Genomic DNA, 115,343 nt, shown 5'->3' with positions numbered 1-115,343 from the left:
CGTCCGAGCCTTGCGTCTTCGGATTGGCGCCGGTGCTGATCATGAGCACCCACTTCGTCTCGCCCGTCCCCTCGACCTTCATCGGGAACAAGTCCGGGCATTCCCACACGCCGCCGCGGACGTAAGCTCCATAGCCGAAGTTATCGGTCAGCGTCCAATCGAGCAGGTTCGTCGAGGCGAAGAACCGGATGTGATCGCCGCCCGAGACGACCATAATCCACCGGTTGTTGGCCGCGTCGCGCACGACCTTCGGGTCGCGGAAGTCCCAGCCGCCCGGATCGTCGCCCTGCTTGCCGGGGTTCTCGATCACGATCGGACGCGCCTCGGGATAGACCCACGTCCGGCCCCGGTCGGTGCTATAGGCGATGCCGATCCGCTGGTTGCCGCCCGGCAGATCCGGATTGAAGGAGGTATAATACGCGATGAGTCCTTTGCCGCCCGATGCCGTGAACAACCCCGAAGCATTGTTGTCGTCCGCGATTGCCGAGCCCGACCAAACATGCCCGTGCTCGTTCCACGGCAGCGCGATCGGCAGCCGCTTCCAATGCGCGAGGTCGGTGCTCACCGCATGCGCCCACGTCCCGCCGTCCTGATGGAACAGATGATATTCGCCCTCGTAGTAGACCAGCCCGTTCGGATCGCTGGCCGACCCGCGCGCCGGACTGTAATGATAGGCAGGCCGGTATTTCTCCGTATAGTAGTCGGCCGCCGCCGTGATGTACGTATTCTGAAAATAAGCGGTGCCCGACGCAACCGACAAGCCTGTCCGACCGCTCGCGTAGCTGCCATCGGTCACCGAGATGGCGGCGGTCGCATAACCGTCGACGAACAGTTGAATCCGGCTGCCGACCGCGCTAATCTCCAGATGATGACGCGCTCCCGGCTGCGAAGGATATGCGCGTGCCGATGTCGCGATAACCGCGCCGCTTGCTTTCTTCAATTGAGCGCGGACTTGGCCGTTCTCTCGGCGCAGCGCGACCGCGTAGCCGCTCAATCCCCTCTCGTCGCCGCGGAACCGAAGCGCGGCTTCGCCCGCATCCGAGCCGAACGCAATATCGCCTTCGTACACGAAATCGCCGTCGCTGACGCCGTACATTTGCACCGCTTGCTGCGATGCGGTCCCCGTTCCTTTGGCCCCCCGGAGATCCGGCTGCCACGCGCCGGCCCGGTATGCCGCCGCGCCGAGATTGCCGTTCAAGCCGCTGATGCGCACATTCTGGAATACCGTCGAACCGTCCCAGACGTGCAGACCGAGATAGCCGCCCCGGTATGCCGCGTCCTTCGCGTCGATGATCGGCTTGTAACGATCGCCCCAATACACCTTAAGCGCATCGCCTTCGGCCTTCACTTTCAGATGATAGATCCCTCCGGCAGCCACGCTGACCTGCCGCTCCTCGAACAGCCCTTGGCCGCTCGCGTTCTTCAGCCGGATGAGTCCAGCCTGCGGCACGAGCTGCAGCATATAGGAGGACCAGCCGTTCGCATCGGAGCGGAACACGAGCGTAGCGTCGGCCTTCAGGTCCGTAATCTGAACGTCGGCTTCATAGACGAAGTCGTCCGCACGGGTATCCGATATCGCGAACACGTTTTCCGTCGGATCGGAGGTTAGTACGAGCCCTTGCGACGTATCCTCCAGCTTTCCTTTCCCTTTGTTCGTCCAGCCGGACAAGTCGCTATTCGCTTTGGTTGCGCTTACAAAAATAGACGTATCCTCCTTTGCCGTTGAAGTGGCGGCCGGCTCCGCAGCCGGATTCCCCGCTGCCGACGAAGCCGCCGCGAGCGGAACGGAACCGAGCAGCAGCGCGATCGCCAGCAGCGCGGGCAGTCCTTTGTTCCATGACATCTTTACGCACCCTCTTCTCGATTAAAGTAGTGAACCCGGTGTTGCCATTACGATTGATCATGGCTGAAAATGAGCGCAGCAAAGCACCCCGGCCGCCGCCCGTATCAGGGGGGGGGCCGGGTATTTGCCATGTTGTGACCCGGTAGTAATGATGGCGGAGTACGATATGGAGCGGCGCCGCCCCCTAGCCTACAGCCCCGCGCAGCGCCGCGAGTCCCAGCGCCGCCGCGCCGCACAGCCCGGCTTGCTGGCCGAGCCCCGGCGGCACGATGTAGCCGTCGATATCCTCGACAATCTCGCGGGAGCTCACGTAGCCGTTAAGGTTACGCTTCACCTCGGCGCGAATGAGCGGGAACAGCTGCGCTTGCTGCATGACGCCGCCGCCGAGGATGACCTTCTCCGGCGAATTGAGCAGCACGGCGCCCGCGATCGACTGCCCGAGGTAGAACGCTTCGATCGCCCAGGCCGGATGTTCCGCGGGAAGCCCGTGCCCTTTCGCGCCCCAGCGGGCTTCGATCGCCGGACCTGCCGCCATGCCCTCCAGGCAATCGCCGTGATACGGGCATCGTCCGGCGAAGGCGTCGTCCGGATGCCGACGCGGCAGCGTATGCCCGCCTTCGGGATGGACCAGCCCGTGCACGAGGCGGCCTTCCGCATAGACGCCGATGCCGATGCCCGTGCCGACCGTGTAATACAAGCAGCTGCTTAAGCCGCGGGCCGCGCCCCACGTCGCTTCGCCGAGCGCCGCCGCGTTCACGTCGGTATCCCAGCCCATCGGCACGCCGAACTCGCGCCGCAGCGCGCCGAGCAGATCGACGTTCGACCAGCCCGGCTTCGGCGTCGTGGTGACATAGCCATAGGTCGGGCTCCCCGGCCGAATATCGATCGGCCCGAAGGAGCCGATGCCGATGGCGTCGACGCCCTTCCCCTTGAAATAAGCGATTGCCTGGCCGATCGTCCGCTCGGGTCCTTCCGTCGGGAAGCTGATGCGGTCCTCGATCTCGCCCCGCTCGCTGCCGATGCCGCAGACGAATTTCGTGCCGCCCGCTTCGATTGCGCCAATACGCGTCATGAGTCCGCCGCCTCCTTTCGCGCTCAGACCGAACCGCCGGCCGGCGGCTTCAGCGCATAGACTGCTAAGGAAGCAAACACCAAGCCCTCGTCACCAGTAACCGAGAGGCCGGCGGCATCGGCGTTCGGATAGATCAGATCGGTGAGGATCGCCTGCCCGTCGTTCGCGAACGCTTCGACGGAGGCGCGGTCCACGAGAATCGTCAGATCGTGCGACACCTCGGCCGCGCCGCCGGCTTCCAGCTTCGCCGCATGCCGTCCGCCGAACTGCGCATGGAATTCGTTCAAGCCGGCGTTCGACCGGTCCACGTACGCTTGACTAAGAGAAGCGTCCACGCCGACGATCGTCTCCGCGCCGCCGCCCGCTCTTACCCGGAACGCGAAGGAGGAGCCTGGAGCCGCCTCCGCCCGCAGCTCATAGCTCTCGAGCCGCAGTCCCGCGAGCGCCGCCTGCGCTTCGGCTACCGTCGCATTCTGCAGCGTCACGAGCGGCACGCGAGCGGCCGCTAGCTCGCGAACCGGATGCTGGATCACGGCCGCGCTGCCATCCGAGAGCGTGCGAAGAGTAAGCTCCCTCGCTACCGTCATCGCGCCGCGGAAGCCTTCGGTCGGGGTCAGGTTGGCGTATTTCCAGTTGCTCATCCAGCCGATGAACAGCCGTCTGCCGTCCTCGGCCGGCACGTCGGACCAGCTGACGCCCGCGTAGTTATCCCGGCCGTAATCCAGCCAGCGCACTATCTGCGAATGCGCGTCGGGCACGAACGTCTCGCCGTCGAATTCGCCGGTGAAATACTGCGTGCGCGAGCCCTCCGGATAGTCCGGGCTATCGCCGATGCTCACGAGCATGATCCATTTCGTCTTCGCGGCGTCTCCGTCCACCGGCAGCGGGAACAAATCCGGACATTCCCATACGCCTCCGTGGAAGCCGATCCCATCGCCGAATTCGCTCGCGAACGTCCACGATTTCAGATCCGGCGAATGGTAGAGGCATACCGTTTGGCCGCAGGCGACGATCATGACCCATCGCCCCTGCTCGGCATGCCAGAACACTTTCGGATCGCGGAAGTCGACGAAGGAATCGTGCTTCAGCACCGGATTGCCTGCGTATTTGATCCATGTTCTTCCCGCGTCCTTGCTGTACGCCAAGCTTTGCGTCTGCAGCGGGGACGTCCCTTCCCGCTCCAGATGATGCGTGAAGATGGCCACGAGTCCCGGTTCGCCGCCGAAGAAGCCCGTCGTGTCGTGCCAATCCACCACCGCGCTGCCGGAGAAAATCATCCCCAGCTCATCCGGCGCGAGCGCGATCGGCAGCTCTTCCCAACCGACCAAATCCTTGCTCACCGCGTGACCCCAATGCATCGGTCCCCATTTCATTCCGCTCGGATGATGTTGGTAGAAGAGATGGTACTCCCCATTGAAGAACACCATCCCGTTCGGATCGTTCATCCACTTCTCGCGCGGCGAGAAATGATAGACACCTCTGTAATCATGCTGGATCATCGTAGACATGCATGCTTCTCTCCTTTGCTCTCCTCTATATGCGCCTTCGGCGGCTAGTGCCGCCGGAGGCGTTCTCATCGTCTTTATATCGGCGGCCGTTACTTCTGCGTCGCCCGGTCGTAGCCCGCCTGCTTGATCTCCATCCATTTCGGCAAGCCCAGACGGTCCAGCTCCTTCAAGTAGTCATCCCACTGCTCGTCGATCTTGCCGTTCTGGTACCATTCGGTGCGCATGCGCAGCACGTAGGCGAACAGATCCGTCTCGATCGTCGTCAAGGCGTCCAGCTCGTCGATCGAGTTGAACACGCTCGGCATGACGTTCTCCGCTTTCATGTGCGGCACCATGACTTCTTTGACGATGCGCAGTCGTTCCTTCGCGTCGTCCGGCACGGTCGTGAATTTGCCGTAGTAGCTGTCCAGAATCGCCAGCGGGCCGGCCACGCTCGTCTTCTCCCGCAGTTCGACCGGCGCGGTGCCGTTCAGCGGCAGATGCTTCAGGGAATTGCTTGCTTCGTCGAATTCGAAAATATTTTGCTGCGTCTCGTCGCCGTACGTGCCCCAGTTGTTCTGCACGGATTGGATCGGGTCGTACATTTGATCCATCCACTTAGCCGTCGCCTCCAAATTCCGATTCGTGCTCGTCACGACCGTTCTGCCGCGATGGAAACCGAGCGCGTTCGTCCGGGTGACGTTGATCTCGCCGCTCGGGCCGGCGACCGGAGGCATGACGTCGTAGCTGTCGTTGGCGCCGGTAATATTGCTCTTATCCCAGGAGAAATAAAGGCCGTATTTCTGATCCTTGCCTTTGGCCAAATACGTGCTCCAATCCTGCGTATACGCCTCCACGTCGATGAGTCCTTCTTCATACAGCTCGTGAATGTATTTGACCGCGTTCTTGTAGTCTTCCTCGGCCGGCGTGAAGACGACCTTGCCGTCGTTCGTGACGACCGCGTGATCAGGGTTCTCGCCCAAGCCGAACGACGCGAACAGGAAGACGAGATCCTCGGCGCCCGGCTTGTTGATGAAGGAGAGCGGAATTTCGTCCGCCTGGCCGTTGCCGTTCGGGTCCTGCGTCTTAAAGGCGATCAGCGCCTTCTTCAATTCTCCCGTCGTCTTCGGCATGTCGAGACCGAGCTTCTTCAGCCACTCGACGTTGATCCACGGCACCGCGTCGACCGCCTGGATGCGCTCTTTGCCGCTGCCCAGCTCCTCGATCCAAGGGAAGGCGTAAATATTGCCGTCCGGCGCCGTCATCATCGATTTATATGCGGGCGCTTCTTCCAAGACTTTCTTCAGGTTCGGCATCTGCGTTTCGATTAATTCGTTCAGCGGGATGATCGCGCCGTCCTTGGCCAGCTTCAGCAGCTCGTAATCGCCGTAGCCGGCGTCGAAGATCGCGTCGGGCAGATCGCCGCTCGCCATCGCGAGATTGCGCTTCTCGACGAACACGTCGCGGGTGAAGTTTTTCCAATTGATATGGACGTTCGTCTTCTCTTCCAGCCGTTTGAAAATGAGCTTCTCGTTCGGATCGGCCGGCGCGAGCGCCGAGCTCTGCGTCATGATGTTCAGCGTCGTCTTGCCGCCTTCCGCGTCCTGCTTCGGACTAGCTGCGCCCTCGTTCCCTCCATTGCTGCAAGCGGACAGCAAGAGCGCGGAGACGAGCACGGCGGCGGAGACGGTTTTCAAAGCGGCTTGCGGTTGTCTGGTCTTGTTCATCGATTTGACCTCCCATTTTATCGCTAAGATGAAGCATTTATGTGCAGCCGGTCCTTACTTAAGCGAACCGACCATGACACCTTTCTCGAAATACTTCTGGAAGAACGGGTACATGACGAGCAGCGGCAGGCTGGAGATGACGATCGCCGCGTATTTGATCATTTCGGACAACCGCTTCATCTCCGCCATCGCCAGCTGGTCGCCGATCATGCCGGGATCGACCTGGTTCTGGATGAGGATGGAACGCAGCACGAGCTGCAGCGGATGCAGACTGGCGTTGTCCAGATAGATCATAGCGTCGAAATACGAGTTCCACTGGCCGACGAACGCGTACAGCGCCAGGACGAAAATAATCGGCTTCGACAGCGGCAGCACGATGCTAGCGAACACCTTCCACTCGGAAGCCCCGTCCACGTAAGCCGCTTCTTTCAGCTCGAAGGGCACCCCGCGGAAGAAGGTCCGGGCCAAAATGATATTCCACACGTTCACCGCGCCGGGGATGACGACGGCCCAGATCGTGTCGATCATGTCCAGCTTCTTGACGAGCAGGTAGGTCGGTATGAGGCCCCCGCCGAAGAACAGCGTGATCAGGAAGAGCGTCATGAAAATCTTGCGCCCCTTCAGCCGGTCGTCGGCCATCGCGTAGCCGGCGCACACCGAGAGGAACACGGTCGTCAGCGAGAACAGGACCGAGTAGAGCACGGCATTGCCGAAACCGCGCACCATGGCGGGGTTAGTCACGATTTTCTCGTAGCCGTCCAGCGTCCAATCCGACACCTTGAACGACAGGCCGCGGCTGAGCAGCACCGACGGGTCCATGAACGACGCGACGACGATATAGAGGAGCGGCAGCACGACGATGAGGACGGCGAGCGTCAGCAGAATGCCGTTCAGGATAAGCAGGAAGCGATCCAGTCCGGATGGTTTGACGTACATGGGCGTTTGCTCCTTTCTAATAAAGTCCTTCGCCCTCGTTCAGCTTCTTCACGACGAGATTCACCGTGATAAGCAGCAGGACGTTGATGACGGAATTGAACAGCCCGACGGCCGCGGAATACGAATAATCGCCCGCTTGCAAGCCGATTTTGTACACATAAGTCGGAATGATCTCGGACGTCGGCAAATTCATCGCCGTCTGCATCAGGTAAGCCTTTTCAAAACCGATCGACATAATGCCGCCGGCCGCCAAGATGAAGACGATCGCCATGATCGGCCGTATCGTCGGCAGATCGATATGACGGATGCGCTGCAGCAGGTTCGCCCCGTCGAGGCTAGCCGCGTTGTGCAGCTCCGGATCGACGTTCGCGAGCGCCGCCACGTAGATGATCGAAGCCCACCCGGCCCCGGTCCAGATGTCGGACAGGATGTAGATCCAGCGGAAATATTCGGCCTTCAGCATGAACATGACCGGCTCGCCCGTCGCCCAGGCAATCAGCTGATTGACCGGACCCGTCGGCGAGAGGAAGATGAACAGCATCCCGACGATGACGACGACGGAGATGAAGTTCGGCGCGTACAAGAACAGCTGGACGTTCTTCTTCACCGCCGCCTTGCGCACTTGATTGAGCATGAGCGCCAGCAGGATCGGCACCGGGAAACCGAGCAAGAGGCCGAAGGCGCTCAGTTTCAGCGTGTTAAGCAGAATGAGTTCGAAATTCGGCGAAGACAGGAATTTGTCGAAATGCTTGAAGCCGACCCATTCGCTGCCCATGATGCCCTTGATCGGACTGAAGTCTTTGAACGCGATGACCGCGCCGTACATCGGACCGTATTTGAAGATGAGCGTCAGGATGAGCGCGGGCGCCAGCAGCACGTACAAGACGTAATGCTTCTTCAAATAATCGAGACCGCCCAGCTTGCCGCTCCCTTCCGCCGCCTTCTTCCCTTCTAGCGCTTGAAGTGATTGTTGCATATGTGGTCTGTGTCCCTCCCCAAAAGTTTACATTTGACCATCGTAAGGGCTTTCAAATGTGGTCTTTCATGTTATTCCGTTCCTGATTCACTATCAATTTAGCATCGGATTGTGCATACGTCAATACAATTTGTAAAATTCCCTGCGTTATTTTGACAACCAGATAGTGTCATTTATTAGTTTAATAGTTTTACATTTGCACAATTAACCTTGATGAATCTGTGCATTCCGGACAAAAACCACACATTAAGCCTGCTGCGTGCCTCATTTCAAACTTATGACGCTAGCAAATAGGTGCATATTCCCTCAACTTTGTAAACCGCATTGCCAACTGGGCAAATGGAATTGTGCATATGTAAAAATGACATTGCTATTATTCACAAACTGGTATACATTTGAAGGAGAAATGGGAAAGCGAAAACATGAGGTGAACCGATGGCAAAGGAACGCGTGACGATACAAGACATCGCCGATGCGCTGGGCATCTCCCGCAACACCGCCTCCAAGGCGCTGAACGGGAGCGGCGGCATTCCCGACGAGACGCGCAGCAAAGTCGTCAAGAAAGCGATCGAATTGAAATATAAACAGTTCGCTTATATGGAGAGCGACAGCTTGCTGCCTCGAACGCCGGGCAATATCGCGTTATTAACGGCCAATCTGCCGAACTCGTCCCACTTCGGCACCGCGCTGATCAGCGGGCTGGAGAAGCGGATTAGCGCCGAGGGCTATAATTTGTCCATTCATATTATCCGGGACATCGAGCTTCGCGGCCTGTCCTTGCCGAACAACTTCGACGCCTCGAACGTCGACGGCATCATTTGCATCGAGCTGTTCGACTTGGCTTACAGCCAGGTCATTACGGATCTCGGCATTCCGACGCTGTTCATCGACTGCTCCGCCAACGTCTGCTATCCCGACTTCGAAGCCGACGTGCTGCTGATGGAGAACGAACACAGCACGTACAGCCTCGTGAAGAAGTTGATCGATAGCGGGCACGGCAGCATCGGATTCGTCGGCGATTACAATCATTGCCGCAGCTTCCGCGAACGGTGGGTCGGCTTTAACCGCGCCTTGGCGGATGCCGGCATCGGGTTTAACGCCGGCCAATGCATCACGGGCGAGGACCGGTATTATGGGCAGCCCGGTTGGCTCGACGAGCAGCTTGGCGAGATGGAGCAGCTGCCGTCCGCGTTCGTGTGCGCGAACGATTTTCTCGCCGTCAACCTGATGAAGGCGCTGAAGAACCGCGGCGTGCGCATCCCCGGCGACGTCGCCGTGTGCGGCTTCGACAACAGCCAAGAATCCGATATCGTCGAGCCGCCGCTCACGACCGTCCATATTTACCGCGGCGAGATGGGCGTTAAAGGCGCCGAGATGCTGCTCGCGCGCATCCACGATCCCGAGCAGCCGTACCAGGTGTCGCATATTTACACGAAGCCGGTCATTCGGGCGTCGACGCCGAATATCGGATGATGGGGCAAGGCCTCGCAAAAACTCGCAAAAGACAACAAGAAGACCCTGCCGACAAGTTTGTGAGCAGGGTCTTCCGTGTTTATCGATTGCTGTAAGCAGCTGAGGAGGGATTAGATGAAAGCCGAATGGGAGTGATCTTACGTGATTCTTGAACTGAATAATCGTCAGCTTATGAAGAACAAGTTATAGACTGATCATTAAAATTAGTCAGCGGCGGATCAAGACTGAAAAATTAAGCCGCAGACTGCCGCTGTCGCATTTAACTAACGTCTCTTCTTTAGCTTATTCTTCTCTCGTAAGTATTGAATATTTCTCAGAACCCCCTTACGTTTGAAGGTTTCATTCTAATACGGATCTATATTTCCTTTTTAGAAAGACACGATAAATATACCTGAAGAAGCGTAATGAAATTTGGAATAGAATTGCAAGCGGTGCACCGAAAATATGCAGAAATATGCCGTCACCGAATATAAAATCTTGTATCAACATCGAGAAATCTCTGAATATCAACAGAAGTGTCAAAAAAGTTCCAATCATTGAAATGGTTAGATATAGAATAGTTTCAAGAAGTAGAGCTCTCATTTTAGATTTGATTTTCAGTTTTGACATGATCAGATCAATCGTAATAGCTATAGGAACACCAAAGAACATTACCCCAATAAAAACATAGGGACAGACCATGAAAAAAGTTTGAAAATCAAAGATAACACCATCGTCTCTGGAAATCATAGCAAAAAAAACGGAATAAATAATTACAGTGGTAAAAAAAGAATAGAGAAAAAACAAGGGTCTTATATCCTTTAATCGCTTTTCGACAATGTTCATTTTAATCCCCCTAACCACATCTAATGCCATTTTGCATTGTTATTAACGAAGTTAGCTGGATTATATCTCGATAATCCTAAGGATAATGAGTTCTAACTTTTATAGTACCTCATGTATTCCTCACTATCCTGCCCGATCAACGACGAACGGCGACCGATCAATGGCCGGTCGCCGCATGTCAAGATTGGACTATCGTTCTCCGTAACGATGAGAGGTGGAACTTCATTGGTAGGATTCAATAAAATCGAGATAATCTTGGCAATTATTGAGGGACTTTAAGATCTCATGCGGATCTTCGTTATTCTTATACATGCAACAAAGAATCAGCACCTGATCAATGAAAGCCCAATTATAATTGGGCTTTCATTAAATACCTCGCTGAATTTATTGGTCAAAGTAGCAATTGATCTTGCTTTGTCATTTGCTGAAACGTGACCCAATTGGTTAACAATAAATCGAGCACTCTCCAGGAAAGGTGCAGCAATTACACCTTTGGGGTCAATCGATTTCCAATGACCACTTCTGTCATGAAGTATGTTTTCGTGGTGCAAATCACCGTGAAGGAGCTTTGGAATTCGTCTCTAAGAACTTTTCTGCACGTTCGATGTAGAGGGCCATATTCTTATTTAACGTTCTTCCCTTACGCATGCTATTAAAATCTTTCTCGATCAGTTGGCTATATGTAGGGAATTTATCCACATCGGTTCCTGGAACTACAGACAATTTTAGCATTAGTTTAGCAGCTATAATAATTCGTTCTTCTTCTGATGGAACCGTAGTTAAATCATTTCCCGGTGTAATACGTTCCAAGAGTAATGCACCAAGAGTCTCTTCCATAGCATAACATTGGCAGATAGCCGGCCCACTAAGACGAGATAATGCATTGATCTCGGTAGTAATATCCATGCCGATTTTTAAAACGACATCACCAAAAAAACTACTTGATCCAAACAACACTATGTTTGAGAAATTGTCTAACAACACTAAGTTGCTAAGCCCCCACTTCTCACTACACCTGTCAATAATATCTGGCACACGTACAAGCCAGTCTTCACCAGCTTCACCATATATCTGTATGACATTGCTGTAAAACTCATTTGATATGTTCAAAGCCCTCCCCGCCTTTACAACCTTATTTTGAAGTGTTTTACAACCATTTTTTAACACATTAGGTTGTAGTAGACTGCCCGTTACTTCAATGAACAGCGGCAGCCGCTCTGTGACCGGCTGCCGCTGTGTTCATTAAGTTATAGTTCCTCGCTAGTTGAATCACTGTTTGTTGAAGAAACGGTGATGTCCTCACTTAGACTAAGTTATGTTAATACAAGTATTGATTGGTCATCATTCAATCTTGTGACACCACAATTTTCAAGGGTTTCAAACTCCCTAATTCTTTCTTCAATAGTCCTACCAGATTGATCCTTAAACAAATCTTCTCTATCGTAATGGGAAAAATAAGCTTGTCAGTTATTTCTAATGCAGCAAAATCGGTTAAACTCATTGTGTTCATTTCAGGGGTGAAATGGATTCCCGCCACTTATATATATTATATCTTTCTGAGCAAGCAATTCAGGATTTTCAAACTCAAAATCAATAAAATCAACATCTTGAAATCCCATCATCTTAAAGTCATCTTTAGCTTTTTGCGCGAATCGGTTCTTCTCTTTTTTAGGTGAGGCCGTTGCAATGATACTTGCTTTCAAGTGTCTGACGTCTCCATCCAATAATTCAGAAATGTGCTTTTAATTGACTCAGTATAAAATCCACATGAGGTAAGTAATAATTTAGCCAATTGTAACTCCCCCTCCCGATTGAATCGCTTCGATTCATCTCTTTGCGATACCACATATTGGAACTACCCTGTCCGATAGCTCAACGGCAAAAGGAGCAGCTGCGCGGCGGCAAACTGCTCCTGGATGGCTCTGAACTATCGTTCCTACGATAGCTCAATGACCTAGCGATGATTCAGTGAACCTTACCCATAAGGACAAGTTCTTTGCGGAACTCCTTGCGGGTATGGACAAAGTGCCCCTTTTGCTATCTGTTGTTTTTCACTGTTAGCCCCGTTACTGAGAACCGTACCACCATGACGAAGGTCATGTTTGAGTTCGTGAGAACCGTATCATAAAAATCACTCAAGTCGAGAACTGCCTATTCAGATGGATTGTATAATAAAATTGACTAAATGTATAGTTTTGTATACAATATGTTTAGTATATTTTACCTTATTAGAGGCGGTGCCACAAATACCCAGAATACCCCAATGAATTGCTGGATTCAAAAGCAACCTTCCATTACTGGGGATCCTTGGTTCTTGTATTGACCTTGCTTTCCATCGCAGCACATATCGTGATCAGCATTATTTTCAACTTCGTCTTCCGAATGACGACAGGTGAAAAGGAACCTACATTTGCGGATGAACTGGATATGCGTATTGAATTGTTAGCCTATCGAAATTCATTTGCTATGTTTGTCCTTGGTTTCCTACTTGCTATGGGCTCATTAGTTATAGACCAGCCCTTGAAGGTGATGTTTATCGTCCTAATCGTCTCTGGATTTCTTTCAGACGTAACCGGTTCAATATCGAGACTATATCACTACAGGAGAGGAGTCTAAATGACCCAGCAGCAGCTGGCCGACAAGGCGGGCGTAACCCGACAAACGATCGTTGCTCTTGAAAAAGGAAACTACTCCCCGTCACTGGAGTTGGCTTTTCGCATTGCTCACGCCTTTAACTTGCCGTTGGAAGAGGTATTCTTTTACGGAGCAAACTCAGATTAGGGATGAGGGCAACGGATTTTTCAAATCAAGGAGGGTAAAGGATGAGAGCAATTGTATATGCCAAATACGGATCGCCCGATGTTCTTCATCTGAAGGAGCTAGAGAAACCTACACCTAAGGATAATGAAATACTGGTCAGAATATATGCGACTACGGTAACAGCGGGGGACTGGCGAATGCGAAAGGCCGACCCATTCCTTGCAAGACTGTACAATGGTCTCTTAAGTCCCAAAAAAGTAACGATATTGGGGTTTGAGTTAGCTGGGGAAGTTGAAGCCACAGGCAAAGATGTAACACGATTTAAGATCGGTGATCAAGTATTTGCGTCTTGTGGTTTTGGCTTCGGTGCATATGCCGAGTACAAATGTTTGCCTGAAAATGGACTGGTGGTCATCAAACCGGTCAATGTGAGCTATGAGGAGGCTGCCGCTGTTCCCGTCGGGGGAATAACCGCATTGAACTTTCTAAGGCAGGGGAACATCGCGAGCGGAATGAAGGTCCTTATTTATGGAGCCTCCGGAAGTGTGGGTACTTATGCGGTGCAGCTTGCCAAGTATTACGGGGCGGTTGTAACAGGAGTATGCAGTACTGCCAATCTGGAGATGGTAAGATCTATAGGAGCCGATCGCGTCATAGATTATACGAAACAGGATTTCATGGCGATTGGAGAAAGCTATGATTTAATCTTTGATGCCGTCGGGAAACCGATATCGAAAATCAAACAATCGACATTCAAAAAAGCATTGCGTACGAACGGGAAATATGTGAGTGTGCATATGTCACAAAAGCCTCGCGTTGAAGACCTTATCTTCCTCCAAGAGCTGCTTGAAGCAGGTAAAATTAATCCAGTCATCGATAGACGCTATTCGTTGGAACAAATTCCCGATGCCCATCGTTATGTCGAGCAAAAACATAAGAAGGGGAATGTCGTCGTAACTGTAGGAGAAATTTGCCCACAATAATGGAGATCGAATAATGCCAAACGGTAGCCGAATGATTAATTCCCGGCTACCGTTTGGTCGTGTATAGATCAATATACACCGTCGTTGTAGTAGAAATACGATTGTCCGTTAGTTTAATATCACAGCATCTAAAAGATAAGTTAAAACGAACAGCACTATATTAGGTAACCCAACAAGTAAAAGCGTCTTTGACCACCTAGTACGTTGACTGGCTGTCTCTTCCGTATCAGTGAAATGGTCAACTCTTCTAGTGTCAGGATCTATAAAAGCCCCCATGAACAGGGCAGCAAGAATAATGCAACCCAATCCAACGAGTCCAAATAAGTGTATTAACGAACTCATTAAATCCCCGTTCAAAGCCGCAATTGTAAACACGCAAATAGACAGTAACAATCCTGCACCAACTGCTCTCAATCTGTGGCACCTCCTCGCTTTCCATACAGGTCGATCTAGAGTTACTTTATTTACTCACCACAAAAATCATCACTTTAGGCCTTAGAATAACCTGCCCGTTGAGCGTGTACAGGGTAATAATAAAGAAGCGATGGATCAATTCCATCGCTTCGCTATCGTTCCCAGTTACTGCAATCCATGATGTAGAATTTGATACCTAACGGACTCATTACCAAATGTGAACCACAATAGGAGCAACCAAACTATAACCCCCGCAACTAAGCTAAACCATGCAAAGAATCCATTTTCCTTCTTTATTATAGGGAAAAGCGCTATTAACAAAGCCCCAAATCCAAAGGTGATTACAGCTGATAGCTGCCCTACTAGGGTTTGCAAGATCATCATCAACTCCCTTACGACTCTAACCTAATACTATCATAGCTGCCATTTGTTGTTAAACTAATCTGCCAGGTAGCTTAACGCTTGCGACCAGTCTACGACTTTATTTTCACGGTCTAATCATTTATTTTTCAGTCTAGTCCTTTATTTTCTGCTGACAGCAACATCCAGTCACGCTATAGAAGGAGTTCCCTTTCTCCGCTTATACATCCATAACCCGCAAAGCCCCGTCAACGCGATCGCGAGAATCCCTTCCGGACTCGGCATCGCGACATAGGCGAACTCCTCGTGCACGAGAATAAACTTCTTCAAGATCAACGTATCGATGAACGCATTGCCCATCGCGTGCATGACGACCGCCGGCCAGACGCTTCGGGTCATGAGCAGCAGCTCGCCGTACAGCACGGCCATCGCGATGACGCCGAGCATCATGCGAGGGATGTACGTGAACATGCTCTCCGCGGTATCCACGAAGATGAACAGATACGGAAAATGCCACGCTCCCCATATGACCCCGACGGCGATATGAACGAGAAAGCGGTTATACCCCAGCGAGAACAATCTCGGCGCCAGGTAGCCTCGCCATGCGAATTCTTCGAAAATGTTCTTGATCAAGCTCGGCAATATCGCCATGCCGAATGCCGCCAAATACGAGGACGACGACAAAGACGCATCCGTCCAACCGCTCCCAAGGCCGATGCCGACGATGACCGTGGCCAGCAGCGGGAAGAATAGAATGCTGAACAGGTAGGGAAACCCGTTTCCCTTGATACGGGGCTTGAAACCGAAATCTCTCCAGCCGTCGCCCGCCCAGACACGCAAGACGACCATGCACAACAGCGGGGACACGAGCCAAATCAGCTGCCCCAAGCTTCCGTTCTCGTCCCTTCCGGCCTCCAAATCCACCAGCCGTCCGATCCATCCGCAGCTTAGCGCCACGATCGAGAATATGATCGCGTTGCGCAGCGTCTTGCTCTCCCCTGTCTTCAAGGCTCCAGCTCCTCTTCGATTCGATTGAGGTACTTCCCGTACCACTCCTTCAAGAACGCGTAATACGACGAGCCGAATTCCAGCGTGTCCAGCCGGCTCTTCACCTTCGGATCCTTGCGCAGCGCTTCGTTGTTGCCGAGCAGTTCTTGATTCCGCTGCCGGAACATGTTCAGCATCGCCTCGACCTGCTCGATTTCCCGCAAATACGCTGCCACGAGCTCGCGTTTTCGAGCCCCTTCGACGTAATTGAAGAAGAACATTTTGACCAGCGCGGGGTCTCTCGGTTTCTCGAGCGCGATCGGCTCCCCTGCCCAGCGTAAGAACGCCTGCTCTCCTTCCTCCGTAATCGAGTACGTCATTTTGATCCGTGCCCCCCGTCGCTCCTCCGTCACCCGGACGTGCCCGTGCTGAACGAGCTTCTTGAGCGCCGGTTGGATGCTGCCTTGGCTGGAGTTGTAGAAGAACCCGGTGCTCGATTCCATGCTTTTCTTCAGATCGTAGGAGGACTTATCCCCGTCGAGCAATAAGCCCAGAATGATTTTGTCCTGCAAACCGCATGCCTCCATTTTCATTACATGTCGGATAGATATGTCTAGTAGAACTACTGGTTATCATCAGGATAGCATCTTCGACCGCATCTGTAAACAATTGGATCCGCTTTGTTCCAACATGTGGTATTGTACAATTTAAGGCACGGTCATCGCAGGCCGCGTTCAGAGAAGCGATGCCTCTCTGCCAATTCACCGTACCCGGGAAGGAGTTCAATCCTGATGAATGACAAAACCAATGCCATCATCGAACGTTATCTCGAGGCATACAATGCGTTCGATATGGAAGGGATGGCGCAGCTCTTGCATGAGGACATCGTCTTCCGTAACTTCCATAACGGCGAACAGAACGCGGAGACTCAAGGCGTCCAAGCGTTCCGGGAGTTGGCCGAGAAGTCGGCCGCGTTATTCTCCAGCCGTCGCCAGCAAGCGGTCCACTATCGCGATACCGACGGCAGCATTGAAGTCGAGATCGATTACACGGCCGTATTGGCGGCGGACTTGCCGAACGGAATGAAGGCCGGGGACCAGCTGCGGCTAAAGGGAACATCCGTATTCGACCTACGCGACGGCAAAATCCTTCGGATTGAAGATTATAGTTAGGATACCAACTTGGAACGCGAGGCGAATAAATCCATGATCCGAGTGATTGACAACCTAAAGAAGGTCCCCCTATCTTGGAGGCTCGCATTGGCCGCGAAGCTCGTCTTTGATTTCGCTTTAACCGGCGCTTTTTATATCGAACAATCGATTACGATGTTTTGGAGTCTGGTACTCGTCGTCATTGCCGTCCTTCTGTTCCTGGGCATGAATGTCGTTTATCTCCATCGACACCGCCGCAGACAGTGGCTGCCGCACCTCCTCCTCCTTGATTTCATCGTATCCGCCGCCTGCGGGTATGGCTATATGAGCGGGAATTTCCCGAATCATGTCTTCATCGGCATCACCGCCCTCGCGATTCTCGTGTTCGCCAAGAGCGCGCGAATGCTGGTCATGAGCTGCATCCTGCTGCTAGCCGTCTATCTGGTCACGATGATCGGCATCGACTGGTACGTATTCCGCAAGCTGGATGCCGCCGGATATTTGATCTCTTGTTCGTTTATTTTGTTCGCCGGTATCGCAAGCGCCGTCATTCAACACTATCAACGCGCCCGCGACGAGGCGAATCAGCTGTACGCCCAGCTAATACGATCTCACGAGCAGCTGCGGGAATATGCGCTTCGAACGGAGGAGCTCGCGGCAACCCGGGAGAGAGTGCGCATTGCGCGGGATATCCACGATGCGGTGGGCCATAACTTAACGGCCTTGTTGGTTCAAATGCAGCTGGCCCGCAAGCTGAACGTGTCCGAACCTTTGCGCAGCCGGCACATCTACTTGGAATGCGAACAATTAATCCAATCGTCCCTGCAGGAAGTCCGGCTGTCGGTAAGGGCCATCCGGGACGAACCGGCGGGCGATGCCGATCTGCCCGACAGCCTCCGCAAGCTGTGCGCGGATTTCGCCAAATGGACCGGGGTGCAGACCGAATTCGAGCTCAACGGCGTCCCCGTCGCGCTGCCCCGCAATCTCCAGTTGACGGCCTATCGCATCGCGCAGGAAGCTCTTACGAACGCGCAGAAGCACGGCGGCGCCAAACACGCTCGGGTTTCGCTCTCCTATTCGGCCTCCGATTTTGCGCTGCGCATACGCAATGACGGCGTGGTCCCCGACGAATTGACGCCGGGATTTGGTCTGGTCGGTTTGCAAGAAAGAACGAAGGAGTGGAATGGACAGATGCGGATTCACGCGGATCGGCACGACGGCTTTGCCATCGAAGGCATATTCCCCTATGCCGCGGCGGTGAGGGGGCGTGTCGCGCTTTGAAAGTATTGATCGTGGATGACCAGCGGCTGATGAGAGAAGGATTGGCCGCGCTCATCGGACTGGAACCGGACATGGACGTGGTCGGAACGGCCGTCGACGGAAGAGATGCCTACGCCAAGGCGCTGGAAAGGCGGCCGGACGTGGTGCTCATGGATATTCGGATGCCGGGCATGGACGGTATTGAAGGATCCCGGCTGATCATCAAGCATTTGCCGGATACCAAGATTCTCATTCTGACCACCTTCGACGACGCGGAGCTGATCGTGCGGGTATTGGAGGAAGGGGTACACGGCTACTTGTTGAAGGATATGCCGTCCGAAGCGATCGTCAGCGCGATTCGGACCGTGTATAACGGAGGCACGGTGCTTCAATCCGACATCACGGCCATGCTGCTGCAAGAAGCGAAGAAGATGTCGGAAAGAAGCGCGCCGCCTCATCTCCTCCGCGCAAGCGATTCGGCGGCCATGGAGGCGCTAACCGAACGCGAGAAAGAAATTCTCGCCTTATTAGGTCGGGGCTTGAACAACAAAGAAATCGCAAGCTTGCTCGTCATCACGGAAGGCACCGCGAAAAACCACGTCTCGAACCTGATCGCCAAACTTGGTTTGCGCGACCGGACGCAGGCCGCGCTGTTCGCGGTCCGCGCTCAAGGTTCCTTCCCCTGAGGGCATGACTTTCGGCATAGCGCATGACAATCCTCATGGTTTTGCGATCGGACGTTCGGCGTTTTGCTTCGCGCAAGCATGACTTTTCGCAGCTTTGCCGTTTCCTTTTCTCAGCTAGAATCGAACTAAGGCACAACCAACAAAGGAAACGGGGAGTTGTTCAAATGAAATCGACCAAAATCGCTTACTGGATCATCACGGCATGCACGCTCATCGGATTCGCCCTCAGCGCTTACAACGAGCTCGCGCAGACGCCCAAAACGTTCACGCAAACGACCGAGCTGCTCGGCTATCCGGCCTACTTCCTGACGCTTCTCGGCGTCGCCAAGATCATCGGCATCGGCGTGCTGCTCGTCCCGAAATATTACAGGCTGAAGGAATGGGCCTATGCCGGATTGACGATCGATTGCATCTCCGCCTTCTGGTCGCAGATCGCGGTCGGCAATCCGATGGGCAGCATCCAAGCCGTCGTGGTGCTCTTCTTCGTCCTGCTGTCCTATTACCTGCTGCGGCGAATGGAGCGCGGCGCGGCCCTCAACCGAGGGATCGGACTTGCGGCGTCCCCCGCGGAACAACGCGTCGTCTAAGCAATGGCGCGCGGCCGGCTGGAAATGATTGCGAATGACTTGAAATCGATGGCGGCTGGCACCGAAGATCTGCAATAATATACTATAGCGTCTGTCTTCGCGGATGTAGGATATGAGAAGAACCGAAAGGGGTTATCTCATGGATTCTGCATCTTTTTTCATCTACTGCACGGTCGCGACGTTCACGCCGGGGCCGACCAATATCGTCCTTCTATCTACCGTGCACCATCGCGGAGCGAGAGCGGCCATGCGCTACGCCTACGGGGCCACGGCGGGCTTCGGCGTACTGCTCGGCCTCTCCGCGCTGGTGAATACGATTCTCGCCGCCGTCATTCCGGCCATCCTTATGGGGATGCGGCTCATCGGCAGCGGCTATATGCTCTATCTGGCTTATCGCCTGTATACGATGAATGTCGCCGTTCAAGCCGATGCGCCTCGCAACGCGACATTCGGATCCGGCTTCCTGATGCAGTTTCTGAATCCGAAGGTCGTTCTCTTCGCATTGACGGTCATCCCGACGTTCCTCGCGCCGAACGACGCCGCAACCCCCGCGGTAGCGGCCGGCGTCCTCATGATTACGGGGATCGGATTCGCGGCCTTCGTCGCCTGGGTGCTGTTCGGCGCGATCTTCCGCTCGCTGCTGCAGCAGCATACGAAGCGCGTGAACATCCTGCTTGCCGGCGCTCTCGCCTATGCCGCCATGATGATCTGGACCTAACTTGAAGATAGGAGCGTGCCGCGCCATGAACGCGAACACATTTCAATACCGCAAGTCGGCCGGCGTGACGGCGTTGTCCGCGAGCATGACCGATTTCACGTACAAAAAACACGCGCACCGGGAGTATGCGATCGGCGTTACGCTGCGCGGCATTCAAGCGTACACCTTGGACGGCAGCCGGCAGCTCTCCTACCCGAACGGCGTGATGCTCTTCAATCCGGAGCAGGCGCACGACGGCATGGCGCACGACCGGACGGGCCTCGATTACGTGATGCTCTATATTCAGCCGGAATTGCTGCTGGACGTCATGGAGCGAAAGGAGATCGTCCGCTTCCACGCGCCGATCGTGTACGATACCCGGCTCGAACAAAGCGTGCTGAGTCTCTCCCGCGCCGTCTTGACCGACCAAGACGAGGCGCTGTGCGGCGAACGGCTGGCCTCCCTTGCGGAGCTTCTGATGCCATCGACGCTGTCGACGGACAATAAGAAGGAGCATGGGCTTATTCACAAAGCGAAGGACATGATCCATGCGCATCTCGGACAGGTGCTGAAGCTGGACGAAATCGGCGGCGAGCTGGGACTCTCCAAGTTTCAATTGATCCGTTTGTTCAAAGCCCACGCCGGCATATCGCCTTACCAGTATTTCCTGAATTGCAAAATCGAACGCGCGAAGCAGCTTATCGAACGCAGCCAAGACATCTATTCGGCCGTCGCCGCTTGCGGATTCGTCGATTTGACCCATTTGAACAAACACTTCAAGAGCGTCTATGGCACGACCGCATTTGAATACTTGACGCATTTGAAGTAAAGGGCCGCGCCCTTTCTCCTCCCTCGCCCCTTCCCCCTCCGCCGAGGGGAACCAAAGGGCTTCGCCCTCTGGACTCCCTTTTTCGTGCTGTTACGTTTGTTCGCGGTCGGCGATTGGGCTTGAGCGGGGCACGCTTTTGTCCTTGCGGACAAAGCTCCAAACGAGCGTGGGTTCCCCCTTTCCCCTACGCCGCAATGCTGTCAGGTTAAGAGGGCTCCGCCCTTTGACCCGAGTTTTATTGCTCCCTCCCCCTTCCCCCTCTGCCGAGGGGAACCAATGGCCGCGGCCGTCTTCGATGTGTCCTCTTCATATTATTTCATGGCAAACAGCCGCCGGACGACTCCTGCGGCTGTAGTTGGTTTATAGCTATCCTTGCATGATGAGGGCGGCTACGCGATAACGAACAGCCGTCCGCCGCCGGCGAAACGGGCGAAATCCTCGGCCGACAGCGGTTTCGAGAAGTAGAAGCCTTGTATCCAGTCGCAACCTTGCAGCCGCAAATGGTCGAACTGCTCCTTTGTCTCCACGCCCTCCGCGATCACCTTCAGCTTCATGCTCGCCGCCATCGCCAAGATCGCGTTCACGATGGTGCGCTGCTCGTGATCGTCCGTGAGATCGCGGATGAACTCGCGCGCGATTTTGAGCGAATCGACCTGATACAGCTTCAGCACGCCTAGCGACGAATAGCCGGTGCCGAAATCGTCCATCGACACTTGAAGTCCGCGCTGCTTGAGCGTCTTCAGCTTGCGGATCGCGTCTTCGCCTTCCTGGATGGCCAAGCTCTCGGTAATCTCGAGCACGACGCGGGAGGCGTCGATGCCCGTCTCCTCGATGATCGCGACGAACCGCTCGACGAAATCCGCTTCTTCGATCTGGTGCGGCGAGACGTTCACGGACAGCAGAATATCGCGCATGCCTTGCGCACGCCACTTGACGTATTGCTCGCAAGCGCGCCGGAAAATCCACTCGCCGATCGGAATGATCAGGCCTGTCTCTTCCGCCAGCGGGATGAATTGCGCCGGGGAAACCATCGGCTGTCCGGCCGGCTGCCAGCGCACCAGCACCTCGGCCCCGACGAGCGCCTGCGTCTGCGCGCAAATCTGCGGCTGGTAATGAAGCAGCAGCTCGTTCTTCTCCAACGCTTGGCGGAGCATCTGCTCCATGCGCGTCTTCTTGGCGGTCGCCTCCGCCATCTCCGGCTGATAGAAGCCATACTGGCTTAATCCCCGGCTCTTCGCCTTGATGAGCGCCATGTGCGCGCTGCGCAGCAGCTGGGAGGACGAGCCCCCGTCGTACGGCGCCCGCGCGATTCCGATGCTGGCGGTGATGCGCAGCTCCAGGCTGCCCAGCCGGAACGGCTCCGAGAGTACGCCGATGCACGCTTCGGCGACCGCTTCGATCCCTTCGTTCGAGATCCCGCCGCGGACCAGCACGGAGAATTCGTCCCCGCCTTGTCTGGCGATCAGCAGCGAATCCGTGTCGACCAGGCTTTGCAACCGGGCTGCGGTTGCCCGAATGACATCATCCCCGATATGCAAGCCGTACGTATCGTTCACGTACTTGAACCGATTCAAATCGATGAGCAGAATCGCGAACGGCCGCTCGGCTTCATACCCTTCCGACAGTTTCTTCTCGAAGAAGTTCCGGTTCGGCAGCCGGGACAACGTATCGTAATGCGCCAGGAACTCGGTCTCTGCCAACATGTGTTCCTTCTGCCGGATCAACGCTTCGTTCTCGAGAATGACCATGATCTGACGGATGACGGTCAGCACGGCGATCAACGAACCGACGACGAGCATCTCCTTCATTTCGTGCAGCTGCTCGCGCTTGAACAGAATCACGATGACCAGCGCGAAAATACTGACGTATGGCAGCAGCACGAGCAGCCATTTGTTCGCCGCGATTCCCCCGGGACGCGCCCCCGGCTCGGCCGGCTCCACGGCCGGATCTCCTCTCGCATAGAGCGCCGAGACGCCGATGAACAACAACGCCGCGCTGTACAACGCGTTAACCGGACTGCCGGCCGAGTAGTTCTCTTGGCTGACGATCATGTTCAGGTAATAGCAGTCCGCCGCCCAGAAGCACGCAAGGCCGATGCCGAGCAAGGCGAGCGTGCCGGCGGGGAACCGGATACGCTGCGAATACAGGACGAGCAGCAGGAAACAAATCATGACGAAATCCGCCACCGGATAGAAGGCGCTTACGAAAATGACCGACCACGGCTGGCCGGCCAGCAGCGTCGTGATATGAGGCTCCAGCACATATTCCCACACGATCGTACCGAGCAGGAGGATCATGATGGCGCAGTCGAGCAAAAACCGGGTTCCCTGTGCGTAACTCCATTCTTTGAGCAGCAAATAGCAGAACGCGACGATGTACAATAACCCTTGAATATTCCATAGATAGTCGATCGGGTTCGGGCTGGAAGGAACGCCGCCCGTCAGATGAAAGAGGAGCCTGAGCAGCCATGCCGCGGCATAGATCAACGTTCCGATCCCGAGCAGCCGCCAAAATACCCGGCGATGCAGCGCTCCGGATTGTCCGCCATGCAGCAGCATCAAGCTGGCTACGGCAGGTGCCGCTATATTGATCGCGAAATGCAGCAGCGAGTCTTCCGTCAGCCCATATAACAGGGGCAGCTGAATCAGCATGAAGACGATGCTCGCCGCAAGCCATGCGCGCGGGTTGCGAAATGGGGATGTCAGCATATGAAGTTCCTCCTCTCTTGTTTGCCTGGACTTGTTGTGTTGTGGAAGCTGTCATGTTCTGAGCATTATGTGAGTAGACGAGGTAGTCGTACAAGAGTGGCTTACGCGCGCATGTCGGATTTTGTTAAGCGCTATCATCCACGTTTTTCCTAAACCTTCAAAATTCATGTATCTGGTGTACTCTATTCTACTATGACCAAAGAACCATTAGAAAGACCTATTTTTTGAACTGCGAATGGTAGCTTGGCGAGGGGAGCGTCCACCCTTCGAGTTCTTCCATCGATCTCCATATGCAAGCGAAAAAAGCGCTCGCGGACAGCAAGCCCGCGGCGCCATTTCCAATATTGTGCACGATGCTCGCGTTTTCTAAACGCCGCCCTGTCCGGAGGATCACGATCCGATTCCTCCGGCATCTGCCGCGCGTTATCTTAACTTCTGCAGCTCTTCTTCATATTGACCGAGCAGCTTCTCGAAAGCCGCCGTGCTGGCCGCAAGTCCGCCTTCCCGGTTGCGCGCGAGCCAGAGCCGCTTGAATTCGGCTAGCGTCCGCTGAAGCTGCGCCCGCAGCTGTTCCACCCAAGCGGACTCGGACGCTGCCTCCTCCAGATCCGGGCGAAAAATATACCGATGAAGACCGGCCGCCTGCTCGATCAGGTCGAGCGCGTTGGCCAACTCCGCTCGGAAGAGCTCCGATTCGGCTCCAGGCTCGAAATCCAGACGCGCAAGCTCTTCCCGGCGCTGACGCAGCCACTCCGCCATCTCCGCATACCGCCAGTCTTGGGCGAACGGCGTGCCGCTGCCGCCCAGCACCTTCAGCACCTGGACCATGACCTCGGCATCCCGCTCCAGCTTCTCCCGATCGCTTAATCCTTGCAAGAGCAGATAGGCCGCCAACGTCCGATTGTCCATCGTGCTGCGCTCCAGATGATAATAACGCCCCATCTCCATCAAGAACCGTGCCGCGTCTCCGCCGCGGTCGCGCAGCATGCGCGCGGATACGTGATGCTCGAGCGGTTCCATCCGGTCGAGATTCGCCTCGGTCTGCCAGGCCGCTCCGGCCGCGTACGCAAGAGCGGGGTAGCTGACCGCCGGCGTCTGCCAATGGCCGCCGTCGCCCCAATCGGCGACGATCAGTCCGCTTGCGCCGTGAGTCAACCCGCTGCGCGCCGCATCCGCGATGTTGCCCAGCATATTGTCCGTGCGGCCCGTAATGGACAACCATCCGCTCGTGCCCGGGCAGACGTAGTAGCGGACACCGTGCTCCCGCAGCCTGCGGCAGTGCGGCTCATACGCCACGGGCGCGTCATAGTTCCAGTGCAGCACGGTGACGTCCGGCGGTATCCGCTCCATCAGCTCCGGATGATGCGCCAGCACGTCGCCCCAGATCATCGGCTGCTTGCCGTGGCCGCGCGCGATCTCGAACATCCGCTCCGCGTATTCGAAGTACAGCGCGCCGACGCCTATCTCTTCGGCCCGCGCACGGCTCTCGCCCGTGCCAAGGCCGAACGGCTCATCCATATTCAGATTGACGTAAACGGAGGAGAAGTTCGGCAGCAGCTCGTCGAACAACGCCTTCGCCAGCTCGGCTGACCGCTGGTCTACGGGATTCATCGTCAGCGGCGGCAGCTTGAACGCCAGCGGCTCGGGCGCCGGCATTCCTTCCGGATGTTCCGCGATATCGCGGAACTCCGGCTTCGCCAGCCACGGCCCCATATGCCCGAGACAGTTCTGATTCGGCACGAGATCGATGAACCGCGCGGCCGCGTATGCATCCAGCTCGCGATACTCGGCGGCGGTCATCGGCGTGGCTTCCGGGAATAGATGCGAATGCCGGGCGTAATCGAAGCAGAAGCCTTCCATGTACAGCTGAAGATGGTTGAATTTCAGCTCCGCGAGGCGATCGACGAGCATCCGCAGCGTCTCCATCTTCGGAATTTTGTTGCGTCCAATGTCGAGCATCGCCCCCCGCACGGGGAAATCCGGCTCGTCGTCGATCGCGCAGTGCGCCCATTCCGCGGCGCCGCGCTGGCCTTCGAACAGCTGTCCGGCCGTCAGAAGCGCGTAGTGGAGACCTTGCGCCGTGCGGACGGCGAAGCGCAAGCCGTCCGCGCCCCACGCCAGCCGGTAGCCCTGCGGATGGAGCTCTTCGCGATATTCCACGAGCGCGACGGCGGACGACGGATCGCCCGATTGATCGGCCGATCCGGCGCAAGCCGCCGCCAGAATGGCGGCCAGCCGCTCTTCCGCGCGCGTCTCGGCAGCGAGCCGGGCAGCCGTCTCGCAGGCGGCCCGCAGCTCGAAGCGTTCCGGCCGAGGCGACGTGCCGCCTATAGTCTCGTAGCGGCGCGGCTGCGGGAAGAGGTAATTCGGAGCGGCCGCCGTCATGCCGGCACCTCCCCGTTCAGCTGACGCAGCACCGCCTCGAGCGCGGCTTCGGTGAATTTGCCGCCGCTGAAGGAAAGCAAGCCCCGCAGCGGCATCTGTTCCATGAACGCCCGCAGCATGGCCGAATGCTCGGCGCTCAACTCCTGCGGGAACGGCAGCACCGAGGACAACTGCCGGACGAACGCTTCGCCCGCCGGGCTGCCGCCGATATCCGCCAACGTCGAATTCCGATGGAAGACCATGCGGCGTTCGGTCGTCGATTGCACCGTCACCGTCTCGGACAGAACGATATCCGCCGACGACCGGCCGATCAGCAGCTCGAACTCGCCCGTCTCGACCGTCCATTCGCGCGTCTTCGCGTCGTAATAGGCGAAACCGCGTTTGTCCAGCTCGAACGTCACGACCGCGGATTCGCCAGAAGCCAGCTCGACTTTCTCGAAGCCCTTGAGCTCTTTATCCGGCCGGATGACCGAGCTCGCCTTGTCGCGCACATACAGCTGAACGACCTCTTGGCCCGCGCGCGTTCCGGTATTGGTCACGTTGACGGACACGCGCAGCGATTCCGCGTCGGTCAGCGTCCGCTTATCCACGGTCAGCTCGCTATAGCCGAAGGTCGAGTAACTGAGGCCATAGCCGAACGGGAACAAGGGAGCCAGCTGCTTCTTGTCGTAGTATCGGTACCCGACGAAGATCCCCTCCCGGTATTCGACCCGGTCCCCTTCGCCGGGGAAGAACAGATAGGACGGGTTGTCGGCAAGGCGGACCGGGAACGTCTCGGCGAGCCGCCCGGAAGGATTCGCGTCCCCGAACAGCAGATCCGCGATCGCCCCGCCGAGCGCTTGACCGCCGAGATACGCTTCCAGCACGCCCTTGGCACTGCCCAGCCACGGCATCTCGACCGGCGCGCCGTTGCTCAGCACGACGACGAGGTTCGGCTGCGCCGCCGCGACCGCCTCGATGAGCGCGACTTGGTTCGCCGGCATGCGCAGATGCTTGCGGTCGAATCCTTCGGACTCGTACCGGCTCGGAAGTCCCGCGAACAGAATGGCAACCGAGGCTTCGGAAGCGATCTTGACCGCTTCGGCAGTCAGTACCTCGTCCGGCTCCTCCGCGTCCAGCGCGTACCCTTGCGCGTACCGCACTTCGGCCTGCTCGCCGGCCGACTTCGCCAGCTCCTCGGCGATATCGTCGATCCGGGTCGGCCGGATCTGAGAGCTGCCGCTGCCTTGGTAGCGCGGCGTCTTGGCCATCGCCCCGATAACCGCGATGGCGCCCGCCTTCGCCAGCGGCAGAATGCCGTCCTCGTTCTTTAGCAGCACCATGCTCTCTCGCGCGACTTCCCGGGCAAGCGCATGATGCGCATCCGGATCGAACGTCGTCTCCGGACGCCGGCTGTCGACCGCCCGGAACACGACGGTCAGGATGCGCCGTACCGCCTCGTCCAGCTTCTCCTCCGCAAGCGTCCCGCCGCGCACCGCTTCGATGATTTGGCGCTCGCCTTCGCCGTGGCTGGCCGGCATCTCCAGCTCCAATCCCGCGGCGACGCCTTTCGCCCGTTCATTGACGGCGCCCCAATCGGAGACGACGAACCCTTCGTGACCCCATTCGTCCTTCAAAATGTCCGTCAGCAGCGTTTCGTTCTCCGAGGCGAACGTCCCGTTCACCTTGTTGTACGCGGACATGACGGTCCATGGCTGCCCCTGCTTCACGGCGCCCTCGAAGCTGGCCAGGTAGATTTCGCGCAGCGTCCGCTCGTCGACGATCGAATCCGAAGTCATCCGGCGATGTTCCTGATTGTTGGCGGCGAAATGCTTCAGCGAAGCGCCGACGCCTTGGCTCTGCACGCCGTTGATATGGCTTGCCGCCATCTCGGCGGATAGATACGGATCTTCCGAGAAGTATTCGAAATTGCGCCCGCACAGCGGCGAGCGCTTAATGTTCGCGCCCGGTCCGAGCAGAATGCCGACGTTCTCCGCCTGGCTTTCCCGGCCGAGCGCTTCGCCCATCCGCCGGATGAGCGCGCGGTTCCACGAGCTCGCGACGCCCGCGGCCGACGGGAAGCACGTCGACGGCACGCTGTCGAACAAGCCTAGGTGGTCGGCGGACGCCCGCTGCTTGCGCAGGCCGTGCGGACCGTCGGTCATCATGATCGAAGGAATGCCGAGCCGCTCGATCGCGCGCGTGTTCCACGTATCCGCGCCGGCGCACAGGCTCGCTTTCTCCTCCAGCGTCATCTTCCCGACGAGCGCCTGAATATCTTTATGTTCTGCCATATTTATTCCTCCTATGCTTCATCTTCCGTCAGTTCGAACGCCGCTTCCCGCGTCTGCCGGCTGCTCGGTCCGATCATGGCGCGGAACTCTCCCGCCTCGGCGGCGCAACCGCCCTGGGGCGACCAGAAGGCGAGATCGCCAGCCGTAATAGCGAACTCCACTTCGCGCTTCTCGCCCGGCTCCAACCGAACGCGGGCGAATCCCTTCAATTCTTTGACCGGCCGCACGATGGTACCGTACATGTCCTGAATGTAGAGCTGGACGGTCTCGATGCCCGCGCGCGTACCGGTATTCGCGACTTCTACGCTCACCCGCAGCGTGCCGTTCATCGGCAGCTCGGTACGTTCGAGCTTCAGCTCGCCGTACTCGAACGTCGTATAGCTCAGCCCGTAACCGAACGGGTAGAGCGGCTCGTTCGGACCGTCGAGATATTTGGAAATATATTTGTCGCCCGCGTTCGCCTCCGTCACGGGGCGGCCGGTCCGGTAATGGTTGTAATAGATCGGAATCTGTCCCGCATGCGCCGGGAAGCTCATCGTCAGCCTGCCGGACGGATTGTATTGGCCGCCCAGCACGTCCGCGATGGCATGGCCCGCTTGCGAGCCGAGGAACCACGTCTCGAGGATGGCGTTCATGTGCATGTCGAACCAATCCAGCGTAAGCGGACGGCCGTTCGTCAGCGCGAGCACGACCGGCTTGCCGAGCGCCGTCACCGCCTCGGCGAGCCGCAGCTGCGCGTCCGGCAGCGCGATCGACTGGCGCGACGCCGCTTCGCCGGACATCTCGCTCTCCTCGCCGAGAGCGAGAATGACGACGTCGGCCTGCATAGCCTTCGCGATTGCATCCTCGATGCCGCCTTCGATCGGGTCGCGGACTTCGCAACCTCGGGCATGGAGCAGCTGATCCGGCGCATAGCCCTGAGCCGCCAATCCTTCGTACAACGTGACCGTCTCATGCTGGTAACGCGAGAACTGCCATGGGCCGAGCAGATCTTTGCCGTCCGCGAACGGCCCGATCAAGGCGAGCTTATCCTTACGGTCCCCGCTGAGCGGAAGCGTGCCATCGTTCTTCAACAGCACGATGGACTGCCGGGCGAGCGACCGGCTGGCCTCGAGGTGCGGCTCGCTGAAGTGCAGCTGCTCTTCCAGCTCCGGCCGGATATACCTGTACGGATCGTCCATCAGACCGAGCCGGTACTTAAGCGTCAGAATGCGGCGCACCGCATCGTCGATCTGCGATTCGGACAGCTTGCCTTCCGCGATCAGCTGCGGGATGTGGTCGAACGCGCGCGTCACCATCTCGATGTCCATCGTCGCGTCGACCGCCTTTTTCGCCGCTTCCTTCGCGTCGCGCGCATGGCCATGCTGCACGATTTCGTCAACCGCGCCGTAGTCCGAGATCAAGACGCCGTCGAAGCCGAGCTCCTCGCGCAGAATGCCCTTGAGCAGCGGAACGTTGGCCGCGACCGGCACGCCTTGATAAACGTTGAACGCATTCATCACCGAGGCCGCGCCGGCTTCGATGCCCGCCGCGAACGGCGGCAAATAGACGTTGCGCATGACGGCTTCGGACATGTCGACCGTATTGTAGTCCCGGCCGCCCTCCGCCGCTCCGTACCCGACGAAATGCTTGAGGCAGGCGACCATCGTCCCCGCCTCATGCAGCTCCTCGGGCGTTCGCCCTTGAAAACCTTCCACCTGCGCCTTGGCGATCAGCGAGCCGAGATACGGATCTTCGCCCGCGCCCTCCACGACGCGTCCCCAACGGGGATCGCGGGAAATATCGACCATCGGACCATGATTGTAGACGATGCCGGAGGCGGCCGCTTCCCGAGCGGCGATGGCGCATGCTTCCCGAATCGCGTCCATGTCCCAGCTGCACGACCAGGCGAGCGGCACCGGGAATATCGTCTGCGCGCCGTGAATGATATCGCCGTTGAACAGCAGCGGAATGCCGTGCGGCGACTGCTCCACCGCGATGCGCTGCAGCTCGAAGACGCGGCGAATGTCGAAGGCGCCGAGCACCGAGCCGGCGCGGCCTTCCGCGACGAGCTTCTCCGGCGGATCGGAGTCGACGGCCCCGCCGAACGAGAAGTTCGACGCCATGCATTGGCTCATCTGCCCGATCTTGTCTGCTAAGGTCAACCGGCCGAGTAGCGCTTCCACCGATTCGCGGATATCCGCTTCACCGCGCGGCAATACCGCTTCGTCTGGCTTGCGGTATGACGCGATCTCCTCGGCGAGCGGGGACGCGAGCGACGGACCGGCGCCTCTGGCCCCGCGCAGCTCATGGACGCCGAACAGCGGAATGTCGATCGTGCCTTGGAACGTATCTTCCGAGAAGTCGAGCGCGAGGCGCACCTTCTCGCCCGGACGCCAGCTGGCGCTGCCGGACCCGCGCAGCGTGTCGCCCTCCCGGCGGACGTCGTCGATCCGTATCGGCAGCGGGATCGGCTGCATGGCCAGATCGAGCGCGTAGGCGGATCGTTTGGAAACCTTGATTTGAAGCTTCAGCTTCATGCGTGGCGTTTCGATAAAAGCGTGCCATAGTCCGAGCATAGATAAGTGCCTCCTTCGTGATGACGCAGGCGGGGATGATCGTGAACGATCATCCCTTCACCGCGCCGATGGTCATGCCTTTGACGAAATATTTCTGGAAGAACGGATACACGACGAGCACCGGCAGCACGCCGATGACGGCGATCGCCATGCGGAACGTCTCGCTCGGCAGCTGCGCCAGCGCGCCGCTCGTATTCGAGTTGCTATTGGTCGTTAAATACTGGATATCGTTCATGATGCGGTTCAGCACGTTCTGCAGACTGAACAGATCGGGATTGTGGACGAACACGAGGCCGTTGTTCCAGTCGTTCCAATACGCAAGCCCTTGGAACATGCCCACGGTCGCCATGATCGGCAAGGACAGCGGCAGCACGATCGTCCAGTACGTCCGGTATTCGCCCGCCCCGTCGATGCTCGCCGATTCCAGCACCGCCGCCGGAATCGTCGTCGCGAAGAACGTCCGCATAAGCAGCACGTTGAAGCCGTTCATGAGCAGCCACGGAATGAGCAGCGCGAGCAGCGTGTCCTGAATATCGATCAGCTGCGTGTATACCATGTACGTTGGCACGAGCCCCCCGTTGAATAGCAGCGTGAAGAACACCATGAAGGACAACGTCCCGCCGCCCGGCATATCCCGGCGCGACAACGGGTACGCAAGCAGCGACGTCATAATCAAGCTGGCCGCCGTGCCGACGACCGTTACCAGCACGGTGACGCCGTAGGCGTGGAAGATTTGACCCGACTGCTGCCACAGGTACGTATAAGCGGACAAGCTGAAATCCGACGGGAAGAACGAGTAGCCTTCCGTGACGATCGCCGTCTCGTCGGTGAGCGAGGCCATGATGAGCAGCACGAACGGAAGCGTGCAGGCAAGCGAGAGCAGGATCAGGACGCCGTGCGCCGCCCACTGCCAGATCCGGTTTTCTTGTTCCATAGTGTGATTCCTCCCCGGCGCGCAAGCGTTAGAACAGCGCGTTCTCTTTGTTGATTTTGCGGACGATCAGATTGGAGACGAGCACGAGCGCGAACCCGACGAACGACTGGTAGAAGCCGGCCGCGGACGACATCCCGATATCCCCCAGCTGCAGCAATCCGCGGAATACGTAAGTATCGATGACGTTCGTCGTCTCGAACAAGGCGCCCGAGTTCATCGGCACCTGGTAGAACAGGCCGAAGTCCGAATAGAAAATGCGGCCGATGCCGAGCAGCGCCAGCATGACGATAACCGGCGTGATCATCGGAATCGTGATCCGGCGGATCTGCATCCACTTGGAAGCGCCGTCAAGCCGCGCGGCCTCGTAGTATTCCGGGTCGATCGCGATGATCGCGGCCAGGAAGACGATGCAGGAGTACCCGGCCCCCTTCCACAGATGGACGAGGGTCAGAATGTACGGCCAATACTTCGGCTCGTTGTACCAGTTGATCGGCTCCAGTCCGAACAGCGGCAGCAGCGTCTTGTTCACGAACCCGGTGTCCATGCTCAGCATCGCGTAGACGAGATAGCTGACGAGGATGATCGAGATGAGGAACGGCAGAATGATGACGCTTTGGTACAGACGCGACGCGATCCGGTTCTTGATTTCGTTCAGCAGTATCGCGATGCCCACCGCGATCGCCAATCCCAGCACGATAAAGGCGCCGTTATAAAGGAGCGTATTGCGCGTAATGATGTACGCGTCGTCGGTCTTAAACAAATATTCGAAGTTCTGCAAGCCGACCCAGTCGCTGCCCCAGATCCCCTTGGCGTAGTTGACGTCCTTGAAGGCGATCGCGAGGCCGAAGAGCGGCAGATAGTTGTTGATGACGAGGTAAGCGAGACCCGGCAACATCATGATATAGAGCGGTACGTAACGGCGAAATCGGTTTCGCCTCTTGGTTTGCGTGACGGCGGTCACGGCATTCTCCCCCTTCTGGCTGCTGCTTGCCTCTTCATTCTAAATCCGCGGGCCTCCCCGCTCTACCGCTCAGGCGACCTGTGGCTAGCGGTTTGCCGACCAGGCGACGAAGACGGCTTCGCGCGGATGGACGGAGATTGATTAGGGCGGCAAAAACCCGGCCAAATGGGCTGGCCGGGTGACGAGGTATGTGCAGAAAATCAGTTTCAGTTGTATTTACAGACCTGATGCCAATTGATAAATTTAAACCAATATACAGATGTGTAGCGAAGTAGGGATTTAAAGAGAGTTCGTTCAGAACGGAATGTGGTCTTGGAGAGGAGACGCATCATGCTAAACGCTTATTGGAAATACTTCTTGTACATCCTGAATCACAAATTGAATGTCCTGATCGAATGTTGGAAGGAAGGCCTCTATATTCAGGGGATCATGCACGACTTTTCGAAATTTGCACCCGCCGAATTTTTCCCATATGCTACAAAATTTTATTCCGGAAAACCCTTAACCATAGAAGACGAGCAGCGTTGGAAATACGCCTGGCTGCGGCATCAGCATAAGAATAAGCATCATTGGGAGTACTGGGTCATTAACCCCGAAACAAATGAGGCATTGCCGATGCCAAAGAAATATGTCATTGAAATGGTGTGCGATTGGCGCTCCTTCTCAAGAAAATGGGGACGCAGGGTAAAAACGTCTACGCTAAACCTTACGGATCGCATCGTAGTTCATCCGGATACGAAAAAAGAGCTTGAGCTGCTGACATCTCGTCACCAGTCAAAGGATTGATTACGAATTAAAAAAGGACCCCGAAGGGTCAGGCCATGAGTGCTGATTTGGAGCGGCTATCAATCTACCTCTTCCAGCCTGCGCAAGAAGTCATTCATCGCTTTCTCTTTCGATTCGTCCTGCCACGATTTCAGTATCGCTCCATTCCCGCTGTAATGCCATTCGATCGCTTGCCTTAAATGCGATTGGTAGTCTGGCTTGCCTTCCGCCTCCTGTTTCATAGCCCGCACTAACGCGAGCCAATTGGTCATGGTCTGGCCGAATTCATGCTCTGGGTACCGCGTCGCGAGCTCGATTGCGGACTCAAAGCCATCCGTCAGCAGCAGCTCCGCCGCGAGCAGGTCACCGACGAAGCGGTGGCTGCCGTCTACTTGGACAGAGGCGAGGAGCAGTTCCCGAGCCTCGGCATATTTACCCTGTTCCAGCAAGCCGCCCGCATAAATCGCATCTGCGTAGGAATGATCCTTCTCGGGATTATGCGCTACGTACGAAGCATAATACTTCTCCGCTTCCGCCCAGTCGCGCGCTCCGGCTTCGTATTCGAAGAGACGGAACAAATATTGCCCTGAAGGCACGAGCGCGTACAGCCGCTTCAAATACGGCATCATTGCAGCTTCGTCCGTTGATTGTCTGTCCATGGATGACTTCGCGTCATACACGCGCATGATCATACGAAGGCTATGCGTATCCTCGGCGTTCGCGTCCGCCGCCTTCTTGTAGGCAGTCAAAGCCTCGTCGAATTTGTCCGCCAGCAGCAGACGATCCGCTTCGGTCAGCGGACGACCAGACAGCCGAAAGAAGGGCAGTTCGCCGACGGTATCCGTGTTCAGCCGGTAGCCGTTGCTGCGGGAAATCATCGTCCCGTCCGCGCGGTACGCCTCGACGCTCCAAGAGAACTTGCCCGCCGGATAAGCATACCCCAGGAGCGAGATGGGATCGGGAATCTGCTTGCCTCCCACCGTTCCGTCCACGGATTTGTACTGAATTCCGCCACCGCTCGCTTCCAGCTCCGTTAGCGGCACGTCCGCCTGATGGTCCTTGATGCGGCCGCGAATCAACGTGCCGGATGAGGAGCCGCCGATATGAACATAACCGGACAACTCATAGTAAGCCGCTCCGTCTACCGGCTCCCATTCAAAATGAATCGCGTTGCCCGTAGTTGGCTCATTATTCACCGGCCCGACGATCGTAATCAGCGGTTCAAGGGTCACGGAGCGGCTCAGCGACTCCCCGCTCTTGACTTCGATCCATTCGTTCGCCCTGGTCGGCCAGGCCCATCCGTCAATCTGCTCATAGTCCAACCCGATGAAGAGCTGATAATAACCGGGGATGACATCGGAGAACGCGAAACGCCCCTCGGCATCGGTCAACACCTGGTAGGGTTCTTCCTCTATCACGCTATGAAAGACCGCCGCTTCTTGCCTTAAGTAGACGCCAATCTGTCCCATTGGCTTGCCATCGCTTCGCTTAACCGTGCCCGATACGCTCGATAGCCGCAGCTGACTGCCTTGTTCGTTCCGCATCGATTCCAGCTGATCCGTCAAACCCTGCAGCGATTCCATCTGATGATCGACTTGACTATTTTTGGCGTCGGCCGCGGCTGGATCAAGCTTCTCCAGCTCTCGCTTATAATCCTCTTCATCCGCCTTTACTTTGGCAATCGCCTCCTCGAGGTTGCCTTCCCGGAGCAGCATGGCAGCCTGCAGCGCGGTTACTTGCTGAAGCACCGTATAATCGCGCGTTTTCTCGCTGCTGGACAGGATCTCTTCCAGCATCTCGGAAGCTTCCTCATATCGGTTCATGGACACCAGCTGCTTCGCTTGATCGATCCCGTACCGAACGCTCTCCCAAGGATTTGTCGTCCGTGCCCTGCCGCTCTTAAGTACGCGAAGCGCCAATTCCGGCTGCCCGGTCGAATTATAATACAAGACCAGCTGCTTTACCGCACTGTACAGATCGCCACCCGAAGGGCCGTTCTCCGCATACGATTGAAGATAAGGCAGCTTCTCTTCCCAAGTGAGCCGCGGCTGCTTTCGATCCGCAGAGCCGCCGGATTGCGATGTCCCCGGCCCAATGCGCACATCAAACCCGTGTACAATCGAATCGCTTCCATCCCCCAGGATATAGGTACGGGTCAACTCCCATTGTTCCTGGCCGTCCTTCGCGTTGGCGAACCGGGCAAGCAGCGCTTCCTTCGCCGGAACGCCTCCCCGTTCGATCGTTTGCTTCGCCGCATATCGGTTTAGCGCAGGATCGATGACGGTAAAATAACAGGCAAGCAAGATGACGATGCTCGCCGCGGCAAACACGAGATGTTTGATTTTAACGCGAATCCGCAATCGAAGTCACCGCCCTCTCGTAATCGTCTATCCAATACGTATTTCCCCCAACCTCGATCAGCCGCCGCGTTTCGTGGACGAAGAGCTGCTCCTTGGGCGACTTCTCGCCACGGGTAAGCAGCAAAGCGCAGATAAGCAAGAAACAGACCGCAGCCACGGGAATAAGCGGGATCTCGATCTCTTGATTCCACCATGCGCGAAGCCGCTGTTTCCAGTCCGGCTGCCGAGCAGCTTTCATGAAGACCTTTTCCGCACCGGCAAAATACAGTTCGCCAAGCTCTTCGGTCAGCCGTTCCTTCATTTCCGTTTGCTCGTTCGTCATGGCCGAGCCTCCTGCTCTCGATTCAGTATGTCTTTCAATTGCGCCCGTCCGCGCGCCAATCTCGCCTTGACCGTATTCAGGTTAAGCGCCAGCTGTCCGGAAATCTCGGCAATCGGCATCTCATGATAATAATAAAGCGTGATAACCTCCCGATAGTTGTAAGCCAGTTGATGAATCGCGTGACTGACGCTCCCGCTCTGCCATTGATCAAAGAACATCTCTTCGGGGCCAGGCTCATCGCTCTCGAGGAGAAGACGCTTCTCTCCTAAAGTGGGGAAAATATGCCGCCAACTCCATGTCCGCTGCTGCATGCGGCATCGGTTCACGACGATCCGCACGAGCCACGCGTGAAGCTGATCCGGATGGTTCAGCTGGGCGATTTTGCGAAAGGCTTGCAAGAACGTATCTTGAACCGCTTCTTCCGCGGCTTGCCGGTCCTTCACGAGCAAATAGGCCGTACGCAGCAGGTTGTCTCCATAGCGGTCCATTACATAGCGTAGGGCCGATTCATCTTTCTCGCGTAAACGGGCAACGACTTCCGCGGCTTCCAATAACGTTCTCACCTCTCTCATACTAAAGATGCGTCCTGCATGAAATAGGTTGCACGGTTCAAAATATTTGACTTCAGCGTTCGCCGGGAATGACAATCCGGACAATGCCATCATCGTCAAAAGACCCCGATGACATGGGATCATCGGGGTCTTACTGTTGAATTGCGACGTCCGCTTATTGAAAATCGGGAGCCGACTGAATAAACGCCTCCATGTCGCTCCTGTCGATTGATCCGACCCGGGACGAGGCGACTTCCCCTTTCGCATCCATAATAAACAAAGCCGGAAAGCCGGTCTTGCCCAGCTTCTCGTGAATGCTGCCGTCCTCGTCGAGCAAGACGGGGTACGTGATGCCGTACTTCGTCAAATACGCCGCCAAATCTTCTTCCGTATCCCGATGATAGAGATTAATGCCGATCACATGAACCTGGTCCTTGTACTTCTCCTGCAGCTCGACCAATTTCGGCGCATCCTCGTTGCAATACGGACACCAGGACGTGAACACCTGCAGCACGGTCGGTTTCTCGGCAAAATCAACGGTTCGCGGGAGCTTCGTCGCGAAATCGTTCAACGTCATCGTGGCCGCTCCGGCGGTTGGTTCGTTCTCTTCGCCTGCCAAATTCGCGACCATCACATACACGATGGCCGCGAACGCCACGGTGAAGGCGAGCGCCGTGGTCCATTTCGTCCATTTACGCATGAATCAGCCCTCCGCTCGTAGTTACATCCATCTTTGTAAATTCTAACAAATCCGCCACGAATTTTCACTTCCTAGTTATGTCCGTCCCGAACGTCAATAAGACGCCGGACCACGATTCGGCGCCTTCTCTCGCGGACATGAGAATCCACGCCATGCCCATTGTCATCTCCCGTTGCTCCTGCTAGATCACCGTATAATTCCCTTCGATCTTACGGACCGGAATGAGAACATGCGGCTGATCGGTCGGCGTGAACTGTTTGATTTCGGCCCGATCGGGATCCGGAACCCAGTACATTCGCCCCCACCTGCGAACGATCCAGCCCTCGTATCCGGCGGGGACAACGTCTAACTGATCCACGGGTACATCATCGACGAACGGAAAATAGGCCCCGAACAGATTGCCCCAATATCCGATGACGCGACAAGACGCTTTGATTCGCGCTTTGTGCAGCCGCTCTTCTTTCCACCACGCCAACATGACAACACCTCTGCCCTTGATGGAAGTTTGGCTCTGTCTATTTATTTTACCCGGAAACGTATAATGCGCAATCGAGAAGAAACCTCGCCGCTCGCTATGGGGCATAATGAAGACATGAACGTTAACCAAATGATTCCAAAAGGAGCTGTTTAATTATGTCGATCAAGTTGAACCCGTATTTGAATTTTGATGGCAACACGAAGGAAGCGGTCTATTTCTACGAGAAAGCGCTCGGCGGCAAGGTGATGGGCATCATGCTGTTCAGCGACATGCCGGAAAACCCGGATCATCCGTTGACGGACGACATGAAGGACCGGGTCATGCACGCCCACCTGAAAGTCGGCGACTTCGATCTGATGTTCTCCGATACGTTCCCGGGCATGCCGTTCCAAGCCGGCGGCGACACGGTGCAGATTGCGATTCATCCGGCCGAAGAGGCACAAGCCAGAGCCATCTTCGCCGCGCTGGAAGACGGCGGGCAAGTCGTCATGCCGCTGCAACCGACGGAATGGAGCCCGCTCTATGGCATCGTGAAGGACAAATTCGGCGTGACGTTCCAAGTGAACATGCCGGCCGAAGAGCCTTGTGTAGAGTAGAGAATGAAGATGCAAAGAGCGGCAAACCAAGACTGATCTCCCAGTCCTGGCTTGCCGCTCTTTGCTTTTACATAACCGCCGTTATTTCGCCGACTGCGCCCACTCGTCCAGCTGCTTCTGTTTCTCGGCGATGATCTTGTCGATGCCCGCCGACTTCAGCTTGCCCTGGAATTCCGGCAGGATCTTCTCCGGATCGACGCTGCCCGTCTCGAGCGGCAGCTTGTATTGCTTGATAACGTTCGAGACCGCCGCGAACTCGGTCTTCACCGGCGTCACGTCGAACACGAAGCCCATTGCCTTCGATGGCTTCGCGCCGTCGTTGAACGCCTTCATTTTGGTCCAAATGTCCGGATCGTTGCCTTCCAGCACGTACGACAGGAACTGGTTGCCGAACAAGTAGCCGAGCGGATTCATATAGCCAAGCGTCGCCGGATCGGCGCCGTCCGGGTATTTGATCACGTTGTCTTGACCGGCCACCTTCACGTAGTGCGTCCCCTCGATGCCCCAGTCGAACAGGTTGACGATGTCTTTGTCGGTATACATCAGGTTCAAGAACGCCATCGCCTTCTCATGCTGCTTGGAATTGACCGGAATGCCCCACATGATGCTGGTGACGCTGCTCGTCGTCGCCACCGCCGGCATCGTCTCGACGATCGACAGGTCGATGCCCGTCGATTGCTTCTCCTGCGCGGCGAAGCCGGGTTTCAGCGCGGTGAACGTGCCGAACGCCTTGCCGGACTTCACCAGCTCGAACGTGCTCGTCTTGTTGGTCGCGGCGTCCTTCATCGCCAGGCCGTCCTCGTACCAGCGGCGCGCCCGCGTCAGGAAATCTTTGTATTCCGGCATGTCGTACAGATTAACGATCTGCAGGTTGTTGTCGTAATTCGGGAGCACGCCGACGCCGTCGCCCAGCTTGTCGTAGAACACGTATTCGTCGAAATACGAATGGCCCGCAACCGCCGGCACGAGCGGCGCGAACGTTTTCTCGCCTTCCTTAACCGTGCGAAGCACCTGCTCGAAATCGTCCAGCGTCTTGATCGCGCTTGCGTCGATGCTGTATTTGTCCGTCAAGCTTTTGACCATGGAGAAACCGTAGCTGACGGCCAAATCGCGCACCGTCGGCACGGCGAATGTCTCGCCTTTGATTTTGGTCGCGGTCATGTATTGGTCGCCGATCGCCGTCTTGATGCCTTCGCCATGCTGATCCAGCAGGTCGTTCAGCGGCACGAGTTGTCCCTTCGCGGCCATGTTGCTGTACGCGGCGCCGGAGACGGTGATGAGGTCCATCTCTTCGTTGCTCGTGAACATCAGATTGAGCTGCTGCGCCCACTCGCCGGCGCTGATCGGCTTTAGCTTGACGTGCGTCTGAATCTTCGCCTCGGCGATCTTGTTGATCGCATCCTCGATGAGCTGCATGTCTTTCTGCGCCGCGTTGATCATCGGGTAGGTCACCGTAATATTCGCCAGTTCCTTGCCGCCGCTATTCTGCGCGCCGTTCGCGCTGCCGGTGTTCGCGTTGCCGCCGTTGCCGTTACCATTGCCGTTGCCGTTACCGTTACCGTTGTCGTTGCCGCCGGAGCAGCCCGTCATCGCAATTGCCGTCGCCATCAGCAGCATGGCCGCCGTCTTCATTCTCTTCATCTGGTTGTTCCCCCGCCTTTGCTCGATTCTCGTGAAGCTGTCTTTATTATAGGGGGGCGCGCCCCGGCGGCTCTGCTCGCGTCACGACTTCCTGCTGTCACTTTGACGACTATGTGCCTCCGCCGCCGTCGTGCTGGCGGGACTGCCGGTACTCCATCGGGTTCATACCGGTGTATTTCTTGAACATGCGCGAGAAATGGGAGAAGTTCGCGTAGCCGATCCGGACGGCGACCGCGCTGACCGGCTGATCCGTCGACGCCAGCAGCTCGGCCGCGATCCCCAGCCGCTGCCGGAGCAGATAGTCCGAGATCGACAGCCCGGTCTCCCGCTTGAAGATGCGCGTTAGATAATCCGGATTCAAATACACGTGGCTCGCGATATCCTCCCTGGAGATCTCCCCGGCGAGATGCTGCTGAATATAGGCTTTCGCCCGGGCGACGACGCTCGGCGCGAGCGTCTCCGTATCGGCGTAGTCGAGCGACTTCCCGACGATGTGTCGAATCCAGAGGACCGCATCCTTCGCGGAACGGGACGCGCGGGCGAACAGCTCCGTTGATTCGCGGTCGCTCAGCAGCTGATGCGCCATAATGCCCTTCAAGTGGAGCACGTAATGGACCATCTGCTGAAAATCCTGGATGAACGGGCTAAGCACCTCCTGCGTCAGCTGCCCGGCCTGTACTTGGTTGTCGAGGAATCGCTCCGCCTCCGCGACGACCTTCTCCCTCGCGCCTTCCTTCAGCATGCTGCCCCACGGATGCATATCCGGCAGCGCGCGGGGGGCGGCCGCCTCTTGCAGCTCGCCGAGGCGGAATATGCGGTTATCGTAGGCGACGTTGTCCGCGTCGAGCCGCCGCAGACGTTGATATATGGCCGCCATCTCGTGCCCTCTGACGCGCTCGCCGATATAGCAGGAGATATCGCAATGAAAATACGTCCGGCACGCCTCGATATACGGTTCGCACAGCTGCCGCAGCCGCTCGTCGTCGTACGCCTCCTTCTCGCCGTTCAGCACGACCAGGCTCATGTCGTCCTCAACCGAAATGAGGAAACCCCGCTCCCGCCGCTGCGCCAGCATCTCCTCCGCCGCTTTGCGCAGCGCGTATTCCATCGTCTTTTTGTCCCGAAGCGAGTAGTCCCGGTACCAACGCCGCACGCGCAGCAGAATCGGCAGGAAGACGAGCTGGTCCGAATACGGGATGTTCCGCTCGTCCGCGGCCCGCCGGATCGCCTCCTCCCGCGCCGGAATCGCTTGATGGAGAATATCGAGCCAGAACCGCTCGGTGAGCACGGGCTGATGCTGCACCCAGAACTTCCCGAACTGGCTGAATTCGCTCTGCCGCCGCTCCTGTTCAATCTTCTCCACCGCCTTCGCGACGATCGCGGCCAGCTCTTCGTACGGAATCGGCTTCAGCAGGTAGTCGAGGCTGCCCAGCTGAATCGCCGCCCTGGCATAATGGAACTCGGCATGGCAGGTGAGGAAGATCGTCTCCGTCCGGGGATAATGCTCCCGCACCCACTCGAGCAGCTGCAGTCCCGTTCCCTTCGGCATCTCGATGTCGCACAGCAGAATATCGACCGTCTGCTCGCGAAACATCTCCTTCGCCTGATCGACGCTATGGGCGGTCATGACCCGGCCGATTCCGACGGAAGCCCAGTCGACGCCGGATCGCAGTCCTTCCACGGCGATCGGTTCATCATCTACGATTAACAGCTGCCGCATCGCGGTCTCACTCCTTCGGTTCCATATTCGCGTTCAGCGGAATCGCGATCTCGGTAACGGCCCCGTGCGGATCGTCGTTGTAGCAATCCAGCCATGCTTGATCGCCGTACTGCAGCTTCAGCCTCTCGCGGATATTCCACAGGCCGATGTGCTCGCCGCGCTCGTCCGTCGGCATGCGGCCTTCCCGGATATCGAGCAGCGCGGCATCCGAGAAGCCTTCGCCGTTGTCCCGCACCGTAATGCACGCCATCGGCTCTTCGGCGAGGTCGTCCAGTTCGGCTTCGATCGCGAGCACCGTCGCTTCGCCCGGCCGCACCGCGTATTTGATCGTATTCTCGACGACCGTCTGCAGCATAAGCGGCGGGATGAGCGTCGATTCGAGATAAGGCGGCACTTGAATCTCCACTTGCAGCGCGTCCTCCGTGAAGCGCATCTGCTGAATGCGCAAGTAATGGCGGATGTGGCGCAGCTCGTCGCCGAGCGGGACCAGCGTCCTTCCGCTTTGGAACATATATCGGAAGTAATGCACTAGATTCATCGTCATCTCCTGAATCGCCCCGAACTGTTTCACTTGCGCCAGGTTATATAGGATGTTGAGGGAATTCATGAAGAAATGCGGATTGATTTGCAGCTGCAAATGCTTCAGCTCCGCTCGTTGCTTGCTCAGCTGTTCCTCATACACGTGAATCTTCAGCTCCTCGATTCGCGAGATCATCGTGTTGAATGTCCGGCTGACGAGCGCGAGCTCATCCGGCGCCCGCGGGGACGTTTCCATCCTCAAATTGAAATTGCCTTCCCCGATGAGGCGCATCGCCCCGACCATCCGGCGCATCGGCAGCAGCAGCGCCTGACGAAGGAACAGGAAGCTCAGCGGCAGCATCAGGAAGGCGAGCGCGATGACGATCGCCGACGCCCGCGTTAAATTGGGCAAATTCTCGAGCATGGCGCGCTCCTGGATCGCCGCGACAAGCGAGAAACCGCCGCGGACCGACGCTTCGCCGACGATGAGATAGTCCCGATTGCGGCCGGACAAATAATAATCGCCGAACCCGCGGTTCAAATCCAGACGTTCCTCGGACAAATCCCGCGTGCCGTGCAGCGCTTGCCCTTGCTCGCCCACCAGCAGCACCGCGCCCGTGTCGCCCGTCATCCCTTGAAGCGGCTTTAGCAGCGTATCGGCTTTCACCCAAGCGCCGACGTACAGGTTGTTGTCGCGGATGATGCGGATGAGATACGTTTGACCGCGGATCGTCTGCATTTTCCACTTGGCGTTGCGATACAAAGGCTGCTCCGACAGCTGCCCGATCGTGTCGTTCAGCGCCTCGCGCATGGCGGCGAGGTCGGCATAGGTCATCGCGCCTTTGTACGTATCCACCCCGTCGCCTCGAATCGCGCTGTAGACGTAGAACCCGTCGAGATACGGATAGATGCCCAAATCCGATGCCAGCGTCCGGGATACCGCGCTCTTCGCCAGCATATACGCATCCTCCGATACCGGCTCGCCCATCGTCTGCGCGTTCAGGTCCGTCATCGTAAGGCCCACGAGATACCGCTCGGCCTCGGTCAGTTGCGCATCGGTCTGCTTCATATAGATGGACATGAGATTTTTGTTCGTGGCGGCGACCTGGTTATGGATAACGTTCACGCTGTAACGGTTATTGTAGACGAGCAGCGCGATCAGCGGCAGCGTAATGCCGAATAGACCAAGCACCAGCTTGATCCGGAGCGAGCGCCAGGGCACGGCATGCAAGAAGTTGAACATTGGGCGATCCCCCAATCGAAGAATGAAATCTGGATGAACATGGATAATGACTACAGTATTTCCGTAGATCGCGGCCCGGCAACCGTATTCTCGTCCCGCAAAAGCAAAGTCGTTCGAATCGAACCCGCGAATCTGATCGTTCGATGAGCCGTATCCCTTAAGCTTACCCGACATAACCGAGCGCGGTCTACGCGTCCCCCGACTTCCCGCTTGCACTTTGACGACCAGTTGCGAGGCGCGCGAAGGGAGGAATGCCGCAGTCATGCAGCCGCGACGCGGCGAGCGCGAAAAAGAATCAAACGGCGGAAATCGGCGCGCGGGTTGTCCTTGCGGCAAGTTACGGCAGGCGGAAGTCGGGATTTTGCTAGCAGCAGGTCGGATGGACGGCAGAGGGAGCAGGCGGCGGCGCGTAAAATGGGGGCTATCTTCGCAAGATGAGAGGGGTACGCACGGCATGGCACTTTTACGACGGTTATGGAGAAGTCTCGCGGGGCTGGCGATTCTAGGCTCGCTGGTGATTCGAACGGTGCTGCAGCGGTCCCCGATGCCGCTTGTCCGGTGGCTCCGCAGCCAGCCCGACCCGGGCTGCGCCAAGCATCCGGAGTCGGCCGCGATCCGGAAGCGCGTGGCCGCGCACAAGGATATTCGGTATCCTTCCGCCTACAACTCGAACGAGGTCGACGTTTACTACCCCAAGGATGCGCGGGAGAAGCTGCCGACGATCCTCTGGGTTCATGGGGGCAGCTTCGTCGCCGGCGACAAGTCGGGCACGGCGGATTGGTGCGCCGTCATGGCGGACCGAGGCTATGCGGTCGTCAGCATGAACTACGAGGTGGCGCCCGAAGCCCGCTATCCCGCTCCGCTGCGGCAGATGAGCGAGGTCGCCGCCTATCTGGCGATGCTCGCGGACCGCTTCCCCGCGCTCGATCCGGAACGCCTGATCATCGGCGGCGATTCGGCCGGCGCCCAGATCGTCTCGCAGTTCGTCGCGATCCAGACGAATCCGGAGCTCGCACGCCTCTCGGGTATCAGGCCGACCGTGCCGGAAGGCACGCTGCGCGCCGCGGTGCTGTACTGCGGACCGTATAACGTCGAGCGCCTCGCGGACGGAGCGGGCGGCCTGCGCGGCTGGCTCATGCGGCAGCTCGGCTGGGCGTATCTCGGCGAGCGAAAGTGGAGCAGCAGCGCGATCGCCCGGCAAGCGTCGACCGTGCATCAGGTGTCGGACCGGTTCCCGCCCGTCTTCATCACGGACGGCAACACGGGCTCCTTCGAAGCCCATGGCTTGGAGCTGGCGGAGAAGCTGCGCTCGCTCGGCGTCGCGGTCGATACGCTGTTCTTCGACGCCGCGGCGGGCGCCGTGCCGCACGAGTACCAGTTTCAACTGGATACGCCCGAGGCTCTGCGGTGTTTGGAGCGGACGCTGGATTTCCTGGAGGGGTGCGTGGGGACGAAGCGAGAGGCGGGGTAAAATGAGGTCTCTCCCGAGGTCGGCGGGAGGAGAAGTAGCGGTAGCCTGGATCAAAGGGAAACGCGCCGCGGGGTCTTTAATGCGGCGCGTTTCATTTTTCTAGTCTTTAAAATTGCTCCGGACAAGAGAAAAGAATCGCGGCATGACGTCTGCGATTGTTACGCTCCTCCCTTTTTCAGATATGATTAGATGGTGCTACCAAACGGCGAAAATAACAAGGATACCCTTCCGTTTACTTCATTAAGCTCATATAATTGGTGGTTATTGGGACTTTTTTAAACCCCCATTTTTCGTAGAACATCACTTTATTATCTGCGCAAAATAAATCAACGCGTTCGATACCCTTTATTAATGTACTGTTAACGACCGCTTCGAGAAGCAACCTTCCAAATCCTTCGCCTTGGAATTGTTCCAAAACGATAACGTCATAGATCGTTGCTCGGAAAACATAGTCAGTCACGACTCTCGTAAATCCTATTAGTCGGTCCGATTCAGAATCACATAAACCAAATATATACGAGTTATTAATCATCTCTCGAACTTCATCACTCGTTCTTGTCTTGGTCCATGATCTTTCATTGTATAAGTTCATTAAATCTTGAAAATGCCTTTCAGATAGCTGATTTACAATATAGGTGCGATTCATCAATTCCCTTCCTTTTCTATAACATTAGGGCGAAAAACGTGTCCAATGCCCTTCGGAAACAACTTCGACTGCTCCGTCGATCACTTTGACGGCGGTCTGATCATCAATCGCATACGCCGGCCCCTGCATCCCGGCGGCCCAGCTCACTGCAGAGGCCATTGTGTTATGCGGCAGCATCTCGTGATCCAAATGCGGAAACATTGCAAAATCGACCAGTCCCAGTGCTTCATCGCCACCGTTGGGTGGAGTCCATCCAACGAAGAATTCCCCGATGTTAGGTGCCAGCACCATACTCCCGGCGCTCATTCCCACATAGACTGCCTGCAGCGACGGCAAAAGGTCTGCCAGCCCGGATTGCCGCATCCAGTGGCACAGGTAGAGGGCGTCTCCGCCCGCCACCAGCAGGACGTCCGTCTCCCGGACCAGCGGCACCCAGCGGTCTTCGCCGATGCTTGGCAGCGCCGTGAGCTCCAGCACCCCGACGGACTTCCAGCCCAAGTTGACCATAGGATTCTCTTCTTTCCCGCTGATGAACTCCCAGGCTTTGACGCCGGGACCGACCCAGGGGTGTCCGTACATCGCGGTGGGGATGCACAGGGCGTTGGAGTCGGCGATCGGCTTGCCCAGCATGCTAACCAGCGCGTCGTGTATGCTTTTGTTATTGATGCCTCCGGATGTAAGCAGCAATTTCATAACTTCACTCCGTTTCTTTATATGCGTCTGACGAAACTGACCCGATATTCTCGCTCTTTTCATTACGTCGGCCATTAAACCTATCAAACAGGCTTGCTCGGCTAACGTTCCCAGTTCAATGAACGGTTTAAACGCTAAGGAATGTAATCGCTGTTCCGAAGGTTGCTGGTTCAGACAAAGTTAACTGGAAGATTGGAAATAAAGAACAAAAGCCGTTATTATCCCATCGATTTCGAAATGCTTTAGCCCATTTATTACGAAATACCGAGATTTGTTCTTTGTAATCTTCGGGTGGAACGATTCCTATGAAAAAGTGTATTTTCATCCCCCCCTTTATACTTTTTATATTCATTTCGATCATCAGCTTTCCAGACTATTCCTCGAATATTTTCCAAATCCTGCTTTAGCGTTAAACTCCCTTTAGCTAAATAAAAAGGCGCCCTCGATGAATACGAGAGTGCCTTATTGATCCTAATCCGATTGTTTATTCTGCTCCCTTGCTGCAATCCCGTCCAACCCGGTGAGCATGACGGACAGCGCATAGAGAATCAGCGCGGCCAAATAGCCGCCAATTAACCAAAGGAAGAAGCCTTTATCGATGTAAACATTGCCGTTGCTTTGCTCGAATCCTTGATTGAGCGCCCCGATTATCCCGATGATCAGAATGAGGATGGCATGCCATCGGAGGAAGACGCCGAGCTTGCGATAATGATCGATTGTTGCCACTCCTTTCCCGAAGGCCACTTTAAAGTGCCTTCTTCTCACGTTCAGACGATTGCAGTATCGTGAAGGTAACGGATCCGGACCGAATAATCCTGCCTGAAAGAAGGTCGTTAACGTGAACGAAACGCTGCCAGAACAAACGAAGAAATTCCTCGATCAAATGTCGGGCTTGCCGGCGCTGCACCGGATGACGCCCGACGAAATCCGTAAGGTCATCATCGCGAACGCGATCTCCGAACGCCACGAATTGGCCGACACGCAGGATGCCGAGTTGCAAGGGCCGCACGGCCCGCTAACCGTGCGCATCTACCGCCCGACGAACAAGGAGAAGCTGCCCGTCATCGTGTTCTACCACGGCGGCGGCTTCGTGTTCAACCGAATCGCGGATTACGACCCGATGTGCGGCAAGTTGGCGCACGTCACGGGACATGCGGTCGTGTCCGTCGATTACCGGCTCGCCCCGGAGCACAAGTTCCCGGTGCAGATCGACGAGGCGCTCTATGCCGCGCAGTGGGTATACGAGAACGCCGAAGCGCTCGGCTTCTACGCCGACCGGGTAGCCGTCGCCGGCGAGAGCGTCGGCGGGAATCTCGCCGCGCTCGTGGCGCAGCAGGCGGTCAAGCGCGGCACGCCGCGGATCGCCCGGCAAATTCTGCTCTGCCCGGTGACGGACTGGTCCGGCAGTTACGCATCCAAGACAACTTACGGCGCCGGGTATTTCCTCGAGACCGCGCTGCTCGATTACTGCGCCGGACACTATTTTGGCAGCGATGCCGATCGCGCCAATCCATTGGCATCTCCCCTGCTCGGCGATGTAGACGGCTTGCCTCCCGCCTTGGTCGTCACCGCCGAGCTCGATCCGCTGCGCGACGAAGGCGAGCTATACGCCCGCAAGCTGGCCGAGAGCGGCGTGCGCGTCAGCTGGAAACGGTATCCCGGCATGATCCACTTGTTCTACGCGCTGACGGACGTCTTCGACGACGGACACGACGTCTATGCGTTCATCGCGCGCGAGCTCGGCACGCCGGATTAATCGGGTTCGGCCGCGAGATCCGGCTCGGCGGCGTCCTCGGGTGCCGGCTCGTTGTCGTACGCCCGCCTCGATTGCAGCACCGAGTCGTAATGGGCTTCCGTCCACCGGTGCAGCATTCTCATCGGTTCGATCAACGTCAGTCCCAGCGGCGTCAGCGCGTAATCCACGGTCGGCGGGACGGTCGGATAGACGGTGCGCCGCACCAAGCCGTCCCGCTCCAGCTGACGCAGCGTCTGAGTGAGCATCTTCTTCGTGACGCCTTCGATCTGTTTCCTCAGCTCGCTGTATCGCTTGCTCCCCTTCTCCAGCTCGTAGAAGACGAGGACGGTCCACTTGCTGGAGACGACCTCCAGCGCCCGCCGATAATGACACGGCGACTCCGGCTCGTAACCCGGGTGTAGCTGATCGCTCATCGCACGCAACCTCCGATCATTGTGCATTTGCTTCGGTACCCATTATAATGCGGAATGGGAATGGAATAAACAAAGTGGAACTCAAGTTCCTAACAAGTATATGCTGCGCAAGAGTGATGATCTTTCGATCGCTGTTGTTCACGTATTCCTTTGATTGAATAGTGAGTAGAAGATCGAATCCGTTCACAAAGGCGAGCGCTACCGCTTCTTCAGATTCATCTCTCTTTCTCCGCGCTTTTGTTTTTCTATTCAGTTCAACTTTTAAAGTGGTGAATGCAGACAGAAAGCGGCTTGCCACGGGCAGGCTGCTTCTTCATGTTGAAAGACTCGAGAAAAATATCGCGCTTCGAGGATATTTTCGCCCGCTCGATCGTGTACGTAATGGGGGTGATGGCATGGACGAGCATGCGGCCGGGCGCACGGCGCGCGAATTCGCCGACTTATACGAGCGGCATATCGACCGGGTGTACCGGCTCTGCTTTATTCTGCTGCGCAATAGCGCCGATGCGGACGATGCGGTCCAGTCGGTTTTTCTGAAGCTCTTCAAGCACGGCCAGACGTTCCGGGACCGCGAGCACGAGAAGGCGTGGATGATCGTGACGGCCAAGAACACGTGCAAGGACATACTGAAAAGCTGGTGGCGCTCCCGCAGGGTCGACTTGGACGCGCTGCCCGAGAACACCTATTGGGACCGTCATGACGAGCGGCGGCGGGACGTGCTCGAGCGGTTGCTCCGGCTGCCCGAGAAATATCGGACGGTGCTGTACCTCTATTATGTCGAGGACTACTCCGTAAGAGAGATATCGCGGCTGTTGGATCGCAAAGAGAGCACGCTGCAGACGCAGCTGGCAAAGGGACGCGCGCGGTTGAAAGCGGATTGGGGAGGGAAACAAGGTGAAGGCCAACCAGCTCAAGGAGCAATTGGAATCGCTGAAGCCAAACGAGGCTCATAAGGAACGTTTATTTCGCGGCATCCTGCGCGCATCCGAATCCGACGCCGCAAGGAGAAGGAAGTCGCGTCCCCGGAGACCGCTGCGATCCGCGGTCATGACGGCCGCGGCCATGATCTGCATGATTACGACCACGGCGTACGCGGCAGCCTATATGGGGCTGGATGTCAAATGGTTAAACTTCCTGCGCCCGGCGGACGGCGGGCAAGCTGGATATTTGGAAAACGGCGCCTACGTGGTCAATCAGCAGGCGGCAAACGAGAACGGCACGCTCGACGTGAAGCAAATTATCGGCGACAGTCATTTGATCTATGTGCTGATGGATTTTACCGCGCCGGAGGGGGTAAGGCTAAGCGCCGAGCGGTACCGGTTCGACACGCAGTTGAATTTCGATGCGCCCGGGTCACATGGTGCCGGAATCGGCTACGAGGTATTGGATGACGGCCGCCCGTATGACAATAAAATCAGTCTGGCCCTGAGTTATCAACTCTCGAGGCAAGCACCGATCGGCAGCCCCGTTACCTTGCAAGTTCGCGATTTGGAAGAGGCGGCTGCTCTTCCGGATGAATTCGAGACGATTGCGCCCGGCTTCTGGGAAACCAAATTCATTCTAGATTATAAAAATCTGTCGACCACGCATTCGGTACAACGGAAGGTGAGTCTGTATGGCCACCCGGCGACATTGTCCTCGATATCTATTTCGCCGATTGCCGTAACGTTAAAGGTGGACAGCCCCCAACTCAGACAGATTAATGAGGCCGCGAATCTTAAGCAGAAGGAAACGGCACTAAACCCATACACGGATGAATACCCGATCACCATTCATTACAGGGACGGCACTTCAAAAACAACCTCCGTATGGAAAGGCACGATAGTGGGGGACTTCCTAACCGACACCCTCACGATCATCAAACCGTTCACCCCGATACTGAATGATAAAGAAATCGAGGCGGTTTCGTTCTTCGACGCCTACATTCCGTTGGACTAGAGGAAACGGGAGGATCGCTTTATTTCAAAACGAACCCTCCCTGATCCCGCATGAGCTGCTTCAAGTACGGCGCCATCAGATCGTTCGAGACGGCTAGTGCCTCCTCCCGCGTCGACGCCGGTCCGGCGAACATGAGTCCGTCCTCGCCGTTCCAGCTGCCGCCGGCCGCTTCATCGGCGCCGGCTTCTTTGGTATGCAGCAGCATCGTTAATAATAACAGACTATATTTACGTGTCATGCCCTTCCTCCCTTTATCTGGAGCCCTTACTCTAGTACGAGGAAAAGCTTGTCCTTGTTGCGCTAGCGGGACAAGTGCTTGTTGCCTCTCGCAAAGGTTTATGCAACGCCCGTCAAACCTCTACTCGATCTCACGCACCTGATGCCCGGCCGGCTAACCACACTATACGCAGTCGGCGGGAGACGGCACAATAGACACATTTCAGGGACGCTGACCGAATTCCGAAACCGTTGGCACGCCTGGGTTTGACGGCCGGATCAGGCGGCGAAGTCATGCCAAAAAGAGCCGTCCCCAGCTCGGAACGGCTCTTCATTCATGGTGAAATCGGCTCTTGCGGAAGTACAGGCGCGTCTCAATTACATCGCTTCAATCTCCTGTTTATGCAGCGTCTTCTCGATTTCGCCCAGGTGATGCTCGTACGATTCGATTTTGCGGTCCAGCCGCTCCAGCGTATTCGTCATCTCGCGGACGCGAACGGCGAGCTGCTCGCGCTGCTCCGCCAACAATTCCTTCCTTGCGCTTAGCGACTGATCGCCCTGCTGGAACAGCGCCACGTATTCCGTCAGCGCTTCGATCGACAGTCCCGATTGCCGCATGCATTTGACGAACTCGACCCACCGGAGATTCTCTTCGGTGTATTCCCGGATGCCGCTCTTGTTGCGGTTGACCGGAGGCAGCAGCCCGATCCGTTCATAATAGCGAAGGGTGTCCTGCGGGATGCCGAACTTGGCGCTTACTTCGGCCATTCTCATGCCCTTTCACCTCCCGTGCTTCATGAACCTTATTATAGGGCTATCGGCAACGAATGGCATCCCCCGAACACGCCGGATTAGCGCGACGCCCGCTTCCACGCCACCCTGTATACCGGTTCGGCCGTTATCCGATGGAACTTCGCGACCGCCGCTCCTTCGGGATTCCGCTCCGCTGCCAACCCGGCATCGGGCGAGAACGCGGCCGGACCGTCGCGCAGCGGCGTCGTCTCCAGCACGAGTTCTCCATCCCGCAGCCGGTCGCGGAACCGCGACAGCCCGAGCTCCCACGGCGCCCCGTTATGAAAATGATCGTGGATCAGCTGCCCGCCGGAGAACGCATACCCGACATTGCCTGTATACCCAATATGCAGGATTAGATCGTCTACGCTATCGAGCGCGCCATCCGGCACCTCGACGACGACCTTGTGGTCGTGGATTCGCCTCACGGCAGGCGCGACGTCCTTCGCGGGGAAAGTCGCGGTATACGTCGTGAACCAGCCGCTGCGTTCGGCTGATGCAGCGACGCTCTCCTTCGCCGGGAGCCAACGCGGCTCGTCATTCGGCGCCGGCGCATATTCCCGGAAGGATGCCTCGCCGTCGCAGCCGGCGACGACCAGCTCCAGCCCGCCATCCGCGGACAGCGGAGCCGACGACGAGAATAAGATCCGCCGCTCGCCTCCGTGCTCCGGCTCCCACAGCATCGCCGCTTCGCCCGCTTCCATCGCATAGATGCGGATCTCCGTCCCCTCGGCCCGACGAATGCGGATCATGCCGGGCGAGGAGCTCGGCACCGTGACGCGGTATGCGCCGTCTGCGTCACGCTCGACTTGCCCGTACTCCGCGTTAATTGAAACGACGGATGCGCCGTCCAGCACGAACTCCCCGTCGACCCCCTCCGGCATGAGGAAGAAGTACGTGCGCGCGCCCTCCGATGCCAGCTCGGTCACCGGCTGCGCGGACGCGCTGATTAAGTCCAACCCGTCCAAATCCATATGCAGCGGCACGAAGAACGAGGCGTTCCGGCGAATCGTCCATGCCTGCCCGCGCGGGAAGCGGACCGTCTCCTGATCCAGTTCTACGGCGAAGCGGACATCGGCGTGCTCCGCCATCTCGGCATGATCCTGATAATTGTTCACGAACAAGAAGCCGGACCGTCCGTCCGTGCGGACCGCATAACGCAGCGACTTCGTGTCCTCGGGGCTGAGACGGTCCGCATCTGCCGGCAGCGCGACGGCCATCGGCGCCAGCCGATCTCCGAACCGCCGCAGGAAATAATGGAGCGGCCGCAGCAGATGGTTGGAGGCCCGGATTTGCCCGAATTCCCCGATCGGCGCTTGAAAATCGTACGTGATCCGCGGCGTCGAGCTCTCGTTCAAGTAGCCCGTACGTCCGACCGGATTGGTGCCGCCGTGGAACATGTAATAGCCGATGAAGTTGCAGCCGCTCGCGATTTTGACCAGACTCATCGCGGCGACGCTCTCCGGTTCCACCTGGAATCGGGCCAGGTACCACGTCTGCATGCCGCCGCCCATCTCGCAGCAGGCGAACGGATAGCTCTCCTTCGGATACGGCGGGTCGAAATCGCGCGACATCGCGGCGTTATCGTGATAGCGCGTGAACAAATATTCGCCGGTCGGCTTCTGCTCGCGCTGTCGTGCCGTAATCGTCCACGGCGTATACGCATAGCCGCCGTAGAGCGGAAGCACCTCGTCGACCGGCACCGGCGCGTTACCCCAGCCCGTGATGGAATAGATCGGCGCGACGAGACCCGCTGCCGCGGCCATCTCCTTCAAGCGAAGAATGTGCGCTTCCCCGCCGCTCCCCCCGCTCAAATATTCGTCCCCTTGCTTGGCGGTCAGCTCCCACAAAGCGGCCGACGCATTGAACTCGTTCTCCAGCTGAATGCCGATGACCGGCCCGCCGTCCTTGAACATCAGCCCCGCGGCCTGCCGCCCGATCTCCTCATACAGCCGCTTCACGTAACCAAGATACCCTTCATCGTTGGAGCGGACGTCGAACGAACGGCCGAACAGCCAATCTGGCAGCCCGCCGTTGCGCACCTCGCCATGACAGAAAGGGCCGACCCGCAGAATGACGTATACGCCGTCGCGCCCGCACAGCTCGACGAACGCTCGCAGATTGCGGTCGCCCTCCCATTCGAAGCGGCCTTCTTCCTCCTCGTGATGATTCCAGAAGATGTACGTCGGAATGACGTTGATGCCGGACATCTTCATTTTGCGAATCTCGGTCTCCCATTGTTCGCGCGGATAACGGGAGTAATGGAACTCGCCGCAGATCGCGAAGTAAGGCTCGCCGTTCCTCGTCATGTAATAATTCGTAAAGCCGATCTCGTCCCCTTGCGGATTCGCGCCGCCCAACCGCAGCGTAGACGGATAGATGTCCTTGCGCATGCCTCTTGCTAGAATCGTATGTTCCACCTGCGTACAGCCCCTCCCGCGCATGATCCGGTCCGCGTCTTGAATGGCCGGCCGACTCGTTTTCCATGCTTGTATGCTTCGATTATAGGGGAAGCGCCATGCCGGACCGTAGCAGGAATCCGACGAAAAATCGTACGATCCTCGCAAGTTTGGGAGCGTTTGCAGGTGAAGCCGGATGCCCAGGGATGTCTGGCGCACCCGTGGGAACGGCGAACGTCTAGGGCCGATGTTCCGCTTAAGCGATGGCCCCGATCTCGCCGGCTGCGCCCGGTCTCAGCTCTGACGCCGGTATTCCGCCGGCCCGCAGCCGAACCGCCGACGGAACAAGGCGGCGAAATGGTTGTAGCTCTGGAATCCCACGTCGTACGCCGCTTCGTTCGCGGTCCGGCCCGCCTGCTTCATGAGCAGCGCCGCCTGCTCGAGCCGCATGCCGTTCAGCGTCTCGACGATCGATCTGCCGGTCTCGGCCTTGAACAGATGCGACAGCCGAGACGGCGATAGCCCGACGCGGGCGGCCAGCTCCTCGATCGTCAGCGGCTCCTGCATATGCGCGGACAGCAGGCGGATGACCCGGCTGACCCGCGGGTCCAATCGGTCGGCGAGCTGGCCGGCCATGAGGAGCAGCAGCCCGCTCAGCTGATTGGCGCACAACTCCTCCCAGAACTCGCCGCGCACGCGCGCATCGGACAGCACGGACCGGAACGCCCGCAGCGCGCGCCGCTGCATGGCGCCCTCCGGCAATCGGGCGACCAGCATCTCCGTTTCCGGCAGCAGGCCCGTCTCCGGCACGCCCGGGAAGTGGGCCCACATGAAGTTCCACGTCTGCCCGGCGCTCGTCCCGTATTCATGCGGCACCCCTTTGCGAAGCAGCGCAAGCTCGCCCGCTCCGCACCGCTTCTCGCCCTCCGGCGTCCGGAAATACCCTTCGCCCGCCAGCGTGTAGACGAGCAGCCAATCCGCCCTCCCGGCAGGACGCGCCACCGCGTAAGTCTCCGTCTCGCGAAAATGTCCCGTCACGATGCCGCTGCTTGGTTCGATCGCTTTCATCGCCTGCCCGCTCCTCTTCATTCATCTGTTGTCGCGCTTTTTCCGATTCCACGCTTCAGCCCAACGCTCGTTCATTGTGGAATCATGGCAGAATCGCGTTTATTCCGCTTCGTTCGAATCTGCCTTTACAATACCGATTTCGCATGCCGATGTCTACCGACGCAGCAGAATCCAACCACTAATGTGCATGAATCCGACTTCTGCCTTCGACCCCGCCCCGCTACACTAAAGGTAAGCAAACAAGAGGAGAGATGGACAATGACGCGATCGTTAAAAGTACTGACCGATGAACAGCTGGCGAGCTTCGAGCAGGAAGGCTATCTCATCGTGCGCGGCGTGTGGAACGAGTCGGAAGTGGACGAAATCAAACGGACGTTCGAGACGATCGGCGCCCAGCCCGTGCCGGGCTACTTCGAGCCGGATCTGTCCGGCGCGGCCGACGACCCGCTTAAGCGTTACCCGAGGGTCATGCACCCGCACCGCTTCGACGACGTGAGCAAGAAATACATGCTGCATCCGGGCGTGCTGGCCATCTTGGAGGATCTCTACGGCGAAGAGGCGCTCGCCGCGCAGAGCATGTTCTATTACAAGCCGCCCGGCTCGCGCGGGCAAGCGCTGCACCAGGATAATTTCTATTTGAAAGTGGAACCGGGCAACTGCATCGCGGCTTGGGCGGCGATCGACCGGTGCGACGAGGACAACGGCTGCATGCTGCTCGTCCCGAAGACGAACACGTACGACATCGTTTGCCCGGAAGTATCCGATTCCCGCGAGTCGTTCACGACGCACTACGTGAAGCCGCCGAAGGAAGAGAAGCCGATTCCGGCGGTGATGGAGCCCGGAGATATCCTGTTCTTCAACGGCAATCTCATCCATGGCTCGTACCGGAACCGGACGACCGACCGGTTCCGCCGCGCCTTCATCTCCCACTATGCCAACGTCAGCGCGACGAAAATCTCGCATTGGTACAATCCGCTCTACCGCGCGGACGGCATGGAACTGACGCTCGACACCAATCCGGACGGGGGGCCATGCGGCATTGAGACACCAGCCTATCACTAACGGCGGGGCGCGCCTCGACGTCCACATGTCTTGGTGGGGGATGAATCATCTCCGTCCGGAAGGTCCGGAGCTTACCATGGAAGAGAAATTCAAGATGATCGCGCATGCTGGCTTCGATGGCATCGACGCGTTCGTTCCGAAGCCGGATGAAGCCGCCGCATGGCGCGAATCGCTCGATCGGCATCGGCTGGCGCTTAGCGTGAACGCCTATCCCTCCTCGGCGGACGATCTGCGACGGGAGTTGGAGCTTGCCGCCGGCTTCGGCGGTATCCGCGCGGTGAACGTCCAAGTCATGACGCCGTTCCTGACCGGAGAAGCCGCCATCCGGCTGCTCGAAGACATCGCCGCCCTAGCCGGCGAATACGGACTTTCCGTCAACGTGGAGACGCACCGGGGAACGATCACGCAGGATTTGATCCGAACCGCCGACTACGTGCAGTACATTCCCGAGCTGCGGCTGACCGCGGATTTCTCGCATTACGTACTGGCCGGCGAGATGCCGCGTATTCCGGACGAGGCGGAGAACCTATTCCGACAGCTGCTATCGCGCGCGGATTGCCTGCATGGCCGCGTCTCGAACGGCGAGCAAATTCAGGTCGGCTGCTTCGCCGACGAGGAGCATCCGATGCTCGCCCACTACGGCCGCTGGTGGGAGCTGGCGATGCGCGGCTGGCTGGAGCGATATGCCAATGGAGTCGTGAACGGGGATAGCGACGGCGGGGCTTTATTGTTCATTCCGGAACTCGGACCGCCGCCGTATGCCATCACGACCGAAGTCCCCGGCAGCCGCGGCGTCGAACTCAACGACAGATGGCAGCAATCGCTTGCGCTTGCGGCATATGCGCGTCGGCTGTGGGACGGCGTGCTGCTAAGCGAACATAACGGAGCGGAGAACGAATAGCGAAGCGAAGCAGATCGGTCACCGATCTGCTTTTTTTCGCGGAAGGATGTGCGCGAGGGTTGAACCTGTCCGCGATTTCCGTTATGAAAGAAGGAGATCAATCGCTTGCAGAATAGAAGAGAATGGAGGATGAACATGAAGGTAACGCGAATCGTGGCTAACATTGCGACGCCGGATGTGGCGGCGGCCAAGCGTTTTTATCAGGACGTGCTCGGCCTGGAGCTGCTCATGGACCACGGCTGGATCGGCACGTACGGCTCCGACGAGGCGATGAACGTACAGATCAGCTTCGCGTCGCAGGGCGGGTCGGACACGCCCGTGCCGGATCTATCGATCGAAGTCGACGACGTCGACGAAGCGTTCGAACGAATGCGGAGCGCCGGCTTCCGGATCGAATACGGACCGGCGGACGAGCCCTGGGGCGTGCGGCGATTTTATGTCCGCGACCCGTACGGCAAGCTGGTCAACATTTTGGCTCATGGGCGGTAGCGAGCGGTTTATTAAGATTAGCGGATTACGATTGTGCGCCTAGCGACCGCGGCATATAATGAGCGCAAGGAGCGTGATTTTTTGCCAACGATTCGAAAAGAAATCCTGATCGACGCGTCGATTGAACAAGTGTGGGATGCGGTGAGCGATGTCGGCGCGGTGCACCATCGGCTGGTTCCCGGCTATACCCTGGATACGCAGATGAACGGCGATGAACGGACGCTGATCTTCCCTCAAGGCGGCTTGGCTCGCGAGTTGATCGTGTCCGTTGATGACGCGGAACGACGAATGGCTTACGCGCTCAAGGAAGGACGCATGCCGCTGCTACATCACCACGCTACGTTCCAGGTATTCCCTCATGATTCGAAGGGCAGCAAGTTGGTGTGGATCACCGATTTCCTCCCGGCAGAATTGGCAGCGGAGATTCAGGTACGCGTCGACCGCGGAGCGCAGGTCATGAAAGCGACGATCGAGGCGGAAGCGCGAAAAGGCTAGATCCATTCGGAACGTTGACCCGCATCGGCGGCCGGTCGTCTCGATCGGCTGCCCTTGTTTCGCCTTCTACCCTTCCATCAACGCCTTCAAATAAAACATCAGCCCCGCCCGGTCCACGTTCGAGAACTGCAGCGGATCTTCATCCATCATCCGTCTTACTTGCTCTACCGCCACCCATCGCGGGTTCTTCGTGTCGTCGCCCGAAGCCAACAGCTCGCCCTCCGCCTTACAGCGGAAGTAAGCGCCGACGGAGTCGAAAGGACCGGTCAGCGTTTGGTAGACGCCGAACGGTCGGATGCACTCCACCTCGAAGCCCGGGTCGATACCGGTCGTCGTCACCCGCGTCTCCCCGCCTTCGATTTGAACCACGTCCAGCCCCGTCTCTTCTTTCACTTCCCGGATCAGCGCCGTCACGAACGATTCATAGGGCTCGATTCTGCCGCCGGGCAGTTCGATAGCGGCCGCTCCCCCCGGTTTATTCCGCGTCTGCACGACGATCTCCCTCGATCCGTTCATCGTTCGCTCGATGATGGCACGCGAGTTGACGAAAAACATGCGATCAGCTCCCTTTTGCTCGTTAGTTAATCCTCAATTTCTGTCGTTCCAGAGCGCTCAAAGACCATCGATTAGCGATAGTCCGTTCGTAATCCGCATCCGGCTGTCCCGTATAAAATCACGCGTCCACTGATCGGGCTCTCTCAAATCCCAGCTCCGGTGCATGCCGATGAAGACGATAATTTCGCGCAGCCGGAGAAAGAGCGGCAGCTGGTCCCGCCATTCTTTCGGCATGCGACGTCCCTCATCCGCGTAGCCATTCTCGAAATGCGCCAGGAACAATTCGTACTGCGCCTTCCGCAGAGGCTTCGAATCTTCGCCGAAGACATACAGCAAATAATAGAGTTGGACGGCGATATCTTCGACGTACCAGCTGTACTGGCATTCATCGAAGTCGAACAGCGTCAGCTCGCCCGATGAATCGACCGTGAAATTCCCCGCGTTGATGTCGCCGTGAATTAACCCGAAATTGTCCGGCGTCACGGGCAATCGAGCCAGCTCTGCTTTCAGTTCCTCCAGGGCATGGAGAACAGAATGGTGTTCCGACGGTATATATTGATCGGCCTTCAAGAGGTATTCGTTACGGTCCCACGCATGTCTTCGGGCCAAGGGGGCGTAGCGTCTCGACAATTCATGAAGACGGCCGGTTACGCGACCGCACCCTTCTACCAGCTCGGCATTATTCAAACATTCGGGATAACCGATCCGACGACCGGGCGCGTGCATAAAGGAAGTTGCGTAGAAATCCATCTCGTCTCCCAGGATTAGTTCGAACGCTAGACCGGCAACCGATACGACCGACTCCGAGACCGAGACGCCGTTGCGCGAGAGGAAACGAATCCATTCCAACTCGGCCTCAAGTCCTTCCTCGGTGCGCAGAGCGCCGGGGGTGAACCGGAGAATATATTTCGCATCATCGCGATGATACGCATATATGAAATTTTGAAAGCCGCCGATGAACGTCAGCTCCTCGGGGCGAACGCCGTACCGCCTCGCGCCTTCGGCGGCATGCTCGTCCCGGAACGATGATTTGGTTCGAGGGTCCATGCGCATCCTCCTTGGCTATTGAAATCTATCGACTCCTTGCCATCATACTAACCCGCCATTTTCCAGTCAATTCAAAATGATAGGCTGCGCGCGACCAACGCGCAAAAGCAGCCGATCGATCCGATCGGCTGCCCGTAAATTGGTAGACGCGATGCATTTCTCCCCGCCCCAAAGCCCTTACCGCGCTAAATTTGGATAACGACATTCCCCTTCTTATGGCCGGCATCGACGTACCGATGCGCTTCCACGATCTGCTCGAGCGGATAACAACGATCGATGACCGGACGCAGCTCGCCCGATTCCAAGAGCGTCTTGAGAAAAAACAGGTCCTCCGCCTTCTCTCCCCCCGCCGATGCCCGGAACTTCTTCCCCTCGGACATCCTTAGCCGCATACGGCTCGTCATCGAGGACATTCCTAGGCTGTACGCGCTAAGGCAGCTTCCCCCTGGCTTCAGCGACCGAATGCAGCTGTCGAGCTTGCTCTTGCCCACCGTATCGAAGATCACGTCGTAGCGCTCGCCGAGTTCGGCAAAATCGGTTGTCGTGTAATCGACGACGGCGTTGGCGCCCAACGACTTCACCAGATCGATGTTGGCCGCGCTGCATACCGCGGTGACTTCCGCGCCGAATATTCGGGCCAGCTGCACCGCATACGTACCGACGCTGCCGGACGCGCCGTAGATCAGAACCCGCTGACCGGACCGAACTCCGCCGGCGCGCAGGTAGCGCAAGGCGGTCACCCCGCCGACCGGTACGGCTGCCGCTTCGCCATCGCTCAGATTGGACGGCTTCGGCGCGATGACGCCGTTCTCCGGCAGACATCGGTATTCGGCATATGCCCCGAATTTGGTTCCGCAGGAAGCGAAGATTTGATCTCCCGCCTTGAAGCGCGCAACCTTCCGGCCGATCGCCTCGACTTCGCCCGCCAGCTCGAAGCCCAACGTCCGGATTCGGACCGGCTTCGCAAGACCATTGAACAGACGCGCCGCGAACGGATCTGCCCTACGCATGCGGCAATCTCCCGCCGATACGGTCGTCGCGCGGATTTTGACCAAGATTTCGTTGTCTTTTGGCACGGGTTTTGCCACTTCGCGCATCGTCAACACGTCCGGTGGCCCGTATTTCTCATAGACGACAGCCTTCATCCAAACCCTCCCTCTTTTCGCTTCATTCCAAAGTTCTAATCGACACTTCCTTGTTCGTACTATGCGAGCAAGCACGAAGGTATGCGGACGTTCATCGAATCTCTATGTCCCTACTCGACCGTTATCGTCGTATAGACGCTCACGTTATAGGGGACTATCCACGACCGATTCATCCAACGAAAATAAGGACATGGCCTTGATGTGATATGTTCCCGGTGGCAGGTTGAATTCCTTCTCGCTATAGAATTCCCGCCAAAATTCCGCCTTCGGGTCATCGTTACCGTAGACGACGACCTCATTCTTCATCAGCTTCGTTTTCATAAAATGGAATTCCACTCCCTCATCACGCTTCTTCTCAATAGACGCAAGGTAGGGGTAAAAAAGTTACAGAGACGAAAGCGCGCAAGTCGTGCTAGTCCTTCCCTCCCACATCCCGGCTCGATTCTTGTAAATTCCTGCCGCCAAGCATGTCCATATTCCTTCCTCCACGATTCCCAAATTAATATCGATACGAATTAAATGCATTAATATTCAATCACATTAACATATTATCCCAAAAATAGCCCTTTACAACCTTTTTGAAAGCGCTTATATTAGTGAATGAAGGCAAACGCTAATGGATTAACAAAAAACTAAATAATAATGTTGTTAAACAGTGAGACGTTTGCTCCCGCGTATGAAACGGTTTTTTCGGGCAAGAACGCAAGCAGGTTTGACAAATATGGGAGGTTCGCACATGAAGAAATGGTTGATGGGTTTGACGATGATGAGCCTGGCTGCCGGCTTGATCGGTTGCGGCGACAATTCTTCTTCCACGGGGGCGACCACGTCCGTCATGGACGACGGCGCGGGCGAGACGGCCACGACGCTGAAGTATTGGACGTTCGTGGAGCTGCACGGCCAGCATTTTCAATCGATGCTGAAGAAATGGAACGAGGCGAACGCGGATCGCCAGATCAAGCTGGAAGTCTCGGTCATGCCTTACGACGATATGCATAACAAGCTGTCCATCGCCCTGCAGACCGGCCAAGGCGCGCCGGACATCTCGGACATCGAGGTCGGGAAATTCCCGGACTTCCTGAACGGCACGCCTCAGTTGGAGTCGCTGAACGATGTCGTAGAACCGCATAAAGCATCGATCGTCCAGTCGAGACTGGATCTCTATACGAAGGACGGTACCGTCTACGGTCTGCCTACGCACGTCGGCGCGGCCGTCGCTTTCTATAACACGGAGATTTTGGAGTCGGCCGGCGTCGATTACAAGTCGATCGTCACGTGGGATGATTACAAAAAAGCCGGCATTCAAGTGTACGAGAAGACCGGCAATTACATGGGCACGGCCGATACAAGCGCGGGCTGGCAGGCTTCGATGATGCTGGCGCAGCAAGGCAAGGACTTCACGGACGACGCGGGCACGCCGATCGTGAATTCCCCGGAGATGATCAAAGGCCTCTCCATCCTGAAGGATCTGCAGAAGAGCAACGTGATCGCCACGGTGGCAGGCGGCCAGCCGGACACCGAAGAAGCTTACGGCGAATTCAACACGGGCAAATACGCGAGCGCCATGATGCCGTTCTGGTTCATGTCCCGCTACGTCAACTATATGCCGGATCTGAGCGGCAAGATCGCGATCGCGCCGATCCCGGTCATCGAGAAAGGCATGCCGACCTCGTACGGCGGCGGCGGCACCGGCACGGTCGTCACCAAGCAAGCGAAGGACGTGCAGCTGGCCAAGGACTTCCTCGCCTTCGCGAAGCTGACGCTCGACGCCAACATCAACATTTGGAATACGCTCGGGTTCGACCCGGTAAATACGGAAGTATGGGCGATGGAAGACGTGACGCATAACAAGGACAACAAGTTCGTGCAGTACTTCCAGAACAATCCGTTCGAGGTACTGAACGAAATCAAGGACGGCATCAATCTCATCAAATCGACGCCGTCCTCCCCGACGATCAACAACGTCATCAACACGACGACGTTCAACGAGATCTTCGAGAACGACAAAGACGTCACGGAAGCGCTGAACGAAGCGCAAAGCGAGATCGAGCAGCAGTTGAAGTAAGCATCCCGGCATTATTCCCGGCTACCCTGGCTCCTCAGGGTAGCTTTATTTTCAAATTCGCAAGGAGGGCAGCGTCATGCTCAAGAACTTCCTCTATTCGCAAAAGGTGGCGCCCTACGTGTTTGTCCTGCCGTTCGTGCTCATCTTCCTGGTCTTCTGGCTCTACCCGCTCGCAAGCTCCGCGGAGATGAGCTTCCAGAAGGTCATGCTCGGGCAGTCCGCGCAATGGGTCGGCTTCGATAACTACGCCAAGCTGATCGACGACTCGATGTTCCTCAAGGCCGTCATGAACAGCGTCACCTATACGGTCATGACCTTGGTCATTCTCATTCCGTTCCCGATGCTGTTCGCCGTCCTGATCAACGCCAAATTCATGTGGGGCCGCGAGCTGTTCAAATCCGTGTTCTTCTTCCCGGCGCTCACCTCGGTCGTCGTGGCGGGCACGATCTTCCGGCTCATGTTCGGAGAGATGGAAGGCTCGCTCATCAACAGCCTGCTGGGCATATTCGGCATCGAGCCGGTCAAATTCCTGAAGGGGCATACGACCGGCTTCGTCGCCCTGCTGTCGCTTGCGGCTTGGCGGTGGATGGGCGTCAATATTCTGTATTTCCTGGCCGGTCTGAAGAACATCCCGGACGATTATTACGAGGCGGCTTCGATCGACGGGGCATCGACCTTCCAGAAGTTCCGGTTTATTACGATTCCGCTGCTCAAGCCGACGACGATCTACGTTCTGACGATCAGCATCTACGCGGGCATGGCGATGTTCGTCGAGAGCCTCATGATGTGGAACGGCAACAACTCCCCGCAGAACATCGGCTTGACGATCATCGGCTATCTGTACCGGCAAGGGATCGAGAAGAACAACCTCGGCTTCGCGGCGACGGTCGGCCTCGTGCTGCTGCTCGTCACGATGATCATCAACTTGACGCAGCTGGCGCTGTCCGGCCTGTTCAAGAAGGAGGATGCGTAGCATGGAACGAAGCGCTCGTCTGAATAAAATCCTCCTGCTCGTCTTGTTCGTCCCGCTCAGCCTATTGATCCTGCTGCCGTTCTACGCGATCGCGCTCGCGTCGTTCAAGCCGGGCAAGGAGCTGATCCGCTACGGCCTGAATCTGAAGCTGGATTTCTCCGTCATGAGTCTCGACAACTACGCGTTCTTGTTCTCGGGCAACAATGATTATTTCACCTGGTTCTTCAACTCCATGCTGCTGACGATCGTGCAGGTCGCGCTCACGCTGTTCATCAGCGCCACCGTCGCGTACGGGTTCTCGGCCTACGAGTTCAAGGGCAAGACGTTCTTGTTCATCTGCGTGCTCATGATCATGATGGTGCCGTTCGAAATCCTGCTGCTGCCGCTGTACCGGCTGATCTTCAACCTCGGCCTGATGAACACCTACTCGGCGATTATATTGCCGGGACTTGCGAACGCCTCGACGATCTTCTTCTTCCGGCAATATTTGCTCGGGATACCGAGAGAGATGATCGCCGCCGGACGGGTCGACGGCGCCAGCGAATACGGCATCTACCTCCGCCTTATTCTGCCCGTCATGAAGCCGGCCTTCGCGGCGATGGGCATTCTGAACGCGATGGGCAGCTGGAATAACCTGCTGTGGCCGTTCATGGTGCTGAGCAACCCGAGCAAATTCACCCTGCCGATCGGGCTGAAGACGCTGCTGACGCCGTACGGCAACAACTACGACCTGCTGGTCGTCGGCTCGTTCTTCTCGATCATCCCGATCTTCATCCTGTTCGTCATGTTCCAGAAATATTTCATCGACGGCATGACCGCCGGCGCGGTGAAGGGCTAAGGCAGGCTTACGCGTCAAAAAGCAGCACGTCACTGGATTATCCAAGGACGTGCTGCTTTTGCGTTTTCGGCCGCGGCTAACACCGCACCAGCTTAATTATGGTTGAAGCCGAGCGCATCGGCGAAACGCCGCATTTCCGCGCGCGTGTAGTTTTTCACGTCGGTGCCGCCGTCCGGATAATAGCGTCCGATCACATAGTTGCTGCCCAGCGTCGGGCCGATCGTGGCCGTCAAGCCGCTTCCCGCGGTCTGTCCCGTTTTGTCGCCGGCGAACGGAGCTTTAAACTTCTGGTCCTTCAGGCTCCCGAGCGTATTGCGCAGATGCTTAAGCACGTCGTCCGGGGATTTGGTGCTCGGCCAGACCGAGTTTTGACCTTTGATATCCGTGAAATCGAACGTCTGATACCGGTGCCGGTACATAAAATGTCCCATTCGCTCGTCGGAAATTTCTTCAAGCCCGAGCGGATTCGTCCACCCTTTCCCGACAGCCTGTACCGCGCCGACGCCGCTTCGATTCGCGAACGCGAGCAGCGCCTTCGTCTCCGTCGCCAGAATATTCTCCGTCTTCATCCGGCGCGCGACCGCCCCGTCGTATTTGAAGGTCGTCATGAGCTTCTGGATCGTGTCCTTCAGCGGCGTGGCGTACGCCATCAGACTCGCCGTATCGACCGGCGTCAGCCCTTCGCACATAGACGCGAGCTGAGCAGGCTTCCACCCTGCGTTCAAGTAGCCCTGTACGGCGACTGAAGGCACGCCGCCATCGAGCATCGGCTGAACGTCCAGCGACGGATCGAGCTTCGACAGATCGGCCACCATCGCAGGATCGGTCACCGGCGCTTTCTCATAGAGCGTCAGCAGCTTGCTCCCCTTCGCGCCTTGCAATGGCTGCAGATCTTGCTGCAATTGATCCCGGTCGGCCTGAAGCTGAAGCAGCTGCTCCAGAATATCCCGTTCCTTAACGGTCCCCATCAGTGCCAGAATCGCCTCGGCGTCCTTCAGATCGCCAGCCTTCATGCGCTGCATCGCCCACAGCGTATCCGTATTCACTTTGCCTTGGGCAAAGTCGATGACGTCCTCCAGCTTGAGCGAGGGTAGGCGCAGCAGCGATTCGCCGGCGGCCGCTTGAGGCCCGTTCTGGTTCAGAATGCCGACCATCCCCGCCACGCGCGACGCGTCGAGCTGAGCGGTCTGCGCGATCGCCCACACTTTCATGCCGTCCGCCTGTTTGGACGCGATGAACGGTCCCATAATCTGCAGCACGATCGGATCGGCCGACGTATTCTTCACGACCTCAGCCAGATGGGTCAGCTTATCCGGAGCGGTCTGATACAGCTCCAGCACCGCTTCCAGCTTCGGACCGTCGTACGCCGACGCTTGTCCGGCGACGGCCTGAACGAATGGCCCCGTTACGGCTGGAAGAGAACGCAAGAAGCCGTACAGCCGGATCGTCTTCTCCAACGTCAGGACATTCCCCGCCGTCATGTCGGTCAGCCAGTCAATATGCTTGGCCGCAACCGCGTGATCGCCCGCATGCTGGAGCACCAGCTGCGCGAGCGCCGGCGCATCGCTCCCGGTCGGCTTATGCTTGTACAACCGGATTAATTGGCGGGCCATGTCCGGCTGGCCTCCGGCCGTTTGCAACGCTTCGTGCGCCTCTTTGCTCTGCTGCTCTTCCTGAAGAAATCGTTTCGCCGCCTCGATCTCGTTTTGCTTGTCGGTCTCGGCTTCGGCCCGCGCCTGTTCTTTATCGGTTACGGTTTTCTCGCGAACGGACTTAATATTGGTATCCAGATTCTTTTTGGCGTTCTTATCCCCATTGGAGGCTTTGGGGGTCAGCGTCACTTTATCGCCTGCTATGCCGGAGATTTTCTTCTCCCGTCCCTCTTTGAACTTCGCGATCTTCGCCGTCACGTCCAGATCGGCCTTCGCGTCGATTCCTTGCTCCTTGATGACCACTGCGGCGTCCTTCCGCTTCTCGGCCTTCTCCTCGACCTGCTGCTTCGTATCCTCGCGGAATCCGTACAGCGCCAGCTCGTCCAGCACTTCGCCTGCCTTCGCCACATCCCGGCCTTGCTGCAAGTAGACGTCGCGCGCCTTATCGAGCAGATCCGGATCGGCGCAATCGTAATTCGGGCGATCCTTGACCAAATAAGCGCACAGCTTGAATAGTCCGCCCGCATCCAAATCGTCCTGAGAGGCAACCCACCACGCGAATTCATAATTGAAGTTAGTCACTCGCAGAAAATGGCCGATGTGCTCCGCCTTCGCGACATCCCCGCCCGCAAGATCGAGCGCCACCGCGCCCAGCGACTGCAGACCGCTGTATCGCTGCATGACCGGGATTCCGGCCGCCGCCGGATGCATCGGCTCGTCCGGCCGGCGCTGCAGCGTAAGCATATGGCGTACCGCGCTGTTGCCCGCCATGCGCTGCATCGTTAAGATCGACGCCGCCCCGCCTTGCGCCGTACGTCCGGCGTTAGGCCGGGTGGTTCCCGTCGTCTCTGCGTCATGAAGTCGACCCTCCCGCTGCGCGTGAACGCGTCCGCCGCTGTTATCGCTCATTGCCCATACGCCTCCTTTCGGCCGGGAATGACCGATTTCTCTCGATTCCGACAGCCGTGCGCCTTTTTAACCTCTATTATACGGTACAATCGTACGAGACGTGGAGCTATTTTCCATCCTGCGGCTCATCTGGGCCGTAAATTGATGCCGGCATCGCTGCCGTGCGTATAGAACGATAGCCATGCATGTTTGATCAGCGGCAACATAACCGTATTATAAAGAACCTGACGGCGCGGGTTGCAGATGAATGACTCCCAATCGAAGAGAGGTTGTTTATGAGAATCGAACTGACAACGAAAGGTCACCCAGCGCCAGCGATGCCGGCGGATAGTACCATGAGAGCGCTCGTATACGATCATTACGGAACTCCCGATGAACTCCGCATCGAAAAGATGCCCATCCCGACGCCCTTAGCTCATCAGGTGCTCGTCGCCGTCCGTGCCGCGTCGGTCAATTCGTGGGATTGGGATTTGCTGCGCGGCAAACCGTATATCACCCGGCTTGGCGGCTGGCGCAGCCCCCGTTACCGAACGTTAGGCGCGGACATTGCGGGACGAGTCGCGGCCGTCGGCGCGGCGGTCACCCGCTTTCGGCCGGGAGACGAGGTCTTCGGCGATCTGTCCGGCTGCGGATGGGGCGGGTTCGCCGAATACGTATGCGCCAGCGAAGCAGCGCTGACGCCGAAGCCGGCCGGAATCAGCTTCGAACAAGCGGCCGCAGTCCCGCAGGCTGGCGTGCTCGCCTTGCAAGGCTTGCGCGACGCAGGACGGCTGCAGCCTGGCGGGCATGTGCTGTTCAACGGCGCCGGCGGCGGCGTAGGCACGTTCGGTATCCAATATGCCAAGCTGCACGGGGCGGAAGTGACGAGCGTGGACAAACCCGGGAAATTGGAGACGCTGCGCGACCTGGGAGCGGATCATGCGGTCGATTATACGCAAGAGGACTTCACCGCCGGCGGCCGGCAATACGATCTGATCCTCGACGTCGTCGGCAACCGTCCGATTCGGGCGATCAAACGCGCGCTGCGTTCAGGCGGCACGTACGTCATAGTCGGCGGTCCTATGCCTCGCATCCTTCATGCCGCGATAGCGGGTTCGGTAACGTCGCGACTGGAGAATAGGAACGTCAAGGTGCTCGTCCATAAACCAAACCACCTCGATCAGTCGGTCTGGGCGTCGCTCATGGAAGACGGTCGCGTCACGCCGGTCATCGATCGGCAGTTCGCGCTGCGGGAAGCTGCCGACGCGCTTCGATATTTCGGGGAAGGGCGCGCCATCGGCAAGGTCGTCGTCAGCATGGAAGCGTAATGATGGCAGACATAGGACCTCCACCGCTGCTATTTCTAGATAGAAACAGTAATTAATTATTATTATTCAATTAATATATATTGAAATACGATAAATTCTATGATAAATTCAACACGAAGCGAGGTGTTCGGAACGATTCAAGCTTCAATACGAGCATGACGAGGTGACCCGTATGAACCCCTTGGCGCAACTGCTGCATTTCGGCTATCACCAGGCGATGAGCTGCATTTTCCCGGTTGCGATCTTCGGCACGTTGGCGCTATCCAACGTGATCGACGTGCCCTTTATCTACCGGTATGATGCGATCCTGCTCGTATTGCTCGCCGCCCAATATGTCATGGTCCGCAGCGGGCTCGAGACGCGCGATGAGCTGAAAGTCATCTGCGTGTTTCACGTCATCGGGTTGCTGCTCGAAATCTACAAAGTCCATATGGGGTCGTGGGCCTACCCCGAACCTGCCTATACGAAGCTGTTCGGCGTACCGCTCTATAGCGGATTCATGTACGCCAGCGTAGCGAGCTTCATGTGTCAGGCGTGGCGCAGACTACAGATGGCCATGACCGGCTGGCCGGGGCTTCCCGCGGCGGGGTTGCTGGGCGGCGCCATCTACCTGAATTTTTTCACCCATCACTTCATCCCCGATTTCCGCTGGTGGCTGACGGCGCTTGTGCTGCTTGTCTTCTGGCGGACCTGGATCATATACCGAGTACGGGGCGTTATGTATCGCATGCCCTTGACGCTCTCCTTCGTCCTCGTCGGATTCTTCATCTGGCTGGCCGAGAACATCGCGACGTTCTTCAACGCCTGGAAGTATCCGGACCAGCACGAGACTTGGCGGCTCGTCAGCTTCAGCAAGATCAGCTCCTGGTTCCTCTTAGTCATCATCAGCGTCATTATCGTGGCCCAGTTGAAGCATGTGAAGGCGGGGCGGAATGCGGGGGATTCGTAGGCAGGCGGGAATTAAAAGCGTGGCGAAAAAGCGCGGCCTCCGGTCGGTACGGGCCTCCGCTCGCCGTTCCGGCTCCATACCGACTCTCCGGCCGCTTCTTCACCACGCTATTGAACTGTGAATAGTCGTACAGGATGTACTGGCGGCCGGTCCAAGATCGGCCGCCTTTCTCCAATCGTTCACTTCCAGTATGCGGTATTATTAGTTGAAGCCGCGTTGCGCGTCTGCTCGGCAGCTAGCAAATGCAGAAGCTACTTTCTATATGAGGTGATCGAGTTGGGAATGGATTTTACCGCCTATATGTCGCATAGCTTGAACAAGTCGGAGATCGCAGATTTGTGCAACCGCCTGAACGAGAACCCGACCTCGTTTCCTCTTCTTCAAGCGTTTATCGATGAACTTTTACCTTTTAATCCAAGGAAAATCGAGAAAGAGTGGCATGTGGATTTCGATTATATCGGGGGAACCACCATATTGGCTGGACCTTGCGGGATCTCACTTACATTATCGGAGAACGTGTGTTACTTCCATCATTACCTCCGATGGAGACAATTCCTGATCAACCCTGATTTGCAAATTATGCTAAGAAAGGTATGTTACGAACTGAGGGAGATTTTCAACGCTTCCTTCGTCATTTATGTCCCCGATAATGCCGCTAGAGAATCCGCGATTATGGATTTCATATGGGAAGGTGAGAATCGAGACATCGATTACATGCGGGAATGGCTGCTCGTGAACTGCGGACCGCCAAAGAACAAAATCGTCCACATCTATAAAAAGCTCGTAGACTCCTGGGAATCCGACGGCTATTATATCGATTATTTTCAAGATCGCGAGAAGCTGCTGAAAACTTCAGCCATTGACAAATCCCGTTAATTCCCTCGCACGAAAATCTACTGTGAAGGAGCGTGTCCATGCATCCGAACCCGAAGCTGAGACTAAACGGCAAGTGGCTATGGCCGGCGTTGACGCTCCTCATCGCGACAAGCTGGGTCGGCAATCTCTGGTATTACGAAGCCATGCAGCTGGAGAAACCGGTTTTTCTGAAGCATTATATGATCTTGTATCCCAACCTGAACGACGGGTTCGAGTTGACCTACGCGGAGAACAAATCAAAAGGCAAGAAGGTAACGGGCATCCGGATCGAGGAACTGCCAGAACTTCTGTTCCGGATCGATCCCCACCCGGATACATACACGCATCAAGTGCTCGGCAAGGCTTATGGCGAGTGGAGAACCGAGGCTGCCGCGCAGGTGGAGCGAGCGCCGATTACGGTCAAGGAAGCTACGGTATATTATAACGATGGCCCGCCCGAGAAGGTGCCGATTGGAGAAATCCGTGTCGTATGGGACCGCCAACAAAGCGTATTGGTAATGTCTTCGACCTCGGGCTCCACGAATGGAAACGGCCAGTACAGCGTGAACGTCACGCAGCCGATTACGCTAGAGCAGGTCGATTACAGCTTCAGCGACAGACTTGGCAAGATGTTCGAGCTGACGATGGAAGGCGGTGGCGAACCGGGACCGCAGCTTCCTTTGCGCATGACCGCCGGTGATCTGCTGACGTTCGACTACCAATGGACCGTGCCGGACGAATCCCCTGCCGCCTACGAGATATATCGAACTCGCATCCTGATGACATACAAGACGGAGGACGGCAGAACGATCCATGATCGCCTTCCCGTCAATTTCAACCTGTATCTGAGCGAGAAGCAAATGAAGCGGCTCGTACGCGCGGGAGGCGAGCTTCCATGAACCCTGCCTTGCGAAGCGCGCTCAGGCGACTCGGTTGGGGACTTGTATTTCCCCTCGTCGATGTGCATATTGTCCTTGTCGACGCGCTGCCTGATCTGATCGGGTATTTATTAATTGTTTCCGCTCTTCGTCGGCTTGGAGCCGGGCATGAAGGCGTTAAAGCCGCTATCTGGCTTGCGGTTGCCCTTGCCCTCTTGTCCGTGGCGCAGCTTGTGTTCAACGCGAGCATCAACATCAACCAATTCGCGACTGCTCCGCTAGCCATCCACGTCTATGTGCAGGCGGCGATTATCCTGCACGGCTTGTTGGCGTATCGGATTTTTCAAATTCTGTATCGAATCGCTGGGCCGATCGCGCCTCCTCCGCTCAAGGATGCCATCGTGAGCAGACGGAATTACTACATGGCCGTGTTTGCCGCGCAGCTCTTCTTTTATCCGTTTCTGCTGAATATCGACGAAAGCTGGATCATGCTCCTTCTCGCGCTGCAGCTTTGCTTCATGCTCGCGGAGTTTCTCCTCATCCGGCTGCCTTTCCGCATGTCGCGCATCCGGCACAAGCCGCCCGCCGATCGCGGCGAGAACTTGGCGTCGGAACCGCAATAGGAACGAACGCGTTTCACCACGAGCAGCTCTCCAATCTATAGAAAGCCGCCCCCCCCTTTCGCAGACACGCCAAAGCAGCTGCCGACTCCGCCGGCAGCTGCTTTTTGCAACCTATACTCGCCTCTCGCTTAAAGCTCTGCCGACGTCGACACCTTCATCGCTTCCTCGCCAGTGATCGGGCCGGTCACGCCGTAGTGGACGCCGTCCGCCGTCCAGAACAGCTCGGTCATGCCGGGCTGCTCGAAGATCGCCCCCTCCGCGTCGCCGACTTTCGTCTTCGTGAACAACTCCGCCGGATAGGCGGGCGCCATTCGGCTAGCCGTGAACGTGACCGTCTGCTCGCCGGACGCATACGTGAAGAGAATATCTCGGGCCGGTTGCCCCGGCATGCCCACCGCGCTCATCTCCTTCAGCGCGTACCCTTGCGGCACGACCGTCGGCAGCCGCAGCCCTTCGCCGAAAGCCGCCTTCGCCTCGTCGATCGAACCGAGCGGCGTCGTCGTCAATTGGGTTACGTCCGAACCTGCGGCGCCTCCGTGATTCTGCGCCGGCGGCACGTTCTCCGCGACTTGGTTCCCGGGCGCCGGCACGCTCGATTGATCCAGCAGCGGAATGGCCACGACGATCATGGCCGCCGCTACGAGACCAGCCGCGCCTACCTTCCATGATGTCGCTAACGTCCGCTTGCGCACCGCTTTCCCTCCGACCGCTTCTTGACGAATTCTCCGCTTCAGTTGTTCGCTCATCTCCATACCCGAAAATAACATATCATCCGACTCCTCTCGAAATTGTCGACGCAGCTCATGCTCCCGATCCGTCATGAAAATCTCCCTCCTTGCCCATCTCCCGCGCGAGCATCTCGCGAGCCCGGTGCAGTCTGTTGCGGACCGTACCTTCCGGCGTGTTCGTCGCCTCCGCGATCTCCCGCGTGCTGAGGTCCGCGTAATAATACAAGTACAATGCTTCTTGATACGGTAACGGCAGGCGAAGCACATGCTGCAGCACTTCGCTCTTCTTCAATCGCTCGAGCGCCTGTTCTTCCACGCTGATCGTGCGGCCCAAGTCCAGCTTAGCGGGCTCTGTCGGCTGCTCGGTGAACATGCGCACGCCCATTTTGTCGCGGCAGACGTTGACCGTAATCGTCGTCAGCCACGTCTTGACGGCACTGTCGCCGCGGAACGCGGTCCACTTGCGGTACGCACGCAGGAACACTTCCTGGCTAATGTCCTCGGCGAGATGCGAATCGCCTGTATAGAAAAACGCGGTCCGCAGGACGATCGCGCCGAATGCGTCCATCAGCTGTTCGAGCGCTTGCGCGGGGTCTTTCGCGAATTCATCTTTGTGTCGTTGGCCGGCCGGCTTCACGTGATCACCACCTCCACCCTATTAGACGGCCCGAGCGCGAAATCCGCTGCACGGCATTGCTTCGTATTTCAAAAAATAAACACTTAAATCGCGGCAACCTCGGCCTTCGGGCTTGCCTGTGGTGATGGAACGAATGATTGCGGACGCAGTTTCCGGAGCGTCGGGGGAGCTGCTGCATGATGCGAAGGAAATGAATATGCGGCGTTGGTTGAAGGGGAAGCTGGATAGAGGGGAAGCAGGGGCATGCGGGTAGCGGCAAAAGGCCGACCAGCCAAGCCGGTCAGCCTCATGCAAGCGTTATGCGCTCATTGCGGTTTGAACGTCAGCCCGCTCTCCGCCAACGCCGCTCGCAAGATCGGCATTGATTTGGGGCCCATGCCATGCAAGCTCAAAATCTCTTTCTCGCTGTAAGCCGACAGCTGCTGCAGCGTCGCGACGTCATGATGTTCCAAGGATCTCCTCGCCGGAGCCGATAGCCGGGCTAGAAATCCGGCGTCTGGCTTGCGTGCCTGCTCGCAGATCGGGCAAGTCGGACAATCGCTGCTTTTGTAATAGTGATGCCCATTGTCGCAGGTGCGTAACGTGCCGGTGGTTGAGGACATAATAAGTATGCGCTCCTTGTTGGAAAATTAGGGACAATGCAGCAGCTGCAAACTATCTCAGCCTCCGCCTCCCCTTTCTGCGAACCTCGATGAACGAAACGCCTCTTCGGCTGAACACGTTCACCCCGTGAAAAATCGCCAACCCGAACGCAAACACGCCCCACATGACCTTAAAGAAAATAAAAGGATTGGCCACGACGCCATAAATTCCGAGCGGCGCGGCGACCACCAGCATAATTAGAGAGATCCCTTTCGATGGACGGATTTGAAACACGGCTTGCGCCTCCCCTAGTTCATCATCGCCGGTGCGAAGGTGAACGGCCGAATCAATGGACTTCATCGCCATCATAGCCTAATCCTACGATGGCCGCCAGCACATCAAGTCGCAGATGTGAGACGGGCCAATCAGCGCGGCGGTTGTGGCGACTATAGGCACACGGTGATCGTCGCGGCATGCGGCACGCTGGTGCAAGGCTGATAGCGACGCATAGGTCGCTATCGCCCTGCTCCCATGCAACCTCGAGCGCAATAGCGACGCACAGGTCGCTATCGCCGCTCCCTACTCCGCTGCCGGCAGCAGCGACGGATCGAATCGGACCGTCATCGTCAGCTGGTGAACCGGGCTGCCATCCTTGGCGCTCTCTTCATAGATGATCAGCGTCCCCGTCGGGCTCGTCGGATTGATTCCCTCGTTCATCTGCACCTCGAATTCAAAGTCCCCCCACTCCGGCGCCCCTTGGCTCGCCATCACATGCCCTTCAGCCAGCACTTCGTGCCCGTCCTCGAACGTGTAGCTGAAGGCGGCCTCGAATACGCGCGCCTGCCCTTTCACCTTGAACGCGCGCCCTACTTGAGCGTCCATCTCGGGACTTAGGATGCGAAAAGCCTCGTTCTCCGCCACGTACGCCTTCCCCGGCGCGCCCTCGTCCGTCGTCGGCTTTTCTTCGCCGCCGGTGCCGGCGCCGCTTTCCGGCTGGTCGACTTCCGAATCCGGATTCGCTTCGCCCGGTTGTTCGGAGGTTGCCGGCTCATTCCCGTCACCCTCGCCTGCATCGGTCGATCCGTCCACCCCATTTTGACCACCGTCGTCCGGTATCGCCGTTCCTTCGCCCTGCGCCTGGTTCGAGTTCGCGTCGCCCCCGCCTTGCGCCGTATTCGCGCACCCGCTCGCCGCAAGAACGATCGCCGTCATCAATATCGCCTTGGCTGCTAGCGCGGCAACCGAAATCTTCGATCTTTTCATGTCCATCGTCTCTCCTTTCGCCCGGTGCATCTTGATGCCCGCGGTCTTCTTGGTACTATCGACGATCATGGACCGCGAAAGGTTTCAGCTTCCATCGACGGCAGAGGCATATCGCGTACTAGACAAGCCCTATGTAATATCCACTTGACTTCGTGTATAGTTTATATTACATTTTGTATAGAGAAACATACTACATGTAAAAACTTAGCGACAGGAGGCGCAGCTTGTGACCTACCAAGAGAAGAAAAGCATCGTATCGCTATTCAGTGCCGTACTCATCTTCGCCTCGTACTGCTTGTACATGGTACCGCGCTATCCGGAAGAGGGTCTGGCGTCGGCGGACACGTTCCGCTACTGGGGCACGTTCGTCCTCATGCTGGCGTTGTTCTCCGTCATCGCGCACATCGTCATCAGCATTATTTTCAACATCGTCTATCGCGTCACGACCCGGGAGAAGGAGCCGAACTTCGCGGACGAACTGGATAAGCTGATCGACCTGAAGGCGTTCCGCAATTCGTTCTTCGCGTTCATCCTCGGCTTTCTGCTGGCCATGGGCTCGCTCGTCGTCGAACAACCGCTCGCGGTCATGTTCATCATCCTGATCGGCGCGGGGTTCGTCTCCGAGGTGACCGGCGCCCTGACGCGGCTGTACCACTACCGGAAAGGAGTCTAGCATGGGCAAACATCTTGTCGGCAATCACATCCGCAAATTACGGTTCAATCAGGACGAAATGACCCAACAGCAATTGGCTGACAAGGTAGGCGTCACGAGACAGACGATCGTGGCGCTGGAGAAGGGCAATTATTCCCCGTCGCTGGAGTTGGCCTTTCGCATCGCGATGGCCTTCGACCTGCCGCTCGAAGAGGTGTTCTTTTATGGGGAAGACACGAAGGCGTAGTACACTTTGAGGAAAAGAAGGGGATACGTTTATGCGCGCAAATCAAATCTCAGCCAGAATTACAGGCGTCTTATTTATCGTGGCGGCCGTTACGGCCGTGGCCGGTCTGCTGTTGTATGATCCGATTCTGAAAAGCGCCGATTATCTAAGCACGGGCGCCGCGAACGGCAACCAGATCATACTCGGCGCGGTCATGGAGCTGCTCCTCGTCGTCTCCGCGATCGGGACGGCCACGACGATGTTTCCGATCCTGCGCCGATATAACGAGACAATCGCGCTCTGGCATGTCTGCTTCCGCTTCCTGGAGGCGATCGTCATTACGATAGGCATCGTCAGCGTGCTGTCGCTGTTAACCTTAAGCCGGGCATACGTCGCCTCGGGCGCCTCGGACGCCGCCGCATTCGAACCTTCGGGCACGCTGCTCATCGCCATCCACGATTGGACGTTCATGCTCGGCCCCCTCTTCCTGCTCGGCATCAACACGATGATGTATAGCTACATTTTCTTTCGGACGAAGCTCGTGCCGCGGTTTATCTCTACTCTGGGCATGATAGGCGCCGCGTCGGTGTTTGTCTGCGCCTTGCTCGTCATGTTCGGCGTCATCGAGCAGATCTCGACGTTGGGCGGCATCCTGGCCGCGCCGGTCGCCGCGAACGAAATGATTCTGGCTGTCTGGCTGCTGGCGAAGGGATTCTCTAGAGATGCCTTGGCTACGGGGGCGCTTTCGCGACATTCGCTTCAGACCCGACTCGACGCTTGAGTGGCATCGACAACAACATCAAAAAGACGACCGATCGATATGATGGGTCGTCTTTTGGTTCGAATCTGAATGGTTATGATTCAACTGTGGAGTTCGTCGATGACAGCCGTCAACTCTACGAACTTCTTCGCCCTACCCCTTACTTCCTCAGAAAGCGGGTTTATACGGGTGTCGCCGATTTTCGTCACGGCATCGAATTCGCCAATTAAGGAATCCAAGAGAATGAAATACGCGAAACTATAATGATTATCGTCGGCGCGATAATCTTGGATGTAAACCTCTAAGTCCACGTAGTGTCCGCGATGTTCAGGAATGAAGTAGACGTCCTCATAGGACAGATCGACATTCCCCATGCTTATTTTGATATCATCGGAGTTCATGCGGGGTCTGAATTTAATAATTGTCCAGTTTAGCAAAGAAGGCGCTGCCTCCCAGAGATTCTCGACAGCCTCGAATGAATCCGCGAGCCCATCGGCGGACACAATGAATTCCCGTTTCTCCCCCCCCTTTATCGTTCCGATTTCAAAGGTGAGATTGGGATCGATCCCCTTTAGTTTCTCGCTTATTTCAGCCATATATTGCTCGTTATGCGTTTCAAAATTCAAGTAATATTCCTTTTCCTTTTTGCTAAACCACTTCCAGAATGAAACATTCGGATCGTGCTTCTTGAACAAGGGCATCATCTCTTCCGATGACTTCCTCTCTGCGCGAGTATGGACGCCAATATATATCAACGCTTACTTCATCTTCACACAAATTGAGATTTCTTGTCCACAACGCATGTTTTCCAATCCGCCCGCCGCTGGGTGGATACGCGAGCTTCGCTAGCCTAACTGGATTCGCCTCATAAAAGCGCCGCCAGTCTCGCCTTCACACCTGCCCAGTCTTCGTCAATGATGCTGTAAACGACATAGTCCCGCCCATTGTACTTCTTCCGCAGGATGTCTTCTCTTTGGGCGCCAAGACGCTCGATCGCGTTTTGTGAACGGGTATGCGCGGTCGTCGTAATGAGCTCCGCTCGCACCGCTCCCCACGTCTCGAAAGCGTATTGGGGCATCAAAAATTTACACTCCGTATTCACCACGGTCCGCCGCACGTCCGGGCCGTACCACGTCCAGCCGATATTCAAATTCTTATGGCTGTCCGAAATTCGCAAATACCGGGTCATGCCTACCATGCGGTTCAACGACTTATCGAAGACCGCATAGGGAAATTCCTCTCCGCGTTCCCACCCCGCGATCGCAGCGCGTATAAAGGCGAGCATGTCTTCGAAAGTTCGGACGTTCGCCGGGAGGTTCTCCCATATTAACGGTGAAGCGGCGCAGGCGTATAAGGCTTCCGCATGCTCCATAGACGGTGTCCGGCGGGGCGATCCGCATGACGGGCGCTTCGAGGCTCAAGATGGCCCGTTCGTTGATCTGGGCGATCAGTTCCGCGGCTATGCCCGAGGTGCGCTGGGCTTCCTGCACGACAACGGCCCGATTCGTCTTGGTCACCGAGGCGACGATGAGCTCGATGTCCAGTGGCGCCAAAGTTCGCAGGTCAATCACCTCTACCGTAACGTCTCGCTTCGCCTCCAGCTCCTCCGCCGCGCGCATCGAAGGCAGTACCATGGCACCGTAAGTGACCAGCGTAATATGAGCGCCTTCCTTTACCACCTTGGCTTTGCCGATGGGGATCGCGTAGTCTTCTTCCGGCACCTCTTCCCGGAAGAGGTGGTACAGCTTGAGATGCTCGAGGAACACGACCGGATCGTTATCTCGAATCGCGGAGAGCAGCAGTCCCTTCGCATCATACGGATTGGAAGGAGCCACGACCTTGAGACCCGGCGTCTGCAGCAGAAGACCCTCCAGCGAATCATTGTGCATCTCCGCCCCCTTCACCCCGCCGCCGTAAGGAACGCGCACGGTCAGCGGCGCCTGATAGCGACCGCCGGAGCGATACCGGAGCCTAGGCCCTTGCACGAGCATTTGGTCCATCGCTTCATAGATGAACCCGATAAACTGAATCTCCACGACCGGACGGAACCCCTGCGTGCATAGACCGACCGCCACGCCGCAAATCGCGGATTCCGCCAAAGGCGTATCGAACACCCGGTCCTCTCCAAAACGCTGCTGCAGCCCTTCCGTTACCCGAAATACGCCGCCTACTCCGCCGACATCCTCGCCGAAGACGAGCACCTCGTCCTGCGCAGCGAGCGCTACGCCAAGCGCCTGTCGAATCGCTTCCTTCATGTTCATGAGCATGAGCCGCACCGCCTTATCGTTTCATTTTTCCCTCATCCTTCCATTTCAATTATGTAGTACAGATGTTTGTTTTATATATAACAAATTAAAAATTAACTATAAAAATATTGAATTTACGACATATCTGTATAAAAACAGATACAAAATAATTATGCAACATAGCAACTACAACCGATTCCAATTCGCTCAATGCGAAGGAAGATACGGTAAAGCCGCATGCCAAGTCTGCTCGACCCGCACTATGAAACGAGCAAAGGACAGCCGGTGCTCGACCAGCCGCCCTCAGTAACGGTTACATTCGCGCTAAACTCGCATATGCGTCATTCCCTCACAGTCGCTTCGCATAACAATGCCGCATCTTCCCGCCGTACATCGGACGCGTAAACCGCAGACTTAATCCCGCCGCCTCCAAATTCCGAATGCTCGGCAGGTTGTCTGGATGGACAGTGGAATACAGATACAGGCAACCCCGTTCCCGAGCCCTCCGCTCGCGCAGGTCATGGAACCGCCGCTGCAGGCCGTGCCCGCGCGCCGTCTCGTGGACGACCGTGGCTTCCAGCACCGCCACGCGAGACAGCTCCTCCTCCGGGACGCCGAACTCGCGCGCCAGGTTTCTTTCGTCCAGCCCGGGGAAGGCCAGTACCGTATACGCCACCAGCGCCCCCTTCATAAAAGCGCCGTAAATCTCGCCAAGCTCCTCCATGTGCTCAAGAAGATAGGCTTCGTCGCCCATGGCGAACAGGTCGGGGGAAGGAAGCCGGGAGATGACGTCCGTCATGAACGATTGAACGCGGCCCACATCCTGGAGTCCTAACCGACTTATGTGGATCTCCGCGCTTTTTTGGGTTTCCATTGCGAAAGCTCCTCTCGTATGAATCGCAGGAAGCTACGCGCCCCTGCCTAGCCTAACGGGTTATCGAGATGGATGGCGAGCCTTAATATCTATATGGATGAGGAGATCAAGCAGCAGCTGAGAAGCTTTAGACTCACCTCGGATCTTGAAATCGCAGACATTCTGGAGAGTTGACGATTCGACGAAAAGCTGACGGCGCGCGCCGTCAGCTTTTGTTCTTGCATGGCTCGCCATATCGACTCGCGCTAGTCCTACCTAGATGACGCCGTACGCGGACAATCGGGAGATCGCCTCGAGCGTCGCGACGCCGCGCCATTCCAATTCGGCAGCAGGTCCGGGCGCTTCCCAACCGATCGGCCATCCGCCGTCCGGCAATTGCTCGCGCAACAGAACCTCAAGATGACGGTCGATTTGGCTTTGCGTGAACAACGGGCTGCAGACGGAATCCGGCTGACGCGCGAAGTGGAGCGGCGTGAGGCCGTACGCATCGCTCAGGGCGTCCGCCTTGAAGAAGCGGGCTCGCGGAAGCGCGATCGAAATCGTATCCATCAGGTTCGCCGAGCGCTCTTGATCGGGTATGTACGCCGCCAGCTTCGTCGCGCACAACAGCGTGTGCGCTTCAAGCGGCGGCTCCTCCATAATCAAGCGGAAACAGGTCTCCGTCGCGCGCGCAAGCCATTCATGTTCAATGCCCTGATCGTGAAGCGAACCGCATAGATCCGCGGTCGGATTAAGACCGGGAGTTGGCGTAACGTGCTTCCAATGATTCGCTACCGGCGCTTGCAAGGCCGACTCGGAGAATAAGGGCACGAGACCGTTCTCATCGGACACGGACTGCAAGTAGTCGCAGACCGATAAAGCAAATGCCGCGTCTCTGCAGCCCGCTTCCTCCATCGCCCCGAGGCCGAAAGACGTGAACAGCGGCTGACTCTCCGGAGCGCGAATATCGGGCTCGAGCGCATGCCCCAGTCCGCCGTCCGCATTCTGATAGGCTCGTACGGCATTGCCGACGGAAGCCGGCTGGCCTCCCTCGAATCGAACCTCGAACAATCGGCGTTCCAACAATCGCGCATGCGTTAGCAAGAACGTGCGCGCATTCGTCAACGTGTGCGTCATTTGCCATCTCCTCCGCTTTCTCTCTTCGCTCACATCCATAACATTGCGATCATGCGATATATCGTTCGCGGTATTGCCCTAGGTCTAGGTTAACTCTACCATATTCCAATTGTTTCCTGAACCTTCCGTGTGATATCCATCAAATAACCACGCGCGAGCTGCCGCCTATCCCGCGCGTCTGCAGACCCATGCCGGCTCCGTCCGGGGAACGGCTTCATTTTCCGCCCGGGGGCGGTTCAGCCGCAGCGGCCATTCCTTTACGATAATGTGGCAAACACTTCCAAATTCGCAAGGAGCGAAGAGATGAAATCCAGCACACGAAACAAGAAGCGGACGCAAGCCGTCATGTCGTCCCTCGTTGCGGTTGCCCTGCTGGCCATTCCCGCCGGCGCCTATGCCCAACCGCACTCGTCGCCGTTGGCAGCAGCCGCCTCGGCTTCAGCCCATCCGGCTACTGCCATCACCGCGCAAGAAGCGAAAGCTTTCGCGGACGCGTATTTCGCCAAGCCCGAGGTTCAAGCCAACCTTGCCGGCGCGCTGGTCGTCATCGTGAAGGGCAACGACGTGTTGATCAATCAAGGCTATGGCTACGCGGACGTAACGGCCAAGAAGAAGATCGACCCGAACCAGACGCTATTCCGCATCGCCTCCATCTCCAAAGTCGTCACCGCCACGGCCGTCATGCAGTTGGCGGAGCAAGGCAAGATCGATCTAACCAAGGACGTCTCGACCTATTTGCCCGGCATCCGGATATCGAACTCGACGGGAACGGCCGTCACCACCGAGCATCTGCTCACGCATACCGCAGGTTTCGATTATACCGACGTGTACCGGATTCCTCCGGGTCATCAAGGGACCGAAGTTACGATCGAAGAGATGCTGAGCGCCAATGAGCCTTCCGTCGTCCGCAAGCCGGGCGAGGCTTACCGTTACGACAATCTTGGTTACACCATGCTAGGCCATATCATACAAAATGCGGCCAAGCAGCCTTTCGAGGATTACATGGAACAGCAGCTGTTCGAGCCGCTGCAAATGAAGCATGCGACGTTCCGGGTGGATGAACAGAACTTCGCCAATCTCGCCATCGGCTATCAAGCCGACATGAAACCGCTTGAGCCGTACCCGCTGATCCCGACGATCTCGCCAGGCGGCGGGATGTTCGCGACGGGCGTCGATATGGCCAATTTTATTAAAGCGCATCTGAATGACGGCCAATTCGGCGGCACGCGCATCTTGAAGGAAGACACCGCCAAGCTCATGCACAAGCAGCAGTACGAACTCGCGCCAGGCGTGCCGATGATGGCTTACGGCTTCGAATCGTTCTTCCACAGCAGCCATAACGGGCAATACGTCATCGGAAAAGGCGGCGACCTTGCAGGCTACCACTCCTGGCTGTGGCTGCTGCCGGAGCAGAACGTCGGCGGCATGATCGTCGCCAACAGCGACGCCAGCATCGGGATCAGACAGCAGTTTTTCGACGCGTTCATGGATCATTTCTATCCGGACCAAAAGCAGCCGCAGCCGGACATTGCGCTCCCGGCCGACCAACTCGCCGCGTTCGAAGGCATCTACCGCAGCTTGCGCGCGCCTATCCTTGCGACCAAAGTCAGCGCCATTAACGGGGAACTGCAGGTGAGCGATTCAGGCGGCACCCGCAAGCTGCGCGCGATCGGGCCGCTGCTATTCGAGGACGAGAACGGAGATCCGGCCGCCTTCAAGAAGGATGCCGAAGGTAACGTAGCTTACCTCTATCATTCATCCCTGGACAGCATGTACGAGAAAGTAGAGAAGGCCGCTCCGTACGCCGATGTGAGCGAGACGAGTCCTTATGCCGCGGACATACAATTCCTGCGTTCCATGCAAGCGTTCGACGATGAAGGAGCGCTCGCGTTCCGCCCCGAAGAGCCAATGACGCGGGCGGAGTTCGTCAGCATCCTGGCGCGATTCTCCGGTCAGCGGCCGTCCCCCGATCCTGTCGCGTTCCGGGATGTGCAAGGGCATCCGCTCGCAAGCTGGATTCAGACGGCTGCGGAACTCGGCGGGCTAACGGGAACGAATAAGCAGCTGTTCGAGCCCGACCGCGCGGTTACCCGCCAGGAAGCGGCCGCGTTCCTATGGCGCGTGGCCAACCATGAACTTGGCCTGACTCCCCTTGAAGCCAAGCTTAGTTCGCAGCCGGCGGCCTGGGCGAAGGAAGGCCTGCACTTTATCGCGGCCAAAGGCATGTACGGCCCCGAGATTAAGACGGACGCCGGCGGCGCCGTGGATTTCAAGCCGGACACCATCATGACCCGACAAGAGGCGGCCGCCATGTACGCCCGATTCATTCAGAAGTTGTTCCTGCCCTAGGACAAAGCAAAGAGGCGTGCCAAAGTCGGCTTAGCGACTTCGGCACGCCTCTTCATGTCATGCGAAATTTAACGCAGATTGTGCACTTGAACGTCCGGATTCACGTCGGCCTCGTAATCGACGCCTTCGGTCTCGAAGCCGAACAGTTGGAAAAACTCGCGGCGGTAGCCGTCGAGATCGGAAATGTCGTGAATATTATCGGTCGACACCTGTTCCCAAATCTGCTTGACTTCGGCCTGCACGTCTTCGCGAAGCTCCCAATCATCGATGCGAATGCGTCCGATCTCGTCAACCTCCGGCGCGGCGCCGTTGTAGAGACGATCGGCGAACAACCGGTACATTTGCTCGATCGTGCCTTCATGCAGCCCTTTTTCCTTCATTACTTTGTAAAGCGCGGAGATGTACAGCGGCACCACCGGAATGGCGGAACTGGACTGCGTAACCAGCGCCTTGCTCACGGTCACATAGGCTTTCCCGTGAATGCCGCTCAGCTTGTCGGTCAGACGGCCGGCGGTCGCTTCCAGATCGTCCTTCGCCCGGCCGATAGAGCCCTGACGGTAGATCGCTTGCGTAATGTCCGAGCCGATGTAAGAGAATGCGACCGTTTGGACGCCTTCCGCCAGCACGCCGGCCGCCTGCAGCCGGTTCATCCACTGTTCCCAATCGTCGCCGCCCATGACGGTGACCGTATGACGAATCTCCTCTTCCGTGGCAGGGTCGATCGTGATGTTCGTGACCTCGCCGTTATGGAAGTTGACCGTCTTGTTCGTGTAAGACTGGCCGATCGGCTTGAGCACGGAGTTGACGGCCTCGCCGGTCTCCGGGTCGACGCGACGCGCGGAAGCGACGCTGTAGACGACCAGATCCACTTGACCCAGTTCTTGACGGATTGCCTCGATCACATCATCCTTCGTCTCGTCGGAGAAAGCATCGCCGGCGACGCTGAAGGACTTCAGGCCTTCTCGGCTAGCCGCCTCTTCGAACGCGGCGGAGTTGTACCAGCCGGCCGAAGCCGTGCGCTTCTCGCTGCCCGCGCTCGGACGGTAGACGCCGATCGTGTTCGCGCCCGCGCCGAAAGCCGCCGCGATCCGGGCGGACAAGCCGTAGCCCGTGGAAGCGCCGATGACCAGCACGTTCTTCGGGCCGTCGATGGCCGGTTTTCCTTTGATATACGTGATCTGTTCCTCGACTTGGCGCGCGCATCCTGCCGGATGGGCGGTCGTGCAAATGAAACCGCGTGTTCTAGGTTTGATAATCATGGTTAAAGAGCCTCTCTGTTTCGTTATTTTGACATAACGTATTATAGCAATTTATTGGATGCAGGCATACTTTGACCGGAAACCCGCTCGGAATCATCAAATTAACGGGCGCAAAATCCCGTGCACGACGAACCGTCCATCCTCCGCATCCAGCGCGTATTCGCACGTCGAGAGCGTGAGGATCCGGTTTGATGCGCGCGCTTCAAGATCGCTTGGGTGAATCGATCGGCTCCGAATCTGCGTCAAGAACGTCTCGAATTCCGCGTCGTCGGCGAATTCCGTCTCGATATAATTAACATCCGTCGTCGCGGAATAGACCGCGAATGTCGTCCACCGATGGTCATCGTCGAGAACCTAACCTCGTTCACTTGCGCGCGTAATTAGTTCAATTGCTTTTTCTGTGCTGCCCCGTAAATGATAGCTTTGACTAAATTCGCTCATTCGACCGCTCCCCCGGTGGTGCATAGGCGCTGCTCGCCGAGCAGAAATTGATCGATAGCTGCTCGATCCCCGTCTGCCAGTCCCCGGCCGATTCGCTCGGCCCATTCGCGCTCGATCGCTGGCTTATTCGCACCGAACTCAACCACAAGCTCTGCCAGCGTGCAGTACTCGTCGAGATCCTGCCAGAATTCATCTGCCGTCACGGGCCGATGATGGGACTCGATGTACCATGCGGCCGGATATTGTCTAATACTCTCGACGATCCGAAGGAAATCCCGCGCCGCATAATACCGAGGTCCATCGTAAATGGCCGGTCCGAGGACATCGCCAAGAAACAGGATCTGTTCCTCGGGGACATATAGGATACACGAATCCACTGCATGAACGCCGCCAATATGTTCGATTTGACAGGATACCGCGCCTAGATGAAGCGTTAATCTGTCGGTAAACGTCATATCCGGCAGCGCAACCTGGATATCGCGTTCTCTTCCATCATATTCCTTCTTCATATAGTCCGCACAGAACGCGATCTCCTCGCCTTGCCTGACGCGTTCGTCAAGCGCTTCGTCCGACCATTCTAAGCCGACCAGCCGCTGAAGTGCTTGGTACGTCAATTCCGTTGCGACGAGCGGGGACGCTGCGTCGTAAGCAGCGCCAAAACTGTGATCCCAGTGCCAGTGCGTTAACGCCGTTATCGAAGGCCGGGCAGGGTATGCCTCCCCCACCGCTTCTCGGAACTCTGCCGCATGACGCAGCGAGTTGCCGCCGTCCAAAAAGAGCGTCCGCTCCTCGCCTAGGATCGCGCCGAGAATGGGGCGGTCGACCGCACCGTCTGCAGGCATATATACAAACCGCTGCGTTAGCTGTTTTATCATGTTCAAAGCCTATTATCTCCTTTACAAAAAAGGCAGTTACTCTAGTCAGTAGATCTGAATGTCATGTATAAAGCCATCTTTGCCGTAAAAATTGACAATCGCCGAGGTGGCATCTTTGTGCCAAGGGATGAGGAAGCCTTTACGACCTTCAGTCTCATATTCGGTCGAGCCGATCTTGCCTTCTCGCCCGAAGTAAATGACAAGAACCGATTCAATCGCGTGCTCGGTCGCCGCTTCATGGATACCGACGCCGATGTAATCGCCAAGGCCGCTGACCGATAGCCCCTCTTCGTCTTGTTCGTGCGAAATATAAGAATCCGCTTGGGTGATGCCGCCGTTCTTCTGCCGCTGTATCCGATACATAGCCGCTTTTTCTTTCGAGACATCCAGCGCTACAGCCGCGTACTTGGAAACGATGGTGTAATCCACGATGGAGAGGTCATTCTGCGCGATATAAGCGTCGATCTCCTCTGCCCTAATCGGTTCTCCGTCCGGATCATCCGCCGGCAGCGGCGCTTCCGCCATCCATGCGTCCCATTCGTCAGCCGGCAGCAGTTCGCTCTTGAATTCGACATCGGTAACCAATGATACCGTACTGGAGCTCGCCTCCCACTTGACGTGAATGCCTAGAATCTCCGCGACGAACCGCAATGGCACCATGATTTGGTTATGATCCAAGTAAGGGACAACATTCTGCAAATCGACCTGTTTCCCCTCGTCGTCCCAAGAATAATAAAAGTAGATGCTTTGGCCAAGGATCATATCGATGCCCGCGAGGTCGTTGTATACCCCAATCTGGGCTTCTCCCTTATACACGTAATAGTTGTACTGGGCTTGAATCTGATTATGGTTGAATAACGAAATCGGCACATGCAGCCGATTGCCCGCACCCAAGACCACGGGTACTTCCGACGCGTCTATTGTCTCTCCGTTCAACTGCATAGCGATCACTTGTTGTTGGGGGGCCGCCTGCTGCTTACGACTCGGTCGCTTCTTGTGCCGCGGCTTGATGCAACTGCCCAAACTGAGTTCCCATGCTGCCGATCAATAACAGTGCCGCTATCGCGTTCTTCCAACGAACCATCATTTCACTCCGCTCCCAAATTCCATCATTCTTCCTTTATGGATATCGGCCGGGAGAGCGGAATAGTTTACTAGTTGTCGGTAAAAATGGAAAGGCCGAACTACCTTATCCGTTTACTCGATCGGATCTCATCCCTTATCGAGTTTCCAGATCAAGCCGAAGTCGCCCGTTATGATCACATAATCATTCTTCGTTTACTCGCGTTGCTTGGGGAAACTTCTCATATTCAGCCTGCATGTTCTTGTATATGTTTCGCAACAGCACCACTACATTTATAAGCAGCGTGAAGAAAATCGCGATGCCGATGAAATAACCGATTGGTCCTAATGCTGCCAAGATGTATGTTACGATGAGACATAGAATAAAAACCAGAACAAAGTTTAACGCACTCACTTCTTTACATCCCTTCTTCGCTCGAAGCTTCCGATACATGCCCCGTTACTGGAGCCAGCCATTGAATCGAGACGCTGGAGAACGTCCCGATCTTCACGGTTCCGCTCTCGATCCCTTTGATGGCGGCAATCTCTTGATTCAGAATCTCATGATCGATCTTCATGCAAAACATGATTAACATTCATTTTATTTATCTTCACACTACGAGTATAGTCTACCTTATACAAAACATTTTTAAGGAGCATGATGGGGATGACCGTTGAAGCGAATGAATCGTATTATGCCGTTATTTTTTCGAGTCAGCGCACGGAGGGGGATAACGGCTATGGTCGCATGGCCGACCGGATGGAACAACTTGCCGCCGAACAGCCCGGATTCTTAGGCGTAGAGAGCGTACGAGATGCCGCCGGTTCCGGAATTACGATTTCCTATTGGGATAGCCTGGAGGCCATTCGCAATTGGAAGGAGAATCCCTTGCACCAAACTGCGCAGGAGAAAGGCAAGCAGGACTGGTACCACAATTACAACGTCAAGATTTGCAAGGTCGAACGAGCGTATTCTTCGAATTAATGGCCGCGTGGAAATAGTATGGAGTGGAGTGATTACTCCTGCCCTCGCGACGAAAAAGCCCGCTTAATCTTCTGTTCCACGTAGCCTCTCCGTCAGTTGCGACGCCTCGGATCTCGAACTCGCCGGGGCGCTGATCATGATTCCGTCCTCGTAATTCCAACTCGCCGTCGAGCCCTTCTGTTCCGCCACGGCAATCGAGAACGCGCTGAAATCTTCATTCATGTCAATGGAGCCAAAAGCAAACGAATGCTGCCTTTCGTTGCGCTCTCCTTTATTCTCAAGGTACTCATACTTCATAATCCCAACGCCATTCTCTTTAAATTGAATATCGAGCATCTGCTGATCCTCCGGTACGGGTAGCTGAACGCCATCGATGCGAATCGTCCCGGCGAATTGCTTCTGCCCTAGTAGACTCGTCTTCAGCCGACCATCCACCCGAATCGCAACCGGATCGGCCAGTTCAACCTGTTCGGCGCCGAGTCTATACTTTATGCCATGGAAAGTCATATGTATCGGCTTTGGTTTCAGGATGACATACCCTACTACGGAAGCCGTTATGAGAGCGAATAGCAAGAGAACGCCAATCTGCTTCTTCATTACGCTTCTCTCCTCTTCTTTCCATACATGATAACCTACTGTTCAATCCCGACGTTCTCTCTCCGCTTCGCTCCTATAACTAGCTATGCCCACTACGCACTTAAACGCTCGTCTGGACTTCCTCGTTTTTTTGAACCCTTCTTTGGTATCCGCAATGAACACCGTCTTGCCGATCCAAATCCTCGCGTAAGCGGAATGATAGATAATCGGCATAATGACGCCTTTCTGCTCGATTTCCGCCCCGTCTTCAAGTTCCGTCTCCGTTCGCACGATCCAGGTGTTCCCGATGCCTGCCTCGATATATTTCAATCCGGATACCTCTTCCTAGTTCACTAGTTTCCCATAGCCACGATTATTTCAGCCGCTCATCCTCGGACGAGAATCCCACGCGCATATCAGAATCGAGGCGATCAGGCAAATATACACCGTAACAGGAATCCGGCTAAGCCAACCGCCTCCATCCGCATTCGGAATGAACGGAGCCAACATCGCGACTATAGCGATTCCTACAAGCGTAATCACAGCCATCAAAGCGGCAAATAATTTATTCATAGCGCCCTCCGACGATCCCTTATTAGTGTTCGCAAAACCACTTCCGCAGCAGATTGATTTGCGCTTGATGGTAACGGCTATGGTCGGCAATGTGCCACAAGCCCCAGCGCAGGGTCGCCTGCTTTTCATTGTCGTGTCCGAACGTCACGATCCGAGCGAGATCCGCATCCGTCAGCTGTGCGCACGCCTCATCGAGCATATTCAGTACATCTTCGTATTGGGACATTAGCGTTCTCAATGGCACGTCTTGAACCATTGGAATCCGACGCTGTTCATCGATCATGGGGCCATACAGCTGCTGCAGGGGCGTCGGAAGCGGCTGTCCCTTGATGCGAAACACCCAATTCAGGTCGACTATCGCCAAATGCCGGATTAATTGCGCCGTGCTATTCATGCTGTTCTCGCGTCCCCGGTAATCGACTTCGTCTTGCGACATCGCTTCCGTGATCGATCGCAACCGCGCGTAGTTCTCTCTTACTGCGGCATACAGCATGCCTACGATAGGGGTCATATGGGCCGGGCTTTTCAGATCATGCAGCATCTCCGATCATCCTCTCGTCTCTATCTCCACAAGCTCATTCGCGCGGTCACATCATGCAACTGTCTCGTTAAATAAGGCGAAACGTCGCCGATGCCGGACACGGCTTCCAACAAGGGAAAGACATGCCCTCCCCAAGGGCCCCGCGGGTCGAACACTTGTCTGCCGATGCGTACCCCGTCCGCATCGACGTAGGCATTCAGTCGCTCCAATCCTTCGGCAAGCACGCCGGCCGGCAGCTCTTGGTTCCTCCGACGGGACCATTCCGCCAAGAAGGACATGCCGCGCAAAATATCGTATTCGAAAAACCTCGGAAAGCAAGGCTTCAGCCATTCCGGATCGATGACGCTTCCGTCCTGTTTGGCGCATAAGAGACGATGCTCGATGAGATAACGCGCGCCTTCGTCCAAGAAGTTCGCTTCCCGCTCCGTGAACGCGCGGTCGGTATGCCGCAGGATCGCCTCCAGCGGAGGCAGCGTGGAGATGATCGAGCTTTTGCGCGAGCCCGTATACGCCTTCGGATCGCAGTTCAGTCCGCCGTCGGGCAGTCGGTGGGTTAACAGCCACTGGCGAATCCAAGGCAGTTCATGATCCACATCACAGCCGGACGCCGCGAGAATCATATAATACACGGCCAGCTCGCAGTGACAGCAATCCATCTTCCGCTTATCCGCCTCGCTTGTCGGCTGGTCATCTTCGGTTATGACAAAGGTCTGCCAAACTTGCGTGTCCAGCAGCTGCGCGGCTTTGGCGATCGCGGATGCCGGAATGCGTCTCGCTTCTCCCATTTCATAGAGCGCGGCCATATGCCACCAAGCTCCGTCCCATTTGCGACGGCTGTCTTCCGCTCGCGCGGCTTCCCATGGCGAAGCAGACGCCAAATACCGAATCGACTGTTCCATCGCGACGTGAATCCGTGGATTTGTTTCCACCCGCCTCTCTCCCCTTCCTGCTCCCTGCTTCCCGGGACGGTCCTGACATGCTCCGTCTCCTGCTTACTTCCAATTTTATCAAGTTGCCGGACCGTATTTCTATCTTTTTTGCAGATCAACCCCAAAAAAAAGACGCAATCTGCGTTTCCGCCGACCGCGCCTCATTCCTCTCGCCCATCGCCTGCTTGGCTGCTCATTACGGAGCATCGTAGTTTCGCAATGGCATGCCTACATATTCCCGGAAAGCGCGAATTCGATCTCCCTCATACTCGAAGACGACCGCCAGCTCATTGCTGTAAGGCCTGCCGTTCAACGTCCCTTCCGCGCGAAATACCACCATCCCATAGTCTTCGTTCGCAAGTTCGATAAGCGACGTCAGCTCCACCTGCAGGACGGCTCGCTCGAAGCGGATCAACTCCTCGAACCGGACTATACCGCGCTGCTCCTGATTCCATCCTTCCAGCGGAAGCGGTACGTTAAAATGAAAGTCCTCCGTCACCATCGCCGCAAAATCCACGGTATTCCCGGTTTCGAACGCCTGCTTGAATGCTTGAAACACGGTACCAATTCTCGATTGCATCATCTTTTATCGCCTCCCGATTGAGTTTCGTCAGGCCATCGCATCCTTCGTTCATCGGATGAGCTTCAGCTGGCTGGATAGGACGCCGAGATGAATTGCTTCGTGCATGAAGGCGAAATTCATCAATTCGCCGGACGTCTCGAAGCGGAACGGCCCCATCTCATAGGGCGCTGTCAGCCTCTGCTCGAGCAAGCCGGGCGTCGCTTCTGACAAGCGGGATAGCTGCGCGGCCAGCAGCCCCATCAGCTCTTCCTTCGTCGGAGGCGGCGCCGTCCAATCCGAAGGTTTCGTGCCGGAATCGAAGAATGTCCCGTATCCGGCTGGAATGGCGGACGACCAGCCGAAGCCGAGCGAAGCGTATTTGTCCCACCAATACGCCATGTGGCCGACATGCCAGCGAACCGTATTGGAGAAACCTTCCGGCTGGATGTCCATTTGCGACTCGGATACGTTTTGAAGCCGGCCGATGACGATCTGACGAAGTACCTTCCCTGTGTGGATAATCGATTGCGTCATGCGAAATCTCCTCCTGCTTTGGTTTTCTCTTGACACCTCAAGCATACCTCCGCGGGCCGCGCGCAACCATCGCGGGATTCCGATGCAATCGATCGGTTTCAGTAATGATCCGGTAGAAACTGTCGGTACCGGGGGATAGCCGTTATAATGGCGGAAAGAGATCGATTATGGAAAGGAGGCCGGGGGCTATGGAGCTTCGACAGCTTGAATATTTCGCCGCCGTATGCCGGGAGATGCATTTCTCCAGGGCAGCCGAACAGCTATGCACCACGCAGTCGAACCTGAGTCAGCAAATCAAATTTCTCGAGAACGAGCTGGGACTCCCGCTCTTCGATCGCATCGGCAAGCGGATCGCGCTGACCGAGGCCGGCAGCATTCTGCTCGAGCAAAGCCGGCATATTTTTGAACGGGTGGACTATGCCAAGCGAGCGATCTCGGATCTGAAGCGAATGGAAGGCGGCCGGTTGGATATCGGGATTTTGCCGGGGGACGGCGATCTGCTGTTCGACGCGCTGCTGATCGATTTTCACCGCGCGTATCCGAAGCTGTCGATCAGCGTGACGGAGACGATGGAGGTGTATGAACAGGTGCTGAGCGGCGCGAGAGATCTTGGCGTGACGACCGTGCCGTCCAAGCCGGATGAACGCGTGGCGGTCATTCCGTTGTTCCATGAGGAGTTCGCGCTGGCCATACGATCAGATCACCAGCTTGCCAAGTCCAACACGATGCCGTTCGAGCAGCTGCGGGAGTTGAAGTTGGTCATGTTCGGTCCCGAGCACCAGATGACGAAGGTCATTCAGTCGTGCTGCGACGCCAAAGGCATCGCGATCGACAATCCGATCGTCACCTCTACCTTGTCGACGCTGCTGTCCCTCGTCGAACAAGGCGTTGGCGCGTCTATCCTCCCTCGGCTGCTGCTCGATTATATGGACCATCCGCATATCTCGGCCGTGAAGCTGCTTCATCCTACGCCGAGCCAAGAAATCTGCATTCTCTATCGCACGGACAAATTCATGGGGCAAGCCGCGAAGTTGTTTATGCAGGAATTGCAGGCTTTCGTGGATCGCGTCAAGCAGCATGCCGAACGGTCGTTGGGTTCGTAACCAGACTCGCTCCTCCTTCCCCCTCCGCCGCAATGCTGTCAGGTTAAAGGGGCTCTGCCCCTTTGACCCGACTTTTGCTCCCTCCCCCTTCCCCCTCCGCTGAGGGGAACCAAAGGACTTTGCCCAAGCGTATGCTTCCGAAGTGCGTTTTCCTTTGAAAACGCTCAGGACTCCCTATTTCGTGCTGATGCACTTGTTCGCGGTCGGCGGGAAGGCTTGAGTGTGGCACGCTTTTGTCCTTGCGGACAAAGCTTCAGCGAGTTTTAAGTCCATCTCAGACATAAGCGTGTTGAAGCCTGTTAACCGCTGGCCGCCGCTGGCTTCTCCGTACGTTTTTCCTTAACCTGACAGCATTGTCCCCCGTCGAGGGGAACCAGAAGGTTTAAGCATATGCTTCCGAAGTCGTTTTTCTCCGAAAAACGTTCACCTCTGGACTCTGCTAATAAGCATAACTCGGCACGCGGCCGTCTTCGATGTGTCCTTTCGGGATGTGCTCGCGATTGTCCTTTGGACAAAGCTTTCGTTCGAGCTTCGTTCGTGACGTTGCGCCTTGTATGGTTGCATAATTTCTTGATTTCCTAAGTAATAAAAAAATCCGCCGCTCCCATGCGGGGCGACGGATTCGTTGCTTTTCATTGCAGGCAAGCTAGCCCGCCTCGTCGTTGGTTACCACGTTTCATCTAGATGCTGCGCATAATACGCTAAGCCGCGTTTGAAGTAAAGCAGCTTCTCGTCCGAGGTGGTGTCCATCAAGTTCGTCAGCGCAAGCTCCATGGCTTCCTTGTGCTGTCCGGTATTATAGAGCGCCATCGACAGAAGCACCTGGATCGCTCGATTGGCGGGGAACTCGTTCGTCCCCCGGCGCAGCGTGGCCACCGCTTCTTCATAATGCCCCAGTGAACGGTAAGTGCTTCCGAGACCAAGCAAGCATCGCTCGAGATCCGCTCCCGTCAGCCCTAATTCGAGGGCGCGCAGGTAATACGGAATCGCCGCTCGGCCCATGCCCGAATTGTCATGCGCCACGCCGGTCTGGTAATGAATCTCCGCGACGTCCGGATAAGCGGCCGCCAGTGCCAACAGAAGCGCCCGGACTTCCGCCAACATCGCCTGGTCCTGCTTGGCTCGTCCCTCTTCGCGCAGCCGAATCGCCTGATCCAGCCGCTCCCGCATGCTGTTCGATTCGCTGGACGTGATTTCTTTCTCCATCACATAATCATCCATCACGAATCCGCCGCCGATATCTACCGCCTGTTCCCGTACGATTCGAAAGCCTTTGCGCTCGTAAACCGCAATACTGGATTCGTTATGCCGATTGACCGTCAGCCAGATATGGCTGAGGTTGCGCGCTTGGCACAGCAGCTCGAGGAACGCCATCGCTTGACTGGCATAGCCGCGTCCCCGGCACGCTTTGCCTACGTAAAATTTGCTCAGAAAGAGCTTGCCCGTCTCTTCTTGTCTGACCGATAGATAGCCGACCATGGCGCCGTCGTCCTGCATCGCATAATATTCGTAGCCCTGACGCTCGATCTGATCCGTAATGGCGACTACCGATTGGAATTGGCCGATCATGTAGTCGATCTGTTCCATCGTAATGATGGCGATGTAATATTCGCGCCAAATGTCCGCTGCCAATCGAGCAAGCTCGGCTATGTCTGCTGCGCTATTCACGCGTTGTAACGTTATGCTCATCGTTTGTTCCCGCTTTCTATTGTCTCTGAATGGAATGAAAGGCGAACATGATCTCCGCTTCGCAAACCAACTCATCATTTACCGTGGCGATGCCTTTTCCTATTTTATCAACGAAGGACAGGAAGCAGATACTCCCGATTATCATCACCCATGAATTGGACGCCCTTAAGAAGGTTGAATTGCGAGATTTCCTCTTTGGTCATTCCCCTTGCATCGAAAATGACTTCACCGGAAATCGTGATCGTCCCTTTATCGTCATCTTGAATACGTTCGCTGGAGAGACGCTCTACTTTATCTTTGATGATCGTCGATAGGATCACATCCGCGTCGTCTACCATGCCGATTCGTTCCGGATTTTGTATCACGATTGAGTAGGTCAGTTTTTGTGAAAGCCAATCCGTTTGTTCTGAAGAGACAGCGCCGACCGAGAAGGAACTACTGAGGATGCTCATGTCCGGAACGCTCGTTTTATTCGAGCAGCCCGCAACCGTTAGACTAGCGGCAAGAATGAGAACATATACGTTGAATTTGATATCGTCGGCCTCCTCCTCACTTCAACTCGTGGATACATGCAAAGGTCTAATGATTTCATCTCGAACAGCCCAAGCTTCATCCGCCATATCCAGCAATGTCTCCGCAACTTGCCATAAATGACGGCATTCCTCGCCTTCCTTCATGGAACCCCCCTCTGCCTGCTTGAGCAGCTTATCGACAACCAGGATGAACCGAAGGGCTGCCGTGGCCATAAAACCAAAGCGGGCTAGCCGGCAATCTCCCGTCCATCCCGTCGCTTGAAGTCCCCGCAGGTATTCCGCAATGAGCGACTGCCGATACTCCATCGCCTGTTCGATCGGGATTCGCTTCTTCAGCAAGGCATAGCCGAACATTCTGCCGAGCTCTTCACCCACCCCCGAGATACTTGCAAACTGCCAGTCGATTGCGAGCAGGGAAGACCGACCGTGCCGTTGAACGAGAAATATATTGTCACCATGCACGTCTTGGTGCGCAAATACGCGGGGCAGCGCTTCTACGGTATCTACTAGCCGTTGTACGCGGGTTCTTTGCCTAACATAACGTTCCCACACGACGGCTTCCCTCTGGAAATGGCGATCCCACGCCGCTCTCTGCTCGTCGATCGGCTTGGCATAAGCGGCACAGACCGATACCCACGATCGAATCCAATGTCGGCATACATATGGATGATCGGTCGGGAGGCGCGTCGCATCTAAGTAATAGCCATTGAATTTCCCCAGCAAAAAGGCGATCTCGCTCATCTGCTCAAAATCCCAATCGCTCCGCAACGGTTCGAGGTCGACATCTTCAAGCCAGATCCAGACCGTCCCGTCCTCCTTCTCTTCCACGGCATAGCATTGCGGAGCCGCCATATCCGTCGGGAGCTGGCGGAGCATGCCCGAACCGTAAACCAGCGCCTCGCGTTTCCAATAATAATAATGATCGACTCGATCTCGCTTGGCATCCGGTTGCAAAATTTTCAAAATCACGGTGGCGCAACGGCGCTCCCCCTCTTGTTCCGCATAGCAACAGGAGATTCGAAAGACCGAGCTCTCCTCTTTCTCTTCTCCAAGCGGGACAATCGTCCATGTTAGCAGCTGCAAAGAATGCGAGGTTACGACTTCTCTCAATATGGACTGCATGTGCGCATATTCGATTTGGGGCTCATTATCCGACTTTTCATCTCGCATTATCTACACCTCATCTCCTGGTCAGTTCAACCTTTCCTCGAGAACACTACTTTACCACAATTTGGATAATCCATCAGCTAGAAACTGTTGCAGACTTAACAGGGCGCTCCCCTCGTAAAGTCGAAAGGCACCCGGCTCGGGTGCCTCTCTAGCTTTTATCGTCCCAAGCACGCCTCGTCTGCCTACATCGCCATAAGCGGCGGCTCGGACTCGTCGGCTGTCGGTCTCTCCAGCCCGGTCGGCGCAACCAGCTGCTCGATGAGCGCAAGCGGCGGAACGCCGGTCTCCTTCAGCATCCCGATCATCCGCTTCTGATACAGCGGCGCGTGCTCCATCGTCTTTGAGAACGACTGGATCAGCCGGACGACGTCGTCCAAGCCGAAGCGCGCTTCGAGCCGGGCCGCCATGCCGACCAGTTGGAATTCGACCAGCGCGAATTGGGCCGTCAAATGCAGCCAGCCGATCAGCGGATCGCGCTTATGCAAATGCGGCAGCAGCAGCTGGTAACAGCCGTTCACCGCATAATTCTCCAGTAAATAGCCATGCTCCCGCATGAACGGCGCATAATAGCGGTCATAGCCGTTCATGTACCGGGTTAGGCTGTCGTCGGTCAATTCGCTGCTCGTATACGCGAGCCCGCCGAAAACTTCCGTCAGACATTGGACATACCGCCGATTCGGAATGCCCATGACCATGCGCGCCTCCAACAACTTGCGAAGCAGCCGAATCCGTTCGGGCAAAGAAGGTCGAGCAGCACCATCGCGAGACGGAATCGTTCCCTGCGCCAGCTCCCCGGCGATCGCGGTAAGTCTTGCGGAGATCGTATCCGGTTCCTCGGATTTGTCCCATGTCTGTACCGCGTGAAGCAGCTCGGCCCCCTTCAGCAGCCGGTCCTCGATGCGAAGCGTCCGCGTCTGCAGGATGTCGATCAACAGGGCGCGCACCTGCTTCCAGTACGGATCGCCGCTCGGGCGATCGGCGGGCGGCCATTGCCGGGCTAGTATATGCCGCTGCTCCGCCTCTTCCTCCATAACGACGAACCGAATGCCCTGCTCGTTCAGCAAAATGAGACGCGCCGCCGCCGGGCAGGAGAGGGAGGCCGAACGCTCGAGTTGTCCTTCCACCTTATTCGTGATACGCGGGAAAGCCGAGCAAACGTCGGACAGATAGCCTTCGCCGACCGCGGCTTGAATGCGGCATAGATTGTCCGAACGCAGCTGCGGACAGCGCTGATCCGCTTGCATGACCATCCGGCCGAAATTCTCGTCCCGGTCGGAATCCGGATTGGGTTCGATTTGACCGCCGAGCCCGTCAAGCTCGGGATGAAGAAGCTGCTCGTAGCGCCCGTAAGTCGCGCGGTCGATATCGATCCGCCAGCCGGCGCAGCACGTATCTTCGCAGGCCGGGCCGATGCAGTGAAAATCCGCCATATAGTTCAGGCTGTGCACGATTCGCTTGCTCATCGACAGTCCTCTCCTCATCGTTCGATTCTTCATCCCTGATGCGCGCTCCCGCGATGCGACTGCTTATGCCAATCAATTGGAAGCCCTTACATAACTAAAGATAGCGAGTGCGGCTTCGCTTGTAAATCGTTATTTTTCAGGGAAATCGCGGCTTTGAAAGCCTTCGGAATACAAGAGCAGACGGGTCGACATTCCTCGTCCGCATCCCCCTTCGAGCGCCAAAAAACGCGGCGTTTTTCGATTCCATTCGGGACCGAATAAACGCCGCGCACTTTCTTCTACGTTATTGAGGAAGTCCCTTCCGCTATTCCAAGCGCAATGGATCTTCGATCACTAAACCATCGTAACCCGGCACCCCTTCGCCCTTCTCCGTCGCCAGCGTTCCGAGAACATGGATCTTCCAGACGCCGTCTTCCAACTTCAGCGCGACCTCCAAGTGGGCGGCGTGCCCGATCGCGTAGAATAGATTGAGCGTCATCGTGAAGCGCACGGTATCCGGCGAGACGGATCGGATATCGATCGGCGGCCAGGAGAAGGAGCGGGAGGGATGACCGCTGGCGCGCTGCTCGTCGAAATCGCCCTTCATCCGCTGAAAGCCCGGATTGGTCCACGCCTCCTCGGAGAATAGCGCGAGCAGTTTATTCGCTTCCGTCCGTCCTCCCGGCAAATCCACGTATTCGTCCAGCCCGAGAGCCTGCTCGATCAGCTCGGTATACCGCTCCGCAAGCTGGCGCAGCTGCTCGCTCTCGCGCTTCCGGTCGGTAGCGCCCGTCACGACGAGCTCGCGCCCGGCCAAATTCGGCTGCAGCGTCAGCTCAAGCCGATCCTTGCCCGCCGTCATCACGATCGCATCGCCTTGAAGCCGCACGGGCTGATTGTCGTCCAGCGGCAGCTCCGCCAGGCTGCGCTCGCCCACGCCCCTTGCGCTGTCCGCATACCGGAAGACGAGCGGGAACGCTTCACCTTCGCGTGTCACCGCATAGGCGCGCAAGTACCGCGGATAATGGGGACCCAACTCCTTGCTGAAGCGGTATTGCTGCGGGCGAAACAGCAGCAGGTCCCAGCCATCGAATTCGATGCGTTCCATACGCGATACGCCGGACTCTTGTTCGAGCCGGAGTCCTTGAATGGCGGGCAGCTCGCTGACGGCGCCCGTCTTGGCTTGGAAGCTAACCGCATAGTCTCCGTAATACTGCCGGCCGTATTCAAGCTCGCCCGCCAGCGGCTTCAGCCGGATCGTTCCATATCGCGACTTCCCCTGCACGCGCGCGCCGGTTGCCTTCTCGGCCGGCTTGTAGTAGCCATCCATCTTCCACCATTCGTGCTGCTCCGGCGCGTCCGAGATGGAAGGTGGCAGGATCGGCAATCCGCCTGCCGTCTGCTTGATCCGCTCCGCGAGCTTCGCGTAGCGAATCGTTCGATCGCTGCCCGCCTTCATCCGATCGTCGCCGACCGGATCGGGCTCGACGTAGACCAGCCAGCGATCCTGATGGACGATAGGCGCATCGAATCGCCATGCCGGGCCAATCTCACCGCTTTGGTTACTCACGACCGTTCGTCCGTCCAGCCATCGCCAATCCGGCTTCTCCTTCGTCCATCGATAGAGCGCGTCCCCCACGTCGGACGGCACATGCAGGTAGAGTCCCTGCTCCGTCTCGATGGCGGACGCCGGATTCGGCGCCGGCCAGATCGTACGGCTCTTATTGTCGGCGAGTAGGATCGTTCCACGAATAAAGGCGGCGAGCTGGTCATACGGCTGCACGATCTCCGGCTGCTTCAAGTCCTCCGGCGAGCCGACAGTTCGGTAGTCGGTCAATACGCCTGTCTGGATATCGTACCGCTTATATGCGATATTCCGCTTCTTCGGCTGGTCATCCGGCTTCGGCGTTGAGACGCGGAATGTCTCCAGCCACACCTCGTGTTCGGACGCCCAGCCGTACACGTTCATGCGCGCGTCCGTCGGCCCCCGCAGCGTGAACGTTCGCTCCGGCTTGCCGTTCCGGTTGTAGAACCGGACGCTCTGCGCGTATAGATTCAGCCCGGTGTCCGAACTCGCCGCGAAGGCTCGGCTCGCGTCGCCGAATTCCTGATAGAATCGCGTGCTCTCGGCATTCCAGCTAATTCCCGGGTCCATGAGCGCCGTCGCTTCGCCGAATCCGAAAGAGCCTATCGTCTTGCCGCCAGCCGGATCAAGCACCTGGAACTCCCGACCCGACTTCGGCTGATACACCATGCGGCCGAGATCCGGCGACGGGAAGAGCAGCTCGCGCACCGGCGAGCTGCCTGGATCGCCGAAGGCCGGATAGGCGGCGCCCGCGCTTGCCTGCACTTGACCGCTCGTCCGATCGATCAGCCACGTCCGCCCCTTGAAGCTGGTGAGCAGCACCTTCCCGCCAGCGCTCCCCTTTCCTTGCGCTACATGCAGACCGGTTAGAAAATCCGCCTCCTTCCCATCTTGCAGCGTCTGCGACCAGAATCGCTCCGCGACGGCTCCACGAATACCCAACGACGCCTGCCAAAAGCAAACCGCCTGCCGCCATCGCCATCAGACGCCATCTCCGCATGGCGCATCCCCCTTCGCTTTTCTCGAACGCTTACGTACCACCTCAGACGAGAATTTTCCCAAAAAGTTCCGGTTCGATACGCCCGCCGCGACGAATCCTCCGCCGAACAATAAAATAGGGAGCCGATGCCCGATGGCACCAGCTCCCTGTTTATGAATTAGATCAATACTTCGTTGCGGCTCGGTTCGTCGCTGTTCGCCGCCGATACAGGATCGACCAGACCGAGGGTTTGCGACGTCGAGGCATGAATTTCGCGAATAAGTGCCGGATTCTTCAACAACGACTGACCATACGATGGAATCATTTCTTTGATCTTCGGCGCCCATGCCTTCGCTTGCTGCGGGAAACACTTCTCGATGACCTCGAGCATGACGGACACCGCGGTGGACGCGCCCGGCGAAGCGCCGAGCAGCGCGGCGATCGAACCGTCGGCGGCGCTGATGACCTCCGTGCCGAATTGCAGCGTGCCTTTGCCGGCGGCCGTATCCTTGATGATCTGCACGCGCTGGCCGGCGACGATCAATTCCCAATCCTCGCTCTTGGCGTTCGGGATGAACTGCCGCAGCTCTTCCATCCGCTGCTCTTTGGACAGCATCAACTGCTTGATCAGGTACGTGGTGAGCGACATGTTCTTCACGCCTGCCGCCATCATCGTGACGAGATTATGCGGCTTGATCGACTTGAACAGATCCAGGTTAGAGCCGAACTTCAGGAACTTCGGCGTAAAGCCGGCGAATGGCCCGAACAGCAGCGATTCCTTGCCTTCGATGAGCCGCGTGTCCAGATGCGGAACGGACATCGGAGGCGCGCCGACCGGCGCTTGGCCGTACACTTTCGCATTGTGCTGCTTGACAACATTCGGGTTCTTGCACACCATGAACAGACCGCTGACAGGGAAGCCGCCGATGCTCTTGCCTTCCGGAATGCCGGATTTCTGGAGCAGATGCAGGCTGCCGCCGCCGCCGCCGACGAAGACGAACTTCGCCGTATGGCGCTCGACCGCGCCGCTGCCGGCATTGCGAACCTTCAATTCCCATGAGCCGTCGCCCGCGCGCTTGATGTCGTCTACTTGACGGTTATACTGAATGTCGACGTTCTTGCTCTCGAGGTGGTCGAGCATCATGCGCGTCAGAGCGCCAAAGTTGACGTCCGTTCCGGCTTCGCTTCTCGTCGCCGCGATCGGCTGATTCGCGCCGCGGTTATTCATCATCAGCGGAATCCATTGGGCCAGCTTGCTCGGATCTTCGGAGAACTCCATTCCCGCGAACAACGGATTGACCGACATGGCCGCGTAGCGTTTGCGCAAGAAGTCGACGTCTTTATTCCCTTGAACGAAACTCATATGAGGTACGGAGACGATGAAGTCCCGTGGGTTGCGAATCAGTTTGCTATTGACCAGATAAGACCAGAACTGCTTGGAAACCTGATATTCTTCGTTGACTTTGATCGCCTTGCTAATGTCGACGGTTCCGTCCGGCTTCTCCGTCGTGTAGTTCAACTCGCAGAGGGAAGCGTGTCCCGTGCCCGCGTTGTTCCATTCGTTGGAGCTCTCTTCGCCCGCGACCGCGCGGCGCTCGAACACCGTAATCTTCCATTCCGGCGCTAGTTCCTTCAGCAGCGCCCCCAACGTTGCGCTCATGATTCCGGCACCAATTAAGATAACGTCTGTTTTCGTTTGACTGCTCATGATTACCTTCCTTATCCCCTAAGAATCGCATACCTAAGCATTGCAGAAAGGATGTAGGCGCTCCTGCTTAGGAGCTACAGCAAGTAAGCAAGGGGCGCGACCACGTCACACCGCGTGTTGATGAATCAACGTATTTACCTTCTCTTAGTTTATCACTATTGTTAATAGATTAAAATAATTGGTACTGCCAAGTACCTCAAATTATTTCCGGCAGTCTAACCAATGTCAGGAAATCTCCACATTCGGCTCCCTTGCTATACCTATATATCGGCTGGAAGCGTCCCGCTTATAAGATACCTTTATTCAAAAATGTCCCGTCCGGTGAACAAATCAAAAAGAGCAGCTCCGGCAGCTGCTCTTTGTTCTTGACGCTATGGACGTTATTTTACTTTGACCCGAAACGAATTGCGACCCGGTAACTTAATGAACCATCTGGACTTGGAGGATCCGTCGCCGCCGGTTTTGCGCAGCGCCATGAAGAACGCCGTGACGCCAACGGATAAGCCGAAGACAAGACCGTATAATAGAAACAGGTACACGAAATTCATGCCCCTGTACATTTGGAAGAGATCCAACTGAACCATGATCGGCTTCAGGATGAACGAATACGCCCCGCACAGCGCGATCCCGAACAAGTAGAAGTTGCGCCGCGTATTCATGCACCATTGGTACAGCAGCATGAACGTCACCGGCACAAGGGAAGTATCCAACGTGATGCTTTCCGGCAGGAATGGCACGAATTTATACGGGTAGCCCCACATGCCACGCTCCACGCCGAAGGTATCGATATAGCTGAACCATATATGCACGTTCAAGCCGAAAAACCCGAGCAGGAACGCTCTGCTTCGATCCATCTTCCATAACACCACGATCAGAGGGACGACGAAGAGCACGGCAAGCAGCCAGAACTGCCACGTATCCATGTTCGAGTGCTGCAACCAGTAGCGTTGTATCGTCTCCGCTTCTTCCAGCTTCGACTGCCGGATTTGTTCGAATTGACGGGCTTGTTCGAGATCCATGCCGCACACCTCCCGTAATACTGTTTCCCGGATGTGGTTAAACATGCGCGGCCATGGGCGGAACTATAATTGACAACCGCCGCGACCGCCCGCTGCTCGCGACCCGTTTAGGTGACCTTCCCCACGTAATAGCCCGCCATGAATATGGTCAAAATCAAAATAAAATGGAGCACCAGCCATCCGACCTTCCCGAAATGAAACAGATGCTTGTCGATCGGCCTGCGAACCTCATCCGGCACGCAGAGCGCGCCTACGTATTCGAACACCAGCAGAAAGATCCACCACCAGGTGTACGAATCCCAAATGTCCCATTTGGACTTGAACTGGATGATGTCGGTGAATTCCACGAGCATCGTTTCGAAGAAGACGCCGATATGGACGATGCCCCAATAGAACGGGATTTTCCAAGGCCACGGCTTGGGGCTGTATTTCACGCCGAAGAGCACATAGAAGGGGAACAGCGTAAGCAGCAGGAAGACCGGAAGCTTCAGCACCGGGATCAGCAGCGAATCGAATCGATAATAGCCAAGCCCGACGAATAACGCGCAAATGACGCTCCCCGCCAACGCCGCGATCGCATACAATCGCCCATAGTACTTCCAGCTCGTCTTGAGCACCCACAGCGTGCCCGATAGCGAGAGGAGGACCGAGATCAGCAATATATAGTAATCTTTATGGCCCGATGCGAACTTTGCCCATACATTCGCCACGATTCCCACTCCCATTTAACTCCGTCTACCATAATTAGACCAAGTATACCCAGCCGCCTCGGAGATTATTCCCGCTGCCACTGCGTACCGACTTGCTCCGATTTCAATGCAAACAGGCAGCCCCTGTCCCCTGAGGCTGCTTCCCGTTTACCTAGCGTGGAGCGCGCTTACTCTCCATCTCTCCTCACAAATACCGAACCTTAATCGAATGCGCACAATCCCGGTCCGCCGCCGGCGGTACTTCGTACAAGATTTCCGCGAATGGAGTCCCACTTGTCTGCCGCCTGCGACACTTCTCACACTTTCGCCGTCCAATTGCAGCACGCTAAAGAAGAGCAACCGGCTCATAACCATGCACTTTTATTTTATTGGCTTTGAAAATATTCCTTGCGTTCCAACTAATCACCATCTCCCTGACTACTAAGCCATTAAGCCGCTCATACGTCAAATTAAAGTCCTGCGCCGCCGAAAAATCGCCTTGCTCGTAAATCAGCTCCGATCTCGGAAATACGCCGCTGACGCAGTGAGGACATCGCGCATGGCGATAATCTGTTTCTATTCGCGTTCGCGGGTTTAATGGCGGAAGGATACTGGTGATGTGCATCTGATAAACAGCGCCTAGCTCCCGACCTTTATAATCATGGGTCGGCGAAAATTCGCATCCTGTAAGCCCATTATCCACGATGGCATTCTTCGCTTGCTCGGTTACGACAAACTGCGGAGCCATCGTGACGAGATGCCACTTCTTCATTTTCTTAACATCTAGTTTTAACTCGGATACTTGCTGCCATTGGCACTCGCAGTCCATATTGTGGTTGTTGAATTGCGTTCCGTAATACATGGCATCCCTTTCAGGCTGCTCCCACAGATAAGGAACATTCATATGAAAGAAGGCGGCTGCTTCCATCTCGTTCTTAGTATAGCTCCGATTTTCCGCATAAAAGTACTCCAGTTTGCGTTCTTCAATTAGTTTTAATAATACGGGATACCCTTCTCTGGCCTTATCGCTATTTACGGTGATAAAACCATAATCGATAGTATGCGAGGTAATGTCATCCACCTTGCCTGCCACAATTTCCGCGATCTCCGACAAATCAGAAGCCAATCCTTTTATGTTTAATCGAACATGTCTTTGCATTTATTGCGTCCCCTTACTTCATCATTGAACGAATTTTTCTGTCCATTCCTACAAGCATACAGGATAGCTATGAAATCTGCATCGACTAACGTAGGCTTCAGCATAAAGAATTGTTGCTGCTGTTGCAGGTGCAGAACTAGCGGCTGTGCTGATGTGCACAGCCGCTAATCGTCCAATGGTTGCTCATCGACGCGATGTAGACGGAGTTGCCGGCGATTACCTCTACTTCAATTATAGAGACGCACCGTTTGCCTTTGCCCCTAAAACTTCCGACCGTTCACGGCCTCGGCCGCCCGCTCCTGCGTGAAAATATCCTCCGGCGGCACCATTCGCTTCGGCAGCGTCCGGCCGGCCATGATTTCCTTCGCCGCCTGCATGAGCTGCGGGCCGATGAGCGGATTGCATTCGACGACGGCGTTCAGTTTGCCCGCCGCCAGCTGCTCGAGCGCGCGGCGCGAGCCGTCCACCGAGAGGACGAGAATATCCTCGCCCGGCTTCAGGCCGGCTTCCTCGATCGCGTCGATCGCGCCGAGCGCCATGTCGTCATTGTGCGCGAACAGGACGTGCGGCCGCTTCTCGGCCGGCGCCTGCAGGAAGCCGCGCATGATCGCCCTGCCCTTGTCCTCGGTGAAATCGGCCGGCGCGCTCTGCGTGATGCTCATGTCTTCGCGGGCGGACACGACGCTGCGAAACCCTTCCCCGCGCTGAATGGAAGGCGCCGATCCGCTCGTCCCCTGGAGCTCGGCGATTCGGATCGGCCCCGGCAGGTGGCGCAACCGATCGAGCAAATATTTCCCCGCCTTGGCGCCCTCTTCATAAAAATTCGACCCGATCGTCGTGACGAACAGCGACGTATCCTTCACGTTCACGGAGCGATCCAGGATGACGACCGGAATGCCGGCCGCCTTGACCTCGCGCAGAATATCCTCCCAGCCCGACTCCACGACGGGCGCGATCGCGATGACGTCCACCTTCATCTGAATAAAGTCCCGAATCGCCTCGAACTGCTTCTTCTGCGATTGCTCCGCGTTCTTCATGACGAGCCGGATGCCGGATTCCGCCGCCGCTTCCTGCACGGACGCCGTGTTGGCGACGCGCCAAGCGCTCTCCTTGCCGAGCTGCGAGAAGCCGAGCGTAATGGGCGTCTCCGGCTTGGCGGTCTCGGAAACCGACGTCTGCAGCCAATCGCCGAACGAGGGTAATGCATCGGTCTGGACCTCCGCGGTCCCGGCCGGCGCAGGGGGCGAATCGGCGTTATTCCCGCTGCAGCCTTGCAGCGCGAACACGGCGAACGCCGCGATAATGCCCAACAGTAGCGCATGGACCGCTTTCCTCATGTTCCGCCCCCTCTCCGGCACCGCCCGATTCCTCAGACGAACCGATTAATAACTTATGTCTTCAGCGAAACTCGTCGTTCGCTCAATAACCGCTGGAATAGAATGAAGACGAACAAGAGCAATCCGATGACGATCTTCGTCCACCACGAGCTCAGCGTGCCTTCGAAGCTTATTATAGTTTGGATAACCCCTTGGATCAACACGCCGATGAACGTGCCCGCGACGTAACCGACGCCGCCCGTCAGCAGCGTGCCGCCGATGACGACCGCCGCGATCGTGTCGAGTTCGAGCCCCATCGCATGCAGTCCGTAGCCGGAGAGCATATAGAACGTGAACACCACGCCGGCGAGCGCGGAGCAGAAACCGCTGAACGCATAGATCAGAATCTTCGTGCGCGCCACGGGCAAGCCCATGAGCAGCGCGGACTGCTCGCTGCCCCCGATCGCGTACGCGTTGCGGCCGAACCGCGTGTAGTGCGCCAGATAGATGGCCCCTGCCACGACCGCGAGCGCGATGACGACGTTGATCGAGATGAAGCTGTCGCCGGGCAGCGCGATTTTCGTCTGGGCGACCTTCGTGAAGAAGCCGTTCGTAATCGTAATCGTATCGATGCTGATGATGTAGCACAAGCCGCGGGCGAGGAACATCCCGGCCAGCGTCACGATGAACGGCTGGATCTTGAAATAATGAATGATCGCGCCCATGATCGTGCCGAACGTCGCGCCCATGACGAGCACGAGCGGAATGACGACCGCCGGCGACCAGCCGTGCTGTTCGACCAAGCTCGCGCTCACCATCGTCGTCAGGGCGATGACGGAGCCGACCGACAGGTCGATCCCGCCCGCGACGATGACGAAGGTCATGCCGACGGCCGTAATAATGAGGAACGCGTTGTCGATCAGCAGGTTGAACAGCACCTGCGCGGAGAAAAATCCGGTATACCGGAACGAGCCCGCCGCGAACATGACGGCCAACAGGCCGAAGGTGACGAGAATCGGGACGTATTTGCGGTTAAGCATGGCGGGTAACCTCCTGTTCGGCCGGGTAATGCCGTTTCTTCCACCGAAGCTTCAGCGTCTTGCGGAACGCCTCGGATTGGATCAAGCAGACGGCGAGGACGACGAACGCCTTGACGACGAGCGTAATCTCCGGCGGCACGCCGATCATGTAGATCGTGGTCGTAAGCGTCTGGATAATAAGGGCGCCGACGACGGTGCCTATCAGATAGAACCGGCCGCCGTTCAGCGACGTGCCGCCGATGACGACCGCCAGAATCGCGTCCAGCTCATACCAGAGCCCCGCGTTGTTGCCGTCCGCGCTGGATACGTTGGCGCTTAAGATCAGACCCGCGATTCCCGCGCACAAACCGCAGAATACGTAGACCGCCAGAATGACCGTACGCGAGCGCAAGCCCGCCAGCCGGCTCGCGTTCGCGTTGCTGCCGACCGATTCGATGAACAAGCCGAGCGCCGTCCGGCGCGTCAGCAGCGAGGCGAGCACGAGCATCCCCGCCACGATAAAAATAGAGAACGGCAAGGCGGCCAGCGAGCCCGCGCCGATATATTCATAGTTCGGATTGGAGACGGTAATGATCTGCCCGCTCGTAATGAGCTGCGCGATGCCCCGCCCGGCCACCATCAGGATAAGCGTGGCGATGATCGGCTGAATCCGGGTGACGGTGACGAGCGCCCCGTTCCAGAGCCCCAGCACGAGCGACAGCAGGACGGAAGCGCCGACCGCGGTCAAGACGAGCATAATCGAGCTTTGATCCGTCCCCTTGCTGATCGACAGGCACGCGATGGCGCCCGAGATCGCGACGATCGAGCCGACGGACAGATCGATGCCGCCGGTCGCGATGACGAGCGTCATCCCGATCGAGACGAGGATGAGCGGCGCGCCGAAATTGAGAATATCGATGAGACTTCCGTACAGATTGCCATCTCGCAGCACGAGCGAGAAGAAATCCGGCGAATAAAGAAGATTGAATAATAGTAATGCGCCTAGTACGCACAGCGGCCAGAACAGATGATGCCGGACCAGCTTGCCCCCCATAGTCTTATCCCCCTGCCATCGCTTGCATAATTTGCTGCTGGTTGATTTGCTCGCCGCTTATTTCCCGCACGATCGCCCGGTCCCGGAGCACGGCCACCCGGTCGCTCACCCGGATCACTTCTTCCAGCTCGGACGAGATGAACAGCACCGACATGCCCTGATTCGCGAGCGACAGCACCAGCTTCTGGATTTCGGCCTTGGCGCCGATATCGATGCCACGCGTCGGCTCGTCGAGAATGAGCAGATCCGGCTCGGTCAGCAGCCAGCGGGCGAGCAGCACCTTCTGCTGATTGCCGCCGCTCAAGTTCTTGATCAGATGTTCGGGATTCGGCGGATTAATATTGAGCATCCGGATATACTTCTCCGCGATCTCGTCCTGCTTCTTCCGCGGCAGCGGCCGGAACCAGCCCCGGGTCGCCTGGAAAGCCAATATGATGTTCTCGCGCACGGTCAAATCGTCGATAATGCCCTCCGTCTTGCGGTTCTCCGAGCAGAAGGCGATGCCTTGGTCGATCGCGCCCCGCGGCGACTTGACGCCCCCGCCGCCCGCCACCGCAAGCTTCCCTTCGTCGCTGCGATCGACGCCGAACAGCAGCCTCGCGATCTCCGTCCGGCCCGATCCGAGCAGGCCGGCCAAGCCGACGACTTCGCCTTTGCGAATCGTGAGATCGAACGGCTTGATCGCGCCTTTGCGTCCAAGGCTAGATGCGGTCAGCATCGTCTGGCCTGCCGAATTCTGCGTCTCGGCGGACAGCTTCGGCAGCTCCTCCAGCAGCTTCAAGTCTTTGCCGATCATCTTCAGCACGAGCTCGAACCTCGGCAGCTCGGCGGCCATATATTCCCCTTCCAGCTCGCCGCCCCGGAGCACCGTAAGCCGGTCCGACATCTCGTACACTTGATCCAGGAAGTGGGTGACGAACAGAATCGCCAGTCCCTCGCTCTTCAGCTTGCGCATGATGCGGAACAGCTGCTGCACCTCGGTCTGATCCAAGCTGGACGTCGGTTCGTCCAGAATGAGCACCTTGGCGGAAATGCTGAGCGCCCGCGCGATCGCGATCAGCTGTTGAATCGCGACCGAATACGTCTGCAGCGGCACCGCGACGTCGATGGTCAGGTTCAACCGTTCCTTGAGCAGCCGCTCCGCGTCCTGGTTCATCTTCTTCCACTGAATGCGCCCGAACTTCCGCGGCTCGCGGCCGATGTAGATGTTCTCGGCGACGGTCAAATTCGGACACAGGTTGACCTCTTGATACACGGTGCTGATCCCGGCCTTCTGCGCCGCCAGCGGACCCGAGATCGAGACGGCCTTGCCTTCCATCAGAACGCTGCCTTCATCGATGGAATAAACGCCGGTCAGCACTTTGATCAGCGTCGATTTGCCCGCGCCGTTCTCGCCCATTAACGCGTGCACTTCGCCCGGGAACAGCCGAAAGTCCACGTTCGACAGCGCCTTGACGCCGGGGAAGCGTTTCGTAATTCCCGTCATTTGCAAAATCGGGGCATGCTCCTTCACGTCGATTCCTCTCCTTTATTCAGAAGACAAGTCCCCCGGCCCAAGCAGCGGGCCGATGAACTTGTCTTCGTGATCTGCATCCGATTAGTATTGGCGGGATGGCAGCGCTTCTTTGGCTTGTTCCGACGTGAACGTCGTCTCTTCGGTGACGATGCGCGCCTCGATCTCTTTGCCGTCGACGACCGCTTGCACCGCTTCCATCAGCTGCGGCCCGAGCAGCGGGTTACACTCGACGATGAAGTTGATTTTGCCGTCCGCGGCAGCCTGCATGCCGTCCTTGACCGCGTCGACCGAGATGATGACGATGTCTTCGCCCGGCTTCAGGCCCGCGGCTTCGATCGCTTGGATCGCGCCGAGCGCCATGTCGTCGTTGTGCGCGTACAGAACGTCGATGTCCTTATGAGCTTTCAGGAACGCCTGCATGACTTCCTTGCCTTTGGCGCGCGTGAAGTCGCCGGTCTGGGATGCGATGACCTTCAGCTTCGGATTGGCGGCGATCTTCTCCTCGAAGCCGGCTTTGCGATCGTTCGCCGGCGCGGAGCCCGTCGTGCCCTGCAGCTCGACGATGTTGACGTCTTCGGACGAGTCCTTGTACTTGTCGGCCAGCCATTGGCCGGCTTTGCGTCCTTCTTCGACGAAGTCGGAGCCGATGAACGTTTTGTACAGCGTCTTGTCGGCCGAATCGACCGCGCGGTCGGTCAGGATGACCGGAATGCCCGCGTCCTTCGCTTCCTTCAGCACCGTATCCCAGCCCGATTCGACGACCGGCGAGAACGCGATGACGTCGACCTTCTGCTGGATGTACGAGCGAATTGCCTTGATCTGGTTCTCCTGCTTCTGCTGAGCGTCCGAGAATTTCAGCTCGTAGCCGGCTTCCTTGGCCGAATCCTGGATCGACTTCGTATTCGCCGTCCGCCAGCCGCTCTCCGCGCCGACTTGGGCGAAGCCGAGCGTAATCTTCTTGTCGCCGGCAGCCGCATTGCCTCCGCCGTTATTGGCAGGCGCGGTCGTTGCCGCTTCATTGCCTCCCGTGTTCCCGTTATTCGTATTTCCGCCGTTGCCGCCTCCGCAAGCGGTTACAACACTCATCATAACGGCAAGCGATAAAGCCAGTCCCCATTTTTTCTTTGGTCTCATTCGTGGTTAAGCCTCCCTTTGTGGTTCACCGTGATCGGGTGTGAACTCAGTATAGCGCCGGCCGGGAGAGCGCTAATATGGGCTGCGTTTCGCGTTCGTTTCATTAATTTAGGAATGTTCGCCGAAGCGCCCAGCGCGAATTGTAATTTTTTTCGTGAAAAGTGCACTATCCCGCGAAGGCCTTAAAAGCGGGATAAACCATGCTATAATAAAAAAAATCTATATAAGTTAGAGTTAGAGTTAGAGTTTCTGAGCAAGTGCGGAGAAAGAGAGATGAATATGGAGAAACGTTAGTGGTCGCCTTTGTGAACGGATATCGACCCTATTCAATTACATTCAGGATATCCGTGAACAACAGCGTGTCGCTGAATGCTGCATTCCCTGTCTCTCGACAGTGAACGCAAACCAATCAGCTTATATCGAGAGATCATCTCTCTTGCGCAGCATCACTTGATTTAGAAACTACTGCTCAACTTATATACCGGAGGAACACAATGAACGTCGTCACCTGGATCTCATCCAGCCTTCGGGCCAAACTGCTGAGCATGTTTATTATACTGACCGCGGTCCCGCTGCTGGCGGTCGGGTTGATCTCCTATCAGAAGTCCTACACGGCCGTCTCCGATCACAGCAAAGCGTCGACCCGGCTGGCCGCCGATCAGCTGGCCCGCAACTTGGATATGCTGTTCGAAGACACCGAGCGCATTCTGGAGATGGGCAAAAACCCGCAGGTGCTGCAATTCCTCTATTCGCAATCCGAAACCTACCAGGAAGCCAAGTCCATCCTGCAGACGTTCAAACTGTACCGGGAGACGTACAAATACGACAAGGTGCTGAACATCGCGATGGTCAACTTTTACGGCAAAGGGATCAGCGAACGGAGGGGCGTCTTTCAACTGGAGCGCAACCCGCTTCGGAATCCGTATTTTCAATATGTCACGCAATATCCCGACGCCGTCCTGCGCATTCCGCAGTCGGCCGCTTCGGAGTTCAACCGGCTGGACGGCTTCGACTACCCGAACCAGAAGGCGCTTTCAATCATCGCGGCGATCAAGCAGCGCATTACGCACGAGGTGATCGGGTTTATCGTCATCGACCTGAACGAAGCGATGATCGACGACTTTCTCGCGAATACGACGATCGGCCAGACCGGCTTCTTCTATATAAACGATCCGTACGGCAAGGCGGTGTTCGAGCCGAAGGCCGAGCAAGCTTCGACCGCCGTGCTAGCGCAGATCGCCGAGCAGCCGATGGCCGCGGAACAGGACGGCTTCGTCCTGTCGACCAAATCCAAGCCGCAATTCGTCGTCTACAGCACGTCGAAGGTGACCGGCTGGAAAATCGTCGGCGTGGCGCCCTTCCAGGAAATCATCGCGGAGGCCAACGGCATCCGGCAACTCATCATCGTCAGCGTGCTGCTCAGCGCCGTGTTCGCGCTCACCCTCTACTTCTTCCTGACCAACCGTCTCACCCGGCCGATCCAAGTACTGATGAACAAGATGCGCAAAGCCGCGGGCGGTTACTTGGACGCGAAGGTCGCGCCGACCGGGACGGACGAGATCGCCGATCTGGGCAACAGCTTCAACATCATGCTCGAGAAGATCAAGAGCCTGATCGACAACAATCGGCATGAGCAGGAGCTGAAGCGGATGGCGGAGCTCCGCACGCTGCAGGCGCAGATCAACCCGCATTTTCTGTACAACACGCTCGATTCGATTATCTGGATGGCGGAGGCGGAGAAAAAAGAAAGCGTTATCAAGATGGTCAAGGCGCTGTCCCGCTTCTTCCGGCTCAGCCTGAACAAAGGCCGCGATTGGGTGACGATCAAGACCGAGCTCGAGCATGCCCACAACTATTTGGTCATCCAGCAGATGCGGTACCACGATATTCTACGGTACGAGATCGAGGTCGATCCCGAACTGCAGGTGTACCCGATGCTCAAAATGACGCTGCAGCCGCTCATCGAGAACGCGCTCTACCACGGCATCAAGAACAAGCGCGGCCAAGGACGCATCACCGTCGGCGGTTACGTCGAGGGCAAGGATATCGTCCTGACCGTGACGGACGACGGCATCGGGATGAAGCCCGAGCGGCTCGCGGAGCTGCGCGAACAATTGGAGAAGCCGATCGACTCCCTGGCCCCGCAGACGGACGATCATGAAGGCGGCTTCGGCCTGCTCAACGTCCACCACCGGATTCGGCTCTACTTCGGGTCGCCATACGGCCTGGAGCTGGAGAGCGTCTACCGGGAGGGCAGCCGGATTTCGATTCGCATTCCAAAACAGTAAGGAGGGTCTTGACGATGAAAAAAGTGATGATCGTGGACGATGAAATTCTCATTCGCGAAAATATGCGCACCTGCGTGGATTGGGAGAAAGAAGGCTTCCACTATTGCGGAGACGCGCCGGACGGCGAGATCGCCCTGCCGCTGATCGAGGAATGGATGCCGGATATTCTCATCACGGATATCAAAATGCCCTTCATGGACGGCCTGGAGCTGGCCGCCGTCGTCCGCAAGCAGATGCCGGCGATCAAGGTGGTCATCATGAGCGGCCACGACGAGTTCCGCTATGCGCAGAACGCGATTCGCCTCGGCGTCGAGGACTACTGCTTGAAGCCGATCAGCGCCGCCGAGCTCGTCGAGCTGCTCCATAAGGTCGGACGGAAGATCGACGAAGAACAGCAGCGGCTCAAAAGCCAGACCGTGACGAAGGAGCGGCTGCTCGCGGATTTGTGCGGCGGCCTGATCGGCACCGGCGAGGCGATCGAATGCGCCAAGGAGCTGTCCATTCCGCTGTCGGCCCGCTACTACGCGGTCGCCATCTTCGATATCCGGCCGGCGGAAGTCGCGGAACCGCAGGAGCCGCGCGTCATGAACGGCTTGCGCGAGGCGATGGACCGGCAGCTCGTCCCCGGCATCGACCGTTTGTCGTTCATGCGGAGCCGGACGGAGCTGGTCGTCATCTTCAAGGGCAGCTCGGCCGAGCGCATGGCCGAGTGCCTCCGGCAGATCGGCTTGGAACTTCGGGCGGAGCTGGAAGCCCGGTTCGGCTGCGACATCTATACGGGCGCCGGGAGCGTCCAGGAGCGCCTCCAAGGCATCCACGTCTCCTACCTCGAAGCGGAGGAAGACAAATACATCGCCCGGCTGAAGCAGCAGAACAAGGCCGCGTTCGGGGAAGCGGACGAGTCGGCGCGCGTGGACGTCCTGGTGGACCGCGCCGCCTTCCTCGACTTTCTCAAAGTAGGTTCTCCGGCGCGGCTGGAGACGTTCGTGCGGGATTTCGCGCGCGAGCTGCAGCCGCTTCATTGGACCGCCTCCTCATACGGCTTCTATCTGCTAAACGATTTGACGCTGGAGGCGTTCCGCGCCGCCCAGCAGACGTTCCGCACCGGCTTTGATCCGAGCGACGGCATCGGCCGTCTCCAGCAGGCGATCAAACAGGTCGCGACATGGGAAGATTGCGTTCAATATTTGTGCGGGCTCCTTCGCGAGTTGTGGCGTTGGCGGGCGGAAGCGGCGGACAAATACGGCGATATCATCAAGAGCGTGAAGGACTACATCGTCGGCCAGTACAACAACGACCAGCTCTCGCTGAAGGTCATCGCCCAGCACGTCCGCATCAGCCCGAGTCATCTCAGCAAAGTGTTCAGCCAGGAGACGGGCCAGACGCTGACCGAATATTTGACCCAGGTGCGGATCGGCAAGGCGATGGAGCTGCTGAAGACGACGCGGCGCAAATCGTTCGAGATCGCGTTCGACGTCGGCTACAACGACCCGCACTATTTCTCGAACCTGTTCAAGAAAATAACGGGCATGACGACCAAGGAATACCGGAACCAAGGCGCCTCGGAGGTCAAGGAACAGGCGCGATCGGAAGGGCGAATGGCATGAGGCGCGCGCGCAGGCTGCCGCTGGCCGCGATCGCCGCGTTCCTGTCGCTTACGCTCGGCGGCTGCTTCGGCGGCGAGTCCGGTCCGGAGACGCCGCCGTCCGGCTCTGGCGTCCCGCAGGCCGAGGCGCCGCGTCCGCTTACCGAGACGTTCGGGATCATCTACCCGATGGCATATCCGACCTACGAGACGGTGACGCAGGATGCCAGCGCCGCGGCGGAGGCGCACGGTGTCGCCCTCATCGTAAGCGCGCCCGACGAGGCGAACACGGAGCAGCAGATTCGCATCATGGAGACGATGATCAAGCAGCAGGTCGCCGGCATCGCGATCTCCCCCGTCGATTCCGACGCGCTGACGCCGGTCATCGACAAGGCGCAAGCCGCCGGCATCCCGGTCGTCACGTTCGAGTCGGACGCGCCGGGGAGCGCGCGGGCCGCGTACGTCGGCGCGGACAATTACGCAACGGGCAAGCAAAGCGCCATCGCCGTCAGCCAGCTGCTCGGGGGCAAGGGGATGATCCTCGTGGAGAACGGCATGGAAGAGATGCACGGCATGCGGCAGCGGCTCGCGGGCTTCATTGACCACTTGAACGCGAATTCCGCGATCGATGTCCTCGAGGTGCACTATAACCAAGGCAGCGAGGAGAAAGCGATGAGCGATAT

At 57.1% G+C, this 115,343-nt stretch carries 108 protein-coding genes and 2 pseudogenes (2 of these 110 only partly in view); 36 read left to right on the top strand and 74 right to left on the bottom strand.

The genetic code is table 11. The annotated features are described in order from the left end of the window. The 6 genes from BCM02_RS14765 to BCM02_RS14740 form a co-directional block, all read right to left on the bottom strand. On the bottom strand, positions 1 to 1,843 hold the 5' end (the start) of the coding sequence (locus BCM02_RS14765; RefSeq protein ID WP_148929874.1) for a GH32 C-terminal domain-containing protein. The gene continues 1,958 nt to the left of window position 1, outside the view; the window shows 1,843 of its 3,801 coding nt (coding positions 1–1,843); it begins with the start codon at positions 1,841 to 1,843; the stop codon falls past the left edge of the window. A 184-nt stretch (positions 1,844 to 2,027) separates the two neighbouring features. Further along, complete coding sequence (locus tag BCM02_RS14760; protein WP_148929873.1) at positions 2,028 to 2,915, bottom strand: ROK family protein; 888 nt, start codon at positions 2,913 to 2,915, stop codon at positions 2,028 to 2,030. A 23-nt stretch (positions 2,916 to 2,938) separates the two neighbouring features. Further along, entirely contained in the window at positions 2,939 to 4,423 is a 1,485-nt protein-coding gene (locus BCM02_RS14755; protein WP_148929872.1) for a glycoside hydrolase family 32 protein, read from the bottom strand. Positions 4,424 to 4,512: 89 nt separating this feature from the next. After that, positions 4,513 to 6,129 (bottom strand): ABC transporter substrate-binding protein, encoded by a 1,617-nt coding sequence (locus tag BCM02_RS14750; protein ID WP_148929871.1) that lies wholly within the window; start codon positions 6,127 to 6,129, stop codon positions 4,513 to 4,515. A gap of 54 nt (positions 6,130 to 6,183) precedes the next feature. Next, the gene (locus BCM02_RS14745; RefSeq protein WP_148929870.1) at positions 6,184 to 7,065 is read right to left on the bottom strand and encodes a carbohydrate ABC transporter permease; all 882 of its coding nucleotides are present in this window, start codon (positions 7,063 to 7,065) and stop codon (positions 6,184 to 6,186) included. 16 nt (positions 7,066 to 7,081) lie between these two features. Then, positions 7,082 to 8,041 carry an ABC transporter permease gene (locus BCM02_RS14740; RefSeq protein ID WP_148929869.1) on the bottom strand — a complete coding sequence of 320 codons (960 nt, stop codon included), beginning with the start codon at positions 8,039 to 8,041 and terminating at the stop codon, positions 7,082 to 7,084. A gap of 435 nt (positions 8,042 to 8,476) precedes the next feature. Between BCM02_RS14740 and BCM02_RS14735 the strand changes: the two genes are divergently transcribed. Then, a complete protein-coding gene (locus tag BCM02_RS14735; protein WP_148929868.1) occupies positions 8,477 to 9,514 on the top strand; it encodes a LacI family DNA-binding transcriptional regulator in 1,038 nt (345 codons plus the stop codon). A gap of 339 nt (positions 9,515 to 9,853) precedes the next feature. Here the strand turns inward: BCM02_RS14735 and BCM02_RS14730 are convergent, their stop codons facing one another. The 4 genes from BCM02_RS14730 to BCM02_RS35980 form a co-directional block, all read right to left on the bottom strand. Then, positions 9,854 to 10,339 (bottom strand): hypothetical protein, encoded by a 486-nt coding sequence (locus BCM02_RS14730; RefSeq protein ID WP_148929867.1) that lies wholly within the window; start codon positions 10,337 to 10,339, stop codon positions 9,854 to 9,856. A gap of 323 nt (positions 10,340 to 10,662) precedes the next feature. Beyond that, positions 10,663 to 10,890, bottom strand: coding sequence for a hypothetical protein (locus BCM02_RS14725; protein WP_222871011.1), 228 nt, complete (start codon positions 10,888 to 10,890; stop codon positions 10,663 to 10,665). Between the two features lies 1 nt (position 10,891). Continuing rightward, positions 10,892 to 11,449: a hypothetical protein gene (locus tag BCM02_RS14720; protein ID WP_148929866.1), complete on the bottom strand. Its 558-nt coding sequence runs from the start codon at positions 11,447 to 11,449 to the stop codon at positions 10,892 to 10,894. A gap of 401 nt (positions 11,450 to 11,850) precedes the next feature. Beyond that, positions 11,851 to 12,042, bottom strand: a complete 192-nt coding sequence (locus tag BCM02_RS35980) for a hypothetical protein (protein WP_246183382.1) — start codon at positions 12,040 to 12,042, stop codon at positions 11,851 to 11,853. 913 nt (positions 12,043 to 12,955) lie between these two features. On the opposite strand from BCM02_RS35980, the gene BCM02_RS14705 reads away from it, so the two are divergent. Together BCM02_RS14705 and BCM02_RS14700 are read left to right on the top strand one after the other, a co-directional pair. Then, positions 12,956 to 13,120, top strand: a complete 165-nt coding sequence (locus BCM02_RS14705; RefSeq protein ID WP_148929865.1) for a helix-turn-helix transcriptional regulator — start codon at positions 12,956 to 12,958, stop codon at positions 13,118 to 13,120. 41 nt (positions 13,121 to 13,161) lie between these two features. Continuing rightward, complete coding sequence (locus BCM02_RS14700) at positions 13,162 to 14,082, top strand: NAD(P)-dependent alcohol dehydrogenase (RefSeq protein WP_148929864.1); 921 nt, start codon at positions 13,162 to 13,164, stop codon at positions 14,080 to 14,082. A gap of 108 nt (positions 14,083 to 14,190) precedes the next feature. Here BCM02_RS14700 and BCM02_RS14695 read toward each other — a convergent pair whose 3' ends face one another. From BCM02_RS14695 to BCM02_RS14685, 3 genes are all read right to left on the bottom strand, one after another. Beyond that, positions 14,191 to 14,496 (bottom strand): DUF5316 domain-containing protein, encoded by a 306-nt coding sequence (locus BCM02_RS14695; protein WP_148929863.1) that lies wholly within the window; start codon positions 14,494 to 14,496, stop codon positions 14,191 to 14,193. A gap of 549 nt (positions 14,497 to 15,045) precedes the next feature. Next, positions 15,046 to 15,864 carry a CPBP family intramembrane glutamic endopeptidase gene (locus BCM02_RS14690; protein ID WP_148929862.1) on the bottom strand — a complete coding sequence of 273 codons (819 nt, stop codon included), beginning with the start codon at positions 15,862 to 15,864 and terminating at the stop codon, positions 15,046 to 15,048. After that, a complete protein-coding gene (locus BCM02_RS14685; RefSeq protein ID WP_187434224.1) occupies positions 15,861 to 16,415 on the bottom strand; it encodes a PadR family transcriptional regulator in 555 nt (184 codons plus the stop codon). The genes BCM02_RS14690 and BCM02_RS14685 overlap by 4 nt, the downstream gene beginning before the upstream one ends. A 219-nt stretch (positions 16,416 to 16,634) precedes the next feature. Here BCM02_RS14685 and BCM02_RS14680 point away from each other — a divergent pair, with 219 nt between their 5' ends. The 6 genes from BCM02_RS14680 (at position 16,635) to BCM02_RS14655 (ending at position 21,053) form a co-directional block, all read left to right on the top strand. Continuing rightward, positions 16,635 to 17,015: a nuclear transport factor 2 family protein gene (locus BCM02_RS14680; protein WP_148929860.1), complete on the top strand. Its 381-nt coding sequence runs from the start codon at positions 16,635 to 16,637 to the stop codon at positions 17,013 to 17,015. 87 nt (positions 17,016 to 17,102) lie between these two features. Next, positions 17,103 to 18,275 carry a sensor histidine kinase gene (locus BCM02_RS14675; RefSeq protein ID WP_246183381.1) on the top strand — a complete coding sequence of 391 codons (1,173 nt, stop codon included), beginning with the start codon at positions 17,103 to 17,105 and terminating at the stop codon, positions 18,273 to 18,275. A gap of 29 nt (positions 18,276 to 18,304) precedes the next feature. Beyond that, positions 18,305 to 18,940: a response regulator gene (locus BCM02_RS14670; protein ID WP_246183402.1), complete on the top strand. Its 636-nt coding sequence runs from the start codon at positions 18,305 to 18,307 to the stop codon at positions 18,938 to 18,940. A gap of 164 nt (positions 18,941 to 19,104) precedes the next feature. Continuing rightward, complete coding sequence (locus BCM02_RS14665) at positions 19,105 to 19,527, top strand: DoxX family protein (protein ID WP_148929857.1); 423 nt, start codon at positions 19,105 to 19,107, stop codon at positions 19,525 to 19,527. A 139-nt stretch (positions 19,528 to 19,666) separates the two neighbouring features. Then, entirely contained in the window at positions 19,667 to 20,245 is a 579-nt protein-coding gene (locus tag BCM02_RS14660; protein ID WP_148929856.1) for a LysE family translocator, read from the top strand. A 25-nt stretch (positions 20,246 to 20,270) separates the two neighbouring features. Then, positions 20,271 to 21,053 (top strand): AraC family transcriptional regulator, encoded by a 783-nt coding sequence (locus BCM02_RS14655; protein ID WP_148929855.1) that lies wholly within the window; start codon positions 20,271 to 20,273, stop codon positions 21,051 to 21,053. Positions 21,054 to 21,442: 389 nt separating this feature from the next. On the opposite strand, the gene BCM02_RS14650 is transcribed toward BCM02_RS14655, so the two are convergent. The 6 genes from BCM02_RS14650 to BCM02_RS14625 form a co-directional block, all read right to left on the bottom strand. Next, the gene (locus tag BCM02_RS14650) at positions 21,443 to 23,761 is read right to left on the bottom strand and encodes a putative bifunctional diguanylate cyclase/phosphodiesterase (protein WP_148929854.1); all 2,319 of its coding nucleotides are present in this window, start codon (positions 23,759 to 23,761) and stop codon (positions 21,443 to 21,445) included. A gap of 423 nt (positions 23,762 to 24,184) precedes the next feature. Further along, positions 24,185 to 26,146 carry a beta-N-acetylhexosaminidase gene (locus BCM02_RS14645; RefSeq protein ID WP_148929853.1) on the bottom strand — a complete coding sequence of 654 codons (1,962 nt, stop codon included), beginning with the start codon at positions 26,144 to 26,146 and terminating at the stop codon, positions 24,185 to 24,187. Next, positions 26,143 to 28,419, bottom strand: a complete 2,277-nt coding sequence (locus BCM02_RS14640; protein WP_148929852.1) for a beta-glucosidase — start codon at positions 28,417 to 28,419, stop codon at positions 26,143 to 26,145. Before BCM02_RS14640 ends, BCM02_RS14645 begins: the two co-directional genes overlap by 4 nt. A gap of 11 nt (positions 28,420 to 28,430) precedes the next feature. Further along, positions 28,431 to 30,977 carry a beta-glucosidase BglX gene (gene bglX / locus BCM02_RS14635; RefSeq protein ID WP_148929851.1) on the bottom strand — a complete coding sequence of 849 codons (2,547 nt, stop codon included), beginning with the start codon at positions 30,975 to 30,977 and terminating at the stop codon, positions 28,431 to 28,433. A 49-nt stretch (positions 30,978 to 31,026) separates the two neighbouring features. Further along, positions 31,027 to 31,911, bottom strand: coding sequence for a carbohydrate ABC transporter permease (locus BCM02_RS14630; RefSeq protein WP_148929850.1), 885 nt, complete (start codon positions 31,909 to 31,911; stop codon positions 31,027 to 31,029). A gap of 28 nt (positions 31,912 to 31,939) precedes the next feature. Beyond that, the gene (locus BCM02_RS14625; RefSeq protein WP_148930140.1) at positions 31,940 to 32,809 is read right to left on the bottom strand and encodes an ABC transporter permease; all 870 of its coding nucleotides are present in this window, start codon (positions 32,807 to 32,809) and stop codon (positions 31,940 to 31,942) included. Positions 32,810 to 33,202: 393 nt separating this feature from the next. On the opposite strand from BCM02_RS14625, the gene BCM02_RS14620 reads away from it, so the two are divergent. Then, positions 33,203 to 33,658, top strand: coding sequence for a DUF5662 family protein (locus tag BCM02_RS14620; protein ID WP_148929849.1), 456 nt, complete (start codon positions 33,203 to 33,205; stop codon positions 33,656 to 33,658). 59 nt (positions 33,659 to 33,717) lie between these two features. Here the strand turns inward: BCM02_RS14620 and BCM02_RS14615 are convergent, their stop codons facing one another. From BCM02_RS14615 to BCM02_RS14595, 5 genes are all read right to left on the bottom strand, one after another. Beyond that, positions 33,718 to 35,997: a carboxypeptidase-like regulatory domain-containing protein gene (locus tag BCM02_RS14615; RefSeq protein WP_148929848.1), complete on the bottom strand. Its 2,280-nt coding sequence runs from the start codon at positions 35,995 to 35,997 to the stop codon at positions 33,718 to 33,720. Next, positions 35,981 to 36,319 (bottom strand): hypothetical protein, encoded by a 339-nt coding sequence (locus BCM02_RS14610; RefSeq protein WP_148929847.1) that lies wholly within the window; start codon positions 36,317 to 36,319, stop codon positions 35,981 to 35,983. Before BCM02_RS14610 ends, BCM02_RS14615 begins: the two co-directional genes overlap by 17 nt. Next, on the bottom strand, positions 36,316 to 36,891 hold the full coding sequence (locus BCM02_RS14605) for a sigma-70 family RNA polymerase sigma factor (RefSeq protein ID WP_246183380.1): 576 nt from the start codon (positions 36,889 to 36,891) through the stop codon (positions 36,316 to 36,318). The genes BCM02_RS14610 and BCM02_RS14605 overlap by 4 nt, the downstream gene beginning before the upstream one ends. Before the next feature lie 154 nt (positions 36,892 to 37,045). Then, complete coding sequence (locus tag BCM02_RS14600) at positions 37,046 to 37,570, bottom strand: TlpA family protein disulfide reductase (protein ID WP_148929846.1); 525 nt, start codon at positions 37,568 to 37,570, stop codon at positions 37,046 to 37,048. A gap of 181 nt (positions 37,571 to 37,751) precedes the next feature. Then, positions 37,752 to 38,048 (bottom strand): hypothetical protein, encoded by a 297-nt coding sequence (locus tag BCM02_RS14595; protein ID WP_148929845.1) that lies wholly within the window; start codon positions 38,046 to 38,048, stop codon positions 37,752 to 37,754. 155 nt (positions 38,049 to 38,203) lie between these two features. Here BCM02_RS14595 and BCM02_RS14590 point away from each other — a divergent pair, with 155 nt between their 5' ends. Then, a complete protein-coding gene (locus tag BCM02_RS14590; protein ID WP_148929844.1) occupies positions 38,204 to 38,644 on the top strand; it encodes a VOC family protein in 441 nt (146 codons plus the stop codon). 81 nt (positions 38,645 to 38,725) lie between these two features. Here BCM02_RS14590 and BCM02_RS14585 read toward each other — a convergent pair whose 3' ends face one another. The 3 genes from BCM02_RS14585 to BCM02_RS14575 form a co-directional block, all read right to left on the bottom strand. Next, positions 38,726 to 40,285, bottom strand: a complete 1,560-nt coding sequence (locus BCM02_RS14585; protein ID WP_148929843.1) for an ABC transporter substrate-binding protein — start codon at positions 40,283 to 40,285, stop codon at positions 38,726 to 38,728. Between the two features lie 109 nt (positions 40,286 to 40,394). After that, positions 40,395 to 42,005 (bottom strand): response regulator, encoded by a 1,611-nt coding sequence (locus BCM02_RS14580; protein ID WP_148929842.1) that lies wholly within the window; start codon positions 42,003 to 42,005, stop codon positions 40,395 to 40,397. 7 nt (positions 42,006 to 42,012) lie between these two features. Then, positions 42,013 to 43,767, bottom strand: coding sequence for a sensor histidine kinase (locus tag BCM02_RS14575; protein ID WP_187434223.1), 1,755 nt, complete (start codon positions 43,765 to 43,767; stop codon positions 42,013 to 42,015). A 454-nt stretch (positions 43,768 to 44,221) separates the two neighbouring features. Here BCM02_RS14575 and BCM02_RS14570 point away from each other — a divergent pair, with 454 nt between their 5' ends. Continuing rightward, entirely contained in the window at positions 44,222 to 45,238 is a 1,017-nt protein-coding gene (locus BCM02_RS14570; protein WP_187434222.1) for an alpha/beta hydrolase, read from the top strand. Between the two features lie 232 nt (positions 45,239 to 45,470). On the opposite strand, the gene BCM02_RS14565 is transcribed toward BCM02_RS14570, so the two are convergent. From BCM02_RS14565 to BCM02_RS14555, 3 genes are all read right to left on the bottom strand, one after another. Continuing rightward, a complete protein-coding gene (locus BCM02_RS14565; RefSeq protein WP_148929839.1) occupies positions 45,471 to 45,884 on the bottom strand; it encodes a GNAT family N-acetyltransferase in 414 nt (137 codons plus the stop codon). Positions 45,885 to 45,908: 24 nt separating this feature from the next. Continuing rightward, complete coding sequence (locus BCM02_RS14560; RefSeq protein ID WP_148929838.1) at positions 45,909 to 46,577, bottom strand: Type 1 glutamine amidotransferase-like domain-containing protein; 669 nt, start codon at positions 46,575 to 46,577, stop codon at positions 45,909 to 45,911. 471 nt (positions 46,578 to 47,048) lie between these two features. Beyond that, positions 47,049 to 47,303 (bottom strand): CDP-alcohol phosphatidyltransferase family protein, encoded by a 255-nt coding sequence (locus tag BCM02_RS14555; protein ID WP_148929837.1) that lies wholly within the window; start codon positions 47,301 to 47,303, stop codon positions 47,049 to 47,051. A 112-nt stretch (positions 47,304 to 47,415) separates the two neighbouring features. Here BCM02_RS14555 and BCM02_RS14550 point away from each other — a divergent pair, with 112 nt between their 5' ends. Then, positions 47,416 to 48,333 carry an alpha/beta hydrolase gene (locus BCM02_RS14550; RefSeq protein ID WP_246183379.1) on the top strand — a complete coding sequence of 306 codons (918 nt, stop codon included), beginning with the start codon at positions 47,416 to 47,418 and terminating at the stop codon, positions 48,331 to 48,333. On the opposite strand, the gene BCM02_RS14545 is transcribed toward BCM02_RS14550, so the two are convergent. Then, a complete protein-coding gene (locus BCM02_RS14545) occupies positions 48,330 to 48,746 on the bottom strand; it encodes a winged helix-turn-helix transcriptional regulator (protein ID WP_148929836.1) in 417 nt (138 codons plus the stop codon). The genes BCM02_RS14550 and BCM02_RS14545 overlap by 4 nt on opposite strands. A gap of 395 nt (positions 48,747 to 49,141) precedes the next feature. Here BCM02_RS14545 and BCM02_RS14540 point away from each other — a divergent pair, with 395 nt between their 5' ends. Both BCM02_RS14540 and BCM02_RS14535 read left to right on the top strand, forming a co-directional pair. After that, a complete protein-coding gene (locus tag BCM02_RS14540) occupies positions 49,142 to 49,699 on the top strand; it encodes an RNA polymerase sigma factor (RefSeq protein WP_148929835.1) in 558 nt (185 codons plus the stop codon). Next, entirely contained in the window at positions 49,641 to 50,684 is a 1,044-nt protein-coding gene (locus tag BCM02_RS14535) for a hypothetical protein (protein ID WP_148929834.1), read from the top strand. Before BCM02_RS14540 ends, BCM02_RS14535 begins: the two co-directional genes overlap by 59 nt. A gap of 19 nt (positions 50,685 to 50,703) precedes the next feature. Here the strand turns inward: BCM02_RS14535 and BCM02_RS14530 are convergent, their stop codons facing one another. From BCM02_RS14530 to BCM02_RS14515, 4 genes are all read right to left on the bottom strand, one after another. After that, entirely contained in the window at positions 50,704 to 50,922 is a 219-nt protein-coding gene (locus BCM02_RS14530) for a hypothetical protein (RefSeq protein ID WP_148929833.1), read from the bottom strand. A gap of 356 nt (positions 50,923 to 51,278) precedes the next feature. After that, the gene (locus BCM02_RS14525; RefSeq protein ID WP_148929832.1) at positions 51,279 to 51,674 is read right to left on the bottom strand and encodes a MerR family transcriptional regulator; all 396 of its coding nucleotides are present in this window, start codon (positions 51,672 to 51,674) and stop codon (positions 51,279 to 51,281) included. Positions 51,675 to 51,751: 77 nt separating this feature from the next. Next, positions 51,752 to 54,112: a beta-galactosidase gene (locus BCM02_RS14520; protein WP_148929831.1), complete on the bottom strand. Its 2,361-nt coding sequence runs from the start codon at positions 54,110 to 54,112 to the stop codon at positions 51,752 to 51,754. Between the two features lie 273 nt (positions 54,113 to 54,385). Further along, positions 54,386 to 55,159: an AraC family transcriptional regulator gene (locus BCM02_RS14515; RefSeq protein ID WP_246183378.1), complete on the bottom strand. Its 774-nt coding sequence runs from the start codon at positions 55,157 to 55,159 to the stop codon at positions 54,386 to 54,388. A 258-nt stretch (positions 55,160 to 55,417) separates the two neighbouring features. On the opposite strand from BCM02_RS14515, the gene BCM02_RS14510 reads away from it, so the two are divergent. From BCM02_RS14510 to BCM02_RS14495, 4 genes are all read left to right on the top strand, one after another. Next, the gene (locus BCM02_RS14510; protein ID WP_148929829.1) at positions 55,418 to 56,221 is read left to right on the top strand and encodes a phytanoyl-CoA dioxygenase family protein; all 804 of its coding nucleotides are present in this window, start codon (positions 55,418 to 55,420) and stop codon (positions 56,219 to 56,221) included. Further along, positions 56,199 to 57,122: a sugar phosphate isomerase/epimerase family protein gene (locus BCM02_RS14505; RefSeq protein ID WP_246183377.1), complete on the top strand. Its 924-nt coding sequence runs from the start codon at positions 56,199 to 56,201 to the stop codon at positions 57,120 to 57,122. Before BCM02_RS14510 ends, BCM02_RS14505 begins: the two co-directional genes overlap by 23 nt. A gap of 135 nt (positions 57,123 to 57,257) precedes the next feature. Beyond that, the gene (locus tag BCM02_RS14500; protein WP_148929828.1) at positions 57,258 to 57,611 is read left to right on the top strand and encodes a VOC family protein; all 354 of its coding nucleotides are present in this window, start codon (positions 57,258 to 57,260) and stop codon (positions 57,609 to 57,611) included. A gap of 81 nt (positions 57,612 to 57,692) precedes the next feature. Further along, positions 57,693 to 58,106, top strand: coding sequence for an SRPBCC family protein (locus BCM02_RS14495; protein WP_148929827.1), 414 nt, complete (start codon positions 57,693 to 57,695; stop codon positions 58,104 to 58,106). A 66-nt stretch (positions 58,107 to 58,172) separates the two neighbouring features. Here BCM02_RS14495 and BCM02_RS14490 read toward each other — a convergent pair whose 3' ends face one another. The 4 genes from BCM02_RS14490 to BCM02_RS35270 form a co-directional block, all read right to left on the bottom strand. Beyond that, positions 58,173 to 58,661 (bottom strand): NUDIX hydrolase, encoded by a 489-nt coding sequence (locus tag BCM02_RS14490; RefSeq protein ID WP_148929826.1) that lies wholly within the window; start codon positions 58,659 to 58,661, stop codon positions 58,173 to 58,175. Between the two features lie 57 nt (positions 58,662 to 58,718). Continuing rightward, entirely contained in the window at positions 58,719 to 59,708 is a 990-nt protein-coding gene (locus BCM02_RS14485) for a phosphotransferase enzyme family protein (protein WP_187434221.1), read from the bottom strand. A gap of 185 nt (positions 59,709 to 59,893) precedes the next feature. Beyond that, positions 59,894 to 60,853 carry an NAD(P)-dependent alcohol dehydrogenase gene (locus BCM02_RS14480; RefSeq protein ID WP_148929824.1) on the bottom strand — a complete coding sequence of 320 codons (960 nt, stop codon included), beginning with the start codon at positions 60,851 to 60,853 and terminating at the stop codon, positions 59,894 to 59,896. A gap of 144 nt (positions 60,854 to 60,997) precedes the next feature. Next, the gene (locus BCM02_RS35270; protein ID WP_187434220.1) at positions 60,998 to 61,174 is read right to left on the bottom strand and encodes a hypothetical protein; all 177 of its coding nucleotides are present in this window, start codon (positions 61,172 to 61,174) and stop codon (positions 60,998 to 61,000) included. Between the two features lie 415 nt (positions 61,175 to 61,589). Between BCM02_RS35270 and BCM02_RS14475 the strand changes: the two genes are divergently transcribed. The 3 genes from BCM02_RS14475 to BCM02_RS14465 all read left to right on the top strand — a co-directional run bounded on the left by BCM02_RS14475 (position 61,590) and on the right by BCM02_RS14465 (position 64,729). Continuing rightward, positions 61,590 to 62,918: an ABC transporter substrate-binding protein gene (locus tag BCM02_RS14475; protein ID WP_148929823.1), complete on the top strand. Its 1,329-nt coding sequence runs from the start codon at positions 61,590 to 61,592 to the stop codon at positions 62,916 to 62,918. Positions 62,919 to 62,994: 76 nt separating this feature from the next. Further along, the gene (locus BCM02_RS14470; RefSeq protein ID WP_148929822.1) at positions 62,995 to 63,891 is read left to right on the top strand and encodes a carbohydrate ABC transporter permease; all 897 of its coding nucleotides are present in this window, start codon (positions 62,995 to 62,997) and stop codon (positions 63,889 to 63,891) included. A gap of 1 nt (position 63,892) precedes the next feature. Then, positions 63,893 to 64,729: a carbohydrate ABC transporter permease gene (locus BCM02_RS14465; RefSeq protein ID WP_148929821.1), complete on the top strand. Its 837-nt coding sequence runs from the start codon at positions 63,893 to 63,895 to the stop codon at positions 64,727 to 64,729. 92 nt (positions 64,730 to 64,821) lie between these two features. Here the strand turns inward: BCM02_RS14465 and BCM02_RS14460 are convergent, their stop codons facing one another. Further along, a complete protein-coding gene (locus BCM02_RS14460) occupies positions 64,822 to 67,290 on the bottom strand; it encodes a hypothetical protein (RefSeq protein WP_148929820.1) in 2,469 nt (822 codons plus the stop codon). Positions 67,291 to 67,625: 335 nt separating this feature from the next. Here BCM02_RS14460 and BCM02_RS14455 point away from each other — a divergent pair, with 335 nt between their 5' ends. The 5 genes from BCM02_RS14455 to BCM02_RS14435 all read left to right on the top strand — a co-directional run bounded on the left by BCM02_RS14455 (position 67,626) and on the right by BCM02_RS14435 (position 71,902). Beyond that, positions 67,626 to 68,597 (top strand): NAD(P)-dependent alcohol dehydrogenase, encoded by a 972-nt coding sequence (locus BCM02_RS14455; RefSeq protein WP_148929819.1) that lies wholly within the window; start codon positions 67,626 to 67,628, stop codon positions 68,595 to 68,597. Positions 68,598 to 68,769: 172 nt separating this feature from the next. Further along, positions 68,770 to 69,546 (top strand): DUF817 domain-containing protein, encoded by a 777-nt coding sequence (locus BCM02_RS14450; RefSeq protein ID WP_148929818.1) that lies wholly within the window; start codon positions 68,770 to 68,772, stop codon positions 69,544 to 69,546. A gap of 117 nt (positions 69,547 to 69,663) precedes the next feature. Next, positions 69,664 to 70,422, top strand: a complete 759-nt coding sequence (locus tag BCM02_RS14445; RefSeq protein ID WP_148929817.1) for a hypothetical protein — start codon at positions 69,664 to 69,666, stop codon at positions 70,420 to 70,422. Between the two features lie 38 nt (positions 70,423 to 70,460). After that, positions 70,461 to 71,300: a hypothetical protein gene (locus BCM02_RS14440; protein WP_148929816.1), complete on the top strand. Its 840-nt coding sequence runs from the start codon at positions 70,461 to 70,463 to the stop codon at positions 71,298 to 71,300. Next, positions 71,297 to 71,902 carry a hypothetical protein gene (locus BCM02_RS14435; protein ID WP_148929815.1) on the top strand — a complete coding sequence of 202 codons (606 nt, stop codon included), beginning with the start codon at positions 71,297 to 71,299 and terminating at the stop codon, positions 71,900 to 71,902. Before BCM02_RS14440 ends, BCM02_RS14435 begins: the two co-directional genes overlap by 4 nt. 128 nt (positions 71,903 to 72,030) lie before the next feature. Here BCM02_RS14435 and BCM02_RS14430 read toward each other — a convergent pair whose 3' ends face one another. From BCM02_RS14430 to BCM02_RS14410, 5 genes are all read right to left on the bottom strand, one after another. Then, positions 72,031 to 72,723, bottom strand: coding sequence for a hypothetical protein (locus BCM02_RS14430; protein ID WP_148929814.1), 693 nt, complete (start codon positions 72,721 to 72,723; stop codon positions 72,031 to 72,033). Further along, positions 72,704 to 73,267: a sigma-70 family RNA polymerase sigma factor gene (locus BCM02_RS14425; protein ID WP_246183376.1), complete on the bottom strand. Its 564-nt coding sequence runs from the start codon at positions 73,265 to 73,267 to the stop codon at positions 72,704 to 72,706. The genes BCM02_RS14430 and BCM02_RS14425 overlap by 20 nt, the downstream gene beginning before the upstream one ends. A 305-nt stretch (positions 73,268 to 73,572) precedes the next feature. Then, positions 73,573 to 73,869, bottom strand: coding sequence for an RNA polymerase alpha subunit C-terminal domain-containing protein (locus BCM02_RS14420; RefSeq protein ID WP_148929813.1), 297 nt, complete (start codon positions 73,867 to 73,869; stop codon positions 73,573 to 73,575). 52 nt (positions 73,870 to 73,921) lie between these two features. After that, on the bottom strand, positions 73,922 to 74,215 hold the full coding sequence (locus BCM02_RS14415; RefSeq protein WP_187434219.1) for a hypothetical protein: 294 nt from the start codon (positions 74,213 to 74,215) through the stop codon (positions 73,922 to 73,924). Between the two features lie 213 nt (positions 74,216 to 74,428). Next, complete coding sequence (locus BCM02_RS14410; protein WP_187434218.1) at positions 74,429 to 75,112, bottom strand: Gmad2 immunoglobulin-like domain-containing protein; 684 nt, start codon at positions 75,110 to 75,112, stop codon at positions 74,429 to 74,431. A 226-nt stretch (positions 75,113 to 75,338) separates the two neighbouring features. Here BCM02_RS14410 and BCM02_RS14405 point away from each other — a divergent pair, with 226 nt between their 5' ends. Genes BCM02_RS14405 through BCM02_RS14395 form a run of 3 tightly spaced genes read left to right on the top strand, consistent with a single transcriptional unit; the run spans position 75,339 to position 76,771 of the window. Then, the gene (locus tag BCM02_RS14405) at positions 75,339 to 75,785 is read left to right on the top strand and encodes a hypothetical protein (RefSeq protein ID WP_148929810.1); all 447 of its coding nucleotides are present in this window, start codon (positions 75,339 to 75,341) and stop codon (positions 75,783 to 75,785) included. Between the two features lies 1 nt (position 75,786). Continuing rightward, positions 75,787 to 76,011 (top strand): helix-turn-helix transcriptional regulator, encoded by a 225-nt coding sequence (locus tag BCM02_RS14400; RefSeq protein WP_148929809.1) that lies wholly within the window; start codon positions 75,787 to 75,789, stop codon positions 76,009 to 76,011. A gap of 31 nt (positions 76,012 to 76,042) precedes the next feature. After that, complete coding sequence (locus BCM02_RS14395; RefSeq protein ID WP_148929808.1) at positions 76,043 to 76,771, top strand: DUF4386 domain-containing protein; 729 nt, start codon at positions 76,043 to 76,045, stop codon at positions 76,769 to 76,771. An 80-nt stretch (positions 76,772 to 76,851) separates the two neighbouring features. Here BCM02_RS14395 and BCM02_RS14390 read toward each other — a convergent pair whose 3' ends face one another. From BCM02_RS14390 to BCM02_RS14370, 5 genes and pseudogenes are all read right to left on the bottom strand, one after another. Continuing rightward, positions 76,852 to 77,445, bottom strand: coding sequence for a hypothetical protein (locus BCM02_RS14390; RefSeq protein ID WP_148929807.1), 594 nt, complete (start codon positions 77,443 to 77,445; stop codon positions 76,852 to 76,854). A 170-nt stretch (positions 77,446 to 77,615) separates the two neighbouring features. After that, on the bottom strand, positions 77,616 to 78,122 hold the full coding sequence (locus tag BCM02_RS14385; protein WP_246183375.1) for a GNAT family N-acetyltransferase: 507 nt from the start codon (positions 78,120 to 78,122) through the stop codon (positions 77,616 to 77,618). Next, a pseudogene (locus tag BCM02_RS14380) lies at positions 78,121 to 79,017 on the bottom strand (alpha-ketoacid dehydrogenase subunit beta); the annotation flags it as partial. The pseudogene BCM02_RS14380 and the gene BCM02_RS14385, both read right to left, overlap by 2 nt. A gap of 328 nt (positions 79,018 to 79,345) precedes the next feature. Further along, on the bottom strand, positions 79,346 to 79,870 hold the full coding sequence (locus BCM02_RS14375; protein ID WP_148929804.1) for a GNAT family N-acetyltransferase: 525 nt from the start codon (positions 79,868 to 79,870) through the stop codon (positions 79,346 to 79,348). Positions 79,871 to 80,125: 255 nt separating this feature from the next. Next, the gene (locus BCM02_RS14370; RefSeq protein ID WP_148929803.1) at positions 80,126 to 80,986 is read right to left on the bottom strand and encodes a hypothetical protein; all 861 of its coding nucleotides are present in this window, start codon (positions 80,984 to 80,986) and stop codon (positions 80,126 to 80,128) included. A 303-nt stretch (positions 80,987 to 81,289) separates the two neighbouring features. Between BCM02_RS14370 and BCM02_RS14365 the strand changes: the two genes are divergently transcribed. Then, positions 81,290 to 83,335, top strand: coding sequence for a serine hydrolase domain-containing protein (locus BCM02_RS14365; protein WP_148929802.1), 2,046 nt, complete (start codon positions 81,290 to 81,292; stop codon positions 83,333 to 83,335). A 68-nt stretch (positions 83,336 to 83,403) separates the two neighbouring features. Here the strand turns inward: BCM02_RS14365 and fabV are convergent, their stop codons facing one another. From fabV to BCM02_RS14340, 4 genes and pseudogenes are all read right to left on the bottom strand, one after another. Further along, positions 83,404 to 84,594 carry an enoyl-ACP reductase FabV gene (gene fabV / locus BCM02_RS14360; RefSeq protein WP_148929801.1) on the bottom strand — a complete coding sequence of 397 codons (1,191 nt, stop codon included), beginning with the start codon at positions 84,592 to 84,594 and terminating at the stop codon, positions 83,404 to 83,406. A 437-nt stretch (positions 84,595 to 85,031) separates the two neighbouring features. Then, complete coding sequence (locus BCM02_RS14350) at positions 85,032 to 85,910, bottom strand: MBL fold metallo-hydrolase (protein ID WP_246183401.1); 879 nt, start codon at positions 85,908 to 85,910, stop codon at positions 85,032 to 85,034. A 45-nt stretch (positions 85,911 to 85,955) separates the two neighbouring features. After that, positions 85,956 to 86,852, bottom strand: a complete 897-nt coding sequence (locus tag BCM02_RS14345; protein WP_246183400.1) for a stalk domain-containing protein — start codon at positions 86,850 to 86,852, stop codon at positions 85,956 to 85,958. Positions 86,853 to 87,415: 563 nt separating this feature from the next. Further along, a pseudogene (locus tag BCM02_RS14340) lies at positions 87,416 to 87,538 on the bottom strand (LysR family transcriptional regulator); the annotation flags it as partial. 92 nt (positions 87,539 to 87,630) lie between these two features. Between BCM02_RS14340 and BCM02_RS14335 the strand changes: the two are divergent. After that, positions 87,631 to 87,957 (top strand): antibiotic biosynthesis monooxygenase family protein, encoded by a 327-nt coding sequence (locus BCM02_RS14335; RefSeq protein WP_148929798.1) that lies wholly within the window; start codon positions 87,631 to 87,633, stop codon positions 87,955 to 87,957. A 63-nt stretch (positions 87,958 to 88,020) separates the two neighbouring features. Here the strand turns inward: BCM02_RS14335 and BCM02_RS14330 are convergent, their stop codons facing one another. From BCM02_RS14330 to BCM02_RS14305, 6 genes are all read right to left on the bottom strand, one after another. Further along, complete coding sequence (locus BCM02_RS14330; RefSeq protein WP_148929797.1) at positions 88,021 to 88,554, bottom strand: hypothetical protein; 534 nt, start codon at positions 88,552 to 88,554, stop codon at positions 88,021 to 88,023. A 42-nt stretch (positions 88,555 to 88,596) separates the two neighbouring features. Then, positions 88,597 to 88,863, bottom strand: a complete 267-nt coding sequence (locus tag BCM02_RS14325; RefSeq protein WP_148929796.1) for a DUF3977 family protein — start codon at positions 88,861 to 88,863, stop codon at positions 88,597 to 88,599. 265 nt (positions 88,864 to 89,128) lie between these two features. Then, a complete protein-coding gene (locus tag BCM02_RS14320) occupies positions 89,129 to 89,647 on the bottom strand; it encodes a DinB family protein (RefSeq protein ID WP_148929795.1) in 519 nt (172 codons plus the stop codon). Between the two features lie 20 nt (positions 89,648 to 89,667). Then, positions 89,668 to 90,576, bottom strand: coding sequence for a hypothetical protein (locus tag BCM02_RS14315; RefSeq protein WP_148929794.1), 909 nt, complete (start codon positions 90,574 to 90,576; stop codon positions 89,668 to 89,670). Between the two features lie 196 nt (positions 90,577 to 90,772). Beyond that, complete coding sequence (locus BCM02_RS14310) at positions 90,773 to 91,159, bottom strand: nuclear transport factor 2 family protein (RefSeq protein ID WP_425466178.1); 387 nt, start codon at positions 91,157 to 91,159, stop codon at positions 90,773 to 90,775. Between the two features lie 48 nt (positions 91,160 to 91,207). Continuing rightward, positions 91,208 to 91,672, bottom strand: coding sequence for a DinB family protein (locus BCM02_RS14305; protein WP_148929793.1), 465 nt, complete (start codon positions 91,670 to 91,672; stop codon positions 91,208 to 91,210). A 188-nt stretch (positions 91,673 to 91,860) separates the two neighbouring features. Between BCM02_RS14305 and BCM02_RS14300 the strand changes: the two genes are divergently transcribed. Beyond that, positions 91,861 to 92,775, top strand: a complete 915-nt coding sequence (locus BCM02_RS14300; RefSeq protein ID WP_148929792.1) for a LysR family transcriptional regulator — start codon at positions 91,861 to 91,863, stop codon at positions 92,773 to 92,775. Between the two features lie 666 nt (positions 92,776 to 93,441). On the opposite strand, the gene BCM02_RS35975 is transcribed toward BCM02_RS14300, so the two are convergent. The 14 genes from BCM02_RS35975 to BCM02_RS14225 form a co-directional block, all read right to left on the bottom strand. Then, positions 93,442 to 94,464, bottom strand: a complete 1,023-nt coding sequence (locus tag BCM02_RS35975) for a tetratricopeptide repeat protein (protein WP_246183373.1) — start codon at positions 94,462 to 94,464, stop codon at positions 93,442 to 93,444. Between the two features lie 107 nt (positions 94,465 to 94,571). After that, complete coding sequence (locus BCM02_RS14285; protein ID WP_148929791.1) at positions 94,572 to 94,916, bottom strand: hypothetical protein; 345 nt, start codon at positions 94,914 to 94,916, stop codon at positions 94,572 to 94,574. 102 nt (positions 94,917 to 95,018) lie between these two features. Further along, entirely contained in the window at positions 95,019 to 96,119 is a 1,101-nt protein-coding gene (locus BCM02_RS14280; RefSeq protein ID WP_246183399.1) for a phosphotransferase, read from the bottom strand. Between the two features lie 230 nt (positions 96,120 to 96,349). Continuing rightward, complete coding sequence (fliB, locus tag BCM02_RS14275) at positions 96,350 to 97,630, bottom strand: flagellin lysine-N-methylase (protein ID WP_148929789.1); 1,281 nt, start codon at positions 97,628 to 97,630, stop codon at positions 96,350 to 96,352. A 304-nt stretch (positions 97,631 to 97,934) separates the two neighbouring features. Further along, a complete protein-coding gene (locus tag BCM02_RS14270) occupies positions 97,935 to 100,136 on the bottom strand; it encodes a hypothetical protein (protein ID WP_148929788.1) in 2,202 nt (733 codons plus the stop codon). Positions 100,137 to 100,351: 215 nt separating this feature from the next. Then, positions 100,352 to 101,881, bottom strand: coding sequence for a malate:quinone oxidoreductase (locus BCM02_RS14265; protein ID WP_425466177.1), 1,530 nt, complete (start codon positions 101,879 to 101,881; stop codon positions 100,352 to 100,354). Positions 101,882 to 102,261: 380 nt separating this feature from the next. Beyond that, positions 102,262 to 102,900, bottom strand: a complete 639-nt coding sequence (locus BCM02_RS14260) for a CBO0543 family protein (RefSeq protein WP_148929786.1) — start codon at positions 102,898 to 102,900, stop codon at positions 102,262 to 102,264. Positions 102,901 to 103,007: 107 nt separating this feature from the next. Then, entirely contained in the window at positions 103,008 to 103,610 is a 603-nt protein-coding gene (locus BCM02_RS14255) for a CBO0543 family protein (protein WP_148929785.1), read from the bottom strand. Between the two features lie 325 nt (positions 103,611 to 103,935). After that, positions 103,936 to 104,748 (bottom strand): hypothetical protein, encoded by an 813-nt coding sequence (locus BCM02_RS14250; RefSeq protein ID WP_148929784.1) that lies wholly within the window; start codon positions 104,746 to 104,748, stop codon positions 103,936 to 103,938. 260 nt (positions 104,749 to 105,008) lie between these two features. Continuing rightward, on the bottom strand, positions 105,009 to 106,085 hold the full coding sequence (locus BCM02_RS14245; protein WP_148929783.1) for an ABC transporter substrate-binding protein: 1,077 nt from the start codon (positions 106,083 to 106,085) through the stop codon (positions 105,009 to 105,011). A gap of 53 nt (positions 106,086 to 106,138) precedes the next feature. After that, positions 106,139 to 107,104, bottom strand: a complete 966-nt coding sequence (yjfF, locus tag BCM02_RS14240) for a galactofuranose ABC transporter, permease protein YjfF (protein WP_148929782.1) — start codon at positions 107,102 to 107,104, stop codon at positions 106,139 to 106,141. Continuing rightward, positions 107,097 to 108,137, bottom strand: a complete 1,041-nt coding sequence (locus BCM02_RS14235) for an ABC transporter permease (protein WP_148929781.1) — start codon at positions 108,135 to 108,137, stop codon at positions 107,097 to 107,099. Before BCM02_RS14235 ends, yjfF begins: the two co-directional genes overlap by 8 nt. A 4-nt stretch (positions 108,138 to 108,141) precedes the next feature. Next, entirely contained in the window at positions 108,142 to 109,650 is a 1,509-nt protein-coding gene (locus BCM02_RS14230; protein WP_148929780.1) for a sugar ABC transporter ATP-binding protein, read from the bottom strand. Positions 109,651 to 109,734: 84 nt separating this feature from the next. Next, complete coding sequence (locus BCM02_RS14225; RefSeq protein WP_187434217.1) at positions 109,735 to 110,787, bottom strand: ABC transporter substrate-binding protein; 1,053 nt, start codon at positions 110,785 to 110,787, stop codon at positions 109,735 to 109,737. Between the two features lie 494 nt (positions 110,788 to 111,281). Here BCM02_RS14225 and BCM02_RS14220 point away from each other — a divergent pair, with 494 nt between their 5' ends. The 3 genes in view from BCM02_RS14220 to BCM02_RS14210 are tightly spaced (at most 14 nt apart) and all read left to right on the top strand, a layout consistent with a single transcriptional unit that may run on beyond the window. Beyond that, entirely contained in the window at positions 111,282 to 113,075 is a 1,794-nt protein-coding gene (locus BCM02_RS14220) for a sensor histidine kinase (protein ID WP_148929779.1), read from the top strand. Positions 113,076 to 113,089: 14 nt separating this feature from the next. Further along, complete coding sequence (locus BCM02_RS14215) at positions 113,090 to 114,682, top strand: response regulator (RefSeq protein ID WP_148929778.1); 1,593 nt, start codon at positions 113,090 to 113,092, stop codon at positions 114,680 to 114,682. Beyond that, on the top strand, positions 114,679 to 115,343 hold the 5' portion of the coding sequence (locus BCM02_RS14210) for a sugar ABC transporter substrate-binding protein (protein WP_148929777.1). Its footprint extends 334 nt past the window's final position; only the first 665 of its 999 coding nucleotides appear in the window; its start codon is at positions 114,679 to 114,681; its stop codon lies off the right edge, out of view. Before BCM02_RS14215 ends, BCM02_RS14210 begins: the two co-directional genes overlap by 4 nt.

The sequence above is a fragment of the Paenibacillus methanolicus genome, assembly GCF_008124765.1.
Lineage (GTDB): Bacteria > Bacillota > Bacilli > Paenibacillales > Paenibacillaceae > Paenibacillus_Z > Paenibacillus_Z methanolicus.
Note: the sequence above shows the minus strand (reverse complement) of the source record. Positions and strands in the feature narration are given on the sequence as shown.

Bases quoted from the DNA above. Each gene is read 5' to 3' on its own strand.
- bglX (WP_148929851.1), bottom strand. From the start codon at position 30,977: ATGCTCGGACTATGGCACGCTTTTATCGAAACGCCACGCATGAAGCTG.
- BCM02_RS14660 (WP_148929856.1), top strand. From the start codon at position 19,667: ATGGATTCTGCATCTTTTTTCATCTACTGCACGGTCGCGACGTTCACG.
- BCM02_RS14280 (WP_246183399.1), bottom strand. From the start codon at position 96,119: ATGCAGTCCATATTGAGAGAAGTCGTAACCTCGCATTCTTTGCAGCTG.
- BCM02_RS14335 (WP_148929798.1), top strand. From the start codon at position 87,631: ATGATGGGGATGACCGTTGAAGCGAATGAATCGTATTATGCCGTTATT.
- BCM02_RS14300 (WP_148929792.1), top strand. From the start codon at position 91,861: ATGGAGCTTCGACAGCTTGAATATTTCGCCGCCGTATGCCGGGAGATG.
- BCM02_RS14735 (WP_148929868.1), top strand. From the start codon at position 8,477: ATGGCAAAGGAACGCGTGACGATACAAGACATCGCCGATGCGCTGGGC.
- BCM02_RS14385 (WP_246183375.1), bottom strand. From the start codon at position 78,122: ATGGAGCATGCGGAAGCCTTATACGCCTGCGCCGCTTCACCGTTAATA.
- BCM02_RS14475 (WP_148929823.1), top strand. From the start codon at position 61,590: ATGAAGAAATGGTTGATGGGTTTGACGATGATGAGCCTGGCTGCCGGC.
- BCM02_RS14620 (WP_148929849.1), top strand. From the start codon at position 33,203: ATGCTAAACGCTTATTGGAAATACTTCTTGTACATCCTGAATCACAAA.
- fliB (WP_148929789.1), bottom strand. From the start codon at position 97,630: ATGAGCAAGCGAATCGTGCACAGCCTGAACTATATGGCGGATTTTCAC.
- BCM02_RS14650 (WP_148929854.1), bottom strand. From the start codon at position 23,761: ATGCTGACATCCCCATTTCGCAACCCGCGCGCATGGCTTGCGGCGAGC.
- yjfF (WP_148929782.1), bottom strand. From the start codon at position 107,104: ATGCTTAACCGCAAATACGTCCCGATTCTCGTCACCTTCGGCCTGTTG.
- BCM02_RS14430 (WP_148929814.1), bottom strand. From the start codon at position 72,723: ATGACGGATCGGGAGCATGAGCTGCGTCGACAATTTCGAGAGGAGTCG.
- BCM02_RS14750 (WP_148929871.1), bottom strand. From the start codon at position 6,129: ATGAACAAGACCAGACAACCGCAAGCCGCTTTGAAAACCGTCTCCGCC.
- BCM02_RS14235 (WP_148929781.1), bottom strand. From the start codon at position 108,137: ATGGGGGGCAAGCTGGTCCGGCATCATCTGTTCTGGCCGCTGTGCGTA.
- BCM02_RS14465 (WP_148929821.1), top strand. From the start codon at position 63,893: ATGGAACGAAGCGCTCGTCTGAATAAAATCCTCCTGCTCGTCTTGTTC.
- BCM02_RS14670 (WP_246183402.1), top strand. From the start codon at position 18,305: ATGAGAGAAGGATTGGCCGCGCTCATCGGACTGGAACCGGACATGGAC.
- BCM02_RS14375 (WP_148929804.1), bottom strand. From the start codon at position 79,870: ATGGAAACCCAAAAAAGCGCGGAGATCCACATAAGTCGGTTAGGACTC.
- BCM02_RS14460 (WP_148929820.1), bottom strand. From the start codon at position 67,290: ATGAGCGATAACAGCGGCGGACGCGTTCACGCGCAGCGGGAGGGTCGA.
- BCM02_RS14485 (WP_187434221.1), bottom strand. From the start codon at position 59,708: ATGGACCCTCGAACCAAATCATCGTTCCGGGACGAGCATGCCGCCGAA.
- BCM02_RS14730 (WP_148929867.1), bottom strand. From the start codon at position 10,339: ATGAACATTGTCGAAAAGCGATTAAAGGATATAAGACCCTTGTTTTTT.
- BCM02_RS14665 (WP_148929857.1), top strand. From the start codon at position 19,105: ATGAAATCGACCAAAATCGCTTACTGGATCATCACGGCATGCACGCTC.
- BCM02_RS14560 (WP_148929838.1), bottom strand. From the start codon at position 46,577: ATGAAATTGCTGCTTACATCCGGAGGCATCAATAACAAAAGCATACAC.
- BCM02_RS14220 (WP_148929779.1), top strand. From the start codon at position 111,282: ATGAACGTCGTCACCTGGATCTCATCCAGCCTTCGGGCCAAACTGCTG.
- BCM02_RS14435 (WP_148929815.1), top strand. From the start codon at position 71,297: ATGAACCCTGCCTTGCGAAGCGCGCTCAGGCGACTCGGTTGGGGACTT.
- BCM02_RS14245 (WP_148929783.1), bottom strand. From the start codon at position 106,085: ATGAGGAAAGCGGTCCATGCGCTACTGTTGGGCATTATCGCGGCGTTC.
- BCM02_RS14420 (WP_148929813.1), bottom strand. From the start codon at position 73,869: ATGTCCTCAACCACCGGCACGTTACGCACCTGCGACAATGGGCATCAC.
- BCM02_RS14250 (WP_148929784.1), bottom strand. From the start codon at position 104,748: ATGCAAAGACATGTTCGATTAAACATAAAAGGATTGGCTTCTGATTTG.
- BCM02_RS14500 (WP_148929828.1), top strand. From the start codon at position 57,258: ATGAAGGTAACGCGAATCGTGGCTAACATTGCGACGCCGGATGTGGCG.
- BCM02_RS14580 (WP_148929842.1), bottom strand. From the start codon at position 42,005: ATGCGGCAGCTGTTAATCGTAGATGATGAACCGATCGCCGTGGAAGGA.
- BCM02_RS14640 (WP_148929852.1), bottom strand. From the start codon at position 28,419: ATGGCAGAACATAAAGATATTCAGGCGCTCGTCGGGAAGATGACGCTG.
- BCM02_RS35975 (WP_246183373.1), bottom strand. From the start codon at position 94,464: ATGAGCATAACGTTACAACGCGTGAATAGCGCAGCAGACATAGCCGAG.
- BCM02_RS14410 (WP_187434218.1), bottom strand. From the start codon at position 75,112: ATGAAAAGATCGAAGATTTCGGTTGCCGCGCTAGCAGCCAAGGCGATA.
- BCM02_RS14545 (WP_148929836.1), bottom strand. From the start codon at position 48,746: ATGAGCGATCAGCTACACCCGGGTTACGAGCCGGAGTCGCCGTGTCAT.
- BCM02_RS14515 (WP_246183378.1), bottom strand. From the start codon at position 55,159: ATGAAAGCGATCGAACCAAGCAGCGGCATCGTGACGGGACATTTTCGC.
- BCM02_RS14450 (WP_148929818.1), top strand. From the start codon at position 68,770: ATGAACCCCTTGGCGCAACTGCTGCATTTCGGCTATCACCAGGCGATG.
- BCM02_RS14415 (WP_187434219.1), bottom strand. From the start codon at position 74,215: ATGGCGATGAAGTCCATTGATTCGGCCGTTCACCTTCGCACCGGCGAT.
- BCM02_RS14590 (WP_148929844.1), top strand. From the start codon at position 38,204: ATGTCGATCAAGTTGAACCCGTATTTGAATTTTGATGGCAACACGAAG.
- BCM02_RS14285 (WP_148929791.1), bottom strand. From the start codon at position 94,916: ATGAGCATCCTCAGTAGTTCCTTCTCGGTCGGCGCTGTCTCTTCAGAA.
- BCM02_RS14370 (WP_148929803.1), bottom strand. From the start codon at position 80,986: ATGACGCACACGTTGACGAATGCGCGCACGTTCTTGCTAACGCATGCG.
- BCM02_RS14365 (WP_148929802.1), top strand. From the start codon at position 81,290: ATGAAATCCAGCACACGAAACAAGAAGCGGACGCAAGCCGTCATGTCG.
- BCM02_RS14440 (WP_148929816.1), top strand. From the start codon at position 70,461: ATGCATCCGAACCCGAAGCTGAGACTAAACGGCAAGTGGCTATGGCCG.
- BCM02_RS14705 (WP_148929865.1), top strand. From the start codon at position 12,956: ATGACCCAGCAGCAGCTGGCCGACAAGGCGGGCGTAACCCGACAAACG.
- BCM02_RS14570 (WP_187434222.1), top strand. From the start codon at position 44,222: ATGGCACTTTTACGACGGTTATGGAGAAGTCTCGCGGGGCTGGCGATT.
- BCM02_RS14310 (WP_425466178.1), bottom strand. From the start codon at position 91,159: ATGATGCAATCGAGAATTGGTACCGTGTTTCAAGCATTCAAGCAGGCG.
- fabV (WP_148929801.1), bottom strand. From the start codon at position 84,594: ATGATTATCAAACCTAGAACACGCGGTTTCATTTGCACGACCGCCCAT.
- BCM02_RS14605 (WP_246183380.1), bottom strand. From the start codon at position 36,891: ATGAGAGAGGTGAGAACGTTATTGGAAGCCGCGGAAGTCGTTGCCCGT.
- BCM02_RS14480 (WP_148929824.1), bottom strand. From the start codon at position 60,853: ATGAAGGCTGTCGTCTATGAGAAATACGGGCCACCGGACGTGTTGACG.
- BCM02_RS14540 (WP_148929835.1), top strand. From the start codon at position 49,142: ATGGACGAGCATGCGGCCGGGCGCACGGCGCGCGAATTCGCCGACTTA.
- BCM02_RS14525 (WP_148929832.1), bottom strand. From the start codon at position 51,674: ATGAGAATGGCCGAAGTAAGCGCCAAGTTCGGCATCCCGCAGGACACC.
- BCM02_RS14350 (WP_246183401.1), bottom strand. From the start codon at position 85,910: ATGATAAAACAGCTAACGCAGCGGTTTGTATATATGCCTGCAGACGGT.
- BCM02_RS14530 (WP_148929833.1), bottom strand. From the start codon at position 50,922: ATGACACGTAAATATAGTCTGTTATTATTAACGATGCTGCTGCATACC.
- BCM02_RS14760 (WP_148929873.1), bottom strand. From the start codon at position 2,915: ATGACGCGTATTGGCGCAATCGAAGCGGGCGGCACGAAATTCGTCTGC.
- BCM02_RS14215 (WP_148929778.1), top strand. From the start codon at position 113,090: ATGAAAAAAGTGATGATCGTGGACGATGAAATTCTCATTCGCGAAAAT.
- BCM02_RS14645 (WP_148929853.1), bottom strand. From the start codon at position 26,146: ATGACGGCGGCCGCTCCGAATTACCTCTTCCCGCAGCCGCGCCGCTAC.
- BCM02_RS14490 (WP_148929826.1), bottom strand. From the start codon at position 58,661: ATGTTTTTCGTCAACTCGCGTGCCATCATCGAGCGAACGATGAACGGA.
- BCM02_RS14260 (WP_148929786.1), bottom strand. From the start codon at position 102,900: ATGGATCTCGAACAAGCCCGTCAATTCGAACAAATCCGGCAGTCGAAG.
- BCM02_RS14755 (WP_148929872.1), bottom strand. From the start codon at position 4,423: ATGTCTACGATGATCCAGCATGATTACAGAGGTGTCTATCATTTCTCG.
- BCM02_RS14575 (WP_187434223.1), bottom strand. From the start codon at position 43,767: ATGTTCAACTTCTTGCATGCCGTGCCCTGGCGCTCGCTCCGGATCAAG.
- BCM02_RS14565 (WP_148929839.1), bottom strand. From the start codon at position 45,884: ATGAATCGCACCTATATTGTAAATCAGCTATCTGAAAGGCATTTTCAA.
- BCM02_RS14610 (WP_148929847.1), bottom strand. From the start codon at position 36,319: ATGACGAACGAGCAAACGGAAATGAAGGAACGGCTGACCGAAGAGCTT.
- BCM02_RS14655 (WP_148929855.1), top strand. From the start codon at position 20,271: ATGAACGCGAACACATTTCAATACCGCAAGTCGGCCGGCGTGACGGCG.
- BCM02_RS14455 (WP_148929819.1), top strand. From the start codon at position 67,626: ATGAGAGCGCTCGTATACGATCATTACGGAACTCCCGATGAACTCCGC.
- BCM02_RS14330 (WP_148929797.1), bottom strand. From the start codon at position 88,554: ATGAAGAAGCAGATTGGCGTTCTCTTGCTATTCGCTCTCATAACGGCT.
- BCM02_RS14225 (WP_187434217.1), bottom strand. From the start codon at position 110,787: ATGAGACCAAAGAAAAAATGGGGACTGGCTTTATCGCTTGCCGTTATG.
- BCM02_RS14400 (WP_148929809.1), top strand. From the start codon at position 75,787: ATGGGCAAACATCTTGTCGGCAATCACATCCGCAAATTACGGTTCAAT.
- BCM02_RS14740 (WP_148929869.1), bottom strand. From the start codon at position 8,041: ATGCAACAATCACTTCAAGCGCTAGAAGGGAAGAAGGCGGCGGAAGGG.
- BCM02_RS14395 (WP_148929808.1), top strand. From the start codon at position 76,043: ATGCGCGCAAATCAAATCTCAGCCAGAATTACAGGCGTCTTATTTATC.
- BCM02_RS14680 (WP_148929860.1), top strand. From the start codon at position 16,635: ATGAATGACAAAACCAATGCCATCATCGAACGTTATCTCGAGGCATAC.
- BCM02_RS14700 (WP_148929864.1), top strand. From the start codon at position 13,162: ATGAGAGCAATTGTATATGCCAAATACGGATCGCCCGATGTTCTTCAT.
- BCM02_RS14265 (WP_425466177.1), bottom strand. From the start codon at position 101,881: ATGAGCAGTCAAACGAAAACAGACGTTATCTTAATTGGTGCCGGAATC.
- BCM02_RS14470 (WP_148929822.1), top strand. From the start codon at position 62,995: ATGCTCAAGAACTTCCTCTATTCGCAAAAGGTGGCGCCCTACGTGTTT.
- BCM02_RS14305 (WP_148929793.1), bottom strand. From the start codon at position 91,672: ATGACGCAATCGATTATCCACACAGGGAAGGTACTTCGTCAGATCGTC.
- BCM02_RS14630 (WP_148929850.1), bottom strand. From the start codon at position 31,911: ATGGAACAAGAAAACCGGATCTGGCAGTGGGCGGCGCACGGCGTCCTG.
- BCM02_RS14320 (WP_148929795.1), bottom strand. From the start codon at position 89,647: ATGCTGCATGATCTGAAAAGCCCGGCCCATATGACCCCTATCGTAGGC.
- BCM02_RS14595 (WP_148929845.1), bottom strand. From the start codon at position 38,048: ATGTTGGCGTGGTGGAAAGAAGAGCGGCTGCACAAAGCGCGAATCAAA.
- BCM02_RS14745 (WP_148929870.1), bottom strand. From the start codon at position 7,065: ATGTACGTCAAACCATCCGGACTGGATCGCTTCCTGCTTATCCTGAAC.
- BCM02_RS14625 (WP_148930140.1), bottom strand. From the start codon at position 32,809: ATGATGTTGCCGGGTCTCGCTTACCTCGTCATCAACAACTATCTGCCG.
- BCM02_RS35270 (WP_187434220.1), bottom strand. From the start codon at position 61,174: ATGAAAACGAAGCTGATGAAGAATGAGGTCGTCGTCTACGGTAACGAT.
- BCM02_RS14345 (WP_246183400.1), bottom strand. From the start codon at position 86,852: ATGCAGTTGAACGGAGAGACAATAGACGCGTCGGAAGTACCCGTGGTC.
- BCM02_RS14600 (WP_148929846.1), bottom strand. From the start codon at position 37,570: ATGCGTAAATGGACGAAATGGACCACGGCGCTCGCCTTCACCGTGGCG.
- BCM02_RS14510 (WP_148929829.1), top strand. From the start codon at position 55,418: ATGACGCGATCGTTAAAAGTACTGACCGATGAACAGCTGGCGAGCTTC.
- BCM02_RS14585 (WP_148929843.1), bottom strand. From the start codon at position 40,285: ATGAAGAGAATGAAGACGGCGGCCATGCTGCTGATGGCGACGGCAATT.